General features: G+C 68.2%; 113 protein-coding genes (2 of these 113 only partly in view). 67 read left to right on the forward strand and 46 right to left on the reverse strand.

What is annotated here, in order from left to right; genetic code table 11:
* The 5 genes from sucC to HSX14_RS11355 form a co-directional block, all read left to right on the forward strand.
* Positions 1-466, forward strand: the end of a protein-coding gene (gene sucC / locus HSX14_RS11335) for an ADP-forming succinate--CoA ligase subunit beta (protein ID WP_111262876.1). The gene continues 701 nt to the left of window position 1, outside the view; the window shows 466 of its 1,167 coding nt (coding positions 702-1,167); its start codon lies beyond the left edge, outside the window; it ends in the stop codon at positions 464-466.
* Positions 466-1,353 (forward strand): succinate--CoA ligase subunit alpha, encoded by an 888-nt coding sequence (gene sucD, locus HSX14_RS11340; protein WP_111262877.1) that lies wholly within the window; start codon positions 466-468, stop codon positions 1,351-1,353. The genes sucC and sucD overlap by 1 nt, the downstream gene beginning before the upstream one ends.
* Before the next feature lie 278 nt (positions 1,354-1,631).
* Positions 1,632-2,945, forward strand: coding sequence for a branched-chain amino acid transport system II carrier protein (gene brnQ / locus HSX14_RS11345; protein ID WP_173179513.1), 1,314 nt, complete (start codon positions 1,632-1,634; stop codon positions 2,943-2,945).
* Between the two features lie 167 nt (positions 2,946-3,112).
* On the forward strand, positions 3,113-3,865 hold the full coding sequence (locus tag HSX14_RS11350) for a DUF599 domain-containing protein (RefSeq protein WP_173179511.1): 753 nt from the start codon (positions 3,113-3,115) through the stop codon (positions 3,863-3,865).
* Positions 3,862-4,251 carry an MAPEG family protein gene (locus HSX14_RS11355; RefSeq protein ID WP_173179509.1) on the forward strand — a complete coding sequence of 130 codons (390 nt, stop codon included), beginning with the start codon at positions 3,862-3,864 and terminating at the stop codon, positions 4,249-4,251. Before HSX14_RS11350 ends, HSX14_RS11355 begins: the two co-directional genes overlap by 4 nt.
* A 103-nt stretch (positions 4,252-4,354) precedes the next feature.
* Here the strand turns inward: HSX14_RS11355 and HSX14_RS11360 are convergent, their stop codons facing one another.
* Together HSX14_RS11360 and HSX14_RS11365 are read right to left on the reverse strand one after the other, a co-directional pair.
* Positions 4,355-4,645: a hypothetical protein gene (locus tag HSX14_RS11360; protein ID WP_173179508.1), complete on the reverse strand. Its 291-nt coding sequence runs from the start codon at positions 4,643-4,645 to the stop codon at positions 4,355-4,357.
* Positions 4,646-4,775: 130 nt separating this feature from the next.
* Positions 4,776-5,009: a hypothetical protein gene (locus tag HSX14_RS11365; protein ID WP_173179506.1), complete on the reverse strand. Its 234-nt coding sequence runs from the start codon at positions 5,007-5,009 to the stop codon at positions 4,776-4,778.
* Positions 5,010-5,146: 137 nt separating this feature from the next.
* Between HSX14_RS11365 and HSX14_RS11370 the strand changes: the two genes are divergently transcribed.
* From HSX14_RS11370 to htpG, 4 genes are all read left to right on the forward strand, one after another.
* Complete coding sequence (locus tag HSX14_RS11370) at positions 5,147-5,602, forward strand: PaaI family thioesterase (RefSeq protein ID WP_173179504.1); 456 nt, start codon at positions 5,147-5,149, stop codon at positions 5,600-5,602.
* A complete protein-coding gene (locus HSX14_RS11375) occupies positions 5,599-6,042 on the forward strand; it encodes a PaaI family thioesterase (RefSeq protein ID WP_111262884.1) in 444 nt (147 codons plus the stop codon). Before HSX14_RS11370 ends, HSX14_RS11375 begins: the two co-directional genes overlap by 4 nt.
* A gap of 47 nt (positions 6,043-6,089) precedes the next feature.
* Positions 6,090-7,337, forward strand: a complete 1,248-nt coding sequence (locus tag HSX14_RS11380; protein ID WP_173179502.1) for an MFS transporter — start codon at positions 6,090-6,092, stop codon at positions 7,335-7,337.
* A 135-nt stretch (positions 7,338-7,472) separates the two neighbouring features.
* Positions 7,473-9,377 (forward strand): molecular chaperone HtpG, encoded by a 1,905-nt coding sequence (gene htpG, locus HSX14_RS11385; protein WP_173179500.1) that lies wholly within the window; start codon positions 7,473-7,475, stop codon positions 9,375-9,377.
* Between the two features lie 196 nt (positions 9,378-9,573).
* On the opposite strand, the gene HSX14_RS11390 is transcribed toward htpG, so the two are convergent.
* Both HSX14_RS11390 and HSX14_RS11395 read right to left on the reverse strand, forming a co-directional pair.
* Positions 9,574-10,161, reverse strand: a complete 588-nt coding sequence (locus HSX14_RS11390) for a hypothetical protein (protein ID WP_173179498.1) — start codon at positions 10,159-10,161, stop codon at positions 9,574-9,576.
* On the reverse strand, positions 10,158-10,760 hold the full coding sequence (locus HSX14_RS11395) for a hypothetical protein (RefSeq protein WP_173179496.1): 603 nt from the start codon (positions 10,758-10,760) through the stop codon (positions 10,158-10,160). The genes HSX14_RS11390 and HSX14_RS11395 overlap by 4 nt, the downstream gene beginning before the upstream one ends.
* A gap of 264 nt (positions 10,761-11,024) precedes the next feature.
* Here HSX14_RS11395 and HSX14_RS11400 point away from each other — a divergent pair, with 264 nt between their 5' ends.
* From HSX14_RS11400 to HSX14_RS11410, 3 genes are all read left to right on the forward strand, one after another.
* On the forward strand, positions 11,025-11,750 hold the full coding sequence (locus HSX14_RS11400; RefSeq protein WP_173179494.1) for a dienelactone hydrolase family protein: 726 nt from the start codon (positions 11,025-11,027) through the stop codon (positions 11,748-11,750).
* A gap of 150 nt (positions 11,751-11,900) precedes the next feature.
* Positions 11,901-15,599 carry a PAS domain S-box protein gene (locus HSX14_RS11405; protein ID WP_173179492.1) on the forward strand — a complete coding sequence of 1,233 codons (3,699 nt, stop codon included), beginning with the start codon at positions 11,901-11,903 and terminating at the stop codon, positions 15,597-15,599.
* Positions 15,596-16,603 carry an HD-GYP domain-containing protein gene (locus HSX14_RS11410; protein WP_173179490.1) on the forward strand — a complete coding sequence of 336 codons (1,008 nt, stop codon included), beginning with the start codon at positions 15,596-15,598 and terminating at the stop codon, positions 16,601-16,603. The genes HSX14_RS11405 and HSX14_RS11410 overlap by 4 nt, the downstream gene beginning before the upstream one ends.
* Positions 16,604-16,643: 40 nt before the next feature.
* On the opposite strand, the gene panB is transcribed toward HSX14_RS11410, so the two are convergent.
* The gene (gene panB, locus HSX14_RS11415; RefSeq protein WP_173179488.1) at positions 16,644-17,471 is read right to left on the reverse strand and encodes a 3-methyl-2-oxobutanoate hydroxymethyltransferase; all 828 of its coding nucleotides are present in this window, start codon (positions 17,469-17,471) and stop codon (positions 16,644-16,646) included.
* 85 nt (positions 17,472-17,556) lie between these two features.
* Between panB and HSX14_RS11420 the strand changes: the two genes are divergently transcribed.
* Positions 17,557-18,357, forward strand: a complete 801-nt coding sequence (locus HSX14_RS11420) for an AraC family transcriptional regulator (RefSeq protein WP_173179486.1) — start codon at positions 17,557-17,559, stop codon at positions 18,355-18,357.
* Here the strand turns inward: HSX14_RS11420 and HSX14_RS11425 are convergent.
* The 4 genes from HSX14_RS11425 to HSX14_RS11440 all read right to left on the reverse strand — a co-directional run bounded on the left by HSX14_RS11425 (position 18,354) and on the right by HSX14_RS11440 (position 22,157).
* Positions 18,354-19,217, reverse strand: a complete 864-nt coding sequence (locus tag HSX14_RS11425) for a pirin family protein (RefSeq protein ID WP_173179484.1) — start codon at positions 19,215-19,217, stop codon at positions 18,354-18,356. The two genes, HSX14_RS11420 and HSX14_RS11425, sit on opposite strands and share 4 nt — an antisense overlap.
* A 66-nt stretch (positions 19,218-19,283) precedes the next feature.
* Positions 19,284-19,703, reverse strand: coding sequence for an OsmC family protein (locus HSX14_RS11430; protein ID WP_173179482.1), 420 nt, complete (start codon positions 19,701-19,703; stop codon positions 19,284-19,286).
* A 79-nt stretch (positions 19,704-19,782) separates the two neighbouring features.
* On the reverse strand, positions 19,783-21,171 hold the full coding sequence (locus tag HSX14_RS11435; RefSeq protein WP_173179480.1) for a methyl-accepting chemotaxis protein: 1,389 nt from the start codon (positions 21,169-21,171) through the stop codon (positions 19,783-19,785).
* A gap of 128 nt (positions 21,172-21,299) precedes the next feature.
* Complete coding sequence (locus HSX14_RS11440) at positions 21,300-22,157, reverse strand: substrate-binding periplasmic protein (RefSeq protein WP_197970218.1); 858 nt, start codon at positions 22,155-22,157, stop codon at positions 21,300-21,302.
* 121 nt (positions 22,158-22,278) lie between these two features.
* Between HSX14_RS11440 and HSX14_RS11445 the strand changes: the two genes are divergently transcribed.
* The gene (locus HSX14_RS11445) at positions 22,279-23,310 is read left to right on the forward strand and encodes an amidohydrolase family protein (RefSeq protein ID WP_173179478.1); all 1,032 of its coding nucleotides are present in this window, start codon (positions 22,279-22,281) and stop codon (positions 23,308-23,310) included.
* Positions 23,311-23,550: 240 nt separating this feature from the next.
* On the opposite strand, the gene HSX14_RS11450 is transcribed toward HSX14_RS11445, so the two are convergent.
* Positions 23,551-23,910, reverse strand: a complete 360-nt coding sequence (locus HSX14_RS11450) for a BRO-N domain-containing protein (protein ID WP_175384249.1) — start codon at positions 23,908-23,910, stop codon at positions 23,551-23,553.
* Between the two features lie 657 nt (positions 23,911-24,567).
* On the opposite strand from HSX14_RS11450, the gene HSX14_RS11455 reads away from it, so the two are divergent.
* The 6 genes from HSX14_RS11455 (at position 24,568) to HSX14_RS11480 (ending at position 33,487) form a co-directional block, all read left to right on the forward strand.
* On the forward strand, positions 24,568-25,032 hold the full coding sequence (locus HSX14_RS11455) for a DUF3859 domain-containing protein (RefSeq protein ID WP_173178321.1): 465 nt from the start codon (positions 24,568-24,570) through the stop codon (positions 25,030-25,032).
* 391 nt (positions 25,033-25,423) lie between these two features.
* Positions 25,424-27,376, forward strand: a complete 1,953-nt coding sequence (locus HSX14_RS11460; protein ID WP_173178322.1) for a DUF1302 domain-containing protein — start codon at positions 25,424-25,426, stop codon at positions 27,374-27,376.
* A 55-nt stretch (positions 27,377-27,431) separates the two neighbouring features.
* Entirely contained in the window at positions 27,432-28,802 is a 1,371-nt protein-coding gene (locus HSX14_RS11465; protein WP_173178323.1) for a DUF1329 domain-containing protein, read from the forward strand.
* Between the two features lie 187 nt (positions 28,803-28,989).
* Positions 28,990-29,709 (forward strand): response regulator, encoded by a 720-nt coding sequence (locus tag HSX14_RS11470; RefSeq protein WP_111263457.1) that lies wholly within the window; start codon positions 28,990-28,992, stop codon positions 29,707-29,709.
* Between the two features lie 129 nt (positions 29,710-29,838).
* Positions 29,839-32,664, forward strand: coding sequence for a hybrid sensor histidine kinase/response regulator (locus tag HSX14_RS11475; RefSeq protein ID WP_173178324.1), 2,826 nt, complete (start codon positions 29,839-29,841; stop codon positions 32,662-32,664).
* A 91-nt stretch (positions 32,665-32,755) separates the two neighbouring features.
* Positions 32,756-33,487 (forward strand): isoprenylcysteine carboxylmethyltransferase family protein, encoded by a 732-nt coding sequence (locus HSX14_RS11480; RefSeq protein WP_173178325.1) that lies wholly within the window; start codon positions 32,756-32,758, stop codon positions 33,485-33,487.
* 261 nt (positions 33,488-33,748) lie between these two features.
* On the opposite strand, the gene HSX14_RS11485 is transcribed toward HSX14_RS11480, so the two are convergent.
* From HSX14_RS11485 to HSX14_RS11500, 4 genes are all read right to left on the reverse strand, one after another.
* Positions 33,749-35,374: a methyl-accepting chemotaxis protein gene (locus HSX14_RS11485; RefSeq protein WP_173178326.1), complete on the reverse strand. Its 1,626-nt coding sequence runs from the start codon at positions 35,372-35,374 to the stop codon at positions 33,749-33,751.
* A gap of 205 nt (positions 35,375-35,579) precedes the next feature.
* Positions 35,580-36,797, reverse strand: a complete 1,218-nt coding sequence (gene fabB / locus HSX14_RS11490; RefSeq protein ID WP_111263461.1) for a beta-ketoacyl-ACP synthase I — start codon at positions 36,795-36,797, stop codon at positions 35,580-35,582.
* 11 nt (positions 36,798-36,808) lie between these two features.
* Positions 36,809-37,324, reverse strand: a complete 516-nt coding sequence (gene fabA / locus HSX14_RS11495; RefSeq protein ID WP_021220691.1) for a 3-hydroxyacyl-[acyl-carrier-protein] dehydratase FabA — start codon at positions 37,322-37,324, stop codon at positions 36,809-36,811.
* A gap of 206 nt (positions 37,325-37,530) precedes the next feature.
* Positions 37,531-39,459: an ATP-binding protein gene (locus tag HSX14_RS11500; protein ID WP_173178327.1), complete on the reverse strand. Its 1,929-nt coding sequence runs from the start codon at positions 39,457-39,459 to the stop codon at positions 37,531-37,533.
* Between the two features lie 330 nt (positions 39,460-39,789).
* Between HSX14_RS11500 and HSX14_RS11505 the strand changes: the two genes are divergently transcribed.
* The 13 genes from HSX14_RS11505 (at position 39,790) to HSX14_RS11565 (ending at position 51,607) form a co-directional block, all read left to right on the forward strand.
* On the forward strand, positions 39,790-40,812 hold the full coding sequence (locus HSX14_RS11505; protein ID WP_111263463.1) for an NAD(P)H-dependent glycerol-3-phosphate dehydrogenase: 1,023 nt from the start codon (positions 39,790-39,792) through the stop codon (positions 40,810-40,812).
* A 30-nt stretch (positions 40,813-40,842) separates the two neighbouring features.
* Complete coding sequence (locus HSX14_RS11510; RefSeq protein ID WP_111263464.1) at positions 40,843-41,190, forward strand: DUF4389 domain-containing protein; 348 nt, start codon at positions 40,843-40,845, stop codon at positions 41,188-41,190.
* The gene (gene sixA, locus HSX14_RS11515) at positions 41,187-41,651 is read left to right on the forward strand and encodes a phosphohistidine phosphatase SixA (RefSeq protein ID WP_173178328.1); all 465 of its coding nucleotides are present in this window, start codon (positions 41,187-41,189) and stop codon (positions 41,649-41,651) included. Before HSX14_RS11510 ends, sixA begins: the two co-directional genes overlap by 4 nt.
* Before the next feature lie 21 nt (positions 41,652-41,672).
* Positions 41,673-42,107, forward strand: coding sequence for a hypothetical protein (locus HSX14_RS11520; RefSeq protein ID WP_111263466.1), 435 nt, complete (start codon positions 41,673-41,675; stop codon positions 42,105-42,107).
* Between the two features lie 254 nt (positions 42,108-42,361).
* On the forward strand, positions 42,362-44,029 hold the full coding sequence (locus HSX14_RS11525) for an AMP-binding protein (RefSeq protein WP_173178329.1): 1,668 nt from the start codon (positions 42,362-42,364) through the stop codon (positions 44,027-44,029).
* 55 nt (positions 44,030-44,084) lie between these two features.
* A complete protein-coding gene (locus HSX14_RS11530) occupies positions 44,085-44,528 on the forward strand; it encodes a hotdog fold thioesterase (protein WP_111263468.1) in 444 nt (147 codons plus the stop codon).
* Positions 44,529-44,655: 127 nt separating this feature from the next.
* Positions 44,656-45,465: a helix-turn-helix transcriptional regulator gene (locus tag HSX14_RS11535; protein ID WP_173178330.1), complete on the forward strand. Its 810-nt coding sequence runs from the start codon at positions 44,656-44,658 to the stop codon at positions 45,463-45,465.
* A gap of 112 nt (positions 45,466-45,577) precedes the next feature.
* Positions 45,578-46,387, forward strand: a complete 810-nt coding sequence (locus HSX14_RS11540) for an alpha/beta fold hydrolase (RefSeq protein WP_111263470.1) — start codon at positions 45,578-45,580, stop codon at positions 46,385-46,387.
* Complete coding sequence (locus HSX14_RS11545; protein ID WP_173178331.1) at positions 46,384-47,247, forward strand: alpha/beta fold hydrolase; 864 nt, start codon at positions 46,384-46,386, stop codon at positions 47,245-47,247. Before HSX14_RS11540 ends, HSX14_RS11545 begins: the two co-directional genes overlap by 4 nt.
* Positions 47,248-47,297: 50 nt before the next feature.
* Positions 47,298-47,960, forward strand: a complete 663-nt coding sequence (locus HSX14_RS11550) for a glutathione S-transferase family protein (protein WP_173178332.1) — start codon at positions 47,298-47,300, stop codon at positions 47,958-47,960.
* A 2-nt stretch (positions 47,961-47,962) separates the two neighbouring features.
* Positions 47,963-48,787 carry a DUF4892 domain-containing protein gene (locus HSX14_RS11555; RefSeq protein ID WP_173178333.1) on the forward strand — a complete coding sequence of 275 codons (825 nt, stop codon included), beginning with the start codon at positions 47,963-47,965 and terminating at the stop codon, positions 48,785-48,787.
* Positions 48,788-48,862: 75 nt separating this feature from the next.
* Complete coding sequence (locus HSX14_RS11560; RefSeq protein WP_173178334.1) at positions 48,863-49,936, forward strand: AI-2E family transporter; 1,074 nt, start codon at positions 48,863-48,865, stop codon at positions 49,934-49,936.
* Between the two features lie 153 nt (positions 49,937-50,089).
* Positions 50,090-51,607: a YdgA family protein gene (locus HSX14_RS11565; protein ID WP_173178335.1), complete on the forward strand. Its 1,518-nt coding sequence runs from the start codon at positions 50,090-50,092 to the stop codon at positions 51,605-51,607.
* A 235-nt stretch (positions 51,608-51,842) separates the two neighbouring features.
* Here the strand turns inward: HSX14_RS11565 and HSX14_RS11570 are convergent, their stop codons facing one another.
* From HSX14_RS11570 to HSX14_RS11580, 3 genes are all read right to left on the reverse strand, one after another.
* Positions 51,843-52,640 (reverse strand): EF-hand domain-containing protein, encoded by a 798-nt coding sequence (locus tag HSX14_RS11570; protein WP_173178336.1) that lies wholly within the window; start codon positions 52,638-52,640, stop codon positions 51,843-51,845.
* A gap of 112 nt (positions 52,641-52,752) precedes the next feature.
* On the reverse strand, positions 52,753-53,778 hold the full coding sequence (locus HSX14_RS11575; protein WP_373874765.1) for an ATP-binding protein: 1,026 nt from the start codon (positions 53,776-53,778) through the stop codon (positions 52,753-52,755).
* Positions 53,778-54,527 carry a response regulator gene (locus tag HSX14_RS11580; protein ID WP_173178411.1) on the reverse strand — a complete coding sequence of 250 codons (750 nt, stop codon included), beginning with the start codon at positions 54,525-54,527 and terminating at the stop codon, positions 53,778-53,780. Before HSX14_RS11580 ends, HSX14_RS11575 begins: the two co-directional genes overlap by 1 nt.
* Positions 54,528-54,847: 320 nt before the next feature.
* Between HSX14_RS11580 and HSX14_RS11585 the strand changes: the two genes are divergently transcribed.
* Together HSX14_RS11585 and pyrF are read left to right on the forward strand one after the other, a co-directional pair.
* Complete coding sequence (locus tag HSX14_RS11585) at positions 54,848-55,585, forward strand: ZIP family metal transporter (protein WP_173178337.1); 738 nt, start codon at positions 54,848-54,850, stop codon at positions 55,583-55,585.
* Between the two features lie 82 nt (positions 55,586-55,667).
* Positions 55,668-56,366: an orotidine-5'-phosphate decarboxylase gene (pyrF, locus tag HSX14_RS11590; RefSeq protein ID WP_173178338.1), complete on the forward strand. Its 699-nt coding sequence runs from the start codon at positions 55,668-55,670 to the stop codon at positions 56,364-56,366.
* Between the two features lie 138 nt (positions 56,367-56,504).
* On the opposite strand, the gene HSX14_RS11595 is transcribed toward pyrF, so the two are convergent.
* Together HSX14_RS11595 and HSX14_RS11600 are read right to left on the reverse strand one after the other, a co-directional pair.
* Positions 56,505-57,509: an NADP-dependent oxidoreductase gene (locus tag HSX14_RS11595; RefSeq protein ID WP_173178339.1), complete on the reverse strand. Its 1,005-nt coding sequence runs from the start codon at positions 57,507-57,509 to the stop codon at positions 56,505-56,507.
* 60 nt (positions 57,510-57,569) lie between these two features.
* A complete protein-coding gene (locus HSX14_RS11600) occupies positions 57,570-57,746 on the reverse strand; it encodes a hypothetical protein (RefSeq protein WP_173178340.1) in 177 nt (58 codons plus the stop codon).
* Here HSX14_RS11600 and HSX14_RS11605 point away from each other — a divergent pair.
* Both HSX14_RS11605 and HSX14_RS11610 read left to right on the forward strand, forming a co-directional pair.
* Positions 57,739-58,503 carry an SDR family oxidoreductase gene (locus HSX14_RS11605; protein ID WP_111264108.1) on the forward strand — a complete coding sequence of 255 codons (765 nt, stop codon included), beginning with the start codon at positions 57,739-57,741 and terminating at the stop codon, positions 58,501-58,503. The two genes, HSX14_RS11600 and HSX14_RS11605, sit on opposite strands and share 8 nt — an antisense overlap.
* 142 nt (positions 58,504-58,645) lie before the next feature.
* Positions 58,646-59,530 (forward strand): bile acid:sodium symporter family protein, encoded by an 885-nt coding sequence (locus HSX14_RS11610; protein WP_173178341.1) that lies wholly within the window; start codon positions 58,646-58,648, stop codon positions 59,528-59,530.
* Positions 59,531-59,822: 292 nt separating this feature from the next.
* On the opposite strand, the gene HSX14_RS11615 is transcribed toward HSX14_RS11610, so the two are convergent.
* A complete protein-coding gene (locus tag HSX14_RS11615) occupies positions 59,823-61,034 on the reverse strand; it encodes a benzoate/H(+) symporter BenE family transporter (protein ID WP_173178342.1) in 1,212 nt (403 codons plus the stop codon).
* Complete coding sequence (locus HSX14_RS11620) at positions 61,034-61,645, reverse strand: LysE family translocator (protein WP_173178343.1); 612 nt, start codon at positions 61,643-61,645, stop codon at positions 61,034-61,036. Before HSX14_RS11620 ends, HSX14_RS11615 begins: the two co-directional genes overlap by 1 nt.
* Before the next feature lie 155 nt (positions 61,646-61,800).
* Here HSX14_RS11620 and HSX14_RS11625 point away from each other — a divergent pair, with 155 nt between their 5' ends.
* Positions 61,801-62,433 (forward strand): hypothetical protein, encoded by a 633-nt coding sequence (locus tag HSX14_RS11625; RefSeq protein WP_173178344.1) that lies wholly within the window; start codon positions 61,801-61,803, stop codon positions 62,431-62,433.
* On the opposite strand, the gene HSX14_RS11630 is transcribed toward HSX14_RS11625, so the two are convergent.
* Positions 62,434-62,892, reverse strand: a complete 459-nt coding sequence (locus HSX14_RS11630; protein ID WP_173178345.1) for a MarR family winged helix-turn-helix transcriptional regulator — start codon at positions 62,890-62,892, stop codon at positions 62,434-62,436.
* An 82-nt stretch (positions 62,893-62,974) separates the two neighbouring features.
* Between HSX14_RS11630 and HSX14_RS11635 the strand changes: the two genes are divergently transcribed.
* Genes HSX14_RS11635 through HSX14_RS11650 form a run of 4 tightly spaced genes read left to right on the forward strand, consistent with a single transcriptional unit; the run spans position 62,975 to position 65,723 of the window.
* Complete coding sequence (locus HSX14_RS11635; protein WP_173178346.1) at positions 62,975-64,141, forward strand: aminotransferase-like domain-containing protein; 1,167 nt, start codon at positions 62,975-62,977, stop codon at positions 64,139-64,141.
* Between the two features lie 14 nt (positions 64,142-64,155).
* The gene (locus tag HSX14_RS11640; RefSeq protein WP_173178347.1) at positions 64,156-64,758 is read left to right on the forward strand and encodes a glutathione S-transferase family protein; all 603 of its coding nucleotides are present in this window, start codon (positions 64,156-64,158) and stop codon (positions 64,756-64,758) included.
* Positions 64,759-64,786: 28 nt separating this feature from the next.
* A complete protein-coding gene (locus HSX14_RS11645; RefSeq protein WP_173178348.1) occupies positions 64,787-65,329 on the forward strand; it encodes a GNAT family N-acetyltransferase in 543 nt (180 codons plus the stop codon).
* Positions 65,330-65,372: 43 nt separating this feature from the next.
* Positions 65,373-65,723, forward strand: coding sequence for a GFA family protein (locus HSX14_RS11650; protein ID WP_116858064.1), 351 nt, complete (start codon positions 65,373-65,375; stop codon positions 65,721-65,723).
* Between the two features lie 227 nt (positions 65,724-65,950).
* Here the strand turns inward: HSX14_RS11650 and folE are convergent, their stop codons facing one another.
* From folE to HSX14_RS11670, 4 genes are all read right to left on the reverse strand, one after another.
* The gene (gene folE / locus HSX14_RS11655) at positions 65,951-66,511 is read right to left on the reverse strand and encodes a GTP cyclohydrolase I FolE (RefSeq protein WP_173178349.1); all 561 of its coding nucleotides are present in this window, start codon (positions 66,509-66,511) and stop codon (positions 65,951-65,953) included.
* Between the two features lie 237 nt (positions 66,512-66,748).
* Positions 66,749-67,411: a class I SAM-dependent methyltransferase gene (locus tag HSX14_RS11660; RefSeq protein WP_173178350.1), complete on the reverse strand. Its 663-nt coding sequence runs from the start codon at positions 67,409-67,411 to the stop codon at positions 66,749-66,751.
* Between the two features lie 76 nt (positions 67,412-67,487).
* Positions 67,488-67,697 (reverse strand): cold-shock protein, encoded by a 210-nt coding sequence (locus tag HSX14_RS11665; RefSeq protein ID WP_173178351.1) that lies wholly within the window; start codon positions 67,695-67,697, stop codon positions 67,488-67,490.
* A gap of 350 nt (positions 67,698-68,047) precedes the next feature.
* On the reverse strand, positions 68,048-68,389 hold the full coding sequence (locus HSX14_RS11670) for a winged helix-turn-helix transcriptional regulator (protein ID WP_173178352.1): 342 nt from the start codon (positions 68,387-68,389) through the stop codon (positions 68,048-68,050).
* Between the two features lie 90 nt (positions 68,390-68,479).
* On the opposite strand from HSX14_RS11670, the gene HSX14_RS11675 reads away from it, so the two are divergent.
* Positions 68,480-69,028: a carboxymuconolactone decarboxylase family protein gene (locus HSX14_RS11675; RefSeq protein WP_173178353.1), complete on the forward strand. Its 549-nt coding sequence runs from the start codon at positions 68,480-68,482 to the stop codon at positions 69,026-69,028.
* On the opposite strand, the gene HSX14_RS11680 is transcribed toward HSX14_RS11675, so the two are convergent.
* From HSX14_RS11680 to HSX14_RS11690, 3 genes are all read right to left on the reverse strand, one after another.
* A complete protein-coding gene (locus HSX14_RS11680) occupies positions 69,029-69,586 on the reverse strand; it encodes a Smr/MutS family protein (RefSeq protein WP_111264089.1) in 558 nt (185 codons plus the stop codon).
* A gap of 49 nt (positions 69,587-69,635) precedes the next feature.
* Positions 69,636-69,956 carry a hypothetical protein gene (locus tag HSX14_RS11685; protein WP_173178354.1) on the reverse strand — a complete coding sequence of 107 codons (321 nt, stop codon included), beginning with the start codon at positions 69,954-69,956 and terminating at the stop codon, positions 69,636-69,638.
* A 100-nt stretch (positions 69,957-70,056) separates the two neighbouring features.
* On the reverse strand, positions 70,057-70,653 hold the full coding sequence (locus HSX14_RS11690) for a cysteine hydrolase family protein (RefSeq protein ID WP_173178355.1): 597 nt from the start codon (positions 70,651-70,653) through the stop codon (positions 70,057-70,059).
* Positions 70,654-70,803: 150 nt separating this feature from the next.
* Between HSX14_RS11690 and HSX14_RS31395 the strand changes: the two genes are divergently transcribed.
* Complete coding sequence (locus HSX14_RS31395) at positions 70,804-70,935, forward strand: hypothetical protein (protein ID WP_274384541.1); 132 nt, start codon at positions 70,804-70,806, stop codon at positions 70,933-70,935.
* 49 nt (positions 70,936-70,984) lie between these two features.
* Positions 70,985-71,899, forward strand: coding sequence for a 50S ribosomal protein L3 N(5)-glutamine methyltransferase (prmB, locus tag HSX14_RS11695; protein WP_173178356.1), 915 nt, complete (start codon positions 70,985-70,987; stop codon positions 71,897-71,899).
* An 81-nt stretch (positions 71,900-71,980) separates the two neighbouring features.
* Here prmB and HSX14_RS11700 read toward each other — a convergent pair whose 3' ends face one another.
* Together HSX14_RS11700 and HSX14_RS11705 are read right to left on the reverse strand one after the other, a co-directional pair.
* Positions 71,981-72,760 (reverse strand): hypothetical protein, encoded by a 780-nt coding sequence (locus HSX14_RS11700; RefSeq protein WP_173178357.1) that lies wholly within the window; start codon positions 72,758-72,760, stop codon positions 71,981-71,983.
* Positions 72,761-72,817: 57 nt separating this feature from the next.
* Positions 72,818-73,804 (reverse strand): alpha/beta hydrolase, encoded by a 987-nt coding sequence (locus HSX14_RS11705; protein WP_173178358.1) that lies wholly within the window; start codon positions 73,802-73,804, stop codon positions 72,818-72,820.
* A 129-nt stretch (positions 73,805-73,933) separates the two neighbouring features.
* Between HSX14_RS11705 and aroC the strand changes: the two genes are divergently transcribed.
* The 5 genes from aroC (at position 73,934) to mtnC (ending at position 78,234) form a co-directional block, all read left to right on the forward strand.
* On the forward strand, positions 73,934-75,025 hold the full coding sequence (aroC, locus tag HSX14_RS11710; RefSeq protein WP_173178359.1) for a chorismate synthase: 1,092 nt from the start codon (positions 73,934-73,936) through the stop codon (positions 75,023-75,025).
* The gene (locus HSX14_RS11715; protein ID WP_173178360.1) at positions 75,022-76,173 is read left to right on the forward strand and encodes an MFS transporter; all 1,152 of its coding nucleotides are present in this window, start codon (positions 75,022-75,024) and stop codon (positions 76,171-76,173) included. The genes aroC and HSX14_RS11715 overlap by 4 nt, the downstream gene beginning before the upstream one ends.
* Positions 76,170-76,784, forward strand: a complete 615-nt coding sequence (locus tag HSX14_RS11720; protein WP_173178361.1) for a methylthioribulose 1-phosphate dehydratase — start codon at positions 76,170-76,172, stop codon at positions 76,782-76,784. Before HSX14_RS11715 ends, HSX14_RS11720 begins: the two co-directional genes overlap by 4 nt.
* Positions 76,785-76,870: 86 nt before the next feature.
* A complete protein-coding gene (locus HSX14_RS11725) occupies positions 76,871-77,416 on the forward strand; it encodes a 1,2-dihydroxy-3-keto-5-methylthiopentene dioxygenase (protein WP_173178362.1) in 546 nt (181 codons plus the stop codon).
* A 134-nt stretch (positions 77,417-77,550) separates the two neighbouring features.
* Positions 77,551-78,234 (forward strand): acireductone synthase, encoded by a 684-nt coding sequence (gene mtnC, locus HSX14_RS11730; protein ID WP_173178363.1) that lies wholly within the window; start codon positions 77,551-77,553, stop codon positions 78,232-78,234.
* 13 nt (positions 78,235-78,247) lie between these two features.
* Here mtnC and HSX14_RS11735 read toward each other — a convergent pair whose 3' ends face one another.
* Entirely contained in the window at positions 78,248-79,132 is an 885-nt protein-coding gene (locus HSX14_RS11735; protein WP_173178364.1) for an endonuclease/exonuclease/phosphatase family protein, read from the reverse strand.
* Between the two features lie 129 nt (positions 79,133-79,261).
* Between HSX14_RS11735 and HSX14_RS11740 the strand changes: the two genes are divergently transcribed.
* From HSX14_RS11740 to HSX14_RS11750, 3 genes are read left to right on the forward strand one after another with little or no spacing between them, the layout of a single operon-like run.
* Entirely contained in the window at positions 79,262-79,459 is a 198-nt protein-coding gene (locus HSX14_RS11740; protein ID WP_228723576.1) for a PLDc N-terminal domain-containing protein, read from the forward strand.
* Between the two features lie 51 nt (positions 79,460-79,510).
* Positions 79,511-79,702 carry a PLDc N-terminal domain-containing protein gene (locus tag HSX14_RS11745; RefSeq protein ID WP_111264079.1) on the forward strand — a complete coding sequence of 64 codons (192 nt, stop codon included), beginning with the start codon at positions 79,511-79,513 and terminating at the stop codon, positions 79,700-79,702.
* Positions 79,699-80,253 carry a histidine phosphatase family protein gene (locus tag HSX14_RS11750; protein ID WP_173178365.1) on the forward strand — a complete coding sequence of 185 codons (555 nt, stop codon included), beginning with the start codon at positions 79,699-79,701 and terminating at the stop codon, positions 80,251-80,253. Before HSX14_RS11745 ends, HSX14_RS11750 begins: the two co-directional genes overlap by 4 nt.
* Positions 80,254-80,277: 24 nt before the next feature.
* Here HSX14_RS11750 and HSX14_RS11755 read toward each other — a convergent pair whose 3' ends face one another.
* Together HSX14_RS11755 and HSX14_RS11760 are read right to left on the reverse strand one after the other, a co-directional pair.
* A complete protein-coding gene (locus HSX14_RS11755) occupies positions 80,278-80,778 on the reverse strand; it encodes a methylated-DNA--[protein]-cysteine S-methyltransferase (protein WP_111264077.1) in 501 nt (166 codons plus the stop codon).
* Positions 80,779-80,781: 3 nt separating this feature from the next.
* Positions 80,782-81,672 (reverse strand): DNA-3-methyladenine glycosylase family protein, encoded by an 891-nt coding sequence (locus HSX14_RS11760; protein WP_173178366.1) that lies wholly within the window; start codon positions 81,670-81,672, stop codon positions 80,782-80,784.
* A gap of 170 nt (positions 81,673-81,842) precedes the next feature.
* On the opposite strand from HSX14_RS11760, the gene speE reads away from it, so the two are divergent.
* Complete coding sequence (gene speE, locus HSX14_RS11765) at positions 81,843-82,703, forward strand: polyamine aminopropyltransferase (RefSeq protein ID WP_173178367.1); 861 nt, start codon at positions 81,843-81,845, stop codon at positions 82,701-82,703.
* 216 nt (positions 82,704-82,919) lie between these two features.
* Here speE and HSX14_RS11770 read toward each other — a convergent pair whose 3' ends face one another.
* The 4 genes from HSX14_RS11770 to HSX14_RS11785 form a co-directional block, all read right to left on the reverse strand.
* Positions 82,920-84,236, reverse strand: coding sequence for an MFS family transporter (locus tag HSX14_RS11770; RefSeq protein ID WP_173178368.1), 1,317 nt, complete (start codon positions 84,234-84,236; stop codon positions 82,920-82,922).
* Positions 84,237-84,531: 295 nt separating this feature from the next.
* Positions 84,532-85,077, reverse strand: coding sequence for a GNAT family N-acetyltransferase (locus HSX14_RS11775; RefSeq protein WP_173178414.1), 546 nt, complete (start codon positions 85,075-85,077; stop codon positions 84,532-84,534).
* A complete protein-coding gene (locus HSX14_RS11780) occupies positions 85,077-85,421 on the reverse strand; it encodes a hypothetical protein (protein ID WP_173178369.1) in 345 nt (114 codons plus the stop codon). Before HSX14_RS11780 ends, HSX14_RS11775 begins: the two co-directional genes overlap by 1 nt.
* Entirely contained in the window at positions 85,418-86,458 is a 1,041-nt protein-coding gene (locus tag HSX14_RS11785) for an AraC family transcriptional regulator (RefSeq protein ID WP_173178370.1), read from the reverse strand. The genes HSX14_RS11780 and HSX14_RS11785 overlap by 4 nt, the downstream gene beginning before the upstream one ends.
* Positions 86,459-86,624: 166 nt before the next feature.
* Here HSX14_RS11785 and HSX14_RS11790 point away from each other — a divergent pair, with 166 nt between their 5' ends.
* From HSX14_RS11790 to HSX14_RS11815, 6 genes are all read left to right on the forward strand, one after another.
* Positions 86,625-88,100, forward strand: coding sequence for a flavin-containing monooxygenase (locus HSX14_RS11790; protein WP_173178371.1), 1,476 nt, complete (start codon positions 86,625-86,627; stop codon positions 88,098-88,100).
* The gene (locus HSX14_RS11795; protein WP_173178372.1) at positions 88,084-89,022 is read left to right on the forward strand and encodes an alpha/beta hydrolase; all 939 of its coding nucleotides are present in this window, start codon (positions 88,084-88,086) and stop codon (positions 89,020-89,022) included. Before HSX14_RS11790 ends, HSX14_RS11795 begins: the two co-directional genes overlap by 17 nt.
* Before the next feature lies 1 nt (position 89,023).
* Positions 89,024-89,785 (forward strand): SDR family oxidoreductase, encoded by a 762-nt coding sequence (locus tag HSX14_RS11800; RefSeq protein WP_173178373.1) that lies wholly within the window; start codon positions 89,024-89,026, stop codon positions 89,783-89,785.
* Between the two features lie 208 nt (positions 89,786-89,993).
* Positions 89,994-90,893 carry a DMT family transporter gene (locus HSX14_RS11805; protein ID WP_173178374.1) on the forward strand — a complete coding sequence of 300 codons (900 nt, stop codon included), beginning with the start codon at positions 89,994-89,996 and terminating at the stop codon, positions 90,891-90,893.
* A 258-nt stretch (positions 90,894-91,151) separates the two neighbouring features.
* Entirely contained in the window at positions 91,152-91,493 is a 342-nt protein-coding gene (locus tag HSX14_RS11810) for a ribonuclease E inhibitor RraB (RefSeq protein WP_173178375.1), read from the forward strand.
* Positions 91,494-91,627: 134 nt separating this feature from the next.
* A complete protein-coding gene (locus HSX14_RS11815) occupies positions 91,628-92,371 on the forward strand; it encodes a type 1 glutamine amidotransferase (protein ID WP_173178376.1) in 744 nt (247 codons plus the stop codon).
* A gap of 515 nt (positions 92,372-92,886) precedes the next feature.
* On the opposite strand, the gene ydcS is transcribed toward HSX14_RS11815, so the two are convergent.
* Entirely contained in the window at positions 92,887-94,044 is a 1,158-nt protein-coding gene (gene ydcS, locus HSX14_RS11820; protein ID WP_173178377.1) for a putative ABC transporter substrate-binding protein YdcS, read from the reverse strand.
* A gap of 393 nt (positions 94,045-94,437) precedes the next feature.
* Between ydcS and HSX14_RS11825 the strand changes: the two genes are divergently transcribed.
* The 4 genes from HSX14_RS11825 (at position 94,438) to HSX14_RS11840 (ending at position 98,465) form a co-directional block, all read left to right on the forward strand.
* Entirely contained in the window at positions 94,438-95,847 is a 1,410-nt protein-coding gene (locus HSX14_RS11825; RefSeq protein WP_111264283.1) for a circularly permuted type 2 ATP-grasp protein, read from the forward strand.
* Between the two features lie 2 nt (positions 95,848-95,849).
* On the forward strand, positions 95,850-96,800 hold the full coding sequence (locus HSX14_RS11830; RefSeq protein WP_021222640.1) for an alpha-E domain-containing protein: 951 nt from the start codon (positions 95,850-95,852) through the stop codon (positions 96,798-96,800).
* On the forward strand, positions 96,797-97,600 hold the full coding sequence (locus HSX14_RS11835) for a transglutaminase family protein (RefSeq protein ID WP_173178378.1): 804 nt from the start codon (positions 96,797-96,799) through the stop codon (positions 97,598-97,600). The genes HSX14_RS11830 and HSX14_RS11835 overlap by 4 nt, the downstream gene beginning before the upstream one ends.
* A gap of 133 nt (positions 97,601-97,733) precedes the next feature.
* A complete protein-coding gene (locus HSX14_RS11840) occupies positions 97,734-98,465 on the forward strand; it encodes a proteasome-type protease (protein ID WP_111264281.1) in 732 nt (243 codons plus the stop codon).
* Positions 98,466-98,707: 242 nt separating this feature from the next.
* Here HSX14_RS11840 and HSX14_RS11845 read toward each other — a convergent pair whose 3' ends face one another.
* The 5 genes from HSX14_RS11845 to HSX14_RS11865 form a co-directional block, all read right to left on the reverse strand.
* Entirely contained in the window at positions 98,708-98,974 is a 267-nt protein-coding gene (locus HSX14_RS11845; RefSeq protein ID WP_173178379.1) for a hypothetical protein, read from the reverse strand.
* Positions 98,971-101,793: a DUF4132 domain-containing protein gene (locus HSX14_RS11850; RefSeq protein ID WP_173178380.1), complete on the reverse strand. Its 2,823-nt coding sequence runs from the start codon at positions 101,791-101,793 to the stop codon at positions 98,971-98,973. Before HSX14_RS11850 ends, HSX14_RS11845 begins: the two co-directional genes overlap by 4 nt.
* 21 nt (positions 101,794-101,814) lie before the next feature.
* Complete coding sequence (locus HSX14_RS11855) at positions 101,815-102,258, reverse strand: hypothetical protein (protein WP_173178381.1); 444 nt, start codon at positions 102,256-102,258, stop codon at positions 101,815-101,817.
* A 90-nt stretch (positions 102,259-102,348) separates the two neighbouring features.
* Positions 102,349-103,143, reverse strand: a complete 795-nt coding sequence (locus HSX14_RS11860) for a cytochrome c (protein WP_173178382.1) — start codon at positions 103,141-103,143, stop codon at positions 102,349-102,351.
* The gene (locus HSX14_RS11865; RefSeq protein ID WP_173178383.1) at positions 103,143-103,499 is read right to left on the reverse strand and encodes a rhodanese-like domain-containing protein; all 357 of its coding nucleotides are present in this window, start codon (positions 103,497-103,499) and stop codon (positions 103,143-103,145) included. The genes HSX14_RS11860 and HSX14_RS11865 overlap by 1 nt, the downstream gene beginning before the upstream one ends.
* Positions 103,500-103,619: 120 nt before the next feature.
* On the opposite strand from HSX14_RS11865, the gene HSX14_RS11870 reads away from it, so the two are divergent.
* The 3 genes from HSX14_RS11870 to HSX14_RS11880 all read left to right on the forward strand — a co-directional run bounded on the left by HSX14_RS11870 (position 103,620) and on the right by HSX14_RS11880 (position 108,420).
* A complete protein-coding gene (locus HSX14_RS11870; RefSeq protein ID WP_173178384.1) occupies positions 103,620-104,507 on the forward strand; it encodes an AEC family transporter in 888 nt (295 codons plus the stop codon).
* Positions 104,508-105,054: 547 nt separating this feature from the next.
* Positions 105,055-106,260, forward strand: a complete 1,206-nt coding sequence (locus HSX14_RS11875; protein WP_173178385.1) for an acetyl-CoA C-acetyltransferase — start codon at positions 105,055-105,057, stop codon at positions 106,258-106,260.
* A 15-nt stretch (positions 106,261-106,275) separates the two neighbouring features.
* On the forward strand, positions 106,276-108,420 hold the full coding sequence (locus tag HSX14_RS11880) for a 3-hydroxyacyl-CoA dehydrogenase NAD-binding domain-containing protein (protein WP_173178386.1): 2,145 nt from the start codon (positions 106,276-106,278) through the stop codon (positions 108,418-108,420).
* Positions 108,421-108,477: 57 nt separating this feature from the next.
* Here the strand turns inward: HSX14_RS11880 and HSX14_RS11885 are convergent, their stop codons facing one another.
* Together HSX14_RS11885 and HSX14_RS11890 are read right to left on the reverse strand one after the other, a co-directional pair.
* A complete protein-coding gene (locus HSX14_RS11885) occupies positions 108,478-109,392 on the reverse strand; it encodes a sugar kinase (RefSeq protein ID WP_173178387.1) in 915 nt (304 codons plus the stop codon).
* 4 nt (positions 109,393-109,396) lie between these two features.
* Positions 109,397-109,558, reverse strand: partial view of a RidA family protein gene (locus HSX14_RS11890; protein WP_197970220.1) — the 3' portion only. It continues 231 nt past the right edge of the window; 162 of the gene's 393 nt are visible here — the last part of the coding sequence; its start codon lies beyond the right edge, outside the window — the gene reads right to left on this strand; its stop codon occupies positions 109,397-109,399.

Below are 109,558 nucleotides of genomic sequence, written 5' to 3' on the forward strand. Positions count from 1 at the left end.
CCCGTCCCAGGACGACGCTCGTGAAGCCCATGCGCAGAAGTGGGAACTGAACTACGTCGCGCTGGAAGGCAACATCGGCTGCATGGTCAACGGCGCTGGCCTGGCCATGGGCACCATGGACATCGTCAACCTGCACGGTGGCAAGCCTGCCAACTTCCTCGACGTCGGCGGCGGCGCTACCAAGGAGCGCGTGACCGAAGCCTTCAAGATCATCCTGTCCGACAGCAACGTCGCTGCCGTACTGGTGAACATCTTCGGCGGTATCGTTCGTTGCGACATGATTGCCGAAGGCATCATCGGTGCAGTGAAGGAAGTCGGCGTGAAGATCCCGGTGGTCGTCCGCCTGGAAGGCAACAACGCCGAACTCGGCGCCAAGGTACTGGCCGAAAGCGGTCTGAACATCATCGCGGCGACCAGCCTGACCGACGCTGCCCAGCAGGTCGTCAAGGCCGCGGAGGGTAAGTAATGAGCGTCCTGATCAATAAAGACACCAAAGTAATCTGCCAGGGCTTCACCGGCTCGCAGGGCACCTTCCACTCCGAGCAAGCCATCGCCTACGGCACCAAGATGGTTGGCGGCGTGACCCCCGGCAAGGGCGGCACCACCCACCTCGGCCTGCCGGTGTTCAACACCGTCAAGGAAGCCGTGGAAGCCACCGGCGCCGACGCATCGGTGATCTACGTTCCGGCTCCGTTCTGCAAGGATTCCATCCTCGAAGCGGCTTTCGGCGGCATCAAGCTGATCGTCTGCATCACCGAAGGCATCCCGACCATCGACATGCTGGAAGCCAAGGTCAAGTGCGACGAGCTGGGCGTACGCCTGATCGGCCCGAACTGCCCGGGCGTGATCACTCCCGGCGAGTGCAAGATCGGCATCATGCCGGGTCACATCCACCTGCCGGGCAAGGTAGGCATCGTGTCGCGTTCCGGCACCCTGACCTATGAAGCCGTGAAGCAGACCACCGACGCCGGCTTCGGCCAGTCCACCTGCGTGGGCATCGGTGGCGACCCGATCCCGGGCTCCAACTTCATCGACATCCTGAAGCTGTTCCAGGAAGATCCGAAGACCGAAGCGATCGTCATGATCGGTGAGATCGGCGGTTCCGCTGAAGAAGAAGCCGCTGCCTTCATCAAGGCCAACGTGACCAAGCCGGTGGTGTCCTACATCGCTGGTGTCACCGCACCGCCCGGCAAGCGCATGGGCCACGCCGGCGCCATCATCTCCGGCGGCAAGGGCACTGCGGACGAGAAGTTCGCCGCCCTGCAGGACGCGGGTGTGAAGACCGTGCGTTCCCTGGCCGACATCGGCAAGGCCCTGGCCGAGCTGACCGGCTGGGAAGTGAAGAAGGCCTAAGGCTTTCCGATCTGAGCAAAGGCCACCTTCGGGTGGCCTTTGTGTTTTTTCGCGCCTGTTCTTCAGGCGACAGATAGTTAAGTCCAGTCGACAGGCTGATGCATGTCAGTGCCGGTAGGCTGAACAAATCGCTAGTCTTGCACCCCTCAAGCTCGCCAGGCTCCACAAGGGCAGGGAACGGGCACCCATGGTCGATCCCAAAAACGGATGGATGACGTTTCCCGTACCCCGGGGAAACCCTCTGAAACTATGAAATTCTGCCTGTGGTATTCCTCCCTATGACTCGTTTGAAAGGCTCGGACCTCCTGGCCCTCGGCTTCATGACATTCGCGCTGTTCCTCGGCGCCGGCAACATCATTTTTCCGCCCAGCGCCGGCATGGCTGCGGGTGAAAACGTCTGGCGCGCCGCGCTTGGCTTCCTGCTCACCGGCGTCGGCCTGCCGCTGCTCACCGTGGTCGCCCTGGCACGTGTCGGGGGCGGCATGGACCGCCTGACCGCGCCGCTCGGCAAGGCTGCCGGCCTGGCCTTCGCGGTAGCCGTGTACCTGGCCATAGGGCCTCTTTTCGCCACCCCGCGTACCGCCGTGGTTTCCTTCGAGATGGGTGTTGCGCCCTTTACCGGAGAAAGCGGCATCGCACTGTTCACCTACAGCGTGCTGTACTTCGGTGCCGTGCTCTTCCTGGCCCTGAATCCCGGCAAGCTGGTGGATAGCATCGGCAAGTTCATCACCCCTGTGCTGCTGGCAGCGCTGCTGGTTCTGGGCGGTGCCGCGATGAGCATGCCGGCCGGCCCCATCGGCAGCACCTCGCAGGCTTACCAGGCTGCGCCGCTGGTGGAAGGTTTCCTGCAGGGCTACCTGACCATGGACACCCTGGGTGCGCTGGTATTCGGCATCGTCATCGCCACGGCCATTCGCGACCACGGTGTCGAAGATGCCGGCCTGGTTACCCGCTACTCCGTCATCGCCGGGATCATCGCGGCATCCGGGCTGGCCGCCGTCTACCTCGCGCTCTTCTATCTGGGAGCCACCAGCCAGGGCATCGCCGGTGACGCACAGAACGGTGTACAGATCCTCACCGCCTACGTTCAGCACACCTTCGGCACCGTCGGCAGCCTGCTGCTGGCCGTGGTCATCACCCTGGCCTGCCTGACCACTGCCGTCGGCCTGCTGACCGCGTGCGGCGAGTTCTTCAGCCGCATCCTGCCGGTCTCCTACCGCACCGTGGTACTGGGGCTGGCAGCGTTCAGCCTGCTGGTGGCGAACCAGGGGCTGACCCAGCTGATCGCTTTCTCGGTGCCTGTGCTGGTGGGGCTGTATCCCCTGGCGATCGTCCTGGTGGCATTGAGCCTCTGCAATCGCCTGTGGCTGTCGTCGCGTCGCGTCTTCGTGCCCACGATGCTCGTTGCCCTCGTCTTCGGCCTCATCGACGGCCTGGGCGCTGCCGGCTTCAAGTCGTTGGTGCCGTCCTTCATCGAGCATCTGCCGTTCTCCAGCCAGAGCCTGGCCTGGCTGCTGCCGGTGCTGGTGGTCCTGGTGCTGGCGGTCATCGCCGACCGCCTGGCGGGCCGCCCCGCCGTCGCGCCGGCCTGAGCTGCTTCGCACCCTTTGAGAGGCCACCTGCGGGTGGCCTTTTTCATGGCCGCGCCTGCCATCGCGCCTGGTTGGAAGCGGGTGCGATGTTGCGTCGGTGACCGGGTGTCTTCCCCGGCGGCGTTGACGTCTACAGGGCGGTTCCCCTTATCCGCACCAGGCCACCCATGAACGACATTTCCGAGCTGATCGACTTCCACTACCTGTGGAACCTGCTGGCCATCCTCTGGTTCATCCTCTGCTGGGGTGGCTACACCCGCTACGCCACCTGGAAGGGCAGGGACACCCCGTGCCTGGCCTCGGTCATGCACCTGTATCGCGAAGACTGGATGCGCCGCCTGCTGCTGCGCGACAACCGCATCGCCGACGCCAGCGTGATCGGCAACCTGGAGCGCAATGCCTCATTCTTCGCCTCCAGCACCCTCATCATCCTCGCCGGCGTGCTCACCGTGCTCGGCTCCACCGACCGCGCCGTCTCCATCCTCGCCGACCTGCCGTACGTCGAGCCCGCCAGCCGGGGCATCTCCGAGGTCAAGCTGCTGGCCATCGCGGTGGTGTTCGTCTACTCCTTCTTCACCTTCAGCTGGTGCATGCGCCAGTACAACTTCGCCGCCGTGCTGGTGGGGGCGGCGCCGATGATCGGCGAGCGCAACGTCGGCGACCAGGAGCGCAAGGACTTCGCCGTGCGCACCGCGCGGGTCATCTCGCTCGCGGCCAACCAGTTCAACCTCGGCCTGCGCAGCTACTACTTCGGCCTGGCCATGCTGGCCTGGTTCATCAACCCCTGGTTCTTCATGCTGATCACCGCAGGCGTGGTGCTGGTGCTGTATCGACGCGAATTCCACTCCGCTGTGCTAGAGGTGATGGTGTACACCCCGACGACACAGGCGGCGGAGCCGCCGAAGGAGAAAAACGAATGAGTATTCCGTTCTGGTGCGTGTTCTTCGCTGCCCTGCTGATCTACATCGCCAAGATTCCCGTGGCCAGGGCCATGAAGGAGGAGGGCGGCGGCTACGACAATCACCACCCCCGGGCCCAGCAATCCCGCCTGACCGGCTTCGGCGGTCGTGCGCTGGGGGCGCACCTCAACAGCATCGAGATCTTCCCGCTGTTCGCCGCCGGCGTGCTGATGGCCCACACCACCGACACCCGTGGCTGGCTGATCGACCTGCTGGCGCTGGTGTTCATCGTCTCTCGGGTGATCTACCTGTTCCTCTACTGGAACGACATCCACCTGCTGCGCAGCCTGGTATGGGTGGTCGGGCTCGTGTGCTGCCTGCTGTTGATGCTCAGCCCGGTGCTCTGACTCATCGTCACCCCCGCGCAGGCGGGGGCGACCGACTGGCACCCGGCAGATACGAGAAGGCCCGCATGATGCGGGCCTTTGCGTTTGGGGATGGAGCCTGGGGTCACTTGCCGTCGATGGCGTCCTTGGCTTCGTCGCCGGCGCCTTCCACCGCACCCCCGATGTCATCGGCGGCCTCTTCGGCCTTCTCGCCGGCGGTGGGTTCGTGACCGGTGATCGGGGCGGCCTTCCGTTCGGCCGCCTCGCCGCTTTCCTTCGCCGCGTCGCCCAGGGATTCCATGGCTTCGGATGCCGATTCCTTGGCCGCTTCCATCTTGTCTTCCGGGGTCTTTTCGCAGGCTGCCAGGCCGAGGGTCACGGCCAGGATCAGGGCATAGGGAAGGGGATTGAGCACGGTATGTCTCCTGGTTCTCTAGGGGCGGGATGAGTGGCCTCATCGCGTGCCGTTTGGAGCCCAGGCGTTTTGCTTTAGTTCCTCGGGTTGCCGCCAGCCCGCATGGCGCAAGGGCTGGCGGCTGCCGCTGTTACTGCTGGCCGCTGGGCTGGCCACCCTGCGGGGCGGCTTCCGGTGCGGTGCTCGGCGCAGCCGGGGCGGAGGGGGCCGGAGCCGGGGTCTGCGGGGCACCGCCAGGTGCCGGCTGGGTGGCGGCGGGCGGGGTTTCGCTCGGCTGGGCGGCCTTGTCGTCAGCGGGTTTGTCGCAGGCGGCGAGGCCCAGGCTCGCGGCGATCAGCAGGGCATAGGCATAGGACTTGTGCATGGGGGGTCTCCTTGGTCTGGGTTGTTGCACGACGAGCTTTCGAGTCCCCCTGTGCCCCGGAAGTTCAGCCGGATCGCCCCGGCGGCGGGCCGCGCGGTATCATGCGCGCCTTCACGCCAACGCCATGGAACCACCGGATGAGCGACAACCCCATTCTCGACAATGCCCAGCGCTTCCTGTCCGTGCTGCGCCACTGCCAGGTGCTCGGCCTGCGCGTGCACGATGCCGACAGCCGGGGCCTGACCCTGTGCCTGCCCTACAGCGAGCGGATCATCGGCAACCCGGAAACCGGCGTCATCCATGGCGGCGCCATCACCACCCTGATGGACACCACCTGCGGCATCTCCACCGTCTGCGTGCTCCCGGAGTTCGAGATCTGCCCGACCCTCGACCTGCGCATCGACTACATGCACCCGGCCGAGCCGAACAAGGACGTCTTCGGTTTCGCCGAGTGCTACCGCGTCACGCCCAACGTCATCTTCACCCGCGGCTATGCCTACCAGGACGACCCGGAGCAGCCCATCGCCCATGTGGTCGGCGCCTTCATGCGCATGGGCAAGCCCAGCCAGCTGAAGAAGGGGAGCGCGGCATGAAGCTCGATCTCGACGCCCTGGTACGTGAAGCCCACGAGAAGAACGACTACGACTCGCTGGTGTGCCTGATCCCCTACGCCAAGCTGCTGGGCATCGAATGCCTGCGCCTGGGAGAGGACATGGTGTTCCGCCTGCCGGCCAACAAGGACAACATCGGCAACCCGACCCTGCCGGCCATCCACGGCGGCGTGATCGCCGGCTTCATGGAGCACGCCGCGATGCTCCACCTGCTGATGTTCATGGGCATTCCACATTTGCCCAAAATCATCGACTTCTCGATAGATTACCTACGCGCCGGGCACTATCGTGACACCTTCGCCACCTGCCAGGTCTGGCGACAAGGCCGTCGCGTCGCCAACGTCGCCATCACCGCCTGGCAGACCAACCAGACCGAGCCCATCGCCACCGCCCGCGCCCACTTCAAGGTCGACGAACCCTGACCCCTGGCCGGGTGCGATACGCCCGGTCATGCACCAAGGAATCCTGGATGGATGCACTACTGATACTCGGCGGGCTGCTGCTGATCCTCGCCGGCCTCGTCTGGCTGGTCATGCTCGCCTTCGGTACCAGCCTGCTGTGGGGGATCGGCAGCCTGTTGCCGCCGCTCACCCTCGGCTACATCGCCGCGCACTGGCGCACCGCGCGCAAGGCGGTGATGCTCGCGGCCCTCGGCGTCATCCCGCTGATCGTCGGGCTGACCCTCCTGGCCAACCGCGACCCCGAGCGCCTGCACGCCCTGGTCAGCCTCGAATGGCTCAAGGGCGAGCGCAAGGCGCCGAGCGAACTGGCCATCGACCTGCGCGGCGAGCTCAACGGCCAGCCCTTCCAGCCGCAGCAGGCCGAGCTCATCGATGGTGTGCTCAGCCTGCGCGAAGGCCAGGACTTCTTCGCCCGCCGCGAGGTGAGCATCCGCCTGGGCCTGCAACCCGGGGACGAACTGCGCCTGGACGTGCTGCCCGAAGACGCCGGCAGCAAGCCCGAGGTCGAGATCAGCTGGCTGCTGCCCGAGCAGGAGCTGCCCGAGGCGCGACGCCTGGGCAAGGGCTACACCCTGCACCTGGACCTCAAGCGGCGCGGCCCGAACACCCTCGCCGGTGCCTTCCACCTGGTGCTGCCGCCGCAGTTCCACACCACCCTGAGCGGTGAGGTCGAGCTGTTCACCGACCGCCTGCGCTACCGGGACGGGCAGGTCGACCTGCGCCACGACTCCATGGACACCCTGCACTACGTCGCTCGCGACTACCTGCAGCGCCGTTTCGCCACCCGCCAGGTCGAAGTGGCGCGGCTGCCGACCGCCAGCCTGCCCGCGCGCGAACTGGAGCTGGAAGTCGACGCCCGCATCGACGGCACCGCCCAGCGCCTGCCGCTGCAGTTCATCCGCAGCGACCTGCGCGGCTGGGCCATCCGAGGCGACCGCTTCCCGGCCTTGCCAGCGGTCGAAGCCAAGCCCGAGACCGCCAGCGCCAAGGCCGAGGCCGCCCCGGCCGAACGCACCTCGCGTCCGGCCGACCGGCGCCAGCGTTTCTCCCTGGAGCGTCTGCTGAACAACCCCAACCACTACCAGAACCTCGCCATGCGCGTGCAGACCCAGCGTGGCAGCCTGGCCGAAGGGCGCTTCAACGGCATCAACGGTGCCGGCCAGATCATCATCCGCCGCAACATCTCCGGGCAGGGCGAGGCCAGCTTCGTGCTGCGCCCCGAAGAGATCGCCCGCATCGAGCTGCTCGAGCCCTGACCCCCGCCGTCACGGCCGCCCGCCCGGGCGGTCGTCGACGCCCTCCATGCAAGCCCTTGAAATTGAACAGCAAGCCCCCATCTGGGTGACATCCGCCGCAGTCGCGGCCTATATCATCCGTGGAGTTAGACGACCATGAGTGTGGAGACTCAAAAAGAAACCCTGGGCTTCCAGACCGAAGTGAAGCAACTGCTTCACCTGATGATCCATTCCTTGTACTCCAACAAGGAAATCTTCCTGCGCGAGCTGATCTCCAACGCCTCCGACGCCGCCGACAAGCTGCGTTTCGAAGCGCTGGCCAAGCCGGAGCTGCTCGAAGGCGGTGCCGAGCTGAAGATCCGCGTGAGCTTCGACAAGGACGCCAAGACCGTCACTCTCGAAGACAACGGCATCGGCATGAGCCGCGATGAAGTCATCGCCCACCTGGGCACCATCGCCAAGTCCGGCACCGCCGACTTCCTGAAGAACCTGTCGGGCGACCAGAAGAAGGACTCGCACCTGATCGGCCAGTTCGGCGTGGGCTTCTACTCCGCCTTCATCGTCGCCGACAAGGTGGACGTGTTCACCCGTCGCGCCGGCCTCTCCGCCGCCGAGGGCGTGCACTGGTCGTCGAAAGGCGAGGGCGAGTTCGACATCGCCAGCGTCGAGAAGGCCGAGCGCGGCACCCGCATCGTCCTGCACCTGAAAGCCGGCGAGGAAGAGTTCGCAGATGGCTGGCGCCTGCGCAACGTCATCAAGAAATACTCCGACCACATCGCCCTGCCCATCGAACTGCCGAAGGAGCACTACGGCGAAGAGAAGGACAAGCCGGCCGAGCCCGAGTGGGAGACCGTCAACCGCGCCAGCGCCCTGTGGACCCGTCCGCGCACCGAGGTGAAGGACGAGGAATACCAGGAGTTCTACAAGCACGTCGCCCACGACTTCGAGAACCCGCTGTCCTGGAGCCACAACAAGGTCGAGGGCAAGCTGGAATACACCTCCCTGCTGTACGTCCCGGCCCGCGCGCCGTTCGACCTGTACCAGCGTGAAGCGCCGCGAGGCCTCAAGCTCTACGTCCAGCGCGTGTTCATCATGGATCAGGCCGAACAGTTCCTGCCCCTGTACATGCGCTTCATCAAGGGCGTGGTGGACTCCAACGACCTGTCCCTGAACGTCTCCCGCGAGATCCTCCAGAGCGGCCCGGTGATCGACTCCATGAAGTCGGCGCTGACCAAGCGCGTGCTGGACATGCTGGAGAAACTGGCCAAGAACGAGCCCGAGCAATACAAGGGCTTCTGGAAGAACTTCGGCCAGGTCCTCAAGGAAGGCCCGGCGGAGGACTTCGCCAACAAGGAGAAGATCGCCGGCCTGCTGCGCTTCGCCTCCACCAGCGACGAAAGCGGCGAGCAGAGCGTCTCCCTGGCCGACTACATCGGCCGCATGAAGGAAGGCCAGGACAAGGTCTACTTCCTCACCGGCGAATCCTACGCCCAGGTGAAGAACAGCCCGCACCTGGAAGTCTTCCGCAAGAAAGGCATCGAAGTGCTGCTGCTCACCGACCGCATCGACGAGTGGCTGATGAGCTACCTCACCGAGTTCGACGGCAAGCACTTCGCTGACGTGGCACGCGGTGACCTCGACCTCGGCAAGCTGGACTCGGAAGAGGACAAGAAGGCCCAGGAAGAAGTCGCCAAGGCCAAGGAAGGGCTGGTCGAGCGTCTCAAGGCCGCCCTCGGCGATGACGTCTCGGAAGTGCGCGTCTCGCACCGCCTGACCGACTCCCCGGCGATCCTCGCCATCGGCGAGCAGGACCTGGGCCTGCAGATGCGCCAGATCCTCGAAGCCAGCGGGCAGAAGGTGCCGGACTCCAAGCCCATCTTCGAGTTCAACCCCAGCCACCCGCTGATCGAGAAGCTGGACAACGAGCAGGATGAAGAGCGCTTCGGCGAGCTGTCCCACATCCTCTTCGACCAGGCCGCCCTGGCCGCCGGCGACAGCCTGAAGGACCCGGCCGCCTACGTGCGCCGCCTGAACAAGCTGCTGGTGGAACTCTCTGCCTGAGGCGTGTGAAGCTCCCCGGAAAGGCCCGCGCAAGCGGGCCTTTTTCATGGGCGCAGCATGACGGTGCTCGTGGTCGGGTGGGTGGAGCGCAGCGAAACCGCGATTGCCAGGCCCCAGGCTCACCCAGTCGCCGGCCCATCACCCCAAACGAAAAAGGCCCGCAATTGCGGGCCTTCTTCATGGCATGGCGGGCGGGTCAGAACACGCCGTTCTTGCTGGCGTCGAGGATGCTCGCCTTGTTGTTGTCGTAGTGGATCTGGTTGATCTTGCTGAACGGGTTGGCGACCACGACGCCGGGGAACAGCAGGATCTGCATCCAGGTGCGCACGCTGTCCTGCTTGGTCACCTCGGCCAGCACCTTGCCATCGCGGCTGCGGTAGGTGGTCTGGGTGATCACGCGGTCCTCGGCGGTGGACGGCACCACCATCAGGGTCAGGCCGCTGATGAAGGCCAGCGCCATGCTGCCGTGGCCGTCGTTGGTCACCTTCACCTCGGCGGTGATGTCGGCGTCACCGAAGCCTTCGGTGACCGAGGAGAACAGGTTCGATTCCTTGTAGGCCTTGCCGGTGATGTCCGACCAGGCTTTCACCGTGGCCGGCTGCACGGCGCCATCGACGTCGTTCATCTTGACCTTGCCTTCCACCACGTAGCGCAGCGAGGGCTTCTGCTGCCCGGCTTGCGGCCAGTTGCCGAGATTCTCGGTCTCGCCCGAACGGAAGCCGGCACAGCCGGTGAGCAGGGCCAGGCCCAGGAAGAGGGTGGTGATGCGCAGGACGTGGGTCATTTCGTTTGTTTTCCAAGATCGGATTGGTATTGGTCGAGCAGGTCGGCGAGTGCGCCCTGGCGTTCGGGGCCGCCACTGACCGGGCCCAGCGAGTAGAGCGAAATGCTGCGCTCGCCGTACTGGCGGGTCTGGTAGCTGTAGAGCAGCTTGCCCTGGGCGTCGCTCACCTGGAGGCGGCCGCTGACGTTGGACTCGTCGATGTGGGTGGTGCCGCCGAACCAGATGTAGCCGGTCAGGGTCACGATGGCGAAGGGGAAGTAGCCGCCGTAGGGACGACGGTGGACGTTGTAGGTGTCGAAGCTGAACGACAGCACCTGGTCGTCCGGGGCGATGGCCTGCCCGGGCATGCGCACGTCGCTGAAGCGGTTGCTGGCCTTGAGGTAGTTGCCCAGGCTCAGGGTCATGCCGGTGGACTCGGTCTTGCCGGCGTTCCACTTGACGAAGGTCTTGTCGGTCACCTCGACACGGGCGAGGGCGACGCTTTGCCGGGCAGGGCTGGCGGCTTTGTCGGGGGCGGGGAAGTCGGTGCCCTGGGGCACGGTCACGCAACCACCCAGCAGGGACAGGGAAAGAAGGACAGCGGCGAAAGGCCCCTTCATGTCACGCTCCTTGTGAGAAGAATTCGGTTGGAAGTCATGGATGCCGGAAAACCGGCGGCGGCATGATGCCAATCTGATGGCGGTGCCGCAAGTCGCAGCGCCACCCCGGAGCCAGGAACGCGATCGGGCTCACGGCGTCGGGCAGCCGCGTCATCGCCATCCAACCCGTGCGTTAGCCGCCAAGCGCGGCTAAGCTCCTTCGCTCGGGCCAGGAGCCCCAGGCCAGAGCGGACGGCCGTCCCCCTTCACGATGAGAGGTGATCCATGAGTCAGATCCGCGCCCACGCCATCAGCTATGAAGTCGACGGCCAGGTCTTCGAGGGGCAACTGGTCTATGACCCCAATGTCGAAGACCCACGGCCGGGCCTGCTGATGGCACCCAACTGGTTCGGCATCACCGAAAGCGCCATCCAGACCGCGCGCCAGGTGGCCGAGGAGAGGAGGGTGGTGCTGGTGGCCGACCTCTACGGCGCCGGGGTGCGGCCTGCCGATGCCCACGAAGCGGGGGCCGCCATGGCGCCGCTCAAGGAAGACCGCGAACTGTTGCGCCGGCGTATGCTCGCCGCGCTGCAGGCCCTGCGCGAGCAACACGCGGTGAGGGTCGACCCTCAGCGCCAGGCCGCCTTCGGCTTCTGCTTCGGTGGCACCTGCGCCCTGGAGTTGGCCCGCGCGGGGGCCGACCTCAAGGCCTTCGTCTCCTTCCACGGCGCACTGGACACGCCCGACCCGGCCGCCGCCAGGCGCATCAAGGGCGCGGTGCTGGTGCTCGATGGCGCCGCCGACCCACTGGTGCCCCGCGAGCAACTGCCCGCCTTCGCCGCCGAAATGAGCGCCGCCGGGGTCGACTGGCAGCTGCTCAGCTACGGCGGCGCCGTGCACTCCTTCACCGACCCGGACGCCAAGCGCCCCGGCGTCGCCGAATACAATGCGCGGGTCGCCCGGCGGGCCTTCGCGGCCATGGATGCATTGCTGGACGAAGTCTTCACCTGACCGGTCGGACAGGTGGTTTTGCATTCGCACGCGGATGATGGCATTTTGCCGGTCATGCGCGCGTATCCACTGGCCGGCCCGACATTGACTGACGGGCCGCGACCGTGTTGATTCTTCAGACGCCCGCCCCGCCCGCGAGACCCGGATTCGATGCCCGATCTGTCCCCGTTCTTCTTTGATGCCAACCAGCCCAGCCTGCTGGTCTTCGGCCAGCACGACCCCTGGATGGTGCTGCTGTCGGTCCTGATCGCCATCTTCACCTCCGGCATGGCCCTGCAACTGGCTGGCGTCGCGCGCCTCAGCAGCAGCCGCCTGTATCGCCAGGTGGCCATCTTCACCGGCGCCGCCGCGCTGGGCGGTGGCGTCTGGGCCATGCACTTCATCGGCATGCTGGCCTTCCAGCTGTGCGCCGCGGTGCGCTACGACCCGGCCGTCACCGTGCTCTCGGTGCTGCCCAGCCTGTTCGCCTCCTGGGTGGCGCTGAACCTGCTGGCGCGCAACCAGGTCAGCGCCGTGCAGTTCATCGGCGGCGGTGTGCTGGTGGGGGCCGGCATCGGTGCCATGCACTACAGCGGCATGGCGGCGATGCAGATGGCCCCGCTGCTGCGCTACGACCCCTGGATCTTCGGCCTGTCGATCCTGGTGGCGGTGGTGCTGGCGATCATCGCCCTGTGGGTGCGCTTCGGCCTGCGCCGCCACCTCGGCGGCGTTCCGGCCATCGTCGTCAGCGGCACCGTGATGGGCCTCGCCATCGCCGGCATGCACTACACCGGCATGGCGGCGGCGCGCTTCGTCGGCACCGAGGAGTTCGCCATGCCCCAGGGCGTGCGCGGCAGCTTCTACCTGGCGCTGGCCGTGGCCATGGCCACCATCTCCCTCAGCGTGTTCGTCGGCGCCGCCAATGGCCTGCTGCGCTATCGCCACCTGTTCCGCGAGCTGGAAGCCGGGCGCAGCCACCTGTCCTCGCTGCTGGACGCGGCCTTCGAGGCCATCTTCACCATCGACGACGAAGGCGTGGTGCGTTCGGTCAACCACGCGGTGCTCGGCCTGTTCGGCTGGACGCCCGAGGAACTGGTCGGCCAGCACATGAGCGTGCTGCTGCCCAGCGCCTACGCACGGGACCTGGACCGCGCGCTGGAGCAGTACCGCAGTACCGGCGAGCGCCGCCTGTCCGGCTCCGAGCTGGAGCTGGTCGGGCTGACCCGTGACGGCCGCGAGATCCCCGTGCGCCTCAGCCTCGGCGTCTCCCACCGCGAGGGCCGGCCCTGGTTCGTGGTCTTCGTCGCCGACATCAGCGAGCGCAAGGGCATGGAGGCCGCCCTGCGCGACAGCGAACAGCAATACCGCTCGCTGATCCGCAACATCCCCGGCGTGTCCTTCCGCTGCCTGCTGGACGACGACTGGACCACCCTGTTCATCAGCGACGCGGTGCAGCGCATCACCGGCTGGCCGGCCGAGGACTTCATCGCCCGCCAGCGCACCCTCGCACAACTGATCCACCCCGACGACCGCGAGCGCGTCGCCGACGAGGTCTACGACGCCGCCCGCAAGGGCCGCAGCTATGTGGTCGAGTACCGCCTGCTGGACCGCGAGGGCCAGGAGCACTGGGTGTGGGAAAGCGGCAGCGTCGAACTCGACGAACAGGGCCAGGCGCGCTGGGTCGACGGCGTGCTGCTGGACCAGACCGAGACCAAGCTGCGCAACGCCGAGTACGAAGGCAAGGTCAACGCCATCAGCAAGGCCATGGCGATGATCGAGTACGACCTCGACGGCCACGTGCTGGAGGTCAACGAGAACTTCCTCGACCTGTTCGGCTATTCCCGCGAGGAACTGCTCGGCCAGCACCACGGCCTCTTCTGCGACCCCGAGCTGGTGGCCAGCGAGCGCTATGCCCGCTTCTGGCAGGACCTGCGCCAGGGCATGTTCCGCTCCGGCGAATACCGGCGCTTCGGCAAGGGCGGCCAGGACGTGTGGATCCAGGCCACCTACAACCCGATCCTCGACGCCGACGGGCGCCCCTTCAAGGTGCTCAAGCTGGCCACCGACCTGACCCCGCGGCGGATCATGGAGCAGGACCTGCGCAACGCCCGCGACCGCGCCGAACAGGCCGCGGCGGCGCGCAGCAGCTTCCTGGCCAACATGAGCCACGAGATCCGCACGCCGATGAACGCCATCATCGGCTTCTCCGAACTGCTCCTGGACACACCGCTGAGCGAGAGCCAGCGCCGCCACCTGCGCACCGTGCAGCACTCCTCGCGCTCGCTCCTGGGGCTGCTCAACGACATCCTCGACACCGCCAAGCTGGATCGCGGCGCCATCGAGCTGGAGCACCTGGACTTTTCCCTGCGCGAGCTCTGCGAACAGGTCTGCGCGGCCCAGCGCCTGGGCGCCGAGAAGAAGGGCCTGGCACTGCACCTGGACTACGCCGCGCACCTGGGCGACTTCTTCAAGGGTGACGCGCTGCGCCTGCAGCAGGTGATCACCAACCTGCTGGGCAACGCCGTCAAGTTCACCGAGCGTGGCCAGGTGCGCCTGGTGGTGGACGGTGCCCCCGGCGCCCTGCGCCTGGCCATCCACGACACCGGCATCGGCATCGCCGAGGACCGCCTGGAAAAGATCTTCGACCCCTTCGCCCAGGCCGACGCCTCCATGAGCCGTCGCTTCGGCGGCACGGGCCTGGGCACCACCATCTCCCGGCAGCTGGTGGAACTCATGGGCGGGCACATCCGCGTGCAGAGCCGCGAAGGCGAGGGCAGCGTATTCACCGTCGAAGTCCCCCTCGGCCGTGGCGCCCAGGTGCGCCAGGGCGAGCAGCGCCCGGTGGCGATCCCGGTGCTGCCGCGCCTGCGCATCCTCGCCGCCGACGATGTGGCGCAGAACCTCGAACTGCTGGAAATCAACCTCAAGCGCCTCGGTCACGAAGTCAGTGGCGTCACCGATGGCCGCGCGGCGGTCGAGGCCTTTGCCGCGCAAGCCTTCGACCTGGTGCTGATGGACGTGCAGATGCCCGGCATGGACGGCCTGGAAGCCACCAGCCTGATCCGCGGCTTCGAACGCCGCGAAGGGCGCCCGCCGGTGCCCATCATCGCCCTGACCGCCAGCGTGCTCGACCGTGACCGGCAGAACGCCCTCGACGCCGGCATGAACGGCTTCGCCAGCAAACCCCTGGACGTCCCTGATCTCATGGCCGAGATGGCCCGCCTGCTGGAGGGCCGCCAGGCCGCCGTCATCGATACCGTGCCCCTGGAGCGCGAGGTGGCCGCGCTGTTCGACTGGAACCGCGGCAAGGACCTCTGGGGCGGCCCGGTGCAGATGGCCGCCGCCATCGCCCGTTTCCTCAAGGAGCAGGACGACCTGCTCGCCCAGCTGCGCGCGGCGCTGGAACGCCAGGCCCTGGCGGATGTGGCGGCCATCGCCCACCGCCTGCGCGGCGCCGCCGCCAACCTCGGCCTGGGCCAGATGGCCAGCTGCGCCGGTGACCTGGAGCGCTGCGGGCTGGCCGGCAAGGTGGCCGAGCTGGAGCCGCTGCTGCACACCCTGGAGCGGGTGCTGGACACCGTGCGCGACGCGCTGCCGCTGTTCCCCGGCAGCGCCGCGGTGCCGGTCGCCTCGGGCCCGGTGGACCTCACCCCCCTGATCCAGGCCGGCCGCGCCCTGGCTCAGGAACTCGAGCGTGGCGGGCTGGACGACGCCGCGCTGGAGACCCTGCGCCAGGGGCTGGAAGGCCGGCCCGGGCATTCGCGCTTGCAGGACCTGCAGGGCGCCATGGATGATTTCGACTTCGACCAGGCGCTGCGGCACCTCCACGACCTGCTGGCCTGGCTCGAGACGGGAGAGATTTCCGCATGACCGCTACCACCCCGGACAACCGCCTCTGCCTGCTGCTGGTGGACGACGAGCCCACCAACCTCCAGGTGCTGCGGCACATCCTCCAGGACGACTACCGCCTGCTGTTCGCCAAGGACGGGGCCAAGGCCCTGGAGCTGGCCGGGCGCGAGGCACCGGACCTGGTGCTGCTGGACGTGATGATGCCGGGCATGACCGGCCACGAGGTCTGCGCGCGGCTCAAGGCCGACCCCGCGACCCGCACCATCCCGGTGATCTTCGTCACCGCCCTGGCCGACGTCGAGGACGAGGCGCGGGGCTTCGAGGTCGGTGCGGTGGACTACATCACCAAGCCGGTGAGCCCACCCATCGTCAAGGCCCGGGTGCGTACGCACCTGTCCCTGGTGCGCCTCGACGAGCTCAAGCAGACGCGCCTGCAGATCGTCCAGCGCCTGGGCCTGGCCGCCGAGTACAAGGACAACGAGACCGGCCTGCACGTCATCCGCATGAGCCATTACGCCCGCATCCTCGCCCGCGCCCTGGGGTGGAGCGAGTCGGCCTGCGAAGACCTGCTCAACGCCGCGCCGATGCACGACGTGGGCAAGATCGGCATCCCCGACGCCGTGCTGCGCAAGCCCGGCAAGCTGGATGACGAGGAGTGGCAGGTGATGCGCGAGCACGTACGCATCGGCGCCGAGATCATCGGCGAGCACCCCAGCGGGCTGCTGCGCATGGCCCGCGTCATCGCCCTGACCCACCACGAGAAATGGGATGGCAGCGGCTACCCCAATGGCCTGCGGGGCGAGGAGATCGCCATCGAAGGGCGCATCGTCGCCATCGCCGACGTCTTCGATGCCCTTACCAGCGAACGCCCCTACAAGCGGGCCTGGTCGGTGGAGGACGCCATCGCGCTCCTGCGCGAGCAGAGCGGCAGGCACTTCGATCCGAGCCTGGTGGAACTGTTCATCAGCCAGATGCCGGCCGTCCTGGAAGTGAAGGAGCGCTGGGCGGAAGGGCAGGTGCAGTAGCCGCCCGGGTGCCGCAGGGCGGGCCGGGCGGCCCTCCGCCTCAGCCCGCCGCCTTCACCCCGAAACAATGGCCAGGCTCCGGGAACCGCCCCGCACGAACATCCCCGGCATAGGCCGCCAGCGCCCGTTCGATCTGCGGCGCCAGCTCCGCGTAGCGCTTGACGAAGCGCGGCTGGTAGTCGCCGAACAGGCCCAGCACGTCCTCGCTCACCAGCACCTGGCCGTCGCAGGCGGGCGAGGCGCCGATGCCGATGGTGGGGATCGCCAGCTCCTCGGTCAGCTGCCGCGCCAATGGCTCGGCGGTCCCCTCGACGACCACCGCGAAGGCGCCGGCCGCCTGCATCGCCAGGGCGTCGCGGCGTATCCGTCCGGCGCCGGCGGCGTCCAGTCCCTGGGCCTTGAAGCCGCCCATGGCGTTGACCTGCTGCGGCATCAGCCCGACATGGGCCAGCACCGGCACGCCCCGGCGCACCAGGAACTCCACCGTGGCGGCCAGCTCTTCGCCGCCTTCGAGCTTCACCGCCGGGGCACCGGTTTCGCGCAGCAGCCGCGCGGCGTTGACGAAGGCCTGCTCGGGGCTGGCCTGGTAGCTGCCGAAGGGCAGGTCCACCGCCACGCAGGCGCGGCTGGAACCCCGCATCACCGCCTGGCCGTGGGCGATCATCATCTCCAGGGTCACGCCCAGCGTGCTGGGCATGCCATAGAGCACCATGCCGACGGAGTCGCCGACGATGATCAGGTCCGCTTGGGCGTCCACCCAGCGCGCCATCGGCGTGCTGTAGGCGGTCAGCGCCACCAGGCTGCCGGCGCCCTTGCGCTGGCGGATGGCCGGGACGGTGAGTCGGGCGATGGGGCAATGGGTGCTCATGAAAGGCTCCTGGGCAGTGCACGGATGGGCGTGGCGCAGGCTAACATCGGCATTTTCCTGCTCACTTGAGCAAAAGGGACAGTCGATGTCGCCAGCGAGACAAGCACCGCCCGCCGTTCCCCCGATCCCCGACTACCCGCGCCTGCCGCGCCCGGTCTACCTGCGCATGTTCGATATCCCGGCGGGCCACCCCATCGAGATGCACAGCCACGACTGGGTGCAGTTCACCTATGCCCGCGCCGGGGTGATGCAGGTGCTCACCGAGGGGCACAGTTACCTGCTGCCCCCGCAATGCGCGCTGTGGATTCCCGCCGGGGTCCGCCACACCGCCTACAGCGAGCGGGCCATCGAGTTCCGCAGCCTGTACCTGGACGCCTCGGTGCTGGACGGCTATCAGCGCGAGTGCGCCGTGCTGCAGGTGACGCCCCTGCTGCGCGAGCTGATGGAGCGGGCCTCGGGCTTCCCCCGTGACTACCCGGAGCAGGGCGCCGAGGCGCGGCTGTTGCGTGTGCTGGTGGATGAGGTGCGCAGCCTGGAAGAGGCCCCCTTCAGCCTGCCGTTACCGCGCGATGCGCGGCTGCGGCGGATCACCGACGCCTTGCAGGCGGACCCGGCGGACAACCGCGGCATCGAGGCGTGGGCGGGGCAGGTGGGGGCCTCGCGGCGAACCCTGGTGCGGCTGTTCCAGGCCGAGACGCAGCTGTCGTTCCGCGAGTGGCGGCAGCGCCTGCGCCTGCTCGCGGCGCTGCCCCTGCTGGCCGACGGCATGAGCGTCACCGCCCTGGCCAGCGAGCTGGGCTATGACTCCCTCTCGGCCTTCATCGCCCTGTTCCAGCGCCACTACGGCTGCACGCCGGGCGTCTACGGAAGCCGCCTGCGCGGCTAGCGCGGCAGTTCGATGCGCGTGGTCTCGCCGGGCACGTGCGGCCAGTCGCCGGCGGCCCAGCGGGCGCGTGCCGCGTCGATGCGCTGCGGGTCGCTGGACACGAAGTTCCAGTTCATCCGTCTCGGGCCGTCCAGCGGGGCACCGCCGATGATCACCAGGTGCGCGCTGCCACAGGCGGCCAGGCTGAACTGCACGCCCTCGGGCAGCACGGTGAGGGTGTTGATGGCCAGCGGCTGGTCGTCCAGCAGCACCTCGCCGTCCAGCAGGTAGACCGCGCGCTGTGGGTGCTCGGTGGGCACCAGCAGGGTGGCGCCGGCTTCCATGTGCACGTCGGCGTAGAGCGTCGGGGAGAGCACCGGCACCGGCGACTCCAGGCAGAAGCCGCTGCCGGCGACCAGGCGGATGCGCACGCCGAGGGCGTCCTGCTGCGGCAGGCTGGCGGCGCTGTGGTGGCTGTAGCTGGGCGCGCGCTCCTCTTCCTCGCGGGGCAACGCCAGCCACACCTGCAGGCCGTGGATGCGCGAGCCGCTGGCGACCCGCTCGGCCGGCGTGCGCTCGACGTGGGCGACACCGGCGCCGGCGGTCATCCAGCTGACATCGCCGGGCTGCACGCGCTGGTCCGAGCCGAGGCTGTCCTTGTGCTGCAGCTCGCCCTCGAACAGGTAGGTGAGGGTGGAGAGCCCGATGTGCGGGTGCTGGCGCACGTCCATGCCCTGGCCGGGCGGGTAGGCGCTGGCGAGCATGTGGTCGAAGAACACGAAGGGGCCGACGCTGCGGCACTGGGCCGCCGGCAACGGACGGAGGATGGGCAGCCCGGCGACTTCTTCGGCGCGGGGGCGGAGGGTGAGGATGTCGTTCATGCTGGGCTTCCGGCGCGGTGGGTGCGCAAGCATAGCGCGTCCGCGCGGGAAGCCCAGAGAGGCGGGTTACTGGCTGAAGTCGCCTTCGGCCAGGCGGGTCTCGATCTTCACCTCGGTGGTGGTCATCAGCTTGTGCAGCGGGCACTTGTCGGCGATGCGCAACAGGGTGGCGCGCTGGTCGTCGGTGAGCGCGCCGCGCAGGGTGAGCTTCACGCTCATGCCGTACAGGCCTTCCTTCTCCTTGCTGCTGTCGTGGACGACTTCGACACCGATGCCGGTCAGCGGGATGTCGTGGCTGCGGGCGTAGAGGGTCACGGTGAGGGCCTTGCAGGCACCCAGGGCGACGTCGAAGTAATCGTGCGGCTCCGGCGCGCTGCCTTCGCCACCCAGGGCCTTGGGCAGGTCGGTGAACAGCTGGTGCTCCTCGCCGACCTTGATGCTGTGGCGATAGCAGTCCGCGGATTCGGTGGTGACGGTGATGGTCATTGGCAGTCCTCTGCGTGGTGTGGGTAGGCGGTCCTGTTCGCTTAGAGGCCGCCCACCGCCTGAGTGTTCCCGTGACCGTTCAGAGCAGCGCGCTGAGGCGTACATCGGCGCCAAGCACGCGTTGCAGTTCGCCACGGGGTCCGAAAACCGGCACCGAGACGGTGAAGCAGAAGTCGTCGGTGGCGGACGAACGGTACACCGGCGTGATGTGACTGGCGAGGCCATCGGCGACCGCGCGGAACCAGGGGCGCTGGGCCCAGTTGCGGCCCTTGCAGGAGTCGCCCTGGTGCGGCACGTCGAGGGCGAAGACGTTTTCCGAGAGCTGGGTGCCGGTGCGATCCACCAGGTAGAACAGCTCGATGTGCGCGTCACGCTTGAGCGTCTCGCCCAACAGGGCCTCGGCCTGTGTGACCTCGCCCAGCAGCGCCGGCTCGCACGCCAGGCGCTCGATGCTGCGCTGGATGTCGCGGTGCATTTCCAGGCGGAAGTCGCCGAGGCCCTGCAGCAGGCGGTCGCCGTCCTCGCGCACGGCCTGGCTGTGGCGCAGCACCTGGCCGGCCTTGCCCAGCAGCTCGGCGGCCACCTGGGCGATGTTCTGCACGTCGCCGTTGATCGAACGCACGGCCTGGCCGATCTGCTCGGTGCCCGAGGCGATCTGGCCGACGCGGCCGTCCAGCTTGTCCATGGCCGCGCGGGTGCTGTCCAGGCCGGCGCCCACCTGCAGCATGCCCTGGTGCCCTTCGGCCACGGCCTGGTGCATGCGCTCACCGGCTTCGGCCAGCTGCGCCATGCCATCGCGGAAGCGTTCGATGATGCCGCTGACCTGGGTGGTGGCGTCGGTGGTGTGCCCGGCCAGGCGCCGCACCTCCTCGGCGACCACGGCGAAGCCGCGGCCGTGGCTGCCGGCGCGGGCGGCCTCGATGGCCGCGTTGAGCGCCAGCAGGTTGGTCTGCTGGGAGATGCTGGCGATCACGCCTATCACCTTGCTGACTTCCTCCAGTTGGCCGGTGAGGTTGCCGATCACGCTGCCCAGTTGCTGTTCGCTGGTGCCGATGGCATCCACCTGGCGCAGCACGTCCTGGCCGTTGCGCTGGCACTGGCGCAGGGTGCTGGAGACGTCGCCCGAGAGCTTCGCCACCTCGGCGGCGCCGGGCACCAGTTCGGCGTCGAGGGTGGTGGTGACCTCTTCGCTGGCGCTGGCGATCAGCTCGGACGACTGCGCCAGCAGTTGCCCGCTCTGCTGGTTGGCGGCGGCGATGCGTGCCAGCTCGGGGGCGTGGGCGGCAATGCCTACGGCGGCGCCGAGGCTGGTGCGGATGCGCTGTTGCAGGCCATCGACGAAGCCGTTGAGGCGGGCCATCAGCGGCGTGCCGGTGGGCAGGCGGGTGGTCAGGTCATGGGCGGTGAACAGCGCGTCGAGCGCGCCTTCGTCCGTGGCGCGGCGTGCGGGGCGCAGAAGCTGCAGCATGGCGATATCCCTCTCGTTGGGTCTGCGGGAGGTGCTGCAAGCGAAGTGCCATTACGGCACGACTGGGATTTGCCGGGCGCAGGGGCGGCCGGGTTGCACCGGCACGGGTCGGGTGGGGCGCCCAGGCGCTACTTGAGTGCAGCCGGGTGGTACCAGAGCTCGTCGCGCTCGATGGGGGTGCCTTCCGGCAGGTCGGGGTTCACCAGCTCGATCACCCGGCGCCTTTCCATGCGCGCGCGGCGCAGCGTCTCGCCGTGGTAGCGCTGGAACAGGCGCTCGAAACTGCCGTCGACGATGGCCGCCTCCAGGCCGCGCTGGATGACGGCGGCCAGCTCCGGGCGCTGGCGCGAGGTGAAGAAGTAGAAGGCGGTGGGGTAGTGCAGCACCAGGTGATCGTCCACGGCCAGGTGCAGGCCGTCGGCCTCGGCGCGGCGCTGTTCGTCCCAGGCCACCACCACTTCGCGGGGGAACAGCTCGAAGCGCCCGGCGTCGAGCATGCGGAACAGGTTCTCGTAGCCCGGCGTGGTCACCACGGTGAGGCCGTTGGCGCGCAGGATGTCGGTGTCGGGCCAGTCATGGCGCTGGCCCATGCGCAGGGCCTCGAGCTGTTCGCGGCGGGTGACGCCGGCGAGCAGGTCGCGCTGGTCGGCGCGCACCAGGAACACGCGCCAGCTGATCAGGCCCTTGTAGATGGGGATGCGGATCGGCAGCAGGTCGGCTTCGCGCTCGCGGGTGGTCATGGTCCACATCAGTTGCACGCGACCGTCGTTGCGTTCCAGGGACAGCTGCGCGCGGGACTGCGGCATGGGCTCCAGCGAGGGCTCCAACTGGTAGTCGCCGCCGCTGTGGGCCAGGGCCAGCCGCAACAGCTCGACCACATAGGCTTCCGGGTCCTCGCCCTTGGAGTGCAGGGGATAGACCAGGCGCTCGCCGGCAGAGGTGGCGAGGGCGGCGAAGCACAGCAGGAACAGGACGCAGCGCGGCATGATGGAATTCTTGTGGTCGAGCCTGCTGCAGCATAGTCGCAGTAGGCCATCAGAGCATCCACCTGAACCCGGCGGGCGTGGCGCCGGTCTACCTTTGCCATGACCGTCAGGAGGACGCCCCTTGCCCATCGCCCGCCATTGCCTCGCCGCCATCCTTGCCCTCAGCGCCTGCGCCGCCCAGGCGCGGGACTACCGCTACAGTGATTCGCACCTGCACTACGTGGACTTCTTCCAGGAAAGCGAGGGCATGCAGGGGCTGCTGAAGGCCATGGATGCGGGGGCCATCGACCACGTGATGATCTCCGGCATCCCGGTGGCCAAGAAGTGGCACGAGGACGAGCCCAAGCGCCCGCGCTACTACGCCGGCGACGATGCCGACGCCTACTGGTACACCGCCACCGATACGCTGGTGGCCGCTGCCGTGAAGACGCTGCCGGAGGACCAGCGCCACCGCTTCCATCCCTTCCTCAGCGGCTTCAACCCCAACGACAAGAACTCCGATGCGCACATCCGCCGCATGCTGGAACTGGACCCGGGCCTGTGGCAGGGCATAGGCGAGGTCTTCACCCGCCACGACGACCTCACCGCGCTGATCGACGGCGACACCCCGCGCGCCAACAACGAAGCCATGTCGCGCATCTACCACCTCGCCGCCGAGTACGACCTGCCGGTGATGCTGCACTCCAACATCACCTCCAAGCGCGAGCGCAACCCGCTGTACCTGGCGGAGATCGAAGAACCCCTGCGCAACCACCCGCACGTACGCTTCATCTGGGCCCACGCCGGCACCAGCATGGAAATCCACCGCCACCAGAAGAAGCTCGACTTCCTCCTGCCCACCCTGAAGCGCATGCTCGGCGACTACCCCAACCTCTACGTCGACCTCTCCTGGACCGTGCTCCAGCCCTACCTCCTGGACAAGAACGGCAAGCCCGACCCGGAATGGCTGAAGCTGGTGGAGAAGTACCCCGAGCGCTTCATGCTCGGCTCGGACGTGGTCGGCCGCTTCGAGGGCCTGGGCGAGTACCTGCGCGCCTACGACCCCTTCCTCGACGCCTTGCCCGAGGACGTGGCCAAGCGCGTGGCGCGGGACAACTTCCTCGCCGTGCTGCCGCGCAACCCCAAGCACCTGGAGCATATCGCCGCCCCGTGATGCCGGGTTCAAGCCCGCCAGCGGCACGGTGCCAGGGGTGGCGTAGGGTGGAGGTCGCTTTTCACCTCCACCAATCGGTGTCCCCGGTTGCGCCTTTCTTGCCGATTGACCCTGTTCTTCGTAGGAGCGACTTAAGCCGCCGGTCAGGCTGCCGGGTTGCCCCGACGTTCCCCGGCAACACCGCCGGTGGCTGAGAGGAGCGCCATCCACCCTACGCAGGGTACTCCCCGGCGACCCGGCCTAGACCGGTACGCTGCCGTAGCCCGGGGTGCGGTACATCCACAATTCCGGGAGCACGGCCTGGGTGACCCAGCGCCGCAGGTTGCGGTTTTCCGGGTGGTAGCAGTAGGTGAAGAGCAGCGCATGCAGGCCGGATTCGCTGACCACGGTTTCCTCCTCGAAGCCGCCGTTGGCGGTGCGCAGGTGCACGCGCTGGCGCTGGTCGTCGCAGAGGTTGGCGAGCAGGCGTTCGTGGAGGTCGGTGTTGAGCAGGCGGCGCAGGTCGCGGGTGGAGAACCAGGCCTCGTGGCCGATGAGGAAGGCGCGCAGCTGGCGGCGGTAGCGCAGGAAGTGGCGCGGCGTGATCTGGGGAAGCGTCATGGCAATGCTCCGTCCATAGGGCTGGGGAGCCGCCACCGAATCCTTGAAGGGTGGCGGACCGTGCGAGTGTGGAAGTACCGGGCAAACCAACCGGCCGGGCCGAAACCCGCTCGCACAGTCCGCCATAGACTGCCGACGTGTTGCATGTCGCTATGGCGATAGGTTTGCACTGCAACGGGCTTCCACACCCGGTTGTGCCCCGAGGGGCACAACGGCGGGAACCCTAGCCAAGCCCCTTGTAGGCCAGCAATGCAGTTGCCACGTAGGAATTTTCAGGCGGCACGCTTGTAGGGGCGACTTCAGTCGCCAAGCAGCCCGCAGGGCTGCCTCGGCACGGTGTTCCCAGGAAGCACCGCCGGTGGATGAAAAGAGCGTCATCCACCCTACGCATCGGCCAGCTCCTCACGTGATTTGGCGCACTGCCGTAGGTTGGCGCCGAGCGCAGCGAGGCCCAACGGTGCGGGGATCAACTTCGCGCGTTGGGCTTCGTACCTCAGCCCAACCTACGGAAGCCGTGTTTCCCTGCAGCACCGCCGGTGGATGAGAAGAGCGCCATCCACCCTACGCCCCGGTCAGCCTCGCAGCCGGGTCTCAACCTGTCATCAGTTGGTCATGAAGGTGTCATAGCCTCGCGCCATCTCAACCAAGGAGCGAGACATGAAAGCAACCCGACTGAGTGCACTGATCGCCCTCGGCCTGGCATCCGGCGTGGCGATGGCCGACGTACGGGTCGAGGGGCCGATCGAGTTCGGCGTCTTCGAAAGCCGTTACCAGGACTACCAGCCCGGCGAGCGCGTGCTCACCAGCAGCACCCAGAACATCCTGCCCACCGACCAGGTGCCGGCGAAGCTCGGCACCAAGTTCGGCATGCGCTACACGCTGGTGGGCAAGCGTGAGAACGACACCCCGCTGACCCTGCTCTACCTCACCCCGGGCGTGACCACCCCCGATGGCGTGCGCCACGACAAGTTCGAGGTGATCCAGAAGATGGCGCCCGGCGCGCCCCAGGACGTGATGGCCTACGAATTCACCGAGACCCACGAAGTGGTGCCCGGCGAATGGCGCTTCCTGGTGTTCCAGGGTGACCGCCTGCTGGCTGAGAAGCGCTTCGACGTGCGCTGACCGACCTGCGTTGCGAAGCGGACCCGGCCTTGTGCCGGGTCTTTTCGTTTCTGGCCGGATATCACCCACCGTAATGGCGTTTCGTGGTGGTTTACGGTGGGTTCTTTCCTAAAAAATTACTGTTTTTAGCCGAATTGGACGGTTGGCAGTACGTACACACTTTGTTACCTTGCCTGCACTATCGTACCAATTAGCGATTCCCGCTCATTACAAGAACAACAGCGTGACCGTCGCCGGCGTGCATCCCGCGACGAAGATGGATACCTGCGAGAGCGCCGCCGAGGCCTGCCTGAACCGCCCGGACGCCGCTCCGCAGCCGAGAGAAAACAACAAAAGGGCCGGACGTAGAGCCAGCCCAGAAATCTTGGCCGTCAAGGGAGGTACGTTTGCTATGAAGAGGCATATCCGCTTATCCGGACTCGGATGCAGGCCCATGCAGGCGGGGGCTGCCTTCGGGCTGTTGCCCCTGCTGATCGCCGGGTCCGCGCAGGCCGTCGAGTTCAGCCTGATGGACAACCAGCTCAGCGGCTCCATCGATACCACGCTGTCCTACGGCGCCATGTGGCGGGTACAAGGCCGCGACAAGGACAACATCAGCGACATCAACGCCGACGACGGCAACCGCAACTTCGACACCGGCCTGGTTTCCGAGGTGTACAAGGCCACCTCCGACCTCTCGCTGAAGTACGACAACTACGGCGCCTTCGTGCGCGGCACGGCGTACTACGACACCCAGATCATGGACAAGCGCAACGACTACTACGGCACCACCGGTGGCGTGGAGCGGCCCAGCCAGTCCTTCCCCGATGACCATTTCACCCAGGACACCCGCCATATCGCCGGGCGCAAGGGCGAGATCCTCGACGCCTACCTCTACGGCAGCTGGGATGTGGGCGCGATGCCGCTGGGGGCCAAGGTGGGCCGGCAGGTGATCAACTGGGGCGAGGGCGTGTTCTACCGGGGCGGGGTCAACACGGTGAACCCGGTGGACGCGGCCAAGTTCCACCTGCCCGGCTCCGAGCTCAAGGAGGTGCTGGTGCCCATGGAGGCGCTGAGCTTCAACCTGGGGCTGACCGACAATCTGTCCATGGAGGCCTTCTACCAGTGGAAGTGGAAGGAGACGCGCCTGGACCCGGTGGGCACCTACTTCTCCGAGACCGACCTGTTCGCCGATGGGGGGCATACGGCGTATACGACCTCGACCGAACTGGCACCGCTGATGCCGCTGTATGACCTGTTCGCCGGCGCCGGCCTGCTCGGCAATGGCGCCAATGGGCCCAACGCCTACCTCAATGGCGATACCGGCGTGTTCAAGGTCGCCAATATCGGCAAGGACCTGCAGGCGGATGATTCCGGCCAGTTCGGCGTGGCCTTCCGCTACATCGCCGAAGAACTCAACTCCACCGAGTTCGGCTTCTACTTCGTCAACTACCACGCCAAGGAGCCGCAGATCGCCATCGATCTGGACGGCTATCAGGGCGTCGACCTGACTGCCCTGGGCGGTGCACTGGCCGGCAACAGCCTGCCGCCCGAGTACGCCGGTGCACTGGCGACCTTTGACCTGGCGAGCAACGCCCAGGCGCGTCGCCGCTATGTCGAAGACATCCGCATGTACGGCTTCAGCTTCAACACCACGGTGGGGGACGCATCCGTCTCCGGCGAGATCGCCTACCGGCCCAATGCGCCCATCGCCATTTCCGCCACCGATGACCTGCTCAGCGACCTGTTGCTCCAGGGCATCAATGGTTCCGACCTGGTCAATTCCGGGGTCGCCAACGATGCCGCCTGCGCAGCCGTCTCCGGCAAGCAGCTCTGCCGCAGCTCGATCTTCGACAACTACGAGCGGGCCGAGACCTACAACCTCTCCCTGTCCACCATCTACAACTTCGGCCCGGCGCTGAGCTTCGACTCGGTGATCGGCGTCGCCGAGGTGGCCTCGCAGCACATCCGTGGCAGCAGCCTGAAGTACACCGCCTTCGACGGCTCGGTGCGCAAGTTCTCCAGCACCACCGACAAGGCCTACGAGGATGATCGCACCACCGACAGCGACCAGATCAGCCGCGACAGCTACGGCTATACGCTCTTGGTGTCCGGCAGCTGGAACGACGTCTACGCCGGGGTGAAGCTCTCGCCCTACCTGGTGTTCCAGCACGACTTCCAGGGCAATTCCGACCGCACCGGCAACTTCATCGAGGGCCGCAAGGCGCACACCCTGGGGATCGACGCCTCCTACCTGAACAGCTTCGAGGTGGGCCTGCAGTACACCGAGTACTACGGCGCCGGGCGCAACAACAGCACCCGCGACCGCGACAACGTCTCGCTCACCGCCAAGTACTCGTTCTGATGCCAAGCGCCCGGCCGTGATGCGCCGGGCCGTACAAGACAGGGAGATGCACCCCATGTTGAAGAAATACTCGTTGCTGCTGGCCGCCATCGTGCTCGCCGGCGGTGCCACCGACGCCCTGGCCGCGGTCTCCGCCGAGCAGGCCGCCACGCTCAAGTCGACCCTCACCCCGCTGGGCGCGGAGCGGGCCGGCAACGCCGCCGGCACCATCCCCGCTTGGACCGGCGGCATCACCCAGGCGCCGGCAGGCTACAAGGGCTCGGGCCAGCACCACATCGACCCCTTCGCTGCCGACCAGCCGCTGTTCACCATCACCAAGGCCAACCTCGAGCAGTACAAGGCCAACCTCACCGACGGCGAGATCGCCCTGTTCAACGCCTACCCGGAAAGCTTCCAGATGCCGGTCTACCCGACCCGGCGCTCCGGCTCGGCGCCGCAGTGGGTCTACGACAACACCCTGAAGAACGCCACCACCGGCAAGCTGCTCAACGGCGGCAACGGGTTCGCCGACGCCTACGGCGGCATCCCGTTCCCCATCCCGCAGAACGGCCTGGAGGCGATCTGGAACCACATCACCCGTTATCGCGGCACCTACATCGTGCGGCGCTCGGCGGAGGCGGGGGTGCAGCGCAACGGCGCCTATTCCCTGGTCACCTCCGAGGACGAGGCGCTGTTCCGTTTCTACGACCCCAAGGGCAGCTACGCCGACCTGCAGAACACGCTGTTCTACTACATGACCTTCACCACCGCCCCGGCGCGCCTGGCCGGCAACGGTGCGCTGGTGCAGGAGATGCTCGACCAGGTCAAGGAGCCGCGCCAGGCCTGGGGCTACAACCCCGGCCAGCGCCGCGTGCGCCGCGCGCCGACCCTGGCCTACGACACGCCGATCGAGTCCACCGACGGCCTGCGCACCGCCGATGACACCGACATGTACAACGGTGCGCCGGACCGCTACGACTGGACCCTGGTGGGCAAGAAGGAAATCTACATCCCCTACAACAACTACAAGCTCACTAGCCCGGAGGTGAAGTACAAGGACCTGCTGCTGCCCGGCCACGTCAACCCGAAATACACCCGCTACGAGCTGCACCGGGTGTGGGTGGTGGAAGGCAAGCTCAAGGCCGGGGCGCGGCACATCTACTCCAAGCGCACCCTGTACCTCGACGAGGACAGCTGGGGCGCCGCCGTGGTTGACCAGTACGACGGCCGCGGCGACCTGTGGCGCGTGTCCCTGGCCTACCTGAAGAACTTCTACGAGCTGCCCACCGTGTGGACCGCGCTGGACACCTTCCACGACCTGCAGGCGCGTCGCTATGGCGTGCAGTGGCTGGACAACGAAGAGGCGGGCACCGTGGACTTCAGCCAGCCATCCCCGGGCGACGCCGCCTTCAACCCCGCCGCGTTGAGGCGCAAGGCATCGCGCTGAGGGCTGTTCGAGTGGCCCCCCGCGTTCGCGAGGGTGACGGGGTGTGCGGAGGTAGTCGACTGCACCGTCATCCCCGCGAACGCGGGGACCCACTAAACGCAGCTTTTTAGTGGACCAGCAGGGCTGCTCGCCGCAGCGGCGCCGCGCTATATTCCCCGCGTTCGCATTGACGATGAGCGAGGGACCCATGGCCGGGCAGGTCAAGATTCTGGTGGTGGACGACGATTCCGAGGTACGCGAGTTGCTGCAGGACTACCTGGGCGGCCATGGCTACCAGGTGGAGCCCGCCTGCGACAGCACCGGCATGCGCGCGGCCCTGGCCGCCGGCCTGCCGGACCTGGTGCTGCTCGACGTCGGCCTGCCGGGCGAGGACGGGCTGAGCCTGGCGCGCTACCTGCGTGAGCACCACGACCTGCCGGTGATCATGGTCTCCGGCGCCGGCAGCCCGGTGGATCGCACCATCGGCCTGGAGGTGGGCGCGGATGACTACGTGGCCAAGCCCTTCGACCCGCGCGAGCTGCTGGCGCGGGTCAAGACGGTGTTGCGCCGTTACCAGCGCGTGCCCAGCGCCGTTGCCGTGGAGGCGCCCGCCGAGGCCGGCAACTGCCTGCAGCTGGGGGCCTGCCGCCTGGACCTGGACCGCCACCAGCTGTTCGATGCCAGCGGTGCGGAAATCCCCCTCACGGCCATGGAGTTCGACCTGCTCCAGGCCTTCGCCCAGCGCCCCAACCGGCCCCTGTCCCGCGACCAGTTGCTCAACCTCACGCAGAACCGCGACTGGAACCCCTTCGACCGTTCCATCGACATCCGCATCGCCCGCCTGCGCCGCAAGCTGGAGACCGACCCCGACAAGCCCCAGGTGATCCGCACCCTGCGCGGGGTGGGCTACATGTTCGTGCCGGGCTGATCGCCGCCCCATCCTACGGACGGCCCGGGTGCCTTTGTTTCAATTGTTTCAACGGCGTTGTACCCCCTCAAAAGGCGGGGGCCGGCTCTCTATACTCCAGCCATCACCCAGGCTCGTGGAGGCCTTCCGATGAGCCAGACGGCACCCCGCCCGCTGTTCGATGGCGCCGCCGAGCACCAGCTGCGCCAGATCGTCGACAACAGCAGCGCGGTCATCTACGTGAAGGACCTGGATGGCCGGCTGCGCCTGGTCAACCGTGCCTTCGAGCAGCTGTTCCGGGTGCGCGCCGAGGAGGTCATCGGCCACACCGACCACGAGTACTTCCCGAAGGAGCTGGCCGATGTGCTGCGGGCCAACGACCTGCAGGTGGTGGAGCAGGGCCGCGAGCAGGAGTTCGAGGAGCGGCTGCCGTTCAACGGTGTGGTGCGCACCTACCTCTCCAGCAAGTTTCCACTGTTCGACGGCGAGGGCCGGGTCACCGCCGTGTGCGGCATCTCCACCGACATCAGCTCGCGCAAGAGCGTGGAGGAGGTGCTGCGCTACGTCGCCCTGGGCATCTCGGCGGCCACCGGCAACGAGGTGTTCGAGGCCATCGCCCGCTACATGGTGCGTTCGCTGCACGCCGACTTCGCCTACGTCAGCCGCATCAGCGACGAGGGCCCGCACAAGCTCACCACCCTGGCCATGTACTACTCCGGCAAGCTGCGCCCCAACTCCACCTATGCGCTGGAGGGCACGGCCTGCAGCCACGTGCTGGGCAAGGCCTTCCACTTCGTCGGCAGCAACCTGCTGGAGTGCTACCCCGGGGATGCGGTGTTCCGCGCCTATGGGGTCGACAGCTACGCCGGCTACCCGCTGTTCGCCAGCGACGGGCGCCCGCTGGGGCTGATCGCCGCCGGGCGGATGGGGCCGATGAAGGAGCGCGAGCGGGCCGAGTCGGTGCTGCGCATCTTCTCCGTGCGCGCGGCGGCGGAGATCGAGCGGCTGGAGGCCGAGGCGAGCTACCGGGCGATCTTCGCCGGCTCCGAGGACGCCATCCTGGTGCTGGACATCGACAGCGGCGCGCTGGTGGATGCCAACCCGAGGGCCTGTTCGACCGTCGGCTACAGCTACGAGGAGATGCTGGGGCTGGACATGGACGCCTTCAGCGCCGGCTACGAGCCCTATACCGCCAGGCAGGCGGCGGGCTTCCTCGCACGGGCGGCGGCCGGCGAGCCGCAACGCTTCGAGTGGCACCGGCGCAACCGCGACGGCAGCCTGCACTGGGACGATATCTCGCTCAAGCGCGTGACCCTGTCCGGTGTCGACCGCATCCTGGTGTTCTGCCGCGAGATCACCCAGCGCAAGGAGGCCGAGCAGGCCCTGCGCGCCAGCGAACTGCAGCACCGCGCCATCGCCGACACGGCGCTGGACTGCTTCATCGGCATGGACCGCGCCGGGCGCATCCTGGCGTTCAACCCCGCGGCCGAGCGCTGCTTCGGCATCGCCCGCGACGATGCCCTGGGGCAGTGGCTGCTGAAGCTGATCATTCCCGAGCGCTTCCACGAGGTGTATGAGCGTGCCTTCGAGAGCTACGCCCAGACCGGCACCGGGGATTTCCTCGGCAAGCGCATGGAAGTGGTCGCCCAACGGGCCTCCGGCGAGGAGTTCCCCGCCGAGCTGGCGCTGACCCAGGTGAGCGGGGACGAGGGGCCGCGCTACATCTGCTACCTGCGCGACATCACCGAGCGGCGCCAGGCCGAAGAGGAGAAGGCACGCCTGGAGCAGCAGCTGCGCCAGGCCCAGCGCATGGAGGCCATCGGGCACCTCACCGGCGGCATCGCCCACGATTTCAACAACCTGCTGACCAGCATGCTGGGCTACACGGTGATGGCCCAGGAGCATGCCGAGTCCCTGCATGACGAGCGCCTGGGCAAGTACCTGACGCGGGTGCAGCGCTCGGCGGAGAAGGCCCGCGACCTGATCCAGCAGATGCTCACCTTCAGCCGTGGCAGCCGGGGCACGCCGCAGGTGGTGGCGCTGGACCTGCTGCTGGGCAACTTCATCCGCCTGGTGGATTCCACGCTGCCGGCCACGGTGGAGGTGGAGACGCGCCTGGCCCATGACCTGCCGCCGGTGCTGGCCGACCCGGTGCAGCTGGAGCAGGTGCTGATGAACCTGTGCATCAACGCCCGCGACGCCATGAGCGGGGTCGGCCGCTTGCGCGTGGGGCTGGAGCCGGCGCGCTTGCAGGCCGGCGTCTGCGCCTCGTGCCAGCAGCGCATCGACGGGCAGTTCGTCGCCCTGACCGTCAGCGACAGCGGCCCGGGCATCGACGCGGCGTTGCGGACGCAGATCTTCGAACCGTTCTTTTCCACCAAGGCCAGCGGGCAGGGCAGCGGCATGGGCCTGTCGATGGTGCACGGCATCGTCCACGAGTACGGCGGCCACATCCAGCTGGACAGCTCGCCGGGGGAGGGCGCTACCTTCCGCATCCTGATCCCGGCCCACGACCAGGCGCCGCTGGCCGCACCGGCGGCGGGGCCCGTGTGCGAGGCGCTGCCGCCACGCTCGGCCCTGCGCGGGCGGGTGGCGGTGGTGGACGACGACCCCGTCGTCAGTGAGTTCATGGGCGAGTTGCTGGCCAACTGGGGGCTCGCCGCGCAACTGTTCGGCGACCCGGAGGAGGCCAGCCGGCAGCTGTGCGCCGATGCCTACGCCTGGGATCTGGTCATCCTCGACCAGAGCATGCCGCGCCTCACCGGCCTGCAACTGGCGCGGCGCCTGCTGGCGGCGCGGGCGGACCTGCCCATCGTGCTCTACACCGGTTTCAGCGACAGCCTGGTGGAGGCCGAGGTGCAGGCACAGGGCATCAAGGCGCTGCTGACCAAGCCGCTGGACCAGGGGCGCCTGCATCGTCTGTTGCGCAACTGGCTGCCAGGTGCCGGCGACGGATACCAGACTGAAACAAACTGAGCGGTCGCTGCCATCGGGCAGATACAGGCGCGGGGCAATCTGGCCCTGACTGCAGAGCCCTGCAGTTCCAGACCCCCGGCAGGACCGCATCATGAACAGCACACTCGGACGTACCGCGTCTTTCACCTTCGGCGTTATCAGCTACCTGGTCTTTCTCGCCGCGTTCATCCTTTCCATCGCCTTCGTGGCCAATCTTCCCTGGGCGCCGGCCCGTCTCGACGGCGAGCCGTTGCTGCCGCTGGGCTGGGCGCTGGCCATCGACGCTGCGCTGCTCGTCGCTGCGAGCCTGGTGTACCGGGTGAGCCGTGGCGCCGCCCAGAGCGCGCGGGTGCTGCTGGGCAGCCTCGCGACGCTGGCGTTGCTGGCGCTGTGGCAGCCGCTGGGCGGCGAGCTGTGGCGGGTCGAAGGGCCGGCGCTGCGCCAGGTGCTGGCGGCGGCCTTCGGCCTGGGCGGGGCGTTGCTGCTCTACGCGGTGCTGCTCGGTGACCAGTTGGCGGCGGGCGGCCTGCATGCCGCTGCACGGCGCCTGTTCGGCCTGGCCGAGGAGGGGCGCGAGGAGGCCGGCGAGGAGTGGCGCCGCCAGCGCCGCGATGCATCGAGCCTGGGTGTGCTGCTGCTGGCCTGGGCCACGCCGGAACCGAGTGCCGTTCACCTGGCGCTGGCGCTGCTGGCGAGCCTGGCGGTCTACCTGGCCTGGCGCCGTCCGCTCGCCGGGCTGCCGGTGGAGGGCCGCATCGAGCCGCAGGCCGTCCGCTCGCAGCGCCTGCTGCTGGTGGCTTCGCGCAAGGCGGGGACGCCGGTCGACCCGGTGCGTGCGGCCTGAGGAACGGTCGGATCGCCTCCAGCGGGGTTACCGGGACCATTCGGGGTGGGCTGGGTGGTTTCGCTGCGCTCTACCCACCCTACGGCAGGCGTTCATCCTGCTGGGTGCCCGATCGAACCGTCGCAGGCGCCCCGGGGATGTGGTTTCCCAGGCTCGAACGAAGGGCTGTGGAAACGAAAGAACCCCATCGCCGCGAGGTGATGGGGTTCTTCGTTTGCAGCCTGCCCTGCGCCTCCCTGGCGGCGGGCCATGCGGGTGCGATCAGACGGTGAAGCGCGCCACCATGCCGTTGAGTTCGACGGCCAGGCGCGACAGTTCCTGGCTGGCGGCGGCGGTCTGGTTGGCGCCGGTGGCGGTCTGTACCGAGATGTCGCGGATATTCACCAGGTTGCGGTCCACTTCGCGGGCGACCTGGGCCTGTTCTTCGGCTGCGCTGGCGATGACCAGGGTGCGTTCGTTGATCTGGCCGACCTGCTCGGTGATTTCCACCAGGGCGCGGCCGGCGGCTTCGGCGATCTCCAGCATCTGCCGGGCGCGCTGGTCGTTCTGGTTCATGGCGCCGACGGCTTCACCGGTGCCGCTCTGGATGCTGCCGATCATCTGTTCGATCTCGCGGGTGGATTCCTGGGTGCGGTGGGCGAGGGCGCGTACCTCGTCGGCGACCACGGCGAACCCACGGCCCTGCTCGCCGGCGCGGGCGGCCTCGATGGCGGCATTGAGCGCCAGCAGGTTGGTCTGCTCGGCGATGGCGCGGATCACGTCCAGCACCTTGCTGATGCTTTGCGCGCGGTCGGCCAGCCCCCCGACCAGGGTGGAGGTGTGGGCGACTTCCTGGCTCATGCTGCGGATCGCCTGGACCGTCTGCTGCACACGGTCGCGGCCGGACTGGGCGGATTCCTCGGAGGCGCGCGAGGCGTCGGAGGTGGAGCTGGCGTTGCGCGCGACCTCTTCCACGGCGGCAGTCATTTCGTTGACGGCGGTGGCGGCCATCTCGATCTCGTCGTGCTGGCGGGTGAGGGAGCGGTTGCCTTCCTCGGTCACCGCGTTGAGCTCTTCGGCGGCGGAGGCCAGCTGGGTGGCCGAGTTGCCGATCTGCTGGATGGTGCCGCGCAGCTGTTGCTGCATGCGCTGCAGGGCGGTGAGCAGTTTCGCCGGCTCGTCGTTGCCGGCGGTGTCGATGCGCCCGGTGAGGTCGCCACTGGCGACCACGCCGGCTACCAGCACGGCTTCGCCCAGGGGGACGGTGATGCTGCGGGTGAGGGCCCAGGCGAGGGCGACGGTGACCAGCGCAGCGATCACCAGCACGCTGATGACGGCGGTGGTGGCGCTGGCGTAGTTCTCGTCCGCCTGGGCGTTGGCGGCGTCGGCGCCCTGGGTGTTGTAGTCGGAAAGTTCGTTGAGTGCCTTGAGGGTGGTGCGGTAGTTGTCCAGCAGCGGGCCCTGGATCAGTTCGGTGGCGGCCGCCTTCTCACCGCCCTTGGACATGGCGAGCAGCTTGTCGACCCCGGCGATGAAGCCTTGGCGCTCCTGGATGTAGCGGTCGAACAGCTGCTGGTCGCGGCCCGGGTCGATGCTGGCCTTGTAGGTGCTTTCGGCTTTTTCGAGCTGGGCGATGATTTCGCGCATGCGCGTTTCGAGGAACTGCTGGGAGGACTGGTCCGTCGCCAGGACATGGCCGAGCTGCACCTGGCGAAGTTCGGTCAGGGACAGGTTGATCTGGGCGATGGTGCGCACGCTGGGCAGCCAGCTCTGGCTGATCTCGGTGGAGGCGTCGTTGATCACCGACATGCGGTTGAGCGAGAACAGGCCGGTCAACACCAGAAGCAAGGTGATGATGGCGAAGCCGAAAGCCGCGCGTGGCGCGATGGGGAACTGGCGCAGGAACATGGGTCACTTCTCCGGGGGGGCTGCGGTACGAACCAGGGAGGCTCGGAAAAAGTATAGGAAGCCCTGTGGGATACGCGTGAACTTCACCGCTGCGCTGGGCTTCGGAGCTTATGGAACGGAGGACTTTCCATGGTCCTGACGCAACCATGCCCGTATCGGACGATACGGGCATGGTGGGTGTTGCGTTCGCCTGGCGGCGCGGGTGTCAGGCCGAGAAGCGCTTGAGCACCAGGGTGGCGTTGGTGCCGCCGAAGCCGAAGCTGTTGGACATGATGGTGTCCAGCTTGGCGTTCTCGCGGGTCTCGCGCAGGATCGGCAGGTCGGCCACTTCCGGGTCCAGCTCGTCGATGTTGGCGGAGCCGGCGATGAAGTTGCCTTCCATCATCAGCAGGCAGTAGATCGCCTCGTGCACGCCGGCGGCGCCCAGGCTGTGGCCCGACAGGCTCTTGGTGGAGCTGATGGCCGGGGCCTTGTCGCCGAACACTTCGCGCACGCCACGGATCTCGGCGACGTCGCCGACCGGGGTGGAGGTGCCGTGGGTGTTCAGGTAGTCGATCGGGGTGTCGACGGTGGACAGCGCCTGCTGCATGCAGCGGATCGCGCCTTCGCCGCTCGGAGCGACCATGTCGTAGCCATCGGAGGTGGCGCCGTAGCCGACGATTTCCGCGTAGATCTTGGCGCCGCGCGCGAGGGCGTGCTCCAGTTCCTCGACCACCACCATGCCGCCGCCACCGGCGATGACGAAGCCGTCACGCTTGGCGTCGTAGGCGCGGGAGGCCTTCTCGGGGGTGTCGTTGTACTGGGTGGAGAGGGCGCCCATGGCGTCGAACAGGCAGCTCTGGCTCCAGTGTTCTTCTTCACCGCCGCCGGCGAAGACCACGTCCTGCTTGCCGAGCTGGATCTGCTCCATGGCCTGGCCGATGCAGTGGGCGCTGGTGGCGCAGGCGGAAGAGATGGAGAAGTTCACGCCCTTGATCTGGAAGGGGGTGGCCAGGCACGCGGATACGGTGCTGCCCATGGTGCGGGTCACGCGGTATGGGCCGATGCGCTTGACGCCCTTCTCGCGCAGGGTGTCGATGGCTTCCATCTGGTTGACGGTGGAGGCGCCGCCGGAGCCTGCGATCAGGCCGGTGCGCGGGTTGGAGATCTGCTCGGGTTGCAGGCCCGAGTCCTTGATCGCCTGTTCCATCGCCAGGTAGGCGTAGGCGGCGGCGTCGCCCATGAAGCGGAAGATCTTGCGATCGATCAGCTCTTCGAGGTTCAGGTCGACCGAACCGGAAACGTGGCTGCGCAGGCCCATTTCGGCATAGGACGGGTTGTGGCGGATGCCGGCCCGGCCTGCACGCAGGTTGGCGGAAACGGTTTCCTTGTCATTGCCCAGGCAGGAAACGATGCCCAGGCCAGTGATCACGACACGACGCATGCGGATAACCCTTAAAAACTGTCAGTGGAAGTGAACAGGCCGACGCGGAGGCCTTCGGCGCTGTAGATCTCGCGGCCATCGACGCTGACGGTGCCATCGGCGATGCCGAGGATCAGCGAGCGGCTGATGGTGCGCTTGATCTGGATGTTGTAGGTGATCTTTTTCGCGGTGGGCAGGATCTGGCCGAAGAATTTCACTTCGCCCGAACCCAGGGCACGGCCACGGCCGGGGTTGCCCTGCCAGCCGAGGTAGAAGCCGACCAGTTGCCACATGGCATCCAGGCCCAGGCAGCCCGGCATCACCGGGTCGCCTTCGAAATGGCAGGCGAAGAACCACAGGTCCGGATTGATGTCGAGCTCGGCGACGATTTCGCCCTTGCCGTACTTACCGCCGGTTTCGCTGATATGGACGATGCGATCGATCATCAACATGTTGGGGGCGGGCAGTTGCGCATTACCGGGGCCGAACAGCTCACCGCGACTGCAGCGCAGCAGGTCTTCCCGGGAATAGGCGTTTTGTTTGGTCATGCGAGCTCCTCAATGGTCCCCGTGCAGGGCTTGGCATTTCGTCCACACTGCCGCGCGCACAGGCGTCGAATCAGCAGACTAGTCATAGACTGTTGCGTTGCGGTGAAAGTCACAGAGTACAGTCGTTCACTTGTTCAAGGACGCTTGCGCCGTTGTTGCGGGCCCTTTCCGGCGCAAGCCTGCCGCACTTTAGCACTGTTGCCCACTCACCGAAGGTCGGGGGGGCAATCCGCCGCGCCACCCAGCCAGCGCTGCAGGACGCGCTGCAAATCGGCCCGCTTGAAGGGCTTGGCGAGGTAGTCGTTCATGCCCGCGTCCAGGCAGGCTTCGCGGTCGCCCTGCAGGGCGTTGGCGGTGAGGGCGATGATCGGCGTGCGGGCCCCTCCATTCATCTTGCGAATCTGCCGGGTGGCTTCGTAGCCATCGAGCACCGGCAGGCGGCAGTCCATGAGGATCGCCGAGAAGTGCTGGCGCGAGGCGCTCTGCACCGCCTGGGCGCCGTCGCCCACCAGGCTGACGCGGTAACCGAGGCTGCGCAGCATGGCCTCGATCACGGTCTGGTTGACCGGGTTGTCCTCCACCAGCAGCACCTGCTGGCCGGTGCCATTGGTGGTGTCGCTGGCGCCACCCTCGCTGGCCCGGCGCTCCTGCTGGCGGAACGGCAGGGGGATTTCCAGGGTGAAGATGGAGCCGCGGCCCTCGAGGCTTTCCGCGCGCAGGGTGCCGCCCATGCGTTCGGCCAGGGTGCGGGCGATGGGCAGGCCGAGCCCGGTGCCGCCGTAGCGCCGGGAGATGGAGCTGTCGGCCTGCTGGAAGGCGTCGAACATGTGCTCCAGGCGTTCCGGCGGGATGCCGATGCCGCTGTCGTGCACGGCGCAGGTGAGCCACAGCACCTCGTCGTCCAGCGGCTGCCACTGGGTGAGGACGCGGATGCCGCCGTCCTCGGTGAATTTCAGGGCGTTGCCGACCAGGTTCACCAGGATCTGGCGGATGCGCGTCGGGTCGCCTTGCACCTCGATCTGCTCCAGGCCCTCCTGGGTTTCCAGGGTCAGCGCCAGGCCGCGCTGCAGGGCGCTGTGCTGGAACACCTGCACCGAGCCCTGGACCAGCTCCAGCAGGTTGAAGGAGATGCGTTCCAGCTCCAGTGCGCCGCGTTCGATGCGCGAGAAGTCGAGGATGTCGTTGATCACCTTGAGCAGGTGCTCGGTGGATTCGGCGGCCAGGGCGGCGTACTCGGCCTGCTCTCGGTTCAGTTCGGTTGTTTCAAGAAGTTGCAGCATGCCCAGGACGCCGTTCATGGGCGTGCGCAGTTCGTGGCTCATCATCGCCAGGAAGTCGGATTTGGCGCGGTTGGCCTGCTCGGCTTCCTCGCGGGCGCTGATCAGCTGGTCGATGGCCTGCTGCTGCTCGCGGCTGGCCTTGGCCAGGCCGTTGGCGAGGTTGTTGATGTGCCGCGCCAGGTCGCCCAGCTCGCCTTCGTCCACCACCGGCAGGCTGGCCTGGTAGTTGCCGCCCTGGATGGCCTCGACCGCCTCGCCCATGGCGCTGATCGGCTGCGACAGGCGGGTGGCCAGGCGCCGCGCCAGGAGGAAGGTGAGCACCAGGGCGAACAGCGCCAGTACGGTGGCCTTGAGGAGGATTTCCTGCTGCCGGCTGCTGAAGGCGTCGTTGGACATGCCCACCACCACGCGCCCCAGGTAGCCGGTGGCGAGCTTGCCGTTGCTGCGTTCGCTGTGGAACAGCGCCTCGCTGTCCAGCTTCATCTGCTGCATGCGGATCGGCGCGTGGAACACCTCCACCTGGGGGCCGGCCTTTTCCAGGCTGCCGGGCTGTTCGACGTAGACGAGGATGTTGTCTTCACGGTCGCGCACTTCGAGGAAGCGCACGTGCGGGGTGTCCAGGGTCGCCTTGAGCAGGCCTTCGAGTACCGGCAGGTTGCCGGCGATCACGCCGTATTCGGCGGCTGGCGCCAGTTGGTTGGCGATCAGCTGGCCGGTGTGGTTCAGCTCCTGGCGCAGGTCCTGCAGGCGGGCGAAGGTGAAGAAGCCGGTGAGCAGCAGCGTCAGCAGCAGGGCCGGGCCCAGGCTGATCAGTTGCGTGCGGGTGTGGATGTCCCAGCCACGGCGCAGGTTCATCGGCACTCCCCGAGGCAGGCGCCCGGTGCGGCGATGGTGAAGAAGAGGAGGGGGGCTGGGCGGCGGATCATCCGTGTGCCTCGTGACAGGCTCGTCCATGGAAAAGATGAATGCATGGGAAACTCTAGCTGGGCCTGCGCTCTGGTCGAATGGCATCCGTCGTGGCGGGTTGGGCACCCCGTTCGTCCGACGTGGTCGTAGAAGGCTGAATTGTCGTGCCTGGGTTCACACTTGACCAGTGGCAGATGCCTCGTTTGAGACTGGCTGGTCGCTCGGCCCTCCGTATAATGCGCGCAACCGCCATCCCCGATGGCTCTACATGGACTGGTTATGACTCAACAGCAATCGATCGCGGTGCTGGGCGGCGGCAGCTTCGGCACCGCCATCGCCAACCTCCTGGCCGAGAACGGCAAGAGCGTGCAGCAGTGGATGCGCGATCCCGAGCAAGCCGAGGCGATCCGCGCCAACCGCGAGAACCCGCGCTACCTCAAGGGGGTGAAGATCCACCCCGGCGTCGAACCCACCACCGATCTGGATGCGGTGCTCGCCAGTTGCGAGCTGATCTTCGTCGCCATCCCCTCCAGCGCATTGCGCAAGGTGCTCGAACCGGTCGCCGGCCAGTTGAAGGGCCGCATGCTGGTGAGCCTGACCAAGGGCATCGAGGCGCAGAGCTTCCTGCTGATGAGCCAGATCCTCGAAGACATCGCCCCCGAGGCGCGCATCGGCGTGCTCTCCGGCCCCAACCTGGCACGCGAGGTGGCCGACCACGCCCTCACCGCCACCGTGGTCGCCAGCGAAGACACCGAGCTGTGCCAGCAGGTGCAGGCCGCCCTGCACGGCAAGACCTTCCGCGTCTACGCCAGTGCCGATCGCTTCGGCGTCGAGCTGGGCGGTGCGCTGAAGAACGTCTACGCGATCATCGCCGGCATGGCCGCGGCGCTGGGCATGGGCGAGAACACCAAGAGCATGCTGATCACCCGCGCGCTGGCGGAGATGACCCGCTTCGCCGTGAAGCTCGGCGCCAACCCCATGACCTTCCTCGGCCTGGCCGGCGTCGGCGACCTGATCGTCACCTGTTCCTCGCCCAAGAGCCGCAACTACCAGGTCGGCCACGCCCTGGGCGAAGGCCTCAGCCTGGAGGATGCGGTGGCGCGCCTGGGCGAGGTGGCCGAGGGCGTCAACACCCTCAAGGTGCTCAAGGCCCGTGCCGAGGAGCTGCAGGTGTACATGCCGCTGGTCGCTGGCCTGCATGCCATTCTTTTCGAGGGGCGTACGCTGGCCCAGGTGATCGAGGCGCTGATGCGCGCCGAACCCAAGACCGACGTCGACTTCATTCCCACCAGCGGCTTCTGAGCCCCGCCAACTTCGGACAAGGAGATTCCCATGAGTGATGAGCGCGAAGACCTGCAGCGTGAGTCGATCCTGCTGCGCGTGCTGTGGATGCTGATCTTCGTAGTCGTCTGGCAGCTGGCCGAGATCGTCCTCGGCGTGGTGGTCCTGGCGCAGCTCGGCTACCGGGCCTTCTACGGCGCGCCCAGTGGCGGCCTGATGGGGTTCGGCGACAGCCTGAGCCAGTACCTGGCGCAGATCGGTCGCTTCGGCACCTTCAATACCGAGGAAAAGCCCTGGCCCTTCGCCGACTGGCCCACGCCGCGCCCGCCGGAAGGCGAGGCCGCCCACGTGGTGCCGCCGGCCCCGCACCCCGCGCGCGACGAAGAGCCCAAGCTGTGAGGCTGTGGTTGCTGCGCCACGGTGAGGCCGAGCCCCGTGCGGCCACCGACGCCGAACGCCCCTTGACCCGCAATGGCCGCCAGGAGGTGCTGCATGCCGCCGCACGCCTGGCCGGTCGCCCGCTGCAGGCCATCATCGCCAGCCCCTACCTGCGTGCCCAGCAGAGTGCCGAACTGGTACGCGAGGCGCTGGATTTCCCCGGCGCGCTGGTGACGCAACCCTGGCTGACCCCGGAAAGCGACCCGCGCGAAGCCCTCGCGCGACTGGCCGAGCGGGAGGAGGGCGAGCTGCTGCTGGTGACGCACAACCCCTTCGTCGGCGAACTCGCGGGCCTGCTGATCCACGGTCATCGCCAGCAGCCGCTGCCCCTGGGCACCGCCAGCCTCGTCGAGCTGGAGGGCGAAATGGCCCTTGCGGGCCTGATGGAGCTGCGCTCCCTGCACCACGCACACCGGACCTGACCCCGCCCCAAGGACGACCCCATGCTCAGACGCATCACGCTCCGCGCCCTGATGGCGCTCGCCACCCTGCTGCCCGGTTCCACCCTCCTGGCGGCGGACAACCCGGACCCTTCCTTCTTCGTCGGCAACTACTGGATCGTCGGTCGCGACCTCGACACCGGCAAGCCCTACACCGGCGAGCTGGACATCTACCAGGACGAGGGCGAGCTGTCCCTGGCCTGGACCGTGGGCGAGGAGAGCTGGACGGGCAAGGCGCACTTCGAGAACTCCGAACTGGTGGACGGCGCCTCGGGGCTGCGCATCGACTTCAAGCGCAACGGCAAGGAGTACCAGGGCACCATGCTCTGGCGCACCGACTGGGACAACTATGCGCGGGTGTCCGGGTACATCTACCGGCCCGGGCAGCAGACCGACAAGCCCGGGCTCGAGGCCTGGTTCGTCTCGCCGTCGAATTGATGGGCGCTCCTGCTCCGGAGCACTCGGCCCGCCCTGTGGTGGGCCCGCTCGCGTAGGGCGACGGCGGTCGCCGTGCGGCGCGTAGCGCCGCCGCCTTTTTCATCATTTTCCGCTGCAACCCCCGCCCCAGGGGCTCTCGGAGCCTGTGTCCGAGCCCGATACATTTCTTAACTTGCGCCGCTTCCTACTGCGTGGAATATTCGCCCAAGCAAGTGCTTGGTTGTCCCCAGAAAAACAAAAAAGGAGGAGGCCCTGTGGCTGATGCAGTCCGTTTGCCGCTCGATATGTTCTTCGAGCGAGAGGCACGTCACCCCAACAAACGCTACCTGGTCCAACCGCTGTCCGGCGGCAGGGTCGAGGAACTGACCTGGGGCGATGTCGGCGACCAGGCGCGACGCGCCGCCAGCTGGCTGAGAGGGCGTGACCTGCCTCCCGGCAGCCGCATCGCCATCATTTCCAAGAATTGTGCTCACTGGATAGTCGCCGACCTCGCGATCTGGATGGCCGGGCACGTTTCCGTTCCCCTCTACCCCAACCTCACCGGCGAGTCCGTGCACCAGGTGCTGGCGCATTCGGAAACCGCCCTGGCCTTCATCGGCAAGCTGGACGACTGGCCCGCCATGGCCAGCGGCATTCCCGAAGGCGTGGCCACCATCGCGCTGCCGATCCACCCCGAGGGGACCTTCGACTACCAGTGGAGCGAGTTGCAGGCGGAGACGCCGATCCGCGACAACCCCAGGACCGCCGCCGAGCAGCTGGCTACCATCATCTACACCTCCGGCACCACCGGGACGCCTAAGGGCGTAATGCAGAGCTTCGGCAACTTCGCCTTCGCCGCCGGCCACGGTGTCGACCTGTTCAAGACCGGTGAAGACGACCGCCTGCTGTCCTACCTGCCGCTGTGCCATGTGGCCGAGCGCATGTTCGTCGAAATGGCCTCGCTCTATGCCGGGCAGACGGTGTTCTTCGCCGAGAGCCTCGACACCTTCCTCGAAGACCTCAAGCGCGCCCGTCCCACCGCCATCTTCGGCGTGCCGCGCATCTGGACCAAGTTCCAGATGGGGGTCTACGCGAAGATGCCCGCGCAGAAGCTCGACCGCCTGCTCAAGCTGCCGATCATCGGCCGCATCGTCGGCCGCAAGGTGCTCGCCGGGCTCGGGCTGGACGCCGTGCGCGTGGCCCTGTGCGGCGCCGCTCCGGTGCCCGAGGCGCTGCTGCACTGGTACAAGCGCCTGGGCCTGGACGTGCTCGAGGTCTACGGCATGACCGAGAACTGCGGCTACTCCCACGTGTGCCGCCCGGGCGAGCAGATGACCGGCTGGATCGGCCGCAACAGCCCCGGTGTCGAGGTGCGCATCAACGACGATGGCGAGGTGCAGGTGCGCAGCGGCGCCACCATGCAGGGGTACTACAAGGACCCGGAGAAGACCGCCGAGACCATCACCCCCGACGGCTTCCTGCGCACCGGCGACAAGGGCGAGCAGGACGCCGCCGGCAACCTGCGTCTCACCGGGCGCATCAAGGAAATCTTCAAGACCAGCAAGGGCAAGTACGTGGCCCCGGCCCCCATCGAGAACCGCCTGGCGGTGCATACCCGCATCGAGCAGGTGTGCGTGGTGGGCGATGGCCTGCCGCAGCCGATGGCGCTCTGCGTGCTTTCCGACGTCGGTCGCCAGGAAGCCGCCAACGGCACCCGCGCCGAGCTGGAGGGCAGCCTGCGCGAGTTGCTGGAGCAGGTGAACGAGGCGCTGGACAAGCACGAACGCCTGCTCGGCCTGGTGCTGGTCAAGGAAGTCTGGGCGGTCGACAACGGCTTCCTGACGCCTACCCTGAAGATCAAGCGCAACGTGGTGGAGGGCACCTACGGATCGCGCTTCCCCGAATGGATCGAGCGCCGCCAGGCGGTGCTCTGGCACGAGTGACCCCTGACCGCCGGGAGCCCTGGCCACCCCGGCGGCATTCTTCCGAGGAGCCGACATGAGCCTGTGGCGCCAGACCCCCGATCTCGAAAAACTCAATGCATCCCAGCAAGGCACCATCGGCGGCCTGCTGGACATCCGCTTCGAAGCCTTCGACGACGAATCGATCACCGCCAGCATGGTGGTCGACAGCCGTACCCACCAACCCTACGGCCTGCTCCACGGCGGCGCCTCGGTGGTGCTGGCCGAGAGCCTCGGCTCCACCGCCAGCTACCTGTGCATCGACACCAGCCGCTTCTACTGCGTGGGCCTGGAGGTCAACGCCAACCACCTGCGCGGCCTGCGCAGCGGCCGCGTCACCGCCGTCGCCCGTCCCGTGCACCTGGGCCGCACCACCCATGTGTGGGACATCCGCCTCAGCGGTGACGACGGCAAGCCCAGCTGCATCTCGCGCCTGACCATGGCCATCGTGCCGCTGGGCGAGCAGCCGCCGAAGGGGTGATCACACGGCAACTGTAGGGGCGACTTCAGTCGCCCCTACAGTTGCCGTGTGCCTTCGGCGGATGATTCCCGGCAGTCGCGCAATTTCATCCAAGCCGATCACCCCTCCACGCGCTAGAGTGGCGCCCATGGAGCGCATCAGTCATATCGTCAGCGGCCTGCCCGGCGTCCGCCTGATCGATGCCGAGTACCGCGATTTCGCCTTTCCCCGGCATTTCCACCTGGAGTACCACGTGGGCCTGCTGCTGAACGGGCGGCAGCGTTTCGTCTGCCGGGGCGAGTCGCGCCTGGCCGGGCGCGGCGACGCGCTGCTGATGGCGCCGGAGCAGATCCACGACGGCGCCAGCCAGGGCGGGGAGGGCTATCACATCCGCGTGCTGGCCATCGAGCCGCAATGGCTGGATGAAGCCAGCCGCGTGCTCAGCGACGGTCGCCAGGGGGCACCCCGCCTGACCAGCGCGACCCTGCGCGACCCCACGCTGCAGGCGCGCCTGCAGGCCGTGCACGCAGGGTTTCTCGGTAACTCCCGCCTGGCCCTGGAGAGCGTGCTCTGGCCGGCGCTGGCCTGCCTGCTCGGGCAGGGCTCGACGCTGCGGGTCAGCGAGCTCGCCCAGGGCTTCGACGCTCGCACCTGGCAGCGCCTGCGCGAGTGGCTGGAGTCGCGCCTGGAATCGCCGCCGTCCCTGGAGGAGCTGGCGGCCTTCTGCGGCCTCAGCCCCTGGCAGGCGCTACGGCGTTTCCGCCAGCACTGCGGCCTGCCGCCCCACCAGTGGCTGACCCAGCTGCGCCTCGAACGGGCCCTGCCGCTGGTGCTGCGTGGCCAGCAACCGCTCAGCGACGTGGCCCTGCAGCTGGGCTTCTACGACCAGGCGCACTTCTCCCGGCTGTTCCGCCGCACCTACGGCGTGCCGCCGGCACGCTTGCGCACGCTGGGTTGAGGGCCGTCCGCTGCTGTGGCAATAGCGCCATCATCACTGGCAGTTACGGTCATTGCCGAGGGCGCCGGGCTGCCGGAAAATCCCCGGCAGTTCCCAACCAGCCGGCATCGCCATGTCCCAGACGATCTTCTTCGCCCATGCCAACGGCTTCCCGTCGGCCACCTACGCCAAGCTGTTCCAGGCGCTGGGCCCGGACTTCCGCATCCGGCACCTGGACCAGCACGGCCATGACCCGCGCTTCCCGGTCAACGACAACTGGGAAAACCTGGTGGACGAACTCATCCACCACCTCGAGGCCCATGGCGAGCCGGTGTTCGGCGTCGGCCACTCCCTCGGCGGCGTGCTGCACTACCACGCGGCGCTGCGCCGCCCGGACCTCTACCGCGGCGTGGCGATGCTCGACTCGCCGGTGCTGACCCTGGCCGACCGCATCGTCATCCGCGCGGCCAAGCGCTTCGGCTTCATCGACCGCATCACCCCGGCCGGCCGCACCCTGGGCCGGCGCGAGGAGTTCGCCGACCTCGACGAGGCACGCCTGTATTTCTCCGGCAAATCCCTGTTCCGCCGCTTCGACCCGGACTGCCTGGAGGCCTACGTGCGCCACGGCTTCACCGAGACCGGCAGCGGCCTGCGGCTGAAGTTCGACCCGGCCACCGAGATCAGCATCTACCGCAGCGTCCCGCACAACAGCCCGGGCCGCCCGCAGCAGCTCGAGGTGCCCCTCGCGGTGGTGCGCGGCCGCCACAGCCGCGTGGTGCTGCCCCATCACGCACGCCTGGTCAAACGCGTGCCCAAGGGGGAGTACCTGTCCCTGCCGGGCGGCCACATGTTCCCCCTGGAGCGCCCGCAGGACACCGCCGAACTGCTGAGGAACCTCTTCAACCGCTGGGAAGGCCAGCGCACCGACCGGGAGCACGCATGACCGCGCACGTCGAGGAAATCCGCCTGAACCTGCCCCACGTCGAACTGGCGGCCCACATCTTCGGCCCCGAGGACGGCCGGCCCGTGCTGGCCCTGCACGGCTGGCTGGACAACGCCATGACCTACGCGCGCCTGGCGCCGAAGCTCCAGGGGCTGCGCATCGTCGCCCTGGACTTCGCCGGCCACGGCTATTCCGGGCACTACCCGGCCGGCTCCAGCTATCAGCTGTGGGAATACGCCGAGGACGTGTTGCTGGTGGCCGAGCAACTGGGGTGGGAGCGCTTCTCGCTGATGGGCCACTCCCTCGGCGCCATCGTCTCGGTGCTGGTGGCCGGTTCCCTGCCCGAGCGCATCGAGCGCCTGGCGCTGATCGACGGGCTGATTCCCTACACCGGCGAGGCCGACAGCGCGCCCAAGCGCCTGGGTGATGCACTGAAGGCGCGGCTGGCGCTGCGCGAGAAGCGCAAACCGGTGTACACCGACGTCGAGCGCGCGGTGGAGGCGCGCATGAAGGGCGTGGTGGCGGTGAGCCGCGAGGCCGCCGAACTGCTCGCCAACCGTGGCCTGATGCCGGTGCCCGGCGGCTACACCTGGCGCACCGACATGCGCCTGACCCTGCCGTCGCTGATGCGCCTGACCTTCGCCCACGCCACCGAGTTCGTCCGCGCGGTGCGCTGCCCCACCTCCCTGGTGCTGGCGGAACAGGGGCAGATCCGTGCCGAGCCGCGTATCGCCGAACTGCTCCAGGGTCTAGGCTTCGACGTGCACTACAAGCCGGGCGGCCACCACCTGCATCTCAATGACGAAAGCGGCGCCCAGGCCGTAGCAGACTGTTTCAATAGCTTCTTCGCCTCGCCTTGACTTGATCGGGGCAACCGGGAAGGCTGGGCGCCTTCCCAAGGAGAGCCCGGATGATCGATCTCTATACCGCTGCCACGCCCAACGGGCACAAGGTCTCCATCGCCCTCGAGGAACTGGGCCTGCCCTACCGGGCCCACGCGCTGTCCTTCGAGCGCAAGGAACAGAAGGCGCCGTCCTTCCTGGAGATCAACCCCAACGGGCGCATCCCCGCCATCGTCGACCGTGATGAGGGGGACTTCGCCGTGTTCGAGTCCGGCGCCATCCTCGTCTACCTCGCCGAGAAGACCGGCCGGCTGCTGCCCGCCGACGCCAAGGGCCGCTCCGTGGCCATGCAATGGCTGATGTTCCAGATGGGCGGGGTCGGGCCGATGCAGGGCCAGGCCAACGTCTTCTACCGCTACTTCCCGGAAACCCTCCAGCCGGCCATCGACCGCTACCAGCACGAGACCCGCCGCCTCTACGAGGTGCTCGATTCGCGCCTGGCGCTGGTGCAATACCTGGCCGGCGACTACGGCATCGCCGACATCGCCACCTTCCCCTGGGTGCGCCTGTACGACTGGGCCGGTGTGTCGGTCGAGGGCCTCGTCCACCTGCAGCGCTGGCTGGCGGCCATCGAGGCCCGCCCGGCCGTGCAGCGTGGCCTGCAGGTGCCCCGGCGCCAGGAGGCCGCCGAGACGGTGGTCAAGTCCGCCCAGTCCATGTTGATTCGCTAAGGATGCGCATGCGCTCTTTCATCGTTACCGGCCTGCTCCTGGCCGCGTCCCTGCAGGCGATCGCGGTGTACGCCGCCGACCTGCCCGACAGCCACGACCTCAGCGCGTTGCCGCGCTTCCCCCACGCCGAGATCGTCGACTTCAAGGAAGCCGGCGCCCAGGAGCGCATCTACCCGCAAGGCTCGATCCGGCGCATCAGCAACCAGCTGCGCTTCGAGCAGAAGATCGATGCCCAGGGCCGGCAGACCTCGGTCACCTACCTGCTGCCCAGCGGCCATGGCTCGGGCGAGGCTTTCGACAACGCCCGGGTCGCCCTGCTCGACAAGGGCGCCGTGCCCCTCTACTGGTGCCAGGGCCGCGACTGTGGGTCCAGCAGCCTGTGGGCCAACTCGGTGTTCGGCAACGCACGCCTCTACGGACCGGACGAGCAGCAGGCCTACCTGCTGGTGCGCCTGGCCGAACCGCAGCAGGACAGCCTGCTGGCGCTTTATGCCATCACCCGGGGCAACCGCCGCGCCTACCTGCACGCCGAGCAGCTGGATTCCGCCGCGCCCCTGGGCGAGATCCTGCCCACGCCCGCCACCCTGATGCGCGAGCTCAAGAGCAGTGGCGAGCTGCACCTCACCGGCCTGCCGGAGGCGCCCACGCCCGCCTGGGCGACCCTGCTGGCGCGCTGCCTGAACCTCGACAGCACCCTGCGCATCAGCCTGTCCGGCGCGGGCGGCGAAGCCTGGCGCCAGGCCCTGGTGGAGCAGGGCGTGCGCGCCGCGCGCCTGGAGCTAGGTGAAAACACCGCCGAAGGCCTGCACCTCGAGTGGCTGCGCTGAAGCGCAGCGTCCATGCTTGTCATCCGTGGCGCCCGTCGGCGCCACGGTCGCGTTTTGCCACGGAGTGCCCCGTTCATGCTGAATAACGATCGCCTGCTGGTGCAGATACTGCTGCTCGCGTTGCTGGGCGCCTGCATCTGGGTGCTGGCCCCATTCTGGTCGGCGCTGTTCTGGGCGGCCGTGCTGGCCTTCGCCAGCTGGCCGCTGATGCGGCTGCTCACGCGGCTGCTGGACGGACGCGTGTCCACGGCTGCGGGGCTGCTCACCGCCGGCTGGATGCTGCTGGTGGCGGTGCCGCTGGTGTGGATGGGCTTCAACCTCGCCGACCACATCCGCGATGCCACCGAACTGGTCAAGAACGTCCAGGTGGAAGGCCTGCCGCAGCCTCCGGAATGGTTGGGCGAGCTGCCCCTGGTGGGTGAGCGCCTGGAGGCGCTGTGGCAGCGGGTCGACGCCCAGGGCGCGGCCTTCTTCACCAGCCTCAAGCCCTACATGGGCCAGGCCGGCAACTGGATCCTGGCGCGCAGCGCACAGATCGGCGGCGGCATGCTGGAACTGGCCCTGAGCCTGGTGCTGGTGTTCTTCTTCTACCGCGACGGCCCGCGCATGGCGCTGTTCGCCGAGCGTGCCCTGGAGCGCCTGATCGGCGACCGCGCACCGCACTACCTGGAACTGGTGGCCGGCACCGTGCAACGGGTGGTCAACGGCGTGATCGGCACCGCCGCCGCACAGGGCCTGCTGGGGCTGATCGGCTACTGGATCGCCGGGGTGCCGGGGGCGCTGGTGCTGGGCCTGGTGACCTTCGCCCTGAGCCTGATTCCGATGGGGCCGCCGCTGGTCTGGGTGCCCGCCACCGCCTGGCTGTTCTGGCACGGCGACTACGGCTATGGGGTGTTCCTGGCGATCTGGGGCTTTTTCATCATCAGCGGCGTGGACAACGTGCTCAAGCCCTACCTCATCAGCCGTGGCGGCAACCTGCCGCTGGTGGTGGTCCTGCTCGGCGTGTTCGGCGGCATCCTCGCCTTCGGCTTCATGGGCCTGTTCCTCGGGCCGACGCTGCTGGCGGTGGCCTACAGCCTGATCTCCGACTGGATCGGCCGACCCCAGCCGCTGGTGATCGACAAGCTCGACGGGCCCGGCCCGCACTGAACGTCGACTGGCCAGCAGAACCGCAGGCCGCCGCTTGGAGGCGCAATGGCGCAGTGATAGCCTTTGCGCCGCATTTTTCCGCGCCGCTTTGCATCGGCCCCGCTTGCGGATGCAGGGAAGCAACATTCACATGGATACTCCGCGAGTCGAACCATGAGCAAAACCGTAAAGATCGCCCTGGGCGCAGTCGTCGCCATCGCCGCTGTTTCCGCCGCAGGGGCCTGGTACACCGGCACCCAGCTGCCCGCCGTGCTGGACACCTCCATCAAGGAGGCCAATGCGCAGCTGAAGCTGTCCGCGCCGGCCTTCGGCACTTCCGCCTCGATGGAGCTGGTCTCCCTCGAACAGGGCCTGTTCAGCAGCACCGCCCATTACCGCGTGCGCGTCGGCGAGGAAGGCCAGGGCCTGGAGCTGTTGTTCGTCGACAACATCGAGCACGGCCCCTTCCCGGTGTCGCGCCTGAAGGCCTTCAAGCTGGCGCCGGTGATGGCCGCCAGCAACTACGCCCTGGAATCCAGCCCCAGCGTCGAGAAGTGGTTCGCCGCCAACAAGGGCGCCGCGCCCCTGGTCGGTGACGTCAGCATCGGCTACGACCGCTCCATGAGCGGCAGCCTGGCCCTGCTGCCCCTGGAGATGCAGATGGACGACGAGTCCCACCTGAGCTTCTCCGGCCTGAACCTGGAGCTGCGCAGCGATGCCGGCGGCAGCCGGGTCGCCGCCATCGGCACCATGGACAGCCTCAAGGTCGACGCCGTCTCCGAGCAGGGCGAGCAGGTGCACGTCCTGTTCCAGGGCCTGTCCCTGGCCAGCGACCAGAGCCGCTCCACCAGCGGCCTGTACGTGGGCAAGAGCGATTTCACCCTGAAGACCGCCAACGTCATCGTCGGCGAAAACCCGGGCGTGCAGCTCACCGACCTGGCCCAGCGCCAGGACACCCGCGAGAACGGCAGCAACATCGAAGGCAGCCTGACGCTCGATGCCGGCAGCATCAGCTACGCCGACAAGCCCATCGGCAGCGCGCAGATGCTCTGGACCATGAAGAACCTCGACTCGGTCGCGCTGAAATCGCTGGCCGACTTCTACGGCGCGCTGTACCAGCAGGTCGGCCAGGCTGGCGAGTCGGGCCTCGGTGAGCTGACCGAAGCGCAGCAGGAGCAAGCCAAGGCCGACCTCGTCAAGTTGCTCGAAGGCAAGCCGCAATTCGCCCTGGAGCGCCTGAGCCTGAAGACCGCCAACGGCGAGAGCCGCTTCAGCCTGGCCATGCAACTGGCCAAGCCGGCGTCCTTCGACTTGCCGCCGGACCAGATCGCCCGCGAGGCCATCACCAGCCTCGACCTGGACCTGAGCCTGTCCAAGCCGATGATCAGCGACCTGGTCAGCGTGCAGGCGGTGCTCCAGGGCCAGGAAGACCAGGAAGCCATCGCCCAGCAGGCCTCGATGACCACCGAGATGGCCAGCGGCATGATGCTCTCCACCCAGCTCGTGGCCCTGGAAGGCAACGACATCCGCGCCCGCCTGCACTACGCCGACGGCCAGGTGGAGTTCAACGGCAAGAAGATGACGGTCGAGGAGTTCGCCGGCCTGGTCATGGCCAGTGCCGGTGGCCTCGGCGGCGCCATGGGCGGCGAGCAGCCGGCCTTCCCGGACGAAGAAATGCCGATCGAGGAATAATCCTCTCCCGGCAGCCCCAGAGGGCCGGCCGCCACCAGGCGCCGGCCCTTTTTCATGGGCGCGCCGCAGCCACCCCATGGGTTTCGCACGCGCACTGCATGGCACCGCTTCCGTAGGATGGTGTAGAGCGCAGCGAAACCCATCGATTCGAGCCCACCACCGGGCTGATCGCCGAAGCAAAAACCGGCCGCTGCGCGTGAACGCAGCGGCCGGTTTTCCTTTCGCGGGTCGGGCCTCAGGCGGCGATGCTGAGCTGGCTGCCGATGCGGGCCTCATAGGTGCCGGCGCTGCTCTCGTACTGCTTGAGCAGGGCGGCGGCGAGGCGGGCATAGACGTCGTCGCTGCTGGCGGTGGTGCTGCCGGAGTCGCCCTGGTCGCCACTGCCGGCCTGGCCGAACAGGCTGCCCAGCTCGTCCTGGCTGATGCTGCCATTGCCATCGGCGTCCAGGACGCTGAACAGTTCCTCGCTGTCGCCGCCGAAGCCGGCGGCCGGCGGTGGGGGAGGTGGCGGGGCGAGGGCGGCGGTTTCGTCGACGTCGAGGCTGCCGTCGCCATCGCTGTCGAGGCTGGCGAACAGTTCGCTGCTGTCGATGCCGCTGTTCTCGCCCAGGGCGCTGCTCAGTTCGCTTTCGTCGATGGCGCCATTGCCGTCGGCATCCAGCTCGGCGAACAGGTCCTCGGGGTTGGCACCGCCACGCGGCGGTGGCGGGGGCGGGGCGAGGGCAGCGGTTTCGTCGAGGTCGATGGAGCCGTCGCTGTTGGCGTCGAGCTGGGCGAACAGTTCGTCGATATCGACGGTGATGCCGCTGTCGCTTTCCTTGGCGTTGGCCAGCGCGGTGCCGAGTTCGTCCTTGGCGACGCTGCCGTCGCCATTGCTGTCCAGCAGGCTGAACAGCTTTTCCTGCAGTTTCGATTGTCCCGAGGCGCAGCCGCCACTGCTGCTGGTGCCGCTGGCGGTGCTTTTCGAGGAGAGCGCCGAGCCGTAGCCGCCGTAGCTGCTGTAGCCCGAGTAACCACTGACGCCACTGATCATGGGAGTCACTCCTGTGCGTGATGGCAAGGCCGGAGTGGGTTCTCCGGTCCTCGCAGGTTCGGGCGCAAGCGTGTCGGGGGTTTATGCGCTTTGTATCGGCACGGAGACAGGGTCAGGCGCGGGGGATGGTGAGGGTGGCCAGCAGGCCGCCGCCGGGATTTTCGCCCAGGACCAGGTCGCCGCCCTGGCGCCGTGCGGCCTCGCGGGCGATGGTCAGGCCCAGGCCGACGCCACCGGAGCTGCGGTTGCGCGAGCCTTCGAGGCGGAAGAAGGGTTCGAACACCGCTTCGCGCTGTTCCGGGGCGATGCCGGGGCCGTGGTCGCTGACGCAGATGCGCACCTCGGTGGGGCCGTCTTCAAGGCGGATCAAGGCATGCCCGGCGTAGCGCAGGGCGTTCTCCACCAGGTTGCTGACGCAGGAGCGCAACGCCATGGGCTGGGCCCGCAGGGGCGCGCACTGGCCTTGCGCGCGCACGTCGGCGCCGCGGTCCTGGGCGTCCTCGGCCATGGATTCCACCAGGGCCTGGAGGTCGAACATCTGCAGGGCTTCGTCGGCGCGTTGCTGGTGCAGGTAGCTGAGGGTGGCGTCGAGCATGGCGACCATCTCGCCGAGGTCCTGGTCCATGCGCTGGCGCAACTGGGTGTCCGGCACCTGCTCGGCGCGCAGCTTGACCCGGGCGATGGGCGTGCGCAGGTCGTGGGAGACGGCGGCGAGCATGCGGCTGCGCTGGGCGACCTGCTCGCGGATGCGCTGCTGCATCAGGTTGAAGGCGTGGGCGGCCTGGCGCACCTCGCGCGGGCCGCGCTCCTCCAGGGGCGGCGCCTGGAGGTTCTCGCTGAGGCGGTCGGCGGCGCTGGCCAGGCGCTGGATGGGCCGCGACAGCACGCGGGCGCCGTACCAGGCGGCGACGATGAGGGTCAGCAGCTGGAAGGTCAGCGGCACCAGCGGCCCGCCGAACAGCGGGCGCGGAGGCGGGGGCTGCCGGGGCGGCGGGCCCTCGGCGGCGTTCTGCGGTGGCGGCTGGGGCGGTGGGTTGCCGTACTGCTGGAACCAGAGGAAGGCCAGCAGGTGGGCGAGGACGATGGCGGCCAGGAAGATGCCGAACAGGCGTGCGAACAGCGTGTCGGCCTGGCGCATCAGCCGATCTCCCGCGCGTCGAACAGGTAGCCCTCGCCGCGCACGGTCTTGATCAGGCGCGGGGACCGGGGGTCGTCGCCAAGCTTCTGCCGCAGGCGCGAGACGAGCAGGTCGATGCTGCGGTCGAAGGCTTCGATGGAGCGGCCCCGGGCGGCGTCCAGCAGCTGTTCGCGGCTGAGCACCCGGCGTGGGCGCTCGAGGAAGACCCAGAGCAGGCGGAATTCGGCGTTGGACAACGGCACCACCATGCCCTCGGGGGATTGCAGCTGGCGCAGCACGCCGTTCAGGCGCCAGGCGTCGAAGCGGATGCTGGCGCGCTGGTCGGCACGCAGGCCTTCGCGGTCGTCGCGCACGCGACGCAGGATGGTCTGGATGCGCGCCACCAGCTCGCGTGGCTCGAAGGGCTTGGCCATGTAGTCGTCGGCGCCCAGTTCCAGGCCGATGATGCGATCGGTGGGCTCGCAACGGGCGGTGAGCATGAGGATCGGGATGTCGGATTCGCTGCGCAGCCAGCGGCACAGGGAGAGTCCGTCTTCACCGGGCAGCATGAGGTCCAGGACCACGACGTCGAAGGGGGAGTCGGCCAGCGCTTCGCGCATCGCCTCGCCGTCGTCCACGCCCACCGCCTCGATGTTGAAGCGGGCGAGGTAGTCGCAGAGCAGGTCGCGGATCGGCACGTCGTCGTCCACCAGCAGGGCGCGGATGTTCCAGCGGCGGTTGTCGAGGGGGGTGGGGGCTTGGTTGTGCATGGGTGTGTTGCCATCTGGCGGGTCGACCGGGCCGGTGGACCCCTGTTCTTCGCGTCTGGCGGCGGGCGTCGAGCGGCGGACCGTGGGCATCCATCGGGCGCATCCTACTCCGCCGTCCTGCCACCGGCCATCGCGGCGAGAGGCTCGCCGATGGCGGTGTCGCCAGCGTGTCGGCTTTGTACCGGCTCTGATACAAAGCGGCGGCGTTGCATTCGGAAAGCACCGGCAGGGTGTCGGGGAAGCGCGCGGCTGCTTTCTGCGGGCGGATGGGGTACTTATGTCGCGCCGCATCCGGACCTGTCGTCGATAAAGGAGTTGTCATGCAGATTTCCACCACCCTGCTCGCCGGTTTCTGGGGCTGGCTGGCCGCCAGCAGCCTGTTGCTCGGCGCCGCCATCGGCTTCTGGGTGACGCTGCCCAGGGCGGTCACCGCCTCGGTGATGGCCTATGGCAGCGGGGTGTTGATCGCGGCACTGTGCTTCGGGCAGATCCCCGAGGCCGAGCGCCTCGGCGGGCTGGGGCCGACCTTGGCGGGCATGCTCGCCGGCGGCGCGCTGTTCGTCCTCGCCAGCCAGTTGCTGGACCGCTGGGAAGCGCGTCACCGCCAGCGCAGCGGCGGCGCCGGCTCCATGGTGGCGCTGTTGATCGCGGTGGGCGCCTTCCTCGACGGCATTCCCGAATCCCTGGGGCTCGGCCTGGGCCTGCTGGACGGCGGCGAGGTGAGCCTGCTGATGCTGGTGGCGATCTTCCTCTCCAACCTGCCGGAGGGGCTGGCCAGCGCCGCCGGGCTGCGCGAGGAGAAGCGCAGCGGCCTGTTCGTGTTCTGCCTGTGGGGCAGCATCGTCCTGCTGTCGGGCCTGGCGGCCATGGCCGGCCCGGGGCTGATGAGCGACCTGCCGCCGGCCTGGCTGGGCTTCGCCCTGGCGTTCTCCGCCGGTGCGGTGCTGTGCATGCTGGTGGACACGCTGATCCCCGAGGCCTTCGAGAGCACCCACGCCTGGACCGGGCTGATCACCCTGGCCGGCTTCATGACCGCCTTCGCCCTCGACCATCTCTAGTCGGCGGCGATCACCGGAGCAGCGGCGGGCACGGGCTTCCGCTACAATGCGCGCCGTTTTCGACTTGCCAGAGAGCCCGCCCATGTCCGCCTGCCAGACGCCCATCATCGTCGCCCTCGATTTCCCCACCCGCGAAGCCGCGCTGAAGCTGGCCGACCAGCTCGACCCTGCGCTGTGCCGGGTGAAGGTGGGCAAGGAGCTGTTCACCAGCTGCGCGTCGGACATCGTCGCCACCCTGCGCGAGCGCGGCTTCGAGGTGTTCCTCGACCTGAAATTCCACGACATCCCCAACACCACCGCGATGGCGGTGAAGGCGGCGGCGGAGATGGGCGTGTGGATGGTCAACGTGCACTGCTCCGGCGGCCTGCGCATGATGGCGGCCTGCCGCGAGACCCTGGAACGGTTCAACGGGCCCAGGCCGCTGCTGATCGGCGTCACCGTGCTGACCAGCATGGAGCGCGAGGACCTGGCCGGCATCGGCCTGGACATCGAACCCCAGGAGCAGGTGCTGCGCCTGGCGGCCCTGGCGCAGAAGGCCGGGATGGACGGCCTGGTGTGCTCGGCCCAGGAAGCGCCTGCCTTGAAGGCGGCGCACCCGGCCCTGCAACTGGTCACCCCCGGCATCCGCCCGGCGGGCAGCGCCCAGGACGACCAGCGCCGCATCCTCACCCCGCGCCAGGCGCTGGACGCCGGCTCCGACTACCTGGTGATCGGCCGCCCCATCAGCCAGGCCGCCGACCCGGCCAAGGCGCTGGCGGCGGTGGTCGCCGAACTGGCCTGAGGCTCGATCCGCAGGCCCACGTGTCCGTGAGGACGCCGGGCTCCCGGATACGCCGCGATCCCCGCTAACGCGGGGACCCGGAAACAAGATGGCCCGGACTGCATTGCAGGCCGGGCCATTTTCATTGGTGCGGACGGGTTACTTGACCTTCAGCACCAGCTTGCCGAAGTTCTCGCCGCTGAACAGCTTGCCGAGGGTCTCGGGGAAGGTTTCCAGGCCTTCGACGATGTCTTCCTTGCTCTTGAGCTTGCCGGCGGCCATCCAGCCGCCCATTTCCTGGGCGGCGCTGGCGAAGTTGGCGGCGTGGTCCATCACCACGAAGCCTTCCATGCGTGCGCGGTTGACCAGCAGCGACAGGTAGTTGGCCGGGCCCTTCACCGCTTCCTTGTTGTTGTACTGGCTGATGGCGCCGCAGATGACGATGCGCGCGCGCGGGGCCAGGCGGCTGAGCACGGCGTCGAGGATGTCGCCGCCGACGTTGTCGAAATACACGTCCACGCCTTTCGGGCATTCGCGCTTGAGGCCGGCGACGACGTCTTCGTTCTTGTAGTCGATGGCGGCGTCGAAGCCGAGTTCGTCGATCAGGAAGCGGCACTTGTCGGCGCCACCGGCGATGCCGACCACGCGGCAGCCTTTGATCTTGGCGATCTGCCCGGCGATGCTGCCGACCGCGCCGGCGGCACCGGAAAGCACCACGGTTTCGCCGGCCTTGGGCGCACCGACGTCGAGCAGGGCGAAGTAGGCGGTCATGCCGGTCATGCCGAGGGCGGAGAGGTAGAGCGGCAGCGGCGCGCGGCTCGGGTCGACCTTGTAGAAGCCGCGCGGCTCGCCGACGAAGTAGTCCTGCACGCCGAGCGCGCCGTTGACGTGGTCACCGACGGCGTAGTCGGGATGGTTGGAGGCGATCACCTTGCCCACGCCCAGGGCGCGCATCACCTCGCCCAGGCCCACCGGCGGGATGTAGGACTTGGCGTCGTTCATCCAGCCGCGCATGGCGGGGTCGAGGGACAGGTAGAGGTTCTCCACCAGGATCTGGTTCGGGCCGGGTTCGCCCACCGGTTTCTCGACGTAGGAGAAAGTGTCGCGGGTGGCCGCGCCGACCGGGCGTTTGGCGAGCAGGAACTGGCGGTTGAGCTGGGGCATGGCAGGGCACTCCGAATAGGGAAAACACCGGTTTAGTCCGCACGGCGGTGGAGGGCAAGCTTAGTCGCGCCAGGGAATGTGCAGCCATGAATGCCAATGATCATCGCGGGCGGGTTTCATCAGCCAACTGGATGCAGTACCCACCACGGACCTGATGATGCTGACGCTGGCCGCCCGCCAGTGGCTAGACTTCTCGCCGGTTCCCATCCTTCCTTCCGAGGTTTCACAGATGAGCATGACTTTCTCCGGCCAGGTCGCCCTGGTGACTGGCGCCGCCAACGGTATCGGCCGCGCGACCGCGCAGGCATTCGCCGCCGAGGGGCTGAAGGTGGTGGTGTCCGATGTCGACGCCGCTGGCGGCGAGGCCACTGTGCAACTGATCCGCGATGCCGGTGGCGACGCCACCTTCATCCGCTGCAACGTCACCGTCGACGCCGAGGTGAAGGCCCTGGTGGAGGGCACGGTCGCCGCCTATGGCCGCCTCGACTACGCCTTCAACAACGCCGGCATCGAGATCGAGAAGGGCAAGCTGGCCGAGGGCTCCGAGGCGGAGTTCGACGCCATCATGGGCGTCAACGTCAAGGGCGTCTGGCTGTGCATGAAGTACCAGATCCCGCAGATGCTGGCCCAGGGCAGCGCCGGCGCCATCGTCAACACCGCGTCCGTCGCCGGCCTCGGCGCGGCGCCGAAGATGAGCATCTATGCCGCTTCCAAGCACGCGGTGATCGGCCTGACCAAGTCGGCTGCCGTCGAGTACGCGAAGAAGAAGATCCGCGTCAACGCGGTGTGCCCGGCGGTGATCGACACCGACATGTTCCGCCGTGCCTACGAGGCCGACCCGAAGAAGGGCGAGTTCGCCGCCGCCATGCACCCGGTGGGGCGCATCGGCAAGGTCGAGGAAATCGCCGGCGCGGTGCTCTACCTGTGCAGCGACGCCGCGGGCTTCACCACCGGCCATTCCCTGGCCGTGGACGGTGGCGCCACCGCCATCTGACCGGCTCTGCGGTCATGCAGGGGCGCCTTCGGGCGCCTTTTTGCATTCTGTTACAGGTCGGGCCCGGGCTGGCTCGCGAGGCCACTATCCAGCCACGTGGGCGCGTGCGCAGAATCCGCCGAGGTCCGACAAGGAGAACAACATGACCGCAAGCCCCCTGGTAACGATCTTCCTGCCCCTGGCGCTGGGCATCATCATGCTCGGCCTCGGGCTGTCCCTGACCCTGGCGGACTTCGCCCGGGTGGTGAAATTCCCCAAGCCGGTGCTGATCGGCCTCGGCTGCCAGATCCTCCTGCTGCCGCTGGCGTGCTTCCTGCTCGCCAAGGGCTTCCAGCTGGAGGCGGCGCTGGCGGTGGGCATGATGCTGCTGGCGGCGTCCCCCGGCGGTACCTCGGCCAACCTCTACAGCCACCTGGCCCATGGCGACGTGGCGCTGAACATCACCCTGACGGCGGTGAACTCGGTGATCGCCATCCTCACCATGCCGCTGATCGTCAACCTGTCCCTGGCCCATTTCATGAGCGGCGACCAGGCCATCCCGCTGCAGTTTTCCAAGGTGCTGCAGGTGTTCGTCATCGTCCTCGGCCCGGTGGCCATCGGCATGTTCCTGCGCAGCCGCTTCCCCGGCTTCGCCGTGCGCATGGAGAAGCCGGTGAAGATCATCTCCGCGTTGTTCCTGCTGCTGATCATCGTGCTGGCGGTGGCCAAGGACTGGCGCACCTTCGTCGACTACGCCCCGGTGGTGGGCCTGGCCGCGCTGGCGTTCAACCTGATCAGCCTGGCGGTGGGCTATTTCGTGCCGCGCCTGTGCCGCCTCAGCCAGCGCCAGGCGGTGGCCATCGGCATGGAGATCGGCATCCACAACGGCACCCTGGCCATCGCCCTGGCGCTGAGCCCGATGTTGCTGAACAACCCGACCATGGCGATCCCGGCGGCCATCTACAGCATCATCATGTTCTTCACCGCCGCCGCCTTCGGCTGGTGGGTCAACCGCGTGCACGGGCGCGAGCTGGCGGCGGAGGCCTGAGGGGGGCGTGCCAGCGTCCCGGGCTGAAGCCCGGGCTACGCGATCGAGGGAGCGGGTAGGGTGGATGACGCTCTTTTCATCCACCAACGGAGCCCGGCATGACCCCGATTGGTGGACCGGTGAAGCGTGGTCCACCCTACGTGGGCTCATCGTCCGTAATTGGCCGGTGGCAACGCATCGCGAATGAATTCGCTCCCACGGAGATGGCGACGCTGCGCGCCGCTTGGCGACTGAAGTCGCCCCTACAAATCCGCGGTGCAGGTCATCGCACCGATGCCAGGCCGCCCGCGCCTCAGTCCTTGCCGGTATTCCAGTTGAGGATCACCAGCGTCAGCACCCCGGCGATCAGGCCCCAGAAGGCCGAGCCGATGGATAGCAGGCTCATGCCCGAGGCGGTGACCATGAAGGTGATCAGCGCGGCCTCGCGTTCCTTGGGTTCGTTCATCGCCACGGTCAGGCCGTTGCTGATGGAGCCGAACAGCGCCAGGGCGGCCACCGACAGCACCAGCTCCTTGGGGAAGGCGGCGAACAGCGCGGCGAGGGTGGCGGCGAAGATGCCGGCGATGCCATAGAAGACCCCGCACCAGACGGCGGCGGTGTAGCGCTTGTTGCGGTCCTCGTGGGCGTGCGGGCCGGTGCAGATGGCGGCGCTGATGGCGGCCAGGTTGATGCCGTGTGAGCCGAAGGGCGCCAGCAGCAGCGAGGCGAAGCCGGTGGCCGAGATCAGCGGCGAGGCCGGTACCTGGTAGCCATCGGCGCGCAGCACGGCGATGCCGGGGATGTTCTGCGAGGCCATGGCGACGATGAACAGCGGGATGCCGATGCTGATGATGGCGGTGAGGGAGAAGCTCGGCGTGGTCCACACCGGCTGCGCCAGGGCGAAGCTGAAACCACTGAAGTCGAGCAGCCCCAGCGCCGCCGACATGCCGCAACCCACCAGCAGCGCCACCAGCACCGCGTAGCGGGGTTGCAGGCGCTTGAGCAGCAGGTAGCTGAAGAACATCGCCAGCACCAGGGCGGTGCGGTGCTGCGCGGCGACGAAGATCTCGCTGCCGATCTTGAACAGGATGCCGGCCAGCAACGCGGCGGCCAGGGAGCCGGGCAGGCGGCGCATCATGCGCTCGAAACCGCCGGTGAGGCCGACCAGGGTCAGCAGCACGGCGCAGACGACGAAGGCACCGATGGCCTCGGCGTAGGGCACGCCCGGCAGGCTGGTGATCAGCAGTGCGGCGCCGGGGGTCGACCAGGCCACGGTGATGGGGGTGCGAAAGCGCAGCGACAGGCCGATGCTGCAGACCGCCATGCCGATGGAGATGGCCCAGATCCACGAGGAAATCTGCCCGGCGCTGAGGCCGGCGGCCTGGCCCGCCTGGAACATCAGCACCAGCGAGCTGGTGTAGCCGGTGAGCATGGCGATGAAGCCCGCCACCACCGCCGACAGTGACGAGTCGGCCAGCGGGCGCAGGCGGGGCAGGGGGGCGCTGGAATCGGAGGCCTGGGTCATCACACGGTTCCCTTGATGTCGACGAGGATCGGATAGAGCGAGGCCACCAGGAGCAGGGCCATGCCGATATTGAAGGCGCGCAGCACCCGTGGCGAGGACAGCCAGCGGCGCAGCAGGCTGCCGGCGACGGTCCAGAGCCCGACGCTGGGGCAGTTGATCAGGGCGAACAGCGCGGCGATCAACAGGGCGTTGGTGACGAAGTCCTCCTGGGGGGTATAGGTGGTGATGGCGCCGATCGCCATGACCCAGGCCTTGGGGTTGACCCACTGGAAGGCGGCCGCCTGGAGGAAGGTGAAGGGGCGCGCGCCGCTGTCACGGCTGTCCGGTGCACCGGAGCCGGCGATCTTCCACGCCAGGTAGAGCAGGTAGGCCGCGCCCAGGTAGCGCAGGGCGGTGTAGAGCACCGGTACCTGCTCGAAGACCTGGTGCAGGCCGAGGCCGACCGCCATCACCAGAACCATGAAGCCCAGGCTGATGCCGAGCATGTGCGGCACGCTGCGGCGCACGCCGAAGTTCACCCCGGAGGCGAGCAGCATCATGTTGTTCGGGCCGGGCGTGACCGAGGTGACGAAGGCGAACAGGGCGAAGGCGAGCAGCAGTTCCAGGCTCATGGCAGGGCACTCTTTTTGGAATGCTGGAAGCCTACGGCGTGGCGCGTTGCCGCGCCCCGTACAGCGAAGCGCGCAAAAAGCGATACAGTCGCGTGACGAGTGCGGGAAGAGCCATTACTGTTCCGGTTTCCAGTTTTTCCCAGGAGCCCCACGCCATGGACGAGAATCCCTACGCCGCCCCGCAGACCGACCTGGTCGATGCCCAGGCCCCCCGCGAACTGCCTGACTGGAGCCCGGGGCTGCTCAACCTGCTGGGTTGGCTGTGCCTGGTCTCGGCCCTGGGTTCGGTGGTGGTGCTGGTGTTCATCTTCCTCGGTGATTTCATCGGCCTCCAGGGGGCCTCGCTGGTCGCCGAATGGCTGGGCCTGGCGGTGATGTTGCTGGGCAGCTACCTGAGCCTGCGCCTGAAGGGCTTCGCCGAGGCGCGTTTCGCCGCCGTCGGCCTGGCCTGGCCGACCTGGCTGGTGATCCTGGCGGGGATGCTGACCCAGGTGATGCTCATGCTGGTGAGCGACCAGGCCCTGGCGAAGCTGGGCTGGGAACTGGGGTCGTACCTGGCGCTGATGGTCGGCTACGGCGCGGTCACCGTGTGGCTGGCGGTGCGCCTGCTCAAGGTGCAGAACGTCTACCCGGTGTTCCGGGTGATGGCCTGGCTGCTGCTGGTGGGCGGGGTGATGATGGCGACCGTGCTGCTGGTGATGGTCGCCCTGCTGCCGCTGCTGGCCTCTTCCGTCGCCATGGCCCTGGTGTTCTTCCAGGGCGCGCGGGACATGACCGGGCGCGCCTGATCAGGCCGCTTCTTCGCTCTCGCCCGGACGGGCGCTGGACAATGCCTGGTTGACCTTCAGCCAGCCATCCACGGCGTCCGCCCCGGCCTCGCTGAAGGCGCGCTCCAGCAGGCGCGCCTGTTCGCGGCGCAGGCTCTTCTCCAGTTTCGAGCCGTCGGCGGTCAGGCCCAGCTGGCGCTTGCGCTTGTCGTCGTCGGCGGCGCTGCTCTGCACCAGGTCCATCTCCATCAACTGGCGCAGCGGCGTGTTCAGCGCCTGCTTGCTCACGCCCAGGTAGCCGAGCATTTCCTTGACGCTGAGGCCCGGGTACTTGGCGATGAAGAACAGGATGCGGTGGTGCACCCGCGACAGGCCGCGACGGGCGAGCATTTCGTCGGGCTTGCTGGTGAAGGCCTGGTAGCCGAAGAAGAAGGCCTCCATGGCGGCGTGCTGGACGGCTGGGTTTTTAAGGTCAAGCATATTGACGTATCCATCCCGGTCATCGTAATTTCGGTCAAGCAGTTTGACTCAATTTTCCCGTCTTCGCACCCGGTGACAACCCATGGCCTTCTCCGAACGCATCGCCCGCCTGAAAAGCTCCTTGATCCGTGAAATCCTTGCCGCGGCGCAGCGCCCGGAAGTGATGTCCTTCGCCGGTGGCCTGCCGGCCGAACCGATGCTGCCGAAGGTGGAGTGGGCGGACATGCCGGTGAGCATGGGCCAGTACGGCATGAGCGAAGGCGAGCCGGCGCTGCGTGAGGCCATCGCCGCCGAGGCACAGAAGCTGGGCGTGCAGTGCGACGCCAGCCAGGTGCTGATCGTCAGCGGCTCCCAGCAGACGCTGGACCTGGCCTCCAAGCTGTTCATCGACCCGGGTACCGAGGTGCTGCTGGAGGCGCCGACCTACCTGGCCGCCCTGCAGGCCTTCCAGCTGTTCGGCGCCGACTGCATCGCCGTCGCCCAGGAGGCCGATGGCCCCGAGCTGGCGTCCCTGCGCCAGCGCCTGGAGCAGCACAAGCCGGCCTTCGCCTACCTGATCCCGACCTTCCAGAACCCTTCGGCCGTGCGTTACAGCGAAGCCAAGCGCGACGCCGTGGCGGCACTGCTGGACGAGTTCGGCGTGACCCTGATCGAAGACGAGCCTTATCGTGAACTGGTGTTCGACGAAGGCACCGCCACCCCCATCGTCAGCCGCCTGAAGAAGGCCAGCTGGATCTACACCGGCACCGTTTCCAAGACCCTGCTGCCGGGCCTGCGCGTGGGCTTCCTGATCGCCAGCCCGGACCTGTTCCCCTACCTGCTGCGCCTGAAGCAGTCGGCCGACCTGCACACCAACCGCATCGGCCAGTGGCAGGCCCTGCAATGGCTGGGCACCGAGCAGTACCGCGAGCACCTGGCCGAGCTGCGCGGCTTCTATCGCCAGCGCCGCGACGCCATGCAGGCTGCGCTGGAGGAGCACTTCGCCGACCTCGCCACCTGGCAGGTGCCACAGGGCGGGCTGTTCTTCTGGCTGGCGCTGAAGCAGCCGCTGGACACCCGCACCCTGCTCAAGCCGGCGCTGGAGCAGAATGTCGCCTTCATGCCGGGCGAGCCTTTCTTCATCGACCCGGACCAGCACCCCGGCTACCTGCGCCTGAACTTCAGCCATGTGGCGCCCGAGCGCCTGGGCGAAGGCCTGCAGCGCCTCGCCGGGGTCATCCGTCACGCACTGGCCGCCGAGGCCGCCTGATCGAGGAACACGACATGTACAAGGTCCACGGCGATTACATCTCCGGCAACTGCTACAAGGTCAAGCTGATCCTCACCCTGCTCGGCAAGCCCTACCAGTGGGTGCCGGTGGACATTCTCAAGGGCGAGACCCAGAGCGAAGCCTTCCTGGCGCTGAACCCCAACGGCAAGATCCCGGTCCTGGAACTGGAAGACGGCACCACGCTGTGGGAGTCCAACGCCATCCTCAACTTCCTCGCCGAGGGCAGCGACCTGCTGCCCAGCGAGCCGCGCCTGCGCACCCAGGTGCTGCAGTGGCAGTTCTTCGAGCAGTACAGCCACGAGCCCTATGTGGCGGTGGCGCGCTTCATCAAGCTGTACCAGGGCATGCCCGCCGAGCGCGAGGAGGAGTACCGCACCTGCCTGGCACGCGGCTACAAGGCGCTCAAGGTGATGGAGCAGCAGCTGTCGCGCACGCCTTACCTGGTGGGCGAGCAGTACTCCATCGCCGACATCGCCCTCTACGCCTATACCCATGTGGCGGAAGAGGGCGGCTTCGACCTCTCGCGCTTCCCGGCCGTGCTGGCCTGGATGGACCGCGTGGCCAGCCACCCCAAGCACGTGGGCATGTTGGGCTGACAAGACACCAGGGCAGGGAGGCCCACGCATGACGACACCCAGGTTGCATGGCCCGCGCGTCGGGCTGCGCCCTTTCAGGGCCGACGACGCACCCGAGGTCCAGCGCCTGGCCGGCGACCCGGCCATCGCCGCGACCACCGCAACCATTCCCCATCCCTATCCCCTGGAGCTGGCCCGGCGCTGGATCGCCAGCCTGGAACCCGGTTACCCGCAGCGCCCGCACGTCACCTGGGCGATCGTCCGTCGCGACGATGACGCGCTGCTCGGCTGCATCAGCCTGATCGGCCTCGGAGCCGAGTCCGGCGAGCTGGCCTACTGGATCGGCACGCCCCACTGGGGCCGGGGCTATATGCAGGAGGCCGCGCGCCTGGTGCTGGCCCATGCCTTCGAGGTGCTCGGCCTGGCCTGGGTGGAGGGCTATTGCCTGGCGCACAACCCGGCTTCGGCGCGGGTGATGACCGGCATCGGCATGCAGCCCCTCGGGCAGCGCTTTGCCCGCGAATTCCGTGGCCGCGAGGAGACGCTGCTGGGCTTCCGCCTGGACGTGGCGCACTGGGCGAGGCTGGTCTAACGTGGCGTCATCGGCTCGCGACGGGCCAGGCAGGGAGACGTCCATGAAATACAAAGGGGGCTGCCACTGCGGCCGGATTGCGTTCGAGGTGGACGGCAGTCCGCTCGCCGAGGTGATGGAGTGCAATTGCTCGCTGTGCAGCAAGCGCGGCTACCTGCTGTGGTTCGTGCCACGGGCGCAACTGACGCTGTCGACACCGGATGCGGACCTGTCCACCTACCGCTTCAATCGCATGCACATCGCCCATCACTTCTGCTCCAACTGCGGCTGTGCGCCCTTCGGCGAGGCGGCCGATCCCAAGGGCAACGCCATGGCAGCGGTGAACGTGCGCTGCCTGGAAGGGGTCGATCCCGACACCCTGAAGGTGGTGAAGGTGGATGGGCGGAGTTTCTAGCGCGCTTGGTTCGGGCAACACGATGTGTTGGTCGACTCCGCCTGGTGGAGGTGAAAAGCGACCTCTACCCTCTACGCAGCGGTCATGCGGGATGCACCTGTAGGGGCGACTTCAGTCGCCCGGCGGTCTTGTGTGAGCGAATTCATTCGCGAGCAGGGCCCACCTCGAATCCTCAAGCCCGATAAACGAAAAAACCGGCCAAGGCCGGTTTTTTCATGGGGGCGGCTTCAGCGGATCAGGCTGAGGAACTCGCTGCGGGTCGCGGCGTTCTGGCGGAATTCGCCGAGCATGACCGAGGTGACCATGGAGGAGTTCTGCTTCTCCACGCCGCGCATCATCATGCACATGTGCTGGGCCTCGATGACCACGGCCACGCCGGCCGCGCCGGTGACCTGCTGCACGGCCTCGGCGATCTGGCGGCTGAGGTTCTCCTGGATCTGCAGGCGGCGGGCGAACATGTCGACGATCCGCGCGACCTTGGACAGGCCCAGCACCTTGCCGCTCGGCAGGTAGGCGACGTGGGCCTTGCCGATGAAGGGCAGCAGGTGATGCTCGCACAGGGAGTACAGCTCGATGTCCTTCACCAGCACCATTTCGCTGTTGTCGGAGCTGAACAGCGCACCGTTGGTGACTTCCTCCAGCGTCTGCTCATAGCCGCGGCAGAGGTACTGCATGGCCTTGGCGGCGCGCTTGGGGGTGTCCAGCAGGCCTTCGCGGGAGACGTCCTCGCCGAGCTGGCCGAGGATCGCGGTGTAGTGTTGCTCGAGTTTCTGTTTGCTAGATTCCATGGGGCTTCCAGGGGCTAGTGAAATATCAGCGTGCCCGTCGTGGGCCTCCCGGTGCCCGGGGGCCGCACCGCGTGCCCATCTCGGTGGGCTCGGGACAGCTTCTGCACGCTATGGCCGGGTTGCTGGCGATAGAGGTGGGCATCATACCCGCCATGACGCTTCGGGTCGCGTCGGTGAAGCGGCCATTGTACTGCGGGCGCCGTTGCGCCCGGGTATCCATGTGCGCCATGCAAGGGCTCAGGCGGCGACGGCGCCTCGGCTGAAGTGCAGGTAGGAGCCCCTGAAGCGCTCGCCGTTGGCCAGCAGGCAATCGGCGAGGCTGATATCCATGCCGTAGCCGAGCTCGGCCATCTCGTCATGGAAGGCCTGCTGGCCCTGGCGATCCGGGTCGACCAGCAGCACTTCCACGGAGCTCGCGGAGTGGCGGTCGATGAAGTCGGCCAGGTCGGCCTGGTTGTCATGGTCATAGAGCAGGTCGCTGCCGATGATCAGGTCGAACTCGCCGAACGCCTCGGTGCCACCCCAGTCGCAGGTTTCGTAGCGCATCGGCGGCAGGCCGTTGAGGCGGGCGTTCTCGGCGAGGAAGGTGGGGATCAGCGGGTGGATGTCGCTGGCGGTCATGTCGCCGCCGCGCTGGTGGCCCACCAGGCTGGCCAGGCAGAGCCCGGCGCCGACTTCCAGCACGCGCAAGCCGGTGAGGTCGCGGGTCGCCATCGTCTGGGCCAGCGCTTCGCCTGCCGGCCACACCTGGCCGAACAGCGCCCAGGTGTCTGCGGTGATGCCCAGGCCGGCAGCCTCGCCCAAGGGATCATGGAATTGCTCGGCGTCCAGCAGCGATTGCATGTGGAAATCCCGGCCGCCCACGCGGAAGGTACTGGTCTTGATCAGATAGCCTGGCATGTCGCTCCTCAGCGCTGAAAAAAGAGAAGGCAAAAAAAAGCCCCGGAAACCCGGGGCTTCTTTTTTGAGGCGGGGTTCAGACCACCTGGACCTGCTCGGCCTGCAGGCCTTTCGGGCCCTTGGCGACCAGGTAGCTCACCTGCTGGCCTTCGGCGAGCGACTTGAAGCCGGCGCTTTCGATGGAGCGGTAGTGGACGAAGAGGTCCGGGCCTTCCTGGGGGGTGATGAAGCCGAAGCCTTTTTCATCGTTGAACCATTTGACGGTGCCGAATTGACGATTGGACATGATGTATCTCCAGGGAAATGTAATGGCATCGACGCCGGGACATCCGGGTCGAGACTGAGGGCGAAAGCGAAGGAAGCCGAGGAGATGAAAAGATGGGAATCGTTACATCAGGTCAGAAATCGCAATGACACGTTGCATCCAGTGCGCACACCATACTCCTCTTGCGGAAATAACCCAGGTTTATTTGTACCTGTGCGCCGCAAGGGGCGTGCGGGAGGAAAGAAAAGGCCGCCATCAGCTGAATGTGGGGGGGCCGATGGCGGCCTTACTGCAGCCCTCAGCAGGGCTTCCAGAGGATAGTGAGGCTCCCGCCACGCGCCATCGCCGCCCGTCGCCGCGCCTCCGGCAGCTCATGCGTCCGAGGGTGGCGGCAGGCGCTCGGCCCAGGTCTCAGCCCACTCGGCGAGGGGCAGGCAGCGGCGGACCAGTTCCTCGCCGTCCTCGCTGAGCCGATAGCCGGCATCCCCCGTGTCGATCAGCAGCGCCTGGCGCAGTTCGCCCATGCGGGTATTGAGCACCGAGGGCGAGAGGCCTTCGCAGCGTGCCTGGAGTTCGCGGAAAGTGGCCGGGCCCTGGCGCAGTTCCCAGAGGATGCGCAGGCTCCAGCGGCGGCCGAGCAGGTCCAGCAGGGCCATGATGGGCCGGCCGGTGGTGGAGCCGCGGACCGATTTGCCGGGGAGGGGAAGGGTCATGATTTTGTTCCTTGCTTCTTTTTTAGTAGCGGGCGACAGGCTTTGCTGCTACGTTTTACGTAGCGTAACAGCCCGACAGGAGATTCGGCCATGAGCACTGCGCGTATCCAGCCCCTCGAAGCCCCCTATGACCCGGCCGTGCAGGCCGCCTTCGACAAGGTGATGCCGCCCGGCGTGCCGCCGCTGAAGCTGTTCCGTAGCATGGCGCACAACCCCCGTGTGCTGCAGCGCTTGATCGCGGGGGGCCTGCTCGACCCCGGCAGCATCAGCCTGCGTGAGCGCGAGGTACTGATCCTGCGCACCACCGCCCGTTGCGGCGCCGAATACGAATGGGGCGTTCACGTGGCCTTCTTCGCCGAGCGCGCGGGGTTCAGCGCGGAGCAGGTGGCGGACAGCTGCAGCGAGCGGCCTGAGCCGTCACTGTGGAGCGCGGCCGAGCTGGCACTGATGGAACTGGCCGATGGCCTGAACCGTTCGGCTCGGGTGGAGGAGGGGTTGTGGCAGCGACTGGCCTCGCACTTCAGCGATGCGCAACTGATCGAGTGCCTGACACTGGTCGGCTTCTACCACGCGGTGTCGTTCGTGGTGAACGGCACCGGCGTGGAGCGGGAGGCGGGCGTGCCGCGCTTCCCGCGCTGACTACTCGTCGCGGCCTTCGAGCATGGTGCGGCGCAGCATCACGTAGAGCGCGCCGGTGCCACCGTGGCGCGGCAGGCAGGAGGTGAAGCCGAGCACCTGCGGGTGCTGGCGCAGCCAAGTGTTGACGTGGCTCTTGATCAGCGGGCGCTTGCCATCCAGGCGCGCGGCCTTGCCATGGGTGATGCGCACGCAGCGGATCTCGAACTTCGCTGCTTCGGCGAGGAAGTCCCAGAGGGTTTCGCGGGCCTTTTCCACGGTCATGCCATGCAGGTCGAGGCTGCCTTCGAAGCCGATCTGGCCGAGCTTGAGCTTGCGCATCTGGCCTTCCTGCACGCCGTCGCGGGCCCAGTGCAGCTCGTCCTCGGCGCCGACGTCGATGACGAACAGGTCGGAGAGGCCGTCGACCTTGGTCGATTCGGTTATCTGGGTCGCGTTCTGCCGCAGGCTGGCGACCTGCTTGCGGTCGGCCTTCGGCTTGCCGGTTTCCGCGCGGTCGTTCTGGATGCGCTTCACGCCGCGCATCTCGTTGGTGAACAGGGAAAAGTCGTCGTCTTGCATAAGGCCTCCACGAAGGAGGCCTAGTTTAACCAACAGAGGGGGGCGGGCGTCAGTCGCGCTTCTTCATCAGCCCGGGAGACAGGCTCAGGTCGTTGCGACGGCGGGAGCGGCGGCGGGCGATGCGCCAGCCGGCGACGCCGAGCCAGAGGAACAGCAGGCCGATGACCAGGAGCACCACGGCGGAGCCGGTGCTGTCATTGAGCGTACCGAGGGCCGGCGGGCGGCCGAGCAGGGTGGCGGTGCCGGCCATGGCCAGCAGGATGCCGAAGCTGGCGATCAGGGCGGCCAGGGCCGCGGCGAAGCGCCAGCGCCAACTGCCCGGGCCACGGGGGCGCAGGCGGCGGGCATCGAAACCATCGGATAACTTCATCCGGACGTCCTCTGTTGCAATCGGGCGTATGACCGGCGCATGTCGGCGTGGTTCCGGTCATGCGCCCGATTGGATGTCGCCAGATGTGTAGCGCCCAGGCTCAGGCCAGGGCGCGGGCGTGGGGCACCACGCTGGCGAAGTTGTCGGCGAGGGCGATGACTTCGACGCGGTGCATGTCTTCGGCGCTGATCACGCCGCCGTCGGTGGTGGGCAGGTCGCGGGTGGCGCAGGCGGCGCTGACCAGGGTGCAGCGGTAGCCGTAGTCCTTGGCGGCGCGCACGGTGGTGCTGACGCTGGAATGGGTCATGAAGCCGCAGACGACGAGGTCCAGGTGGCCGATGTCCTGCAGGCGGTCATGCAGTTCGGTGCCGGCGAAGGCATTGGGCAGGCGTTTCTCGACCACGATCTCGCCCGGCAGCGGGGCGACTTCGGGGAGGTGCTGGCCGCGTTCGCCCTGGGGGTCGAGCAGGCCGCCGGGAACCCCCAGGTGCTTGACGTGGACCACGGCGCTGCCGATGGCGCGGGCTGCCGCCAGCAGGGTGGCGATCTCCTCGAGCGCGGCGTCCAGGCCGGGCAGGGCGAGGACGCCGCTGCGGTACTCCTCCTGCGCGTCGATGATCACCAGGGTGGCGTTGTTCAGGCTGGCGGGCGGGTAACCACGGCCACTCAGTTGGAACATGGATTTGGGGGCGGACATGCGGATCTCCGGTACGGCTGTGCCGCCCATTGTCCGCCGAGCCGAGAGATAAGTGAACCATGTCGCGCATCCGACTTGTCGATCCCGGTACGGCCGTGCACTATCGATGCGTTTCGCAGGATGCGAAGCCCCCCGCAGAAGGAGCTGCCCATGCCCGATTTCTCTGAGGTTCCCGCTTATTTCTGGTTGCTCTTCGCCCTGGCCGTGGCCATCGCGGTGATGCGCGAACTGCGTCGTGAACGGCGCGAGGACATCGGGCAGCCACCGCGTCGCAAGCCATGAGTCGACGGGTGTAGAATCGCCTGTCCGTTTCTGCCTGAGGTCGTCCTTCGTGTCCGAATCCCGCTTGCGCACCCTGCGCGATCACATCCGCTGGGCGGTCAGCCGTTTCCATGCGGAAAACCTGTTCTTCGGTCATGGCACTGACAACGCCTGGGACGAGGCTCGCCAGTTGGTGCTCGGCGCGCTGCACCTGCCCTACGAGGTGGCCGACAGCTACCTCGACTGCCGCCTGGAAGACGACGAGCGTGCCCACGTCCAGGCGCTGCTGCGCCGCCGCATCCTCGAGCGCGTGCCGGTGGCCTACCTGCTGGGCGAGGCCTGGTTCTGCGGCATGCCTTTCGTGGTTGACGAGCGTGTGCTGGTGCCGCGTTCGCCCATCGGCGAGCTGATCCAGCAGGGCTTCGAGCCCTGGCTGGCCGCATCGCCCGCGCGGATTCTCGACCTGTGCACCGGCTCCGGCTGCATCGGCATCGCCGCCGCCCACGCCTTCCCGGATGCCGAGGTGGTGCTGGCCGACCTGTCCTTCGACGCGCTGGAGGTGGCCAACCTGAACATCGAGCGGCATGACCTGGAAGACCGCGTCTTCACCGTCCAGGGCGATGGCTTCGATGGCCTGCCGGGGCAGCGCTTCGACCTGATCCTGTCCAACCCGCCCTATGTGGATGCCGAGGACTTCGCCGACATGCCCGAGGAGTTCCAGCACGAGCCGGCCATGGGCCTGGCCTGTGGCGACGACGGGCTGGACCTGGTGCGCCGCATGCTGGCCGAGGCCGCCGACCACCTCACCGAGCGCGGCACGCTGATCGTCGAGGTCGGCAACAGCCAGGTGCATGTCGAGGCGCTGTATCCGGAAGTGGACTTCACCTGGCTGGAATTCAGCCACGGCGGCCATGGCGTGTTCCTGCTCGGCGCCAGCCAGTGCCGGGAGCACCAGGCCCTGTTCCGCTCGCGCCTGAACGGCTGATCGACGCCAGGCCCCGAAGCCCGTCTCCGCCAGTAGACGGGCTTTTTCATGTCTTGGGGTATTCCCGGGTAGCGCGCCGGCTCAGTGGGTGGCGATCCAGATCAGCAGCCCCGCCTGGAACACCGCGAACACCACCAGGCAGGCGATCGTGAAGCGCAGGCCGCTGTCTTCGCGCTGGAAGGCGTTGACCCGCTCCTGCAGCTTGCGGATCTCGATCTCCTGCTGGTGCAGGTTGTGGTCGGCCTGCTGGAGCATGGCGGCGGCGTCGAGCATGTCGACGACCTGCACCTTCTCCCGGTTCCAGTCCTCGTGCAGTTCGCTGACGCGACCGGCGCGGTACTCGGCCTTCAACTGCAGCGCATCGAGGTAGGCGACTTCGAAGCCCTGGGCCTTGAGGAAGTGGTCGCGGCGCAGGCGGAAGTCTTCGGCCACGGCGTCCCTGGCTGCCAGGGCACCGCCCTCGACCTTGTAGTGCGGCCAGTGCCGCCGCGCCCAGCCGATGCCGCGTGCCAGCAGGAAGCGGCCGAGGCCGCGGTTCTGCGGCTCCAGCTGGAGGCCGCTGTCGGCGCCGAAACGCACCTCCTTCAGGCGGTGGTCGGCCCAGACCTCGAACAGGTTCTGCTCCTTGCGCACGCGCTGCCCGGGCAGGTGCAGGCTCAGGTGCAACACGCTCTGGTCGGTGCTGTGGCGCTCCACCTCGCCGAGCTGGACGAAACGCAGCGGCCGCGCACCGGTCTGGCGATCGGTGGGCAGGGGCGCCAGGCGCAGCAGCTGGAAACGCTCCGGCGGCAGGTCGGCCCAGGGATGCGGCTGCGGCGTCGGTTCGGTGGTTTCCTGCTGTTCGGTTTCGCTGTCGGTCATCGAGCACAATCCTGTGGCGGAGTGCAGCGGCCCAGTGGCGGCGCGCTGACCTGACCCTTATCGGCCGCTTTTCCCGTCGCTGGAGGGCAGGCGTTCGATGAAGGCGATCAGGCGTTCGCCGAGCTCGCGGGCCAGGGGCAGGCCGGGGGAATTATAGGTGGCGAGCGGGTCGCGGGCATCCGCCGGGGTGATGCGCAGGACATGGTCCATGCCCGGGATGATCGCCAGCTCGGCATCCGGGCGGATCGCCTGCAGGGCACGGGCATCGGCCACGTCCACCTGGCTGTCGTGGCTGCCCTGGACGATCAGCGCCGGCACCCGCACGGCAGCGAAGGCGGCGGCCGGGTCCTTGGCGAACAGGGAGATGAGGTAGGGCTGCACGCTGGGGCGGTAGAGCACCAGCAACGGCTTGGGCACGCCCGGCACCTGATGCCCGGCCCTGAGGCTGGCGAGGATTTCGTCGCTGCGTGCCTGCAGGGGGGGCGGCAGGCGCCGTTGCAGTTGCTCCTGCAGCACCTGGTCGATGGGGCGCGCGCTGCCGGCGATGGAGACCAGCGCATCGGCACCGGCATCCGGCGCGGCCAGGCTGGCGATCAGGGCGCCTTCGCTGTGGCCGATCAGCACCAGGCGCGAGAAGCGCGGGTCGGCCTTCAGCGTGCGGCCCCAGGCCACCGCATCGGCCACGTAGAGGTCGACGCTCAGTTGCCGCTCGTCGGGGCCGGCGGCCTGGCTCGCGGCGATGCCGCGCTTGTCGTAGCGCACGCTGGCGATGCCGTGGCGCGCCAGCAGCTCGGCGAGCTTCTTCAGGCTGTCGTTGCGCCCGCCCATGGGGTTGTTGCCGTTGCGGTCGGTGGGTCCGGAACCGGACAGCAGCAGCGCCACCGGCACCGGGGCCTCGGTCCTGGGGCGCAGCAGGGTGCCGTGCAGCGTGCCGCTGGCGGTCTCCAGCTCGATGGGGCGCTGGAGGACGGTCCAGGGGCCGGCCAGGGCAGTGCCGGTGAAGGAGATCAGGAGCAGGGCGAGCAGGGGGAGGAGGCGTGGCATGAAGGGTTCCGGGTACGGCGACGTGGCTTTGACGCCGGCGCCGGCGCAAGGTTCGTGGGTGAACTGGCCGGGCGCCGCAGGTATACTCCTCGGCCTTTCTTCGAGGCCCATTTCAGCGGAGCACTGTGCATGTCCGGCAACACCTACGGCAAGCTGTTCACCGTCACCACGGCTGGCGAAAGCCACGGCCCGGCGCTGGTCGCCATCGTCGACGGCTGCCCGCCCGGGCTGGAGCTTTCCCTGGAGGACCTGCAGCGTGACCTCGACCGCCGCAAGCCCGGCACCAGCCGCCACACCACCCAGCGCCAGGAAGCCGACGAGGTGGAAATCCTCTCCGGCGTCTTCGAAGGCCGCACCACCGGCTGCTCCATCGGCCTGCTGATCCGCAACACCGACCAGAAGTCCAAGGACTACTCGGCGATCAAGGACCTCTTCCGCCCGGCCCACGCCGACTACACCTACCACCACAAGTACGGCGTCCGCGACTACCGTGGCGGCGGCCGTTCCTCGGCGCGCGAGACCGCCATGCGCGTCGCCGCCGGCGCCATCGCCAAGAAGTGGCTGGCCGGGCAGGGCATCCGCATCCGCGGCTACATGAGCCAGCTCGGCCCGATCGAGATTCCCTTCAAGACCTGGGACTCGGTGGAGCAGAACGCCTTCTTCAGCCCCGACCCGGACAAGGTGCCGGAGCTGGAGGCCTACATGGACCAGCTGCGCCGTGACCAGGATTCCGTCGGCGCCAAGATCACCGTCGTCGCCGAAGGCGTGCCGCCCGGCCTGGGCGAGCCGATCTTCGACCGCCTGGATGCGGAACTCGCCCACGCGCTGATGAGCATCAACGCGGTGAAGGGCGTGGAAATTGGCGCCGGCTTCGCGTGCGTCGCCCAGCGCGGCACCGAGCACCGCGACGAGCTGACCCCGGAAGGCTTCCTCAGCAACAACGCCGGCGGCATCCTCGGCGGCATTTCCTCGGGCCAGCCGATCGTCGCCCACCTGGCGCTGAAACCCACCTCCAGCATCACCACGCCGGGCCGCTCCATCGACGTCGACGGCAATCCGGTGGACGTGATCACCAAGGGCCGTCACGACCCCTGCGTCGGCATCCGCGCCACGCCCATCGCCGAAGCCATGATGGCCATCGTGCTGATGGACCACCTGCTGCGCCATCGCGGGCAGAACGCCGATGTGCGCGTCACCACCCCGGTGCTCGGCCAGCTGTGACCGGCGGCGCGCTGCCGTACTGGCGGCTGTCCGGTTTCTACCTGTTCTACTTCGCCCTGCTGGGCGCCACGGCGCCCTTCCTCGGGCTCTACTTCGCCCACCTGGGCTTTTCCGCCGCGCGCATCGGCGAGCTGGTGGCCATCCCCATGCTGATGCGCTGCGTGGCGCCCAATCTCTGGGGCTGGCTGGGCGACCGCAGCGGTCGGCGCCTGGCCATCGTCCGGCTGGGCGCGTTCTGCACCCTGTGCACCTTCGCACTGATCTTCGTCGACAAGAGCTACGCCTGGCTGGCGATGATCATGGCCCTGCACGCTTTCTTCTGGCACGCGGTGCTGCCGCAGTTCGAGGTGATCACCCTGGCCCATCTCAGGGAACAGGCCGCGCGCTACAGCCAGATCCGCCTGTGGGGCTCCATCGGCTTCATCCTCACCGTGGTCGGCCTGGGCAAGGCGTTCGAGGTGTTCAGCCTGGACGTCTACCCGGTGGCGCTGGTGGTCATCATGGTCGGCATCGTGCTCAGCAGCTGGTGGGTGCCCAATGCCACGCCGGTGGCCCGGGAGGGAGGCGCCCGCGGCGGCTTCCTCGACCAGCTGCGGCAACCCGGCGTGCTGGCGTTCTACCTGTGCGTCGGGTTGATGCAGCTGTCCCACGGCCCGTACTACACCTTCCAGACCATCTACCTGGAAAGCCTCGGCTACCCGCGCGGCTTCATCGGCCAGCTGTGGGCCCTGGGCGTGGTGGCGGAGGTCTTGATGTTCCTGGCGATGGCGCGCATCCTCTCGCGCTTCCCGGTTCGCCAGGTGCTGGCCGCGAGCTTCCTGCTCGCGGCGTTGCGCTGGCTGCTGCTGGGGCATCTCGCCGACAACCTCGCGGTGCTGCTGTTCGCCCAAGTGCTCCATGCGGCGACCTTCGGCAGCTTCCATGCGGCGGCCATCCATTTCGTGCAACGCCAGTTCGGCCCGCAGCAGCAAGGCCAGGGCCAGGCGCTCTACGCAGCACTCGCCGGCACCGGCGGCGCGCTCGGGGCCCTGTACTCCGGTTACAGCTGGAACAGCCTGGGTGCCTCCTGGACCTTCGTCATCGCCAGCCTGGCCGCCATGGCCGCTGCCGTTATCATTGCCACTCAATTAAAAGAGGAGCGGGCATGAACCGCGAAACACTCACCCGTGAAATCATCGAGGCCGGCCGCTTCCTCTATGGTCGCGGCTGGTCCCCGGCGACCAGCAGCAACTACTCGGCGCGGCTATCGGCCGACCAGGCGCTGCTGACCGTCTCCGGCAAGCACAAGGGCCAGCTTGGCGAGGACGATGTGCTGGCCACCGACCTCGACGGCATCAGCCTGGAGCCCGGCAAGAAGCCCTCCGCCGAGACCTTGCTGCACACCCAGCTGTACCGCTGGAAGCCTGGGATCGGCGCTGTGCTGCACACCCATTCGGTCAACGCCACGGTGCTCTCGCGCCTGACCCTGGCCGACTCGCTGGTGTTCGCCGACTACGAGTTGCAGAAGGCCTTCAGCGGCGTCTCCACCCACGAATCGCAAGTGCTGGTGCCGATCTTCGACAACGACCAGGACATCGCCCGCCTGGCCGCGAAGGTGCAGCCCTGGCTGGACGCGCATCCCGACTGCGTGGGCTACCTGATCCGTGGCCACGGCCTCTACACCTGGGGCCCGCGCATGAGTGACGCGCTGCGCCAGGTCGAAGCCTTCGAATTCCTGTTCGAGTGCGAGCTGAAGGTTCGCGCCCTCCATAAACCCTGACGCTTCCTTCCGCCGAAGGTGCATGACCGATCGAGCGTCCGCCCGACCCGCCCCAGAGCGGGAGCGCGGCGCCAGGAGCAGCCCCGATGAGCAGCCTTACCGTCTACCACGAGTCCAGCCCCGACGTTCCGAACAAGATGCTGACCCATGTCGATGACATCGCCAGCACCCTCGCCGATGTCGGCGTGCGCTTCGAGCGTTGGCAGGCCAGTGCGCCGATCACCGCCGGCGCGTCCCAGGAGGAGGTGATCGCCGCCTACCGCCCGCAGATCGACGCCCTGATGCAGGAGCGCGGCTACGTGACGGTGGACGTGGTCAGCCTCGACCGCGACCACCCGCAAAAGGCCGAGCTGCGTGCCAAGTTCCTCGACGAGCACCGCCACGCCGAGGACGAAGTGCGCTTCTTCGTCGCCGGGCGCGGCCTGTTCACCCTGCACATCGACGACTACGTCTACGCAGTCCTGTGCGAGAAGAACGACCTGATCTCGGTGCCCGCCGGCACCCGCCACTGGTTCGACATGGGCGAGGAACCGCATTTCGTCGCCATCCGCCTGTTCAACAACCCGGAGGGCTGGGTGGCGCAGTTCACCGGCGAGGACATCGCCAGCCGCTTCCCGCGGTTGGAGGATTGAGCGTGCAAACCCCATCGGTGGGCTGAAGCCCACCCTACGCCCACCCTGCGTTCGCCCCGACGGCCAGAGCCGCAGCCTGATCGCCTCTGCCTGTGGGGCCCGGGTCCACTGAACACCGAAACACTGGAGCCTGCATGCCCATCAAAGCCATCCTCACCGATATCGAAGGCACCACCAGTGCCGTCAGCTTCGTCTTCGACGTGCTCTTCCCCTATGCCGCCCGCCACCTGCCGGAGTTCGTGCTGACCCACGCCGAGCGGGCGGATGTCGCCGAGCAGCTGCAGGCTGTGCGTGTGGAGAGCGGCGAGGCCGATGCCGATGTGCAACGGGTGGTGGAGATCCTCCTCGGCTGGATCGCCGAAGACCGCAAGGCCACGCCATTGAAGGCGCTGCAGGGCATGGTCTGGGAGCAGGGCTACGCCGCCGGCCAGCTCAAGGGCCATGTCTACCCGGATGCGGTGGAGGCGCTGAAGCGCTGGAAGCAGGACGGCTACGGCCTCTATGTCTATTCCTCCGGCTCGATCCAGGCGCAGAAGCTGATCTTCGGGTGCTCCGAGGCGGGCGACCTGACGCCGCTGTTCTCCGGCTACTTCGACACCACCTCCGGTCCCAAGCGCGAGGCGGCCTCCTATGCGCGCATCGCCGAGGCCATCGGGCGCCCGGCCGAGGACATCCTCTTCCTCTCCGACGTGGTGCAGGAGCTGGACGCCGCGCAGCAGGCCGGCATGCCCACCATCGGCCTGGCCCGCGAAGGCGGTGAGCTCGCCGGCCATCCCACCGTGGCCAGCTTCGCCGTGATCGACCCGGCGCGCGCCTGAGCCGCACCGGGCCTCACTGGTCCAGCCACACCGCGCGGTGATCCGAGCCGCGCCAGGGCAGGGCGCCCACCGCGCGCACCGGCCGCTCGCCGCGCACCAGGATGTGGTCCAGCCCGAGCATGCCCGGCCACCAGGTGGGGCGGATGCGCGGGCTGGTCAGGCGCAGCCCGGCGGTGGCGAGGAAATCCTGCAGGCGCGGTGAATAGGCCGTGCTGTTGAAGTCCCCCAGCACGATCACTTCCGGCCCTTCGGAGGCCACGCGCTCGGCCAGCTGCCGCAGCGACTCGTCGCGCGCTAGCGCCAGTTGCGTGCCCAGCGGCGGTGGCGGGTGCAGGCCATAGAGCACCGTGCCGTCCTCCAGCTCCGCGCGCAGGTAGGGGTAGCCGCTGGCGGCGCCGGCGAGTTCCAGCACCTGGCAGCTTTTCAGTGGCAGGCGCGAGAACAGCGCCAGGCCGAAGGGCGAGTCGGTGTAGCGGGCGCAGGCCTCGAACGGGCGCAGGGTGGCCAGCTGTTGCGACCAGGCGGGCGTGGCCTCGGTGACGAAGACCAGGTCTGCGCGCTGTTCCGCCAGCCAGCGGGCATCGGCCCCGGCGTCGGCGTTGTCCAGTTTCAGGTTGAAGGCCAGGAAGCGCCGCGCGGGGGCCTCCGTGGCCAGGGGCTCGGCGGGCAAGGGTGTCAGTGCCCAGCCCAGGGCGCCCAGCCCACAGAGCGCGAACAGCAACGATGAGGCATTGCGCGGCTGCACGGCGGCGCCGAGCAGCATCACCACGGCCTGGATCGGCACGAAGTGGCTGAGCAGCTCCAGGCCCCAGTGCAGGCGGCCGAACTGGCCAAGCACCAGGGTGACCAGGGCCAGCCAGGCGAGCTGATTGAGATGAAAGCGCAAGGCCTTGAGCACGCGTGCGTCCTGCATTCATGGGAAAGGCGCGAATTGTAGGCCATCCGCCGTGCCTCGCGTGATCGGCGACGGGAACCCTGGCCGGCGCCCGTGTCCTAACACTGGAGAGCCACCCTGCCGGAGCCCACGATGAGCCAACACGCGATGACCCTCTACGCCGTCCTGGGCACGCTGTACCTGCTGCTCACCGCCTGGGCGCTGTTCAATGTGCTGGGCAGCGGCGCGCGGCGCGAGCAGAAGGTCCTCTGGACGGCCCTGTTGCTGCTGTTCCCGCTGCTCGGGCTGTTCAACTGGGCCTGGATGGGGCCGCGTCGCCAGCACCGTTGATCCAGGCTCACCTATCCTGCACTCACACCCCCCGCAATAAGGAGCATCGCCATGGGTTCGATCCTCAACAGCCTGGCCGGGCTGATCATTCTCGCCCTCGACATCTGGGCCATCCTCAACGTCATCAAGAGCAACGCCGAGATCGGCATGAAGGTGCTGTGGATCCTGCTGATCGTGCTGCTGCCGGTGATCGGCCTGATCATCTGGGCCATCGCCGGCCCGCGTGGCGACGTGAGGATATGAACCGCCGCCGTGGCGCCTGGCTGCTGCTCTTGGCCTGCCTGGCGCTGCCGGCCCACGCCTACGAGGATGCCGCCTGGGCCGCGCTGCGCAGTGGCCAGGCGGTGTTCCTCATGCACCACGCCACCGCGCCGGGAGCGGGCGACCCCGACACCTTCCGCCTCGGCGACTGCACCACCCAGCGCAACCTCGATGCCGGCGGGCGCTACCAGGCGCAGCAGTGGGGCCAGTTGTTGCGCAGCCACTGGATCGAGGGGCCGCGCATCTTCACCGGGCGCTGGTGCCGCACCCAGGACACCGCCTTGGAAATGGGCATGGGCGCCTCGCAGCCGATGCCCGAGCTGGACTACTTCGAGGGGGATACCGCCGTCATGCAGCGCATGCGCCAGGCCATCAACGCGCTGCCACGCGGCCTGCCGCTGGTGCTGGTGACCCACGGGGTGAACATGACGGCCCTGACCGGAGTCCCGGCGGCGCCGGATGAAGCCCTGATCGTCGCGCTGCCCATCACCGAGCCGGCGCGGGTGCTGGCACGGGTGCCCGCGCCGCGCTAGGCCCGGCGCCAGGGTGAAGGGGGGTCAGATGAGCTGCAGCTGATCCTGCACCGGCTGCATCGCCGCGCCTTCCAGGCGCAAGAGGATGGCCTTGCGCTCCAGCCCTCCGCCGAACCCGGTGAGGCTGCCGTCACGGCCGATGACCCGGTGGCAGGGGATGATCACCGCGATGGGGTTGGCGCCGTTGGCCAGGCCGATGGCGCGCACCGCCTTGGGCCTGCCGATGCGCATCGCCTGGGTGGCGTAGCTGATGGTCTGGCCGTAGGGGATCTCCAGCAGCGCCTGCCAGGCGGCCCGCTGGAACTCGGTGCCCTGGGGCGCCAGCTGCAGGTCGAAGCGCTTGCGCTTGCCGGCGAAGTACTCGTCCAGCTGGCGGCAGGCCGCATCGAGCTGGCGGGTGGCCGGGTGCCAGAGCGGGTCCAGCTCCGTCGGCCGTTCGGTCTCCATGTGCAGCAGGCGCAGCCCGGCCTCGTCGCCGGCCAGCAGCAGCGGGCCTATGGGGCTGTCCTGATAGCGGAAGTACATGGATCAGTTCTCCGATGCGTAGCTGTGCCAGAGGTACACGGCGGCGTAGGCGCGCCAGGGCCGCCAGTGTTCGGCGCGGCTGGCCAGGGCCTTGGCGCTGATGCCGGCATCGCCCCAGAACGGCGACTTGAGCAGGCCCAGGTCGGCGGTGGGGAAGGCGTCCGGCTGGCCGAAGGCGCGCAGGGCGATGTATTCGGCGGTCCAGGGGCCGATGCCGGGCAGGGCGCAGAGCCGCGCGATGAGCGCTTCGACGCCCTCGGCCACCGAGAGTTCCAGGGCACCGGAAGCCACCGCGTCGGCGAAGCGGCGCAGCGTCTCCACCCGCTTGCCGGGCATGCCGATGCCGGGCAGCGCGTCGTCGGCGATGGCGCGGGCGGTGGGGAACAGGCGCAGCGGGCCGTCGTCGGGGGAATCCGCCAGGGGCTCGCCAAGGCGCTCCACCAGGCGCCCGGCGATGGTCACCGCGGCCTTCACCGTCACCTGCTGGCCGATGATGGTGCGCACGCCCTGCTCGAAGGGGTCGAAGGCCACCGGCAGGCGCAGGCCGGGGTAGCGTTCCAGCAGGGGTTGCAGCTGCGGGTCGCCGCAGAGGTGCCGGGCGATGGCCAGGGGGTCGCTGTCGAGGTCGAACATCTGCCGCACCCGTGCCACCAGCTCCGCTTCGCGGCCGAGGCACGAGGGGCTCAGCTCCAGGGCGAGGTGCCCGGCACCGGGGCGCACGCGGAACCAGCCGTGCAGCTCGCCGAGGCGGAAGCTGCGGCAGTAGCTGGCGGCGTCGATGCGCTCGACGCCGGGCAGGCGGCGCAGGGCGAAGTGGCGCAGGAACTGCTCCCAGCTCCAGGGTTCGATGTAGGGAAGGTGCAGGCCGGGCGGCAGGGGGGCGGATTCGTTCATCGGGCGACGATACCGGCGGTCGTGGCGGCTGTCTCTCGGAAACTGATCATCGAATTCCCCACCTTCGCGGTTCGACCTGAAACCCGGGCCATCGTAGAATGCGCGCCTTTTCTTCGGACGGGCCCGGGCCAGCCGCCCACCCCACCTGCAGCCATCACGGGAGACCCCTCATGAGCGACTACCAGGAAACTCTCTACGAAGGCTATGGCCAGCGTTTTCGCATGGACAAGCTGCTCCATGAAGTGCGCACCGAGCACCAGCACCTGGTGATCTTCGAGAACCCGCGCATGGGCCGCGTCATGGCCCTGGACGGCGTGATCCAGACCACCGAGGCAGACGAGTTCATCTACCACGAGATGCTCACCCACGTGCCCATCCTCGCCCACGGCGCCGCGCGTCGCGTGCTGATCATCGGCGGTGGCGACGGCGGCATGCTGCGCGAGGTGCGCAAGCACAAGGGCGTCGAGAGCATCACCATGGTCGAGATCGACGGCACGGTGGTGGAGATGTGCAAGGAGTTCCTGCCCAACCACTCCAGGGGCGCCTATGACGACCCGCGACTGAACCTGGTGATCGACGACGGCATGCGCTTCGTCGCCAGCACCGAGGAGAAGTTCGACGTGATCATCTCCGACTCCACCGACCCGATCGGCCCGGGCGAGGTGCTGTTTTCCGAGAACTTCTACCAGGCCTGCCGCCGCTGCCTGAACGAAGGCGGCATCCTGGTCACCCAGAACGGCACGCCCTTCATGCAGCTGGGCGAGGTGCAGACCACCGCCGGCCGCATGAACGGCCTGTTCGCCGACTGGCACTTCTACCAGGCGGCCGTACCCACCTACATCGGCGGCTCCATGACCTTCGCCTGGGGCGCCACCCACCCGGAGTCGCGCAAGGTCTCGCTGGAAACCCTGCGCCAGCGCTTCGCCGGCAGCGGCATCGTCACCCGCTACTACAACCCCGAGATCCACCTCGGCGCCTTCGCCCTGCCGCAGTACGTGCTGCAGGCCATCGGCAAACCGAGCAACGACTGAGTCGCGCGACACCAGGAGGCCCCGCAAGGGGCCTTTTTTGTGCCTGCCCGATGGCCGGTGCAGGAGCGGTTTCAACCGCGAAATGGCTCGCGAAGGACACCGTTGCGGCACAAGACCTGTAGGGGCGAATTCATTCGCCCACGGGCAACGGCGTTGCCCTGATCGTGGAAGGCAGCCCTGCGTTCAGCCACGACAGCAGGGCAATCCCAGCCGCCCCTACAGATCGTGATGCAGGTAGCTCGCCTGCTTCGGCAGCCGCAGGCTGAAGAGGAAGGCCACCACCATCATGGCCGAGACGTACCAGTAGAAGCTTTCCTCCATGCCGATGGACTTCAGCCCCAGCGCCGCGTATTCCGCCGAGCCGCCAAAGACGGCGTTGGCCACCGCATAGGCCAGGCCGACGCCGAGGGCGCGGACTTCCGGCGGGAACATCTCGGCCTTCACCAGGCCGCTGATGGAGGTGTACAGGCTGACGATGGCCAGCGCCACGATGATCAGCGCGAAGGCGATGTAGGGGCTCTGCACGCCCTTGAGCGCGGTGAGGATAGGCCAGGTGCACAGCGCGCCCAGGGCACCGAACCAGAGCATCGAGGTGCGCCGGCCGATGCGGTCGGAGAGGGCGCCGAACAGCGGCTGCATGAGCATGTAGACGAACAGCGCGCAGGTCATCACGGCGCTGGCGGTCTTGGTGGTCATGCCGGCGCTGTTGACCAGGTATTTCTGCATGTAGGTGGTGAAGGTGTAGAAGATCAGCGAGCCGCCGGCGGTGTAGCCGAGCACCGTGACGAAGGCGCGCTTGTGGTGGCGGAACAGGTGGCCCAGGCTGCCGGATTCCTCGCTGTGCAACTGGTCCTGGCGGGCGGTCTCGTTCAGCGAGCGGCGCAGGTAGAAGGCGATCACCGCCGTCGCCGCGCCGATCACGAAGGGGATGCGCCAGCCCCAGGCGCGCAGTTCGTCCTCGCTCAGCACCTGCTGCAGGATCACCACCACCAGCACCGCCAGCAGCTGTCCGCCGATCAGGGTCACGTACTGGAAGGACGCGAAGAAGCCGCGCTGGCCCCTGAGCGCCACCTCGCTCATGTAGGTGGCCGTGGTGCCGTATTCACCGCCCACAGACAGCCCCTGGAACAGCCGCGCCACCAGCAGCAGCGCCGGCGCGAGGGCGCCGATGGCGGCATAGGTGGGCATGCAGGCGATGGCCAGGGAGCCGGCGCACATCATCAGCACCGAGATCATCATCGAGCGCTTGCGCCCGTACCTGTCGGCGATGCGGCCGAACAGCCAGCCGCCGATGGGGCGCATGAGGAAGCCGGCGGCGAACACGCCCGCGGTGTTGAGCAACTGCACCGTCGGATCGTCGGAGGGGAAGAAGGCCGGGGCGAAGTAGATGGAGCAGAAGGCGTAGACGTAGAAGTCGAACCACTCCACCAGGTTGCCGGAGGACGCGCCGACTATCGCGAACACGCGTTTGCGACGTTCTTCGAAGCTGTAGTGCGGATGGGGGCCATCGAGGTGTTCGGTCGTACTGCTCATGGGGCTGGGCACTCGTTCTGGAAGGAGTTGCGGCCCGTGCCCCGAGCGGGAGGCGGGCCGGGCCTGTCCTTGGATTGACTGCCGGTGTCACAAAATGTTGCGGCTCCTGGTGTCAGCCAAGCCCCGGTCGGGCGGGAAAGCAACGACCGCAGGGCGGCTCGCGGGGCGATGTTAGGGGACGTATAGGGCGCGCGCAGGATGGGTAGAGCTTGGCGAAACCCATGCTGTGGTGGTCGGTGGCGCTGGCGTGGGTTCGGGCTCGGGATTGATGGGTTTCGCTGCGCTCTACGCCATCCTACGGGACGGGGGCGGGGATCACCGGGCCGAGGCGCAGTTGCATGGCCACCCGGTCGGCCAGGCCGAAGGCCTTTTCCTCCTTGAGGCGGCGGATCAGCTCGTCGTGCAGTTCGGCCTCCTCCAGCGGGCGGAAGCCGAGCCGGGCGTAGTAGGGGGCGTTCCAGGGAATCTCGGCAAAGGTGGTCAGGTACAGCGCATCGTGGCCGCGTGCCTCGGCCCAGTCGCGGGCGGCGGCGATCAGGCGACGGCCGATGCCGCGCCGCCCCAGGGCCGGCAGCACGTCCAGTTCCGCGAGCAGGGCGATGCCGCCGAGCACCTCCACCAGGGCGAAGCCCACGGCCATGCCGCCGCTGTCCTGTGCCACCCACAGGCGGCCTTCGGCCTGTCCCTGGGCCAGCAGCGCCTGGGGCACGGTCGCCTCGCGCAGGAGTTCGGGAAGGGTGCCCTCCGGGAACAGGCTGGCGGCGGCGCGCTCGATCTCGGCCAGCACCGCCAGGTGGCGGGGCTCGGCCGGAACCACCGGGTAGTCCTCCTGGGCGAGCATCAGCGCCACTCGCCCTGCTGGTCCACCAGCGTGCGGTCGCCCCGGGTCACGCTCAGGCGGCCGTCCTCGCCGACGAAGTAGTGGGTATCGCCGTTGTTGAACTCGTAGCCCAGGGAATGGCAGGGGGTGATGCCGTCGGCACACAGGCGCATGAGCTGGCGACCCTTGAGTTCGAGGGTGTTGCCGCTCTTCTTGCTGGTGCCCCGGTAGAGCACGTTGTCGCAGCCGACGGTGCCTTCGTCGCACTGCTCGATGATCTCGACGCGGTAGCCGGGGGTGTCCAGGGTGGCCGCCGGCAGCGGGCCGGCAACGAGCAGCAGGGGCAGGGCGAGGGCGGGTCTCATGACAGGGCGTTCCGGGTCTGGAGTTGGCTGCGGTACTGGCCGGGCGTGATGCCCTTCCAGCGTTTGAAAGCATGGATGAAGTTGGACAGTTCGCCGTAACCGAGGCGTTCGGCGATCTCTTCCAGTCGGATGCCATCGGTGGCCAGCAGTTCCTCGGCCAGGGCGTTGCGCACTTCCTCCTGCAACTGGCGGAAGGAGGTGCCCTCGGCGTCCAGGCGGCGGCGCAGGGTGCGCGAGGTCATGTGCAGCTCGGTGGCGATGCGCTCCATGTCCGGCAGCAGCCCCGGCTGGGACAGCAGGCGATCGCGGATGCGCCCGGCGAGCCCCGCGCGCACCCGGCGGCGCGCCAGCAGCGCCTTGCACTGGGCCTCGCACTGCTGCGCCACCTGCGGGTTGGCGCCGGGCAGCGGCAGGTCGAGCAGGGCGCGGGCGAAGACGATGCGGTTCTCCCGGGCGTCGAAGCCCGGCATCACCCCCAGCAGCTCGCGGTAGGGCGTGGCGTCGGCCGGGGCGGGCAGGGCGAGGCTCACGCGCTGCAGCGGCAGGTCGGCATTGTTCAGGTCGCGCTGCACGCTGAGGGCCCCGGCGATGTCGCGCTCCAGCAGGAAGCCGCGCAGGTCCTCGGGCAGGCCGCGCCCCTCCAGCACCAGGTGCGCTTCGTCGTCGTGCTCTTCCAGGCGCATGGTGTGGAAGGCGTAGGTCAGGTCGAGGTAGCGCAGGCCCAGTTCGGCGGCACTGCGGTAGGTGGGGCTGCTGAGCAGGGCGAATCCCCAGATGCCATAGGTGCTGAGGTGGTAGCGGCGGCCGGCCTTGAGGCCGATGCCGGGGAGGTGCCCGAGGGCCTGGACGATGTTGCGCACCAGGGCCAGTTCCTGGGTGGCGTTGACCTCGGCGCCGGGGTCGGCCAGGGCGTTCCAGTCAAGGCCGGTGCCGGCCAGGCAACGTTCGACCGACAGGCCGTGGTCGAGGCCGAACTGGGTGAGCAGCTGCACGCTGATGGCACTGCGGCGGGGCGGCCAGTGGGAAATGTCCTGCATATCGTGTCGCGTTCCTTGGCAGTTGAACGGGCATTTATGTCCGAAAGGCACAATTCGCTGTCCGATCATGCCATAAACAGCGTGCGTCGCCGCGCATTAGCATCCTCTCATCCGCACGTTCGGCTGGCCTGGTCCCCGACGGTTGCGGCGAGCATGGGAGAAAACAATGAACAACAATCCCCAGCACCCGGCGCCCCTGCGCGTGCTGATCATCGGAGCCGGCTTCGGCGGCCTCGGCCTGGCCATCCGCCTGCAGCAATGCGGCATCGAGGATTTCCTGATCCTCGAGAAGGCCGCCGACCTCGGCGGCACCTGGCGTGACAACACCTACCCCGGCGCGGCCTGCGACGTGCCTTCTCACCTCTACTCCTTCTCCTTCGAGCCCAAGCTCGACTGGTCGCGCAAGTTCGCGCCCCAGGCGGAGATCCACGCCTACCAGCAGCAGTGCGCCGAGCGCCACGGCCTGCGTCGGCGCATCCGCTTCGGCACCGAGGTGGCCGGCGCCCGCTTCGACGAAGAGGCGGCGCTGTGGCGGGTGGAAACCACCACGGGCGAGCACTTCAGCGCCCGCGCCCTGATCAGCGCCTGCGGCCAGTTGAACCGGCCGGCCATGCCGCGCCTGCCCGGCATCGAGCGCTTCACCGGCGAGGTGTTCCACTCGGCGCGCTGGAACCATGACTACGACCTGGCCGGCAAGCGCGTGGCGGTGATCGGCACCGGCGCCAGCGCCATCCAGTTCGTGCCGCAGATCGCGCCGCAGGTGGCGCAGCTGCACCTGTTCCAGCGCTCCGCCGCCTATGTCATCGCCAAGCCCGACCGCGCCTACCGCCCGTGGGAGCTGGCGCTGATGAAGCGCCTGCCGGTGCTGCAGAAGGTCGACCGGCTGCTCAAGTACGTGCAGCACGAGGCGCGCGCCCTGGCCTTCACCGTCTTCCCGCCGCTGATGAAGGTGATGCGCCTGAGCTTCAACCGGCACCTGTCCCGCGGTATCCGTGACCCGGAGCTGCGCCGACGCCTGCAGCCGGACTACCCGCTGGGCTGCAAGCGCATCCTCATCTCCAACGACTTCTACCCAGCCCTGGCGCGGGACAACGTCGAGCTGGTGGAGCAGGCCATCACCGGCATCAGCGAGCGTGGCGTGCTCACCGCCGACGGCCGCGAGCGCGAAGTGGACGCGATCATCTATGGCACCGGTTTCGCCGCCACCGATTTCCTCGCCCCCATGAGCATCCGCGGGCGCGACGGCCGCGACCTCAACGAGGCCTGGCGCGAGGGCGCCGAGGCCTACCTGGGCATCAGCGTCAGCGGCTTCCCCAACCTGTTCATCCTCTACGGGCCGAACACCAACCTGGGGCACAACTCGATCCTCTATATGCTGGAAAGCCAGTTCGCCTATGTGCTCGGCTGCCTGCGCGCGCTGCAGCGCGACGGCCTGCGCTACATGGACCTCAAGCCCGAGGTGCAGCGCCGCTTCAACGACAGGCTGCAGCACGCCGTGCGCCATACGGTGTGGGAGCGCGGCTGCAACAGCTGGTACAAGACCGCCGATGGCCGCAACACCAACAACTGGCCCGGCTTCACCCTGACCTACCGCCAACAGACCCGCCAACCGGAGCTCGACCACTATGAATGCGTCCGTTGATTTCACCGCGCCCGATGCCGGCCAGCCGCTGCTGCGTGCGGTGCTGCGCGGGGGCCTGCGGGTGCTGTTCCGGGGCCTGGTGCGCCCGCCGATGCCCATCGCCGGGCAGCGGGCGGTGATCCGCGCGCTGACCTCCACCCCGGTGGCGATGCGCGGCGTCACCCGCAGTCGCGACAGCCTCGGCGGGGTGCCCTGCGAATGGCACCGCCCGGCACGGGACAACGGCAGCGTGCTGCTCTACCTGCACGGCGGCGCCTTCCTCATCGGCGCCGCCGCGACCCACCGTGCCATCACCGCCACCCTGGCGCGCCGGGGCGGGCTGTCGGTCTGCGCGCTGGACTACCGCCTGGCGCCCGAGCACCCGTTCCCCGCCGCCCGCCAGGATGCCGTGGCGGCCTACCGCGCGCTGCTGGCCCAGGGGTATTCCAGCGAGCGCATCGTCATCGGCGGTGATTCCGCAGGCGGCAATCTCAGCCTGATCACCGCCCTGGAGCTCGGTCGCCAGGGGCTGCCGCAGCCGGCGGGGCTGGTGCTGCTGTCGCCGGTGACCGACTTCAGCGGCGAGCAGATGCACCAGCCTCCGGCCGGCGATCCGCTGCTCAATCCGCTGTGGATGGAGCAGGCCATCAGCCTCTACGCCCCTGCCGGGCTGGATCGCCGCGACCCCGGGCTGTCGCCGATCTACGCCGACCTGGCCGGCCTGCCGCCGATCCTGGTGCAGGTGGGCGAGGACGAGCTGCTGCTCAACGACAGCCTGCGCCTGGCGGTCGCGGCGCGGGCGGCCGGGGTGCCGGTGCGCCTGGAGCGCTACCCCGGCCTGTGGCACGTGTTCCAGGCCCACGCCGGCATGCTGCGTGCCGCCGACCAGGCGTTGGCCAGCATCCTCGCCTTCATCCACGCCCGCAGCGGCGAGGGGGCTTGAAATGCACAACATCCTCATCACCGGCGCCGCTTCCGGCATCGGCCGGGCCACGGCGCGGCTGTTCCACCAGAAGGGCTGGACCGTCGGCCTGCTGGACATCGCACCGCAGCCGCTGGAGGAACTCTCCGCCGAACTGGGCGGGCTCTGGTACCAGGCGCTGGACGTCACCGACCTGGCCGCCGTCGAAGGCGCCCTGGCGGACTTCTGCGGGCGCCATGACGGGCAGTTGCGGCTGCTGTTCAACTGCGCGGGCCTGCTGCGCTTCGGCCACTTCGAGACGATCGATGTGGCCGAGCACGCGCGCATCCTCGCGGTGAACGTGCTGGGCCTGGTGCAGATGACCCACGCGGCCTTCCCCTATCTCAAGGCCACCGCCGACGCCCAGGTGATCAACATGGGCTCGGCCTCGGGCCTCTACGGCACCCCGCACATGGCCAGCTACTCCGCCTCCAAGTTCGCCGTGCGCGGCTTCACCGAGGCCCTGGAACTGGAATGGCGCCGCCACGGCATCCGCGTCGGCGACCTGATGCCGCCCTTCGTGCGCACCCCGATGGTCGAGAGCCAGCGCTTCGAGCCGCCGACCCTGCGCCGCCTCGGGGTGAACCTCAAGGCCGAGGACATCGCCGAGGCGGCCTGGCAACAGGCCCATGGCGCCGCGGTGCACCGCCCCATCAGCCTGCTGTTCAAGCTGATGTACTGGTCCGGGCAGGTGTCGCCGCCGTGGATCAGCCGGCTGATCATGGGCCGGCTGAGCCGGGAGTAGGGCGGCCGACGGGTCATGGCTGCAGCCGGCCTCCAGTGGGCCCGGCGTCCGCGAGGGTGACGGTGTCTGCGGGGCTTCCCTGCACGCCGTCATCCCCGCGAAAGCGGGGACCCATCGAAGAGACAGCTCCGGGTGGCTTTGCACGGGGGCCGGCACCGTATAGCCTGGCCGGCCGCACCTCCCTGGTGCGCCCGCAAGGACGCTTTCCATGACCCCCTGGTTCGCCTACGCCTGTCTCGCCCTGTCCATGCTGCTGGTCGGCGGCAATATCGCCATCGGCAAGCTGGTGCTGGCCGAGGTGCCGCTGTTCGTCTTCGCCTGCCTGCGCTTTCTCATCGCCACCCTGGTGCTGGCGCCGGGCATGCTGTCGTCCAGGGTGCGTCGGGGTCTGGATGCCACGGCCGGCAAGGGGCTGTTCCTGCAGGCGTTCTTCGGCTGCTTCCTGTTCAGCCTGTTCATGCTCTATGGCGTGCAGCACACCAGTGCCACCAGTGCGGGCATCATCACCAGCGCGACGCCGAGCGTGGTGGCGCTGCTGGCCTGGTTCTGGCTGCGTGAGCGGATCGGCGCGCAGGGCACGCTGGCGATTGCGTTGGCGGTAGCGGGCATCGCCCTGCTCAACCTGCTGGGCGGTGGCGAGGGCGGCACCGGCAGCGTGCTCGGCAATACGCTGGTGCTGGGCGCGGTGCTGGCCGAGGCGATCTTCGCCATCTATTCACGGCGCCTGTCCCTGGCGCTGCATCCCTGGGCGATGGCCTTCGGCGTGAACCTCGCCGGGCTGGCGCTGTTCCTGCCCCTGGCTCTGGTGCAGGCCCCCGCGTTCGACTGGATGGCGATAAGCCCGGCGACCTGGGCCTGGGTGCTGTTCTATGCGCTGAGCGCCAGCGTGCTGTCCTTCCTGCTCTGGTACCGCGGCATCAGCCAGGTGCAGGCCAGCGTGGCCGGGCTGTTCACCGGGCTGATGCCGGTGGGCGCGGTGCTGGTCGGCGGCCTGCTGCTGGGCGAAGGGCTGAGCGCCGGCCAGGCCCTGGGCATGGCCCTGGTGCTGGGTGCCATCGGCCTCGGTGGGCGGGCGGAGCGACGGGCGGTTTCGCCCGGCGGCGCCTGAAGTGCCGCCCGTCGTGCCGGGCGAAGGAAAGTTCGCTCGACGGCGGGCAGACCGGCCGAGCTGACGCTAACCTGCACTCTGATGCAGTCGATCGTTGTGCGTGAGAAAAGCAGCGGCCATCCCCTTCACGGGGGCTGGCCAGGGTGGTGCCCCGCGTCCGCGGGGCCGCCCGTGGCGACGCCGCCAGGCGTCGCGAGGCCGAAACCTTCGGCCGTCTACAAGCGAAACTCATCAATCGCCAGAGAGGAGGTCGTTACCATGAGCACAACCTTCCACGATGACGTCAGCAGCAATGTTCTACGGCGCATGAAAGAGGGCGGTTTCGATTTCGCCCGGGTACATCCCATCGAGTTCTACGCCATCTTCCCCGACGAGGACCGGGCCCGGATGGTTGCGCGAAAGTTCTGCGGTGAATGGCTGAACGCCCAGGTATCCCCCCGTGATGACGGGGCCTGGCACCTGCAGGTGAGCAAGGTGATGTACGCCACCCACGCCGGCATCGGCGATTTCGAACACGACCTGGAGGAGCTGGTCGTGCCCCTCGGCGGGACCCTGGATGGATGGGGCGTGACCCAGGAACTCCCCGCGCCTTCGCGCTGAGTTCCCCAACGCCTGGTAATCACCGGCCAGCCCTGCGCTGGCCGGTGTCGTTCCAGGTGCCTGAAAAAACTTACCTTTTCCTGACTCGACCTCGGCACGGGCTTTGCCTCAGACTCCGGAAACGGAGGGCTGACATGACCGATATCCTGATTCTTACCCACGCCGATTTCTGTCCGGCTGGCCATCTCGCGAGCGTGCTGGACGCGCAAGGCCGGGCCTTCACCGTGTTGCGCGCGGACCAGGGCGAACTGGACGGCTACGACCTCGATCGCCCGCGCGCGGTCGCGGTGATGGGCGGGCCGATGAGCGTCAACGACCCACTGCCCTGGATCGAAGCGGAAATCGCGGCGCTGCGGCATTTCATCGCGCGGGACATCCCCATCATCGGCCACTGCCTCGGCGGCCAGCTGCTGGCACGGGCGCTGGGGGCGGCGGTGCACCGCATGCCCTATACCGAGATCGGCTGGCAGCCGCTGGAGAAGCGCGCGCTGGCGGTGGGCAATCCCTGGGTCGCGCACCTGCCCATGCAGTTCCCGGTCTACCAGTGGCACAGCGATACGTTCGATCTGCCCGACGGCGCGCAGTGGCTGTTCGACAGCCCCTGGTGCCCCAATCAGGGCTTCTCCTGGGGCGACAAGGTGCTGGCCCTGCAAGGCCACCCGGAGATGACCGAGGAACTGGTGCGACTGTGGCTCACCGACTGGGCCCACCTGCTCGACGAGACCCAGCCCAGCCAGCAGCCCAGGGAGCGCATGCTCAAAGACCTGCCGGCCAAGGTGGAGGCGCTGCACCAGGTGGCGGAAGGGTTCTACCGACGCTGGCTGGACCTGGCCTTCCAGGACCAGTCCCAGCGCTCGGCCCCCGCCCTGAGCGCCTAGCGCTGGTACATGAGGCGCAGACCCTGTAGGGGCGAATTCATTCGCCAAGCGGCGCGCAGCGCCGCCGCTCTCCTGCCGAGGTAAACCCCCAGGCCTGACGCCGTGCCGTGATCGACCCCGCCGCGTGGAGGTGAAAAGCGACCTCAACCCTACGCAGCGGTCGGGTCCGGGGTGGGAGCGAATTCATTCGCGAAAAGGGCCGTGCAACGCGCCCACCCATGATTGCCATGGAGTCCGTGGTGCGTAGGGCGGGTGGAACCCGCGGCGTTGTGCACCATCGTCGGGTCGCACCCGACCTACATGAGGTCCAGACCCTGTAGGGGCGAATTCATTCGCCAAGCGGCGCGCAGCGCCGCCGCTCTCCTGCCGAGGTAAACCCCCAGGCCTGACGCCGTGCCGTGATCGACCCCGCCTGGTGGAGGTAAAAAGCGACCTCCACCCTACGCAGCGGTCGGGTCCGGGGTGGGAGCGAATTCATTCGCGAAGAGGGTCGCACGGCGCCTCGGGCAGGCCCGCTAACGCCCACCCATGATCGCGATGTAGTCCTGGGTCCAGCGGCTGTAGGGCACGCATTGCCCCTCGCCGCACTTGGCCTGGGGCGTCTTCCAGAAGGCGATCTTGTCGAACTGGTCGTAGCCGTTGGTGGCGCAGCCGCCGGCGCCGAGCAGTTCGCTGCTGGAGCAGCCCTTGGGGACCGCCGGCACCGAGCCGAACCAGGCCGCCACGTCGCCTTGCACCTTGGGCTCCAGGGACCAGTTCATCCATTTGTAGGCGCAGTTGGGGTGCTTGGCCTCGGCGTGCAGCATGGTGGTGTCGGCCCAGCCGGTGGAGCCTTCCGTGGGGATGGTGGAGGCGACGGGCTGCTTCTCGCCGCGCAGGGCGTTGACCTGGTAGGGCCAGGAGCCCGAGGCGGCCACGCCCTCGTTCTTGAAGTCGCTCATCTGCACGGTCGCGTCGTGCCAGTAGCGGTGGACCAGCGGTTGCTGGCCGCGCAACAGGGCGATGACGGCGGCGTACTGCGCCTCGCTCAGTTCGTAGGGATCGCGGATGCCCAGCTCGGGCCGGGTGCGGCGCAGGTAGAGGGCGGCGTCGGCGATGTAGATGGGGCCGTCGTAGGCCTGCACGCGACCCTTGTTGCTCTTGCCATCGGGCAGGGTGGTCTCCTCGAACACCACGTTCCAGCTCGTCGGCGGCTTGGGGAAGACCTGGGTGTTGTACATCAGCACGTTCGGCCCCCACTGGTAGGGCGTGCCGAAATGCTGCCCGGCCACGGTGTGCCAGGGGGCGTCCCTGAGCCGCTCGTCCACGTTCTTCCAGTTGGGGATCAGCGCGGTGTCGATCGGCTGCACGCGCTTGCCCGCCACCAGGCGCAGGGAGGCATCGCCGGAGGCGGTGACCAGGTCGTAGCCGCCCTTGGCCATCAGGCTGACCATCTCGTCGGAGGTGGCGGCGGTCTTCACGTTGACCTTGCAGCCGCTGTCCTTTTCGAAGGCGGTGACCCAGTCGTAGGCCTTGTCGGTCTCGCCGCGCTCGACGTAGCCGGGCCAGGCGATGATGTCGAGCGCGCCTTCGCCCTCGCCAATCTGCTTGAGCGGTTGTGCGGCCTGCAGCGCGCCGCTGAGCAGGGCGCTGGCGCAGGCGAACGCCGAAAGGGTGCTTCTGATCGAGGACATGGTCGACTCCTGATGCGGATGCGGCGGAGCCTGGGCGGCGACCGCAAGAGCAGCGGGCCGTGAGGCGGGAGGTGCTCAAGCGAGCGTAGTTCGCGGCCTGTGGCCTGACAAGCCAGGTTACCGACGGCGCGGGCAGGCTGGCGGCCTTGTCCTAGACTGCTTGCGTGGGCGCATTCGCGATGAGCGAAGAATTAGGGAACAAGTACGCGCAGCTCCCCGTCCTAATCCGTATCGCCGCCAAACGGGGCGGTGGCACCCGTTCCGCTTCCGAAGCTGCACCATCGCAGTGCGTCGGAGCTGGAGTCCGAGTGCAACTCATTGATACGTAAAGGGTTGAGTCGCTGGCACGAGGCTTGCGACTGCAAGATGGTCGGTGGTGACAAGGAGTCCGGCATGGCCCGCACCTTTTTTGACGAGATGTACGACGCGAGTGGCGAATGCCGCCCGCACTACCGGGAATTCGCCCGCTGGTTGGCCGATACCCCCGAGGAGCTGCTTGCCCAGAGGCGGCGCGAAGCCGACCTGCTGTTCCACCGGGCGGGCATCACCTTCACCCTCTATGGGGATGAACAGGGCACCGAGCGCCTGATCCCCTTCGATACCATTCCCCGATCCATCCCCATGAGCGAGTGGCGTGTCGTCGAGCGCGGCTGCATTCAGCGCGTCAAGGCGCTGAACATGTTCCTCGCCGACCTCTACCACGGCCAGCGCATCATCAAGGCGGGGATCATCCCGGCCGAGCAGGTGCTGGCCAACGAGGGCTACCAGATCGCCATGCAGGGCCTGGACCTGCATCGCGACATCTACGCCCATATCGCCGGCGTGGACCTGGTGCGCGACGGCGACGGCACCTACTACGTGCTCGAGGACAACCTGCGCACCCCCAGCGGCGTCAGCTACATGCTCGAAGACCGCAAGATGATGATGCGCCTGTTCCCCGAGCTGTTCGCGGCGCAGCGCGTGGCGCCCATCGACCACTACCCGAACCTGCTGCTGGAGACCCTCAAGAGCTCCAGCCCGCTGGACAACCCCAGCGTCGTGGTGCTGACCCCGGGGCGCTTCAACAGCGCCTACTTCGAGCACGCCTTCCTCGCCCGCGAGATGGGCGTCGAGCTGGTGGAGGGCGCCGACCTGTTCGTCCGCGACGACCGCGTCTACATGCGCACCACCTCCGGCCCGCAGCCGGTGGACGTGATCTACCGTCGCCTCGACGACGCCTTCCTCGACCCGCTGGCCTTCAACCCGGACTCCATGCTCGGCGTGCCCGGCCTGCTGGCGGCGTACCGTTCCGGCAACGTGGTGCTGGCCAACGCCATCGGCACCGGGGTGGCGGACGACAAGTCGATCTATCCCTACGTCGGCGACATGATCCGCTTCTACCTCGACGAGGAACCCATCCTCGCCAACGTGCCCACCTGGCAGTGCCGCAAGCCCGAGGAGCTGTCCCACGTGCTGGCCAACCTGCCGGAGCTGGTGGTGAAGGAAACCCAGGGTTCCGGCGGCTACGGCATGCTGGTCGGCCCGGCCGCCACCAAGGCGGAGATCGAAGCCTTCCGCGAACGCCTCAAGGCGCGGCCGGAGGCCTACATCGCCCAGCCCACGCTGAGCCTGTCCACCTGCCCGACCTTCGTCGAGAAGGGCATCGCCCCGCGCCACATCGACTTGCGCCCGTTCGTCCTCTCCGGCCGTGAAACGCGCCTGGTGCCGGGCGGCCTGACGCGCGTCGCGCTGCGCGAAGGCTCGCTGGTGGTGAACTCGTCGCAGGGCGGCGGTACCAAAGACACCTGGATCGTGGAGGACTGATCGTGCTGAGCCGTACTGCCTCCGATCTGTACTGGATGTCGCGCTACCTGGAGCGCGCCGAGAACCTCGCGCGCATGCTCGATGTGAGCTACTCGCTGTCGCTGATGCCCCAGGACGGCCGTGGCGATGGCCTGGAAGAGCTCGCCATGCCGCTGCTGATCACCGGCACCCTGGACGCCTACCTGACCCGCCACGGCCAGCTGCACGCCGAGCGTATGCTGCACTTCTTCGCCCTCGATGCGGAGAACCCGGCGAGCATCTACAGCTGCCTGGGCGCCGCCCGTACCAACGCCCACGCCGTGCGCGGCCGCATCACCGCCGACATGTGGGAAAACATCAACGCCACCTGGCTGGAGATGCGCGGCATCGCCGGCGAGGGCCTGGGGCGCTACGGGATCAAGCGCTTCTGCGAGTGGGTCAAGGAGCGCTCGCACCTGTTCCGCGGCGCCACCTTCGGCACCATCATGCGTCACGACCCCTACCGCTTCATCCGTCTCGGAACCTTCATAGAACGGGCGGACAATACGTTGCGCCTGCTCGATGCACGCTACGAGATGCTCGGCGAGGAGGCGGAGGAGGTCAGCGATACGTCCGCACGTGGCTACTACCAGTGGAGCGCCTTGCTCCGCGCGCTGTCGTCCTTCGAGGCCTACACCGAGGTGTTCCGGGGTTCGCCCGGCGCACGCCAGGTGTCCGAGCTCCTGCTGCTGCGCCCCGACGTGCCGCGCTCCCTGCGCGCCTGCATGGAGGAGCTCAACCTGATCCTTTCCAGCCTGCCCGGCGAGAACGGCCGGCCGGCCCAGCGCCTGGCCGCCGAGCTGGACGCACGCCTGCGCTACACGAGCATCGACGAGATCCTCGGTGAGGGCCTGCACGGCTGGCTCACCGACTTCATCCTGCTGGTTCGCCAATTGGCCAGAGCGATCCACAGCTCTTATCTGGAGGCCGTATGAAACTGTCCATCCGCCACGAAACCACCTATCGCTACGACGACCAGGTTCGCGCGAGCATCCAGTACCTGCGCCTGACGCCCCACGACAGCGAGCGCCAGCACATCCTCAGCTGGCAGCTCGACCTGCCGCGCCCGGTACGCGCGCAGATCGACCCCTACGGCAACATCCTCCACGTGCTGACCCTGGACGAACCCCACGAGGCCATCGTCATCGGCGCCCGTGGCCAGGTGGAGATCGACGAGCACAGCGAGGCCGAGCACGACAAGCTCTCGGCGCTGCCATTCCTGCGCTCCACCCGCCTGACCACGGCGGACGAGGCGTTGCGTGCCTTCGCCCATGCCCACTGCAAGCCCCGGCCCGAGCGCAGCGGCCTGATCACCCTGATGGACGCGCTGCACGAGCACATCGACTACCAGACCGGCGTCACCGCCGTGGACAGCACCGCCGCCGAGGCCTTCGCCGGCCGTGCGGGGGTCTGCCAGGACCATACCCACGCCTTCCTCGCCTGCGCCCGCACCCTCGGCGTGCCGGCGCGCTTCGTCTCCGGCTACCTGTACAAGGAGAACAACGCCCACCTGGTCAGCCACGCCTGGGCGGAAGCCTGGCTGGGCGATGCCTGGTACAGCTTCGACGTCACCAACCGCCTGTCCCGCCCGGAGCGCCACCTCAAGCTCGCCGTCGGCCTGGACTACCTGGACGCCTGCCCGGTCCGCGGCATGCGCCGTGGCGGCGGCGAGCAGATGCACGCGCGCGTCGACATCGACGTGCCGCCGCTGCTGATGGTCCAGGAGCAGCAGTAACACGCGTCACAGGACTTCTCGCTGCATCACCGGTCATTCGACTGCCCGCCTGCCATCCCGGCAGGCACGGGCCGGTGATGCCGAAGCGCAAGGCGCGGGGGAGGCGGGGGGCACATAAAAACGGGAGAGAACCATGACCTACTGCGTCGCCATGCACCTTGCCGATGGCCTGGTGTTCGTTTCCGATTCGCGCACCAACGCGGGCATCGACCACATTGCCACCTTCCGCAAGCTCTTCACCTTCGGCACGCCGGGCGAACGCCTGATCGTGCTGCAGACGGCGGGCAACCTGGCCACCTCGCAGTCGGTGGTCAACCTGCTCAAGCAGCGCCTGGGCAGCACCCTGGTGAACCTCGACAGCGTGCCCACGCTCTACGACGCCACCGCCCTGGTCGCCGAGACCATCCGCGAGGTGGTGGCCCGCGACGGCGCGCCGCTGGCGGGCAACACCGACCTGACCTGCTCCTTCCTCGTCGGCGGCCAGATCGCCGGCCAGCCGCCCGCGCTCTACAGCATCTACCCGCAGGGCAACTTCATCCAGGCCACCGAGGACACGCCCTTCCTGCAACTGGGGGAGAGCAAGTACGGCAAGCCGATCCTCGACCGCAACCTCAAGCACGACACCAGCCTGGAGGAGGCGCTGCGGTGCGCGCTGGTCTCCTTCGACTCCACCATCCGCAGTAACCTCTCGGTCGGCATGCCGCTGGACCTGCTGGTCTACCACACCGACAGCCTGATCCTCCCCGCCGGCTACCGCGTCACCGAGGACGACGAGTACTACGAAGGCGTCCGCCGCCAGTGGGCCGCCGGGCTGCACGAGGTGCTGGAGAAACTGCCGGCGCCACCGGCGGAATACAACGTCTGAGGTTGGACTCGCAGGCGGCACGAAAGAGCGGGCGAATGAATTCGCCCCTACAGGCTGTGGGCGCCTGTAGGTTGAACCGGAATTGTGGGAGCGGCTTCAGCCGCGAAATGGGCGGGCACGGTGCCGGCTTCATCGCGAATGAATTCGCTCCCACGTGGGAGGCGGCGCCAGCATCTTTTTCCGCGAACAACGATGCCGTAGGGCGGGTGAAACCCGCGTCCCTGAGCGCTAGGTCAAAGGCGTTACTCGTAAAGGCTGCCGCATAGCAGGAAGGTAGCGGCGCAGCGCCAGGGGTTGGCGCCCGCCAGACCCTGGCGGGCACCGAAGTCACTGTCATCGGCCCAGGCCAGCGCGCCGTCGAGGAAGTCCTCGATGGTGTCGTGGGCCCACTGCCCGGTCGCGGGGGCGGCGACGGCGCGCAGGCGGTCTTCGCGCAGGGCGCGGACGAAGGCGAGGAAGCTGGCCGCGTCCTCGACTTCGGCCAACCGTGCGGCGAGTACGTCGCTCACGCCGGCACCTCGCTGCGGCGGATCTGTTCGAGGATGCTGGGGTCGTCGATCGCCCCGTCGTCCAGCAGCAGGAACAGCTTGCTGATGATCTCGCTGGTGCGCGCGTCGCTGTCGGCGAAGGGCAGGTAGAGGTCATCCGCCGGCTTGCCGGCCGGGACGATGCACAGGTAGTTGCCCGGCTCGATATGGATGACGCCGCTGCCCAGGTGCAGCCGGTAGCGCGCGCGGCTGCCGGTGATGTGCGCGTGGTGGCCCTCGCAGCGCACATTGGCCAGCCCCAGGTTGCCCACCAGGGCCTGCACCAGTTCGGCGCGGCGCTGGATGACCTCGGCGCTGCCGGCGTGGGTGCCGGTCTCGCCGGTGAAGGCCACGGAGACGATCAGGTCGGCGTCGCGCAGGGTCTCGGAGAACACCAGCGGCGGGACCTCTTCCAGGGGCAGGGGCGCGCGGTCGCGGACGAATTCGATGGCCTGCAGGGTGATGGTCTCGGTCAGCGCCAGGTAGCGCTGCGCATCGGGGAAGTCGACGAAGGCATACAGGCCCTGGCCCCAGTTGCGGAACACCTCTTCGCCGTCGTGGGTGGTCCAGCCCCGGGCCCGCAGCAGGCGGGCTGCCACGGCGCTGCGCAGCACGTGGCCGGCAAAGCGCATGGATTTCAGGCCGTTCTCCCGTTCGGCCGGGGTCAGCAGGTACAGCTCGCGGAACACCTGCTTGAATGGCTGCACCCGGCGTTGGGCCACCAGGGCCTGCTGCCAGGCGGAGAGCGCACCGGCCTCGTACAGGTGCAGCGGGTGGGCGATCAGCAGCGGACCTTCGATGGGGCGTGCCGGTCCGGTTAGCGGGCGCAGGGCGAAGGCGTCGCCGTCCAGCCAGCCCAGCAGGCCGTCGCCATCGCGCAGCACCAGGTGGTCCAGCAGCAGGCGCGCTGCCGGCATGCGCAGCAGCTGGCGCAGTTGCGCCGGCTCCAGGGCCTCGCCCCGGGCCATCATGGCTTCCAGGGTCAAGCGGAAGCGGCGGATCTGGTCCTTCATGCGGCCCTGCAGGGTTTTCAGCTCCGCATGGCCGTCGTGCTTGCGCAGGGCGGCGGGGACTGACTTCAGGCGCTTGCCGCCCTTGCTGGCGACCATGACCGGGTTGAGCCCCTGCAATTCCAGCCACAGGTCGTAGCCGTCCAGGTGCAGGCGGTCCGGGGTCTGTTCGGCGATCTCCGCTTCCATCGCCCATTCCAGCCGCGTGGCGTCGCCGTAGCCGGCGGTGCGGGCGAGGTTCTCCAGCCCGGCCTGGATGGCCGCCTGGGAGTTGGCCTGGCGTTCGGCACCGTAGCGCTCGACTTCGCGGTGGTAGCGCTTGAGGGCCAGGTAGCGCTCGCGGGTTTCGTCCGCGCCGCGGGTGGGCAGCAGGCCGTAGGCGCGCAGGGCGGCCTGGGCGTGGCGCTGCAGCTTCTTCTCCAGGGCCTTGCGCTCCAGGCCACGGAAGGCGTCCAGCAGCAGGCGGGTGTTGGGAAAGGCCCAGGGGGTGCCTTCCAGCGCGGCGAGGTAGTCGGCCAGGTGCCCGGCGTCGGCCTGGTCCAGGGCGGCTTGCAGGGCGTCGCGGTCCACCACGCCCAGCTCCGGGTCGTCGCTGCTTTGCAGGTCTTCCACCTGTCGCCCGCTGTGGTCGGTGGCCAGCGCCAGGTCGAGGTACAGGCGCTGCAGGGGCTTCAGGTCGCCCCAGCCGAGGGCGTCCAGCACCGCTTCGCTGGCCGCGCCGCTGAAGGGCAGGGCGGTGAGCAGGCTGGCGCGGGGGAAGCCGGCGAGCTGTTCGGCCAGTGCGGCCTCTTCGTCCTTTTCCAGGTGGCCGATGTCGAGCAGGGCGGTCAGTGCCCGGCCCTGATGGTTTTCGTAGTGCCTTTCGAGGGCCTCCGGCTCCAGGCCGAGGCGCGCTACCTCGCGCACACCGGCCAGCAGCCAGTGTGCAGTGGAGGTTCCGGGCTCATCGATCAGGCTTCGCAACAGCGTGGCGCTGTCCGGCAGTTGGGTCAGCGCGTGATCGACGAACTCGGCGTTGAGCGCGTCGAGCCGTTGCTCGCCCGTGCTGTCGCCTTGGACGAGGGGCGGCAGCGTGCACAGGCTCTCGGCCCAGGTACGCACCGCTCGCTCGTGCAGGGTCGCCTCCAGGCGGCCGGCCTCGGCCAGGCCCACGGCGAAGCGCCGGATGGCCTCCGTCGCCTTGCCTTGGTAGACCTCGGCAAGACGCGGGTAGTAAGCGTTCGAGGCGGGGTTGGGGCGGTCCCATTCGCCCCCGAGCAGCCACTGGGCCAGGTCCAGCCAGGCTTCGTCGACAGGGTGCCCGGCCAGCAGCGCCAGGCACTCCGCCAGGCCGGGCGTGGCCCAGGCCCCAGAGGGATAGCCCCAGTGGTTGTCGGCCTTGTAGCCGGGTTGCAGGGCGTGGTCGCTGTCCTCGAAGGCGTGGACCAGCATGTGCCGCACGCGCCGCTCCAGTGCCTGGAAGCCATAGGGGCTGGGGTAGGCCTCGACACCGGCCTGGCTGACGATCTGCAGCAGGCGCTGGCGAATGTAGGCATGGTCGGTCTCGTCATGGCGCAGGCTGCGCGGGAAGACCAGGGCGTCCACCAGGGCTTGCTGGCCCTCGGGGCCGGCTTCGGCGAGGAAGGCGTCGGCCAGGGCGAGGCCGTCCACCTCGTCCCAGAACGGATGCTGGTAGCCGTCTTCGGCCAGCAGGGCGTCGCGTTCGGGCAGGGCATCCAGTTGGCGGTCGAGGAAGGCTTCGAGCAGGTCGATGCGGGCCTGCTGCCGGGTGTCGGCTTGGTAATGCTGCATGGGGAGTCCGTTCGTAAGGGCTTAGCCGCCCACCAGGGGGACCAGGCGCAGGAAGGTGAGCCGGGCCTGGGCGGGCAGGTCGAGGGAATGGTCGAGGTCGTTGAGCATCTGGCCGTCGAGGAGGATGCGGTAGCGGCGCTGGCGGAAACCCTCCAGGGCGCGCCGCACTTCGGCTTCGGCGTCGATCCGGAGGGCGTCGGGGCGCTCGGCGTGCGGCTTGATGGCGCCCCGGGCGGCCTGGCGGCGGATCTCATCGTCGCTGAGGTAGTCGGAGGGGCCGCTGGCCTGAAGGCGATCCAGCCAGCCGGCGACCGTCCGTTCGGCCACCTGGTGCAGCACCACCCGGCGGATCAGCTCGCCCAGGCTGAGCCGGGAGTCGTCCAGGTGCAGGTTGAGGTCGGGGGTGAGGGCCTCGTTGCGGGCCCCGCGCAGGACCAGGCTTTCGACGTGGAGCTCGGTGCTCATGCTGGCCCTCCCGGCCGGCGGTTCAGGTGGGTGAGCGTAGCGCCGGTCCGGGCGCCGGAAAAGTCCATCCGCGCCCGTCCGTGAGGGACATCACGGCGTCTTGCGACCGCTCATGTGGCGCAGGTAGGCGACCAGTTGCTGCAGTTGCGCATCGTCGATCACCGCCGCCGGGAAGGCGGGCATCCGGCCCTGGGGCCAGCGGCGCATGGCCTGCGGGTCGCGGATGTAGCGCTGGAGGAAGCCCTCGGCGAAGTATTCGGTGGGGTTGTAGGGCAAGTTGAGGTCGGGGCCGAACTGCGCATCGCCGGCGCCGTTGAGGCGGTGGCAGGCCAGGCAGTTCTTCTGGAACTGGGCGAAGCCGGCCTGGACGTCAGCGCTCGCATCGGCTGCCGGCAGCAGCGCGGGGAAGCGCTCGGCGACCGAAGCCAGGTAGCGGATCCTGACCACCTGGAAGGGCCATTGCTCCGGGCCGATGCCGCCGGCCTGCGGGTCGGTCCACACCAGGTAGAAGGGCCCGGCGCTGGGCTTGCCTTCGGCCAGGGGCGGCCAGGGCTTGCCCGGGTCTTCCACCGCCAGCCAGGCTCGTGCGCCGTCCTTGGCGAGCAGGGGCGCGGCGGGCAGTTCGGCGGCGAAACCATCCGCCGCCACGGCCTGCAGGTGCTGGCCGGGCTCGACCCCGTCCAGCAGCGCCGCCAGGGGCAGGGCGCGGTAATGCATGGTGCGCTTGTAGGCGACATCCGCGGGTACGTCGATATCCCGCGCCTGGGGGTGGGCCAGCAGCCTGGCGCTGTCCCAGCGTTGTGTGCCGCCGGGCAATTCGAGCACCAGCTCGGCGGCGTGCAGGATGGGGGTCAGCAACAGCAGGCAGAGCAGCAGGTGGCGCATCAGGGCGTGTCCAGAATCGGTTTGAGGGTGGAGTAACCGCCGGCATTCTGCACATTGGTGTAGCCCCTGGCACGCAGATCGTCCTGGGCGATGCCGGAGCGGCGGCCACTGCGGCAGTAGAGGACGATGGGGGTGTGCTTGTCCGGTGCCAGTTCCGCGATTTTCGTACCGATGTCCTCGAAGCCGATGTAACGGGCACCGGGCAAGGCTCCTGCCTCGATTTCTTCCGGTGTACGCACGTCGATCAGCACGGCGCCCGGTTGCTTGAGGGCTTCCAGCGCAGCGGCCTGGTCGACGTCGGCGGCGGCTGCGGGAAGGCTGAGGCAAAGGGTGAGCGTGGCGAGCATCTTGCGCATGGTGTAACTCCCTGAAAAACAAGAACCCTTGGACCCTAGCACAATTGCCGAGGGTCATCGCGAACCGCTAGGATCGGGCCTTCCAGCCATTCCACGACCCTCCGGGCTAAGGAGCGGGCCATGCTGGCCGCGCTGTTCGCCGTCATGGCGCCGATCCTCATCACCGCCGGTATCGGCTATGCCTGGGCACGCTCCGGGCAGAATTACCCGACAGACTTCGTCGCTCGTCTGGTTCTCAACGTGGGCACGCCGAGCCTGGTGCTTTCCACCCTCAGCCAGGCGCAGATCGACAAGCATGCCTTCGGCCAGATCGCGCTCGCCTGCCTGCTCACCACGGCGCTGATGGGGGCGATCGGCATGGGCCTCGGCCGGGCCATGAAGCAGGACTGGCGCGTGCTGGTGCCGGCCTTCCTGTTTCCCAACTCCGGCAACATGGGCCTGCCGGTGGCGCTCTACGCGTTCGGCGAGAAGGGCCTGGCGCTGGCGGTGGGCTTCTTCCTGGCGCTGGCGGTGGTGCAGTTCAGCCTGGGGCTGCTGCTCTCGGGCAGCGAGCGCTCGGTGAAGAAGCTGTTCATCAACCCCATCGTCATCAGCCTGGCCCTGGCCATCCCGCTGATCGTCTTCGACCTGACGCTGCCGCGCTGGCTGGCCAACACCATCGAGCTGCTGGGCGGCATGACCATCCCGCTGATGCTCCTGACCCTCGGCGTGTCGCTCGCCAGTATCCGCGTCGGCCACCTGGGCAGCGGCCTGCTGCAGGGGGCACTGCGCATCCTCTTTGGTGCGGGCGTGGGCTGGGGAGTGGGCCTGGCGCTGCAACTGGAGCCGCTGACCCTGGGCGTGCTGGTGATGCAGTCGGCGATGCCGGTGGCGGTGTTCAACTACCTGCTGGCAGTGCGCGCCGGGCGTTCGCCGGAGCAGGTGGCGAGCCTGGTGATGTGTTCGACGCTGCTGTCGTTCGTGACCATTCCGCTGCTGCTGGCCTGGTGGCTACCTGCGCTGCGTTGACCGCTCGCGGCGGTGCGCAGCACAGGACGATGCCCGCGTTGTCAGCCGACCAGCCGGGTCAGGTTGGGGAGGATGAGGATGACGGTGGTGGCGAAGACGATGAGGCTCGCTTGCCGCATTTTCGGCTGTTTGAACATGGCCTGCTGCCTTTGTTTTTGTTGGAGGCGCCGTGCGTCGGGCGTCAACGGCCTGCCTGTCGGCCTGGCCGCCTCCTTGGCGGTGGGTGGATAGAGCCGCTCCGGCAAAACCCGGCAACGACCTCTGACACCCTGAACTCTAGGGGCCGGCCCCCGATCCTTTTAGAACGCTTGGGATCAATAGGCGAATGCTTAGAACCCCATCGCCGGGTGGTGCCGGAGCCGCGCGTGGCAACCCTTGCGCCAGACGCATCGCATTGACCCCGGGGTCAGGCGACCGTTCGTCTGAGCGCAGAAGTCAATGGCGCTGAGCAGTTCGGTCATTGAGTGCGGCCCGCGTGCCGCTAAGGTAAGCCCCACAGCGGTTGGCCCCTGGCCGGCCCGTCTGCCTAACGACAAGAGAGAACGCCATGACCGAAGCATATATCTACGACGCGGTGCGCACGCCCCGCGGCAAGGGCAAGAAGGACGGGGCGCTGCACAGCGTCAAGCCGGTCAACCTGATCGCCGGGCTGCTTAGGGCCCTGGAGGCGCGCAACTCGCTGGATACCAGCCAGGTCGACGATATCGTGCTCGGTTGCGTGACCCCGGTGGGCGACCAGGGCGCCGACATCGCCAAGACCGCCGCGCTGGTGGCCGACTGGGACGAGACCGTCTCGGGCCAGCAGATCAACCGCTTCTGCGCGTCGGGCCTGGAGGCCGTCAACCTCGCCGCGATGAAGGTGCGCTCCGGCTTCGAGGACCTGGTGGTGGCCGGCGGCGTGGAATCCATGTCGCGCATCCCCATGGGCTCCGACGGTGGCGCCTGGGCGATGGACCCGGAAACCAACCTGCACACCAGCTTCGTGCCCCAGGGCATCGGTGCCGACCTGATCGCCACCCTGGAAGGCTTCAGCCGCCAGGACGTGGACGCCTTCGCCCTGCGCTCCCAGCAGAAGGCCGCCCGCGCCAGCGCCGACGGCTCGTTCAAGAAATCCCTGGTGCCGGTCACCGACCAGAACGGCATCGTGCTGCTGGACCACGACGAGTTCATCCGGGGCGAGTCCACCCTCGAAGGCCTCGGCGCGCTCAAGCCGAGCTTCGAGATGATGGGCCAGATGGGCTTCGACGCCACCGCGCTGCGCAAGTACAGCCACGTCGAGCGCATCCACCACGTGCACACCCCGGGCAACAGCTCCGGCATCGTCGACGGCGCCGCCGCCATGCTCATCGGCTCCGCAGCCAAGGGCAAGGAACTGGGCCTCAAGCCCCGCGCACGCATCGTCGCCACGGCGGTGACCAGCACCGACCCGACCATCATGCTCACCGGCCCGGCGCCGGCCACCCGCAAGGCCCTGGCCAAGGCCGGGCTGTCGGTGGCGGACATCGACCTGTTCGAGGTCAACGAAGCCTTCGCCTCGGTGGTGATGAAGTTCATGAAGGACATGGGCGTGCCGGAGGAGAAGGTCAACGTCAACGGCGGTTCCATCGCCATGGGCCACCCCCTGGGCGCCACCGGTTGCGCCATCCTCGGCACCCTGCTCGACGAGCTGGAGAAGCGCAATCTGCGTTACGGCCTCGCCACCTTGTGTGTCGGCGGCGGCATGGGTATCGCAACGATCATCGAGCGCGTTTGAGGCCGGAGAACAAAAATGACTGACGCCATCCGTTACGAAAAAGGCCAGGACAATATCGTCGTCCTGACCATCGACATGCCCGGCCAGAGCGCCAACACCATGAACGCGGTGTACCGCGAGGCCATGGGCGCCACCGTGGACCGCCTGGAAGCCGAGAAGGATTCCATCGCCGGGGTCATCGTCACCTCCGCCAAGAAGACCTTCTTCGCCGGCGGCGACCTCAACGAACTGATCAAGGTCACCCAGGCCGACGCCAACGGCTTCTACCAGATGATCCTCAAGATCAAGGGCCAGCTGCGCCGCCTGGAAAGCCTCGGCAAGCCCGTGGTCGCCGCCATCAACGGCGCGGCCCTGGGCGGCGGCTGGGAAATCTGCCTGGCCTGCCACCACCGCATCGCCCTTGACGAGAGCCACGTCCAGCTCGGCCTGCCGGAAGTCACCCTGGGCCTGCTGCCCGGTGGCGGCGGCGTGGTGCGCATGGTGCGCCTGCTGGGTATCGAGAAGGCGCTGCCGTACCTCGCCGAAGGCAAGAAGGTGCGCCCGGACCAGGCCCTCAAGGCCGGCCTGATCCACGACATCGCCAAGGACCGCGACGAGCTGCTGGCCAAGGCCCGCGCCTTCATCGCCGCCAACCCCACGACCGTGCAGCCCTGGGACGTGAAGGGCTACAAGATCCCCGGCGGCACCCCGTCGACCCCGGCCGTGGCGCAGATGCTGGCCATCGCCCCGAGCGTGCTGCGCGACAAGACCAAAGGCTGCTTCCCGGCGCCGGAGAAGATCATGTGCGCCGCCGTCGAAGGCGCCCAGGTGGACTTCGACACCGCCCAGTTGATCGAGGCGCGCTACTTCACCGAGCTGACCACCGGCCAGGTGGCGAAGAACATGATCGGCACCTTCTGGTTCCAGCTGAACGAGATCAACGCCGGCAGCTCCCGGCCCAAGGGCCCGGCCCGCTATGAAACGAAGAAGGTCGGCGTGCTCGGCGCCGGCATGATGGGCGCGGGCATCGCCTACGTCTCCGCCGCCGCCGGCATCGAGGTGGTGCTCAAGGACGTCTCCATCGAGGCCGCCGAGAAGGGCAAGGCCTACTCCGCGGGCCTGCTGGACAAGAAGGTCGCCCGTGGCCACATGAGCGCGGAGAAGCGCGACGCCTTCCTCGCCCGCATCAAGCCGACCGTGGATGACGCCGACTTCGACGGCTGCGACCTGATCATCGAGGCCGTGTTCGAGAACCGCGAGCTGAAGGGCAAGGTCACCGCCGCCGCCGAGGCGGCTGCCCTGGCCGATGCGGTGATCGCCTCCAACACCTCCACGCTGCCCATCACCGGGCTGGCCACCGCTGTCGCCAAGCCGGAGAAGTTCATCGGCCTGCACTTCTTCAGCCCGGTCGACAAGATGCCGCTGGTGGAGATCATCCGTGGCGAGAAGACCTCGGACGAGACCCTGGCCCGTGGCTTCGACTACGTGCTGCAGATCAAGAAGACCCCCATCGTGGTCAACGACAGCCGTGGCTTCTTCACCTCGCGGGTGTTCGGCACCTTCACCAACGAAGGCATCGCCATGCTCGGCGAGGGCGTGTCGGCGGCGATGATCGAGAACGAGACCCGCCAGGCCGGCATGCCGGTGGGCCCGCTGGCGATCTCCGACGAGGTCTCCATGAGCCTGATGACCCACATCCGCAACCAGACCGCCGCCGACCTCAAGGCCGAAGGCAAGGCGATGCCGCAGCACCCGGCCTTCGCCGTGATCGACCTGATGGTCAACGAGTACAAGCGCCCCGGCAAAGCGGCGGGCGGCGGCTTCTACGAGTACCCGGCAGGCGGCAAGAAGCACCTGTGGCCGGAGCTGAAGGCACGCTTCGAGAAGGCCGACCGGCAGATCCCGGCGCAAGACGTGCGTGACCGCATCCTCTTCATCCAGGCCATCGAGACCGTGCGCTGCGTGGAGGAGGGCGTGCTGCTGTCCACCGCCGACGCCAACATCGGTTCGATCTTCGGCATCGGCTTCGCCGCCTGGAGCGGTGGCGCCCTGCAGTTCATCAACCAGTACGGCGTGCAGGACTTCGTCGCCCGTGCCCGCTACCTGGCCGAGCAGTACGGCGAACGCTTCGAGCCGCCGGCGCTGCTGCTGGAGAAGGCGGCCAAGGGGGAGGGGTTCTGATCCTCTGATGGTGTCATGACAAAGCCGGCCTCGCGCCGGCTTTGTCGTTCCTGGGATTCAGGCGAAGGCTGTGGGCATGGCGCAGCGCGGGATGATCGCGCCTGGATGCCCGATCACGGCAGCGGCAAGGCGGTGCCCGTCCTCGGCGGATACGGCGGGCGATCGCCGCAGGGTGCGCCCGGCCAGGTAGCCGGCCGCAAAGGCGTCGCCCGCCGCGCAACTGTCCACCACGCGCGGGACGGGCAGAGCGGGCACCTCGATGCGCTGATCGGCGGTCGCGACCAGGCAGGCGGCGGCGCCGCGCTTGATCACCACCTCCGCACACCCCAGCTGGAGTGCCCGATCCGCCGCGGCCCGTGCCTCATGGGGGCCGTGCAGTCGGCATTCGTCATCCAGGGTCAGCAGGGCGATGTCCGTCAGGGACAGCATCCGCTGGTGCACGGGGCGGGCCTCTTCGACGCTCCAGAGTTCCGCCCGGTAGTTGCTGTCGAAGCCGATCCGGCCGCCCTCGGCCCTGAAGTCGGCCAGTGCAGCCAGCAGCGCCTCGCGCCGTGGTGGCGGAAACAGCGCGAGGCTGATGCCGGACAGGTAGAGCATGTCGAGGCGTGGCCGGGCGAGCCAGTCCTCCAGCGCGATCGCGCCGGCGAACCAGCGGCGCGCGGCGCTTTCCCCGCGCCAGTAATGGAAGCGGCGCTCGCCCAGCGCATCGACCTCCACCAGGTACAGGCCCGGACGGTGGCCCGGGAGCCGCGCCACCCGACGGGTATCGATGCCTTCCTCTGCCCAGGCGTGGAGCATCTGCTCGCTCAGGGGGGCGTCACCGAGGGCGCTGAGGTACTCGACCCGGTGGGGCGTTCCCGCCAGGAGGCGGGCGAGGTAGAGCGCGGTGTTCAGGGTGTCGCCGCCGAAGCCGCGCCTGAGCGGGGTGGCGGCGAGTTCCACCATGCATTCTCCAAGGCAGGCGATGCGCATGCGCTCACCTCCGCCCGGGCGTGCGGTAGGCGATGCAGTCCACCTCGACGCGGCAGTCGATCACCATGCTGGAGACCACGCAGGCCCGCGCTGGCGGGTGTTCGCCGAAGAACTCCAGGAACACGGCGTTGAAGGCGGCGAAGTCCCGTGGGTCGTCCAGCCAGAC

Origin of the sequence: Pseudomonas tohonis, from assembly GCF_012767755.2 — a bacterium.
Lineage (GTDB): Bacteria > Pseudomonadota > Gammaproteobacteria > Pseudomonadales > Pseudomonadaceae > Metapseudomonas > Metapseudomonas tohonis.

Bases quoted from the DNA above. Each gene is read 5' to 3' on its own strand.
- HSX14_RS11805 (WP_173178374.1), top strand. From the start codon at position 89,994: ATGACCCCCTGGTTCGCCTACGCCTGTCTCGCCCTGTCCATGCTGCTG.
- HSX14_RS11485 (WP_173178326.1), bottom strand. From the start codon at position 35,374: ATGTTCCTGCGCCAGTTCCCCATCGCGCCACGCGCGGCTTTCGGCTTC.
- HSX14_RS11660 (WP_173178350.1), bottom strand. From the start codon at position 67,411: ATGCCAGGCTATCTGATCAAGACCAGTACCTTCCGCGTGGGCGGCCGG.
- HSX14_RS11665 (WP_173178351.1), bottom strand. From the start codon at position 67,697: ATGTCCAATCGTCAATTCGGCACCGTCAAATGGTTCAACGATGAAAAA.
- sucD (WP_111262877.1), top strand. From the start codon at position 466: ATGAGCGTCCTGATCAATAAAGACACCAAAGTAATCTGCCAGGGCTTC.
- HSX14_RS11880 (WP_173178386.1), top strand. From the start codon at position 106,276: ATGACTGACGCCATCCGTTACGAAAAAGGCCAGGACAATATCGTCGTC.
- HSX14_RS11760 (WP_173178366.1), bottom strand. From the start codon at position 81,672: ATGAACGAATCCGCCCCCCTGCCGCCCGGCCTGCACCTTCCCTACATC.
- HSX14_RS11625 (WP_173178344.1), top strand. From the start codon at position 61,801: ATGGACGAGAATCCCTACGCCGCCCCGCAGACCGACCTGGTCGATGCC.
- HSX14_RS11640 (WP_173178347.1), top strand. From the start codon at position 64,156: ATGTACAAGGTCCACGGCGATTACATCTCCGGCAACTGCTACAAGGTC.
- HSX14_RS11505 (WP_111263463.1), top strand. From the start codon at position 39,790: ATGACTCAACAGCAATCGATCGCGGTGCTGGGCGGCGGCAGCTTCGGC.
- HSX14_RS11885 (WP_173178387.1), bottom strand. From the start codon at position 109,392: ATGCGCATCGCCTGCCTTGGAGAATGCATGGTGGAACTCGCCGCCACC.
- HSX14_RS11690 (WP_173178355.1), bottom strand. From the start codon at position 70,653: ATGTCCGCCCCCAAATCCATGTTCCAACTGAGTGGCCGTGGTTACCCG.
- HSX14_RS11875 (WP_173178385.1), top strand. From the start codon at position 105,055: ATGACCGAAGCATATATCTACGACGCGGTGCGCACGCCCCGCGGCAAG.
- HSX14_RS11510 (WP_111263464.1), top strand. From the start codon at position 40,843: ATGAGTGATGAGCGCGAAGACCTGCAGCGTGAGTCGATCCTGCTGCGC.
- HSX14_RS11475 (WP_173178324.1), top strand. From the start codon at position 29,839: ATGAGCCAGACGGCACCCCGCCCGCTGTTCGATGGCGCCGCCGAGCAC.
- HSX14_RS11370 (WP_173179504.1), top strand. From the start codon at position 5,147: ATGAGCGACAACCCCATTCTCGACAATGCCCAGCGCTTCCTGTCCGTG.
- HSX14_RS11565 (WP_173178335.1), top strand. From the start codon at position 50,090: ATGAGCAAAACCGTAAAGATCGCCCTGGGCGCAGTCGTCGCCATCGCC.
- HSX14_RS11470 (WP_111263457.1), top strand. From the start codon at position 28,990: ATGGCCGGGCAGGTCAAGATTCTGGTGGTGGACGACGATTCCGAGGTA.
- speE (WP_173178367.1), top strand. From the start codon at position 81,843: ATGAGCGACTACCAGGAAACTCTCTACGAAGGCTATGGCCAGCGTTTT.
- HSX14_RS11630 (WP_173178345.1), bottom strand. From the start codon at position 62,892: ATGCTTGACCTTAAAAACCCAGCCGTCCAGCACGCCGCCATGGAGGCC.
- brnQ (WP_173179513.1), top strand. From the start codon at position 1,632: ATGACTCGTTTGAAAGGCTCGGACCTCCTGGCCCTCGGCTTCATGACA.
- HSX14_RS11540 (WP_111263470.1), top strand. From the start codon at position 45,578: ATGTCCCAGACGATCTTCTTCGCCCATGCCAACGGCTTCCCGTCGGCC.
- HSX14_RS11460 (WP_173178322.1), top strand. From the start codon at position 25,424: ATGAAGAGGCATATCCGCTTATCCGGACTCGGATGCAGGCCCATGCAG.
- HSX14_RS11700 (WP_173178357.1), bottom strand. From the start codon at position 72,760: ATGACCGACAGCGAAACCGAACAGCAGGAAACCACCGAACCGACGCCG.
- HSX14_RS11400 (WP_173179494.1), top strand. From the start codon at position 11,025: ATGAGTCAGATCCGCGCCCACGCCATCAGCTATGAAGTCGACGGCCAG.
- HSX14_RS11795 (WP_173178372.1), top strand. From the start codon at position 88,084: ATGAATGCGTCCGTTGATTTCACCGCGCCCGATGCCGGCCAGCCGCTG.
- HSX14_RS11410 (WP_173179490.1), top strand. From the start codon at position 15,596: ATGACCGCTACCACCCCGGACAACCGCCTCTGCCTGCTGCTGGTGGAC.
- HSX14_RS11865 (WP_173178383.1), bottom strand. From the start codon at position 103,499: ATGCGCAAGATGCTCGCCACGCTCACCCTTTGCCTCAGCCTTCCCGCA.
- HSX14_RS11465 (WP_173178323.1), top strand. From the start codon at position 27,432: ATGTTGAAGAAATACTCGTTGCTGCTGGCCGCCATCGTGCTCGCCGGC.
- folE (WP_173178349.1), bottom strand. From the start codon at position 66,511: ATGGAATCTAGCAAACAGAAACTCGAGCAACACTACACCGCGATCCTC.
- HSX14_RS11390 (WP_173179498.1), bottom strand. From the start codon at position 10,161: ATGACCCACGTCCTGCGCATCACCACCCTCTTCCTGGGCCTGGCCCTG.
- pyrF (WP_173178338.1), top strand. From the start codon at position 55,668: ATGTCCGCCTGCCAGACGCCCATCATCGTCGCCCTCGATTTCCCCACC.
- mtnC (WP_173178363.1), top strand. From the start codon at position 77,551: ATGCCCATCAAAGCCATCCTCACCGATATCGAAGGCACCACCAGTGCC.
- HSX14_RS11480 (WP_173178325.1), top strand. From the start codon at position 32,756: ATGAACAGCACACTCGGACGTACCGCGTCTTTCACCTTCGGCGTTATC.
- HSX14_RS11785 (WP_173178370.1), bottom strand. From the start codon at position 86,458: ATGCAGGACATTTCCCACTGGCCGCCCCGCCGCAGTGCCATCAGCGTG.
- HSX14_RS11635 (WP_173178346.1), top strand. From the start codon at position 62,975: ATGGCCTTCTCCGAACGCATCGCCCGCCTGAAAAGCTCCTTGATCCGT.
- HSX14_RS11835 (WP_173178378.1), top strand. From the start codon at position 96,797: ATGAAACTGTCCATCCGCCACGAAACCACCTATCGCTACGACGACCAG.
- HSX14_RS11675 (WP_173178353.1), top strand. From the start codon at position 68,480: ATGAGCACTGCGCGTATCCAGCCCCTCGAAGCCCCCTATGACCCGGCC.
- HSX14_RS11425 (WP_173179484.1), bottom strand. From the start codon at position 19,217: ATGAACGACATCCTCACCCTCCGCCCCCGCGCCGAAGAAGTCGCCGGG.
- HSX14_RS11595 (WP_173178339.1), bottom strand. From the start codon at position 57,509: ATGCCCCAGCTCAACCGCCAGTTCCTGCTCGCCAAACGCCCGGTCGGC.
- HSX14_RS11705 (WP_173178358.1), bottom strand. From the start codon at position 73,804: ATGCCACGCCTCCTCCCCCTGCTCGCCCTGCTCCTGATCTCCTTCACC.
- htpG (WP_173179500.1), top strand. From the start codon at position 7,473: ATGAGTGTGGAGACTCAAAAAGAAACCCTGGGCTTCCAGACCGAAGTG.
- HSX14_RS11750 (WP_173178365.1), top strand. From the start codon at position 79,699: ATGAACCGCCGCCGTGGCGCCTGGCTGCTGCTCTTGGCCTGCCTGGCG.
- HSX14_RS11670 (WP_173178352.1), bottom strand. From the start codon at position 68,389: ATGACCCTTCCCCTCCCCGGCAAATCGGTCCGCGGCTCCACCACCGGC.
- HSX14_RS11405 (WP_173179492.1), top strand. From the start codon at position 11,901: ATGCCCGATCTGTCCCCGTTCTTCTTTGATGCCAACCAGCCCAGCCTG.
- HSX14_RS11580 (WP_173178411.1), bottom strand. From the start codon at position 54,527: ATGCACAACCAAGCCCCCACCCCCCTCGACAACCGCCGCTGGAACATC.
- HSX14_RS11870 (WP_173178384.1), top strand. From the start codon at position 103,620: ATGCTGGCCGCGCTGTTCGCCGTCATGGCGCCGATCCTCATCACCGCC.
- HSX14_RS11850 (WP_173178380.1), bottom strand. From the start codon at position 101,793: ATGCAGCATTACCAAGCCGACACCCGGCAGCAGGCCCGCATCGACCTG.
- HSX14_RS11555 (WP_173178333.1), top strand. From the start codon at position 47,963: ATGCGCATGCGCTCTTTCATCGTTACCGGCCTGCTCCTGGCCGCGTCC.
- HSX14_RS11740 (WP_228723576.1), top strand. From the start codon at position 79,262: ATGAGCCAACACGCGATGACCCTCTACGCCGTCCTGGGCACGCTGTAC.
- HSX14_RS11355 (WP_173179509.1), top strand. From the start codon at position 3,862: ATGAGTATTCCGTTCTGGTGCGTGTTCTTCGCTGCCCTGCTGATCTAC.
- HSX14_RS11825 (WP_111264283.1), top strand. From the start codon at position 94,438: ATGGCCCGCACCTTTTTTGACGAGATGTACGACGCGAGTGGCGAATGC.
- HSX14_RS11380 (WP_173179502.1), top strand. From the start codon at position 6,090: ATGGATGCACTACTGATACTCGGCGGGCTGCTGCTGATCCTCGCCGGC.
- HSX14_RS11530 (WP_111263468.1), top strand. From the start codon at position 44,085: ATGAGCCTGTGGCGCCAGACCCCCGATCTCGAAAAACTCAATGCATCC.
- HSX14_RS11575 (WP_373874765.1), bottom strand. From the start codon at position 53,778: ATGCGCCAGGCCGACACGCTGTTCGCACGCCTGTTCGGCATCTTCCTG.
- aroC (WP_173178359.1), top strand. From the start codon at position 73,934: ATGTCCGGCAACACCTACGGCAAGCTGTTCACCGTCACCACGGCTGGC.
- HSX14_RS11725 (WP_173178362.1), top strand. From the start codon at position 76,871: ATGAGCAGCCTTACCGTCTACCACGAGTCCAGCCCCGACGTTCCGAAC.
- HSX14_RS11840 (WP_111264281.1), top strand. From the start codon at position 97,734: ATGACCTACTGCGTCGCCATGCACCTTGCCGATGGCCTGGTGTTCGTT.
- HSX14_RS11585 (WP_173178337.1), top strand. From the start codon at position 54,848: ATGCAGATTTCCACCACCCTGCTCGCCGGTTTCTGGGGCTGGCTGGCC.
- HSX14_RS11645 (WP_173178348.1), top strand. From the start codon at position 64,787: ATGACGACACCCAGGTTGCATGGCCCGCGCGTCGGGCTGCGCCCTTTC.
- HSX14_RS11615 (WP_173178342.1), bottom strand. From the start codon at position 61,034: ATGACCCAGGCCTCCGATTCCAGCGCCCCCCTGCCCCGCCTGCGCCCG.
- HSX14_RS11790 (WP_173178371.1), top strand. From the start codon at position 86,625: ATGAACAACAATCCCCAGCACCCGGCGCCCCTGCGCGTGCTGATCATC.
- HSX14_RS11375 (WP_111262884.1), top strand. From the start codon at position 5,599: ATGAAGCTCGATCTCGACGCCCTGGTACGTGAAGCCCACGAGAAGAAC.
- HSX14_RS11520 (WP_111263466.1), top strand. From the start codon at position 41,673: ATGCTCAGACGCATCACGCTCCGCGCCCTGATGGCGCTCGCCACCCTG.
- HSX14_RS11550 (WP_173178332.1), top strand. From the start codon at position 47,298: ATGATCGATCTCTATACCGCTGCCACGCCCAACGGGCACAAGGTCTCC.
- fabA (WP_021220691.1), bottom strand. From the start codon at position 37,324: ATGACCAAACAAAACGCCTATTCCCGGGAAGACCTGCTGCGCTGCAGT.
- HSX14_RS11395 (WP_173179496.1), bottom strand. From the start codon at position 10,760: ATGAAGGGGCCTTTCGCCGCTGTCCTTCTTTCCCTGTCCCTGCTGGGT.
- HSX14_RS11430 (WP_173179482.1), bottom strand. From the start codon at position 19,703: ATGACCATCACCGTCACCACCGAATCCGCGGACTGCTATCGCCACAGC.
- HSX14_RS11450 (WP_175384249.1), bottom strand. From the start codon at position 23,910: ATGACGCTTCCCCAGATCACGCCGCGCCACTTCCTGCGCTACCGCCGC.
- HSX14_RS11560 (WP_173178334.1), top strand. From the start codon at position 48,863: ATGCTGAATAACGATCGCCTGCTGGTGCAGATACTGCTGCTCGCGTTG.
- HSX14_RS11600 (WP_173178340.1), bottom strand. From the start codon at position 57,746: ATGCTCATCTGTGAAACCTCGGAAGGAAGGATGGGAACCGGCGAGAAG.
- HSX14_RS11650 (WP_116858064.1), top strand. From the start codon at position 65,373: ATGAAATACAAAGGGGGCTGCCACTGCGGCCGGATTGCGTTCGAGGTG.
- ydcS (WP_173178377.1), bottom strand. From the start codon at position 94,044: ATGTCCTCGATCAGAAGCACCCTTTCGGCGTTCGCCTGCGCCAGCGCC.
- HSX14_RS11755 (WP_111264077.1), bottom strand. From the start codon at position 80,778: ATGTACTTCCGCTATCAGGACAGCCCCATAGGCCCGCTGCTGCTGGCC.
- HSX14_RS11545 (WP_173178331.1), top strand. From the start codon at position 46,384: ATGACCGCGCACGTCGAGGAAATCCGCCTGAACCTGCCCCACGTCGAA.
- HSX14_RS11855 (WP_173178381.1), bottom strand. From the start codon at position 102,258: ATGAGCACCGAGCTCCACGTCGAAAGCCTGGTCCTGCGCGGGGCCCGC.
- HSX14_RS11620 (WP_173178343.1), bottom strand. From the start codon at position 61,645: ATGAGCCTGGAACTGCTGCTCGCCTTCGCCCTGTTCGCCTTCGTCACC.
- HSX14_RS11455 (WP_173178321.1), top strand. From the start codon at position 24,568: ATGAAAGCAACCCGACTGAGTGCACTGATCGCCCTCGGCCTGGCATCC.
- HSX14_RS11440 (WP_197970218.1), bottom strand. From the start codon at position 22,157: ATGCCGCGCTGCGTCCTGTTCCTGCTGTGCTTCGCCGCCCTCGCCACC.
- panB (WP_173179488.1), bottom strand. From the start codon at position 17,471: ATGAGCACCCATTGCCCCATCGCCCGACTCACCGTCCCGGCCATCCGC.
- HSX14_RS11780 (WP_173178369.1), bottom strand. From the start codon at position 85,421: ATGAGACCCGCCCTCGCCCTGCCCCTGCTGCTCGTTGCCGGCCCGCTG.
- HSX14_RS31395 (WP_274384541.1), top strand. From the start codon at position 70,804: ATGCCCGATTTCTCTGAGGTTCCCGCTTATTTCTGGTTGCTCTTCGCC.
- HSX14_RS11745 (WP_111264079.1), top strand. From the start codon at position 79,511: ATGGGTTCGATCCTCAACAGCCTGGCCGGGCTGATCATTCTCGCCCTC.
- fabB (WP_111263461.1), bottom strand. From the start codon at position 36,797: ATGCGTCGTGTCGTGATCACTGGCCTGGGCATCGTTTCCTGCCTGGGC.
- HSX14_RS11685 (WP_173178354.1), bottom strand. From the start codon at position 69,956: ATGAAGTTATCCGATGGTTTCGATGCCCGCCGCCTGCGCCCCCGTGGC.
- HSX14_RS11605 (WP_111264108.1), top strand. From the start codon at position 57,739: ATGAGCATGACTTTCTCCGGCCAGGTCGCCCTGGTGACTGGCGCCGCC.
- HSX14_RS11720 (WP_173178361.1), top strand. From the start codon at position 76,170: ATGAACCGCGAAACACTCACCCGTGAAATCATCGAGGCCGGCCGCTTC.
- HSX14_RS11350 (WP_173179511.1), top strand. From the start codon at position 3,113: ATGAACGACATTTCCGAGCTGATCGACTTCCACTACCTGTGGAACCTG.
- HSX14_RS11775 (WP_173178414.1), bottom strand. From the start codon at position 85,077: ATGCTCGCCCAGGAGGACTACCCGGTGGTTCCGGCCGAGCCCCGCCAC.
- HSX14_RS11770 (WP_173178368.1), bottom strand. From the start codon at position 84,236: ATGAGCAGTACGACCGAACACCTCGATGGCCCCCATCCGCACTACAGC.
- HSX14_RS11610 (WP_173178341.1), top strand. From the start codon at position 58,646: ATGACCGCAAGCCCCCTGGTAACGATCTTCCTGCCCCTGGCGCTGGGC.
- HSX14_RS11860 (WP_173178382.1), bottom strand. From the start codon at position 103,143: ATGCGCCACCTGCTGCTCTGCCTGCTGTTGCTGACCCCCATCCTGCAC.
- HSX14_RS11500 (WP_173178327.1), bottom strand. From the start codon at position 39,459: ATGAACCTGCGCCGTGGCTGGGACATCCACACCCGCACGCAACTGATC.
- HSX14_RS11815 (WP_173178376.1), top strand. From the start codon at position 91,628: ATGACCGATATCCTGATTCTTACCCACGCCGATTTCTGTCCGGCTGGC.
- HSX14_RS11535 (WP_173178330.1), top strand. From the start codon at position 44,656: ATGGAGCGCATCAGTCATATCGTCAGCGGCCTGCCCGGCGTCCGCCTG.
- HSX14_RS11800 (WP_173178373.1), top strand. From the start codon at position 89,024: ATGCACAACATCCTCATCACCGGCGCCGCTTCCGGCATCGGCCGGGCC.
- HSX14_RS11420 (WP_173179486.1), top strand. From the start codon at position 17,557: ATGTCGCCAGCGAGACAAGCACCGCCCGCCGTTCCCCCGATCCCCGAC.
- HSX14_RS11680 (WP_111264089.1), bottom strand. From the start codon at position 69,586: ATGCAAGACGACGACTTTTCCCTGTTCACCAACGAGATGCGCGGCGTG.
- HSX14_RS11435 (WP_173179480.1), bottom strand. From the start codon at position 21,171: ATGCTGCAGCTTCTGCGCCCCGCACGCCGCGCCACGGACGAAGGCGCG.
- HSX14_RS11810 (WP_173178375.1), top strand. From the start codon at position 91,152: ATGAGCACAACCTTCCACGATGACGTCAGCAGCAATGTTCTACGGCGC.
- HSX14_RS11365 (WP_173179506.1), bottom strand. From the start codon at position 5,009: ATGCACAAGTCCTATGCCTATGCCCTGCTGATCGCCGCGAGCCTGGGC.
- HSX14_RS11570 (WP_173178336.1), bottom strand. From the start codon at position 52,640: ATGATCAGTGGCGTCAGTGGTTACTCGGGCTACAGCAGCTACGGCGGC.